The 111,169-nt window shown below is 70.2% G+C and carries 110 protein-coding genes and 2 pseudogenes (1 of these 112 cut by a window edge); 63 read left to right on the forward strand and 49 right to left on the reverse strand.

Annotated elements, in window-relative coordinates; all coding sequences use genetic code 11:
- Positions 1–116 precede the first annotated feature (116 nt).
- From ACFY9I_RS12585 to ACFY9I_RS12620, 8 genes are all read left to right on the forward strand, one after another.
- Positions 117–761, forward strand: a complete 645-nt coding sequence (locus tag ACFY9I_RS12585; protein WP_391000414.1) for an HAD-IA family hydrolase — start codon at positions 117–119, stop codon at positions 759–761.
- 54 nt (positions 762–815) lie between these two features.
- Complete coding sequence (locus ACFY9I_RS12590; protein WP_391000417.1) at positions 816–2,039, forward strand: MFS transporter; 1,224 nt, start codon at positions 816–818, stop codon at positions 2,037–2,039.
- Complete coding sequence (locus tag ACFY9I_RS12595) at positions 1,990–3,165, forward strand: acetoin utilization protein AcuC (RefSeq protein WP_391000420.1); 1,176 nt, start codon at positions 1,990–1,992, stop codon at positions 3,163–3,165. Before ACFY9I_RS12590 ends, ACFY9I_RS12595 begins: the two co-directional genes overlap by 50 nt.
- Before the next feature lie 176 nt (positions 3,166–3,341).
- Positions 3,342–4,175: a phosphatase gene (locus ACFY9I_RS12600; RefSeq protein ID WP_391000423.1), complete on the forward strand. Its 834-nt coding sequence runs from the start codon at positions 3,342–3,344 to the stop codon at positions 4,173–4,175.
- Positions 4,176–4,304: 129 nt separating this feature from the next.
- A complete protein-coding gene (locus ACFY9I_RS12605) occupies positions 4,305–4,517 on the forward strand; it encodes a helix-turn-helix domain-containing protein (protein WP_257542125.1) in 213 nt (70 codons plus the stop codon).
- Positions 4,518–4,685: 168 nt separating this feature from the next.
- Positions 4,686–4,784 carry a 30S ribosomal protein bS22 gene (locus tag ACFY9I_RS12610; protein ID WP_003948845.1) on the forward strand — a complete coding sequence of 33 codons (99 nt, stop codon included), beginning with the start codon at positions 4,686–4,688 and terminating at the stop codon, positions 4,782–4,784.
- 292 nt (positions 4,785–5,076) lie between these two features.
- The gene (locus ACFY9I_RS12615) at positions 5,077–6,144 is read left to right on the forward strand and encodes an NAD-dependent epimerase/dehydratase family protein (RefSeq protein ID WP_391000426.1); all 1,068 of its coding nucleotides are present in this window, start codon (positions 5,077–5,079) and stop codon (positions 6,142–6,144) included.
- Between the two features lie 14 nt (positions 6,145–6,158).
- Entirely contained in the window at positions 6,159–7,238 is a 1,080-nt protein-coding gene (locus ACFY9I_RS12620) for a 1-acyl-sn-glycerol-3-phosphate acyltransferase (protein WP_391000429.1), read from the forward strand.
- 325 nt (positions 7,239–7,563) lie between these two features.
- On the opposite strand, the gene ACFY9I_RS12625 is transcribed toward ACFY9I_RS12620, so the two are convergent.
- From ACFY9I_RS12625 to ACFY9I_RS12635, 3 genes are all read right to left on the reverse strand, one after another.
- Complete coding sequence (locus ACFY9I_RS12625; protein ID WP_391000432.1) at positions 7,564–8,790, reverse strand: DUF5667 domain-containing protein; 1,227 nt, start codon at positions 8,788–8,790, stop codon at positions 7,564–7,566.
- A gap of 287 nt (positions 8,791–9,077) precedes the next feature.
- On the reverse strand, positions 9,078–9,905 hold the full coding sequence (locus ACFY9I_RS12630) for an ECF subfamily RNA polymerase sigma factor, BldN family (RefSeq protein WP_391000435.1): 828 nt from the start codon (positions 9,903–9,905) through the stop codon (positions 9,078–9,080).
- Between the two features lie 381 nt (positions 9,906–10,286).
- Positions 10,287–11,222: an HAD-IB family hydrolase gene (locus ACFY9I_RS12635; RefSeq protein ID WP_391000438.1), complete on the reverse strand. Its 936-nt coding sequence runs from the start codon at positions 11,220–11,222 to the stop codon at positions 10,287–10,289.
- A gap of 197 nt (positions 11,223–11,419) precedes the next feature.
- Here ACFY9I_RS12635 and ACFY9I_RS12640 point away from each other — a divergent pair, with 197 nt between their 5' ends.
- The 7 genes and pseudogenes from ACFY9I_RS12640 (at position 11,420) to hemB (ending at position 18,781) form a co-directional block, all read left to right on the forward strand.
- On the forward strand, positions 11,420–11,701 hold the full coding sequence (locus ACFY9I_RS12640) for a glutaredoxin family protein (protein ID WP_391000440.1): 282 nt from the start codon (positions 11,420–11,422) through the stop codon (positions 11,699–11,701).
- 312 nt (positions 11,702–12,013) lie between these two features.
- Positions 12,014–12,769, forward strand: coding sequence for a redox-sensing transcriptional repressor Rex (locus tag ACFY9I_RS12645; RefSeq protein ID WP_391000443.1), 756 nt, complete (start codon positions 12,014–12,016; stop codon positions 12,767–12,769).
- Positions 12,766–14,529, forward strand: a complete 1,764-nt coding sequence (locus tag ACFY9I_RS12650) for a glutamyl-tRNA reductase (RefSeq protein WP_391000445.1) — start codon at positions 12,766–12,768, stop codon at positions 14,527–14,529. Before ACFY9I_RS12645 ends, ACFY9I_RS12650 begins: the two co-directional genes overlap by 4 nt.
- Positions 14,526–15,494 (forward strand): hydroxymethylbilane synthase, encoded by a 969-nt coding sequence (gene hemC / locus ACFY9I_RS12655; RefSeq protein WP_391000448.1) that lies wholly within the window; start codon positions 14,526–14,528, stop codon positions 15,492–15,494. The genes ACFY9I_RS12650 and hemC overlap by 4 nt, the downstream gene beginning before the upstream one ends.
- Positions 15,491–17,242, forward strand: a complete 1,752-nt coding sequence (locus ACFY9I_RS12660) for a uroporphyrinogen-III synthase (RefSeq protein ID WP_391000450.1) — start codon at positions 15,491–15,493, stop codon at positions 17,240–17,242. Before hemC ends, ACFY9I_RS12660 begins: the two co-directional genes overlap by 4 nt.
- Positions 17,243–17,460: 218 nt before the next feature.
- Positions 17,461–17,556, forward strand: a pseudogene (locus tag ACFY9I_RS12665) (N-6 DNA methylase); the annotation flags it as partial.
- 232 nt (positions 17,557–17,788) lie between these two features.
- Entirely contained in the window at positions 17,789–18,781 is a 993-nt protein-coding gene (gene hemB / locus ACFY9I_RS12670) for a porphobilinogen synthase (RefSeq protein ID WP_391000453.1), read from the forward strand.
- Positions 18,782–18,893: 112 nt separating this feature from the next.
- Here the strand turns inward: hemB and ACFY9I_RS12675 are convergent, their stop codons facing one another.
- On the reverse strand, positions 18,894–19,649 hold the full coding sequence (locus ACFY9I_RS12675; RefSeq protein ID WP_391000455.1) for a DUF4232 domain-containing protein: 756 nt from the start codon (positions 19,647–19,649) through the stop codon (positions 18,894–18,896).
- A 229-nt stretch (positions 19,650–19,878) separates the two neighbouring features.
- Between ACFY9I_RS12675 and ACFY9I_RS12680 the strand changes: the two genes are divergently transcribed.
- From ACFY9I_RS12680 to ACFY9I_RS12690, 3 genes are all read left to right on the forward strand, one after another.
- A complete protein-coding gene (locus ACFY9I_RS12680; RefSeq protein WP_391000458.1) occupies positions 19,879–21,381 on the forward strand; it encodes a helix-turn-helix domain-containing protein in 1,503 nt (500 codons plus the stop codon).
- A 116-nt stretch (positions 21,382–21,497) separates the two neighbouring features.
- Entirely contained in the window at positions 21,498–21,854 is a 357-nt protein-coding gene (locus ACFY9I_RS12685; RefSeq protein ID WP_391000460.1) for a DUF805 domain-containing protein, read from the forward strand.
- A gap of 66 nt (positions 21,855–21,920) precedes the next feature.
- Entirely contained in the window at positions 21,921–22,823 is a 903-nt protein-coding gene (locus tag ACFY9I_RS12690; RefSeq protein WP_391000462.1) for an SAM-dependent methyltransferase, read from the forward strand.
- A 103-nt stretch (positions 22,824–22,926) separates the two neighbouring features.
- On the opposite strand, the gene ACFY9I_RS12695 is transcribed toward ACFY9I_RS12690, so the two are convergent.
- Complete coding sequence (locus ACFY9I_RS12695) at positions 22,927–23,859, reverse strand: phosphotransferase (protein ID WP_391000464.1); 933 nt, start codon at positions 23,857–23,859, stop codon at positions 22,927–22,929.
- A gap of 129 nt (positions 23,860–23,988) precedes the next feature.
- On the opposite strand from ACFY9I_RS12695, the gene ACFY9I_RS12700 reads away from it, so the two are divergent.
- Entirely contained in the window at positions 23,989–25,272 is a 1,284-nt protein-coding gene (locus tag ACFY9I_RS12700) for an aminotransferase class I/II-fold pyridoxal phosphate-dependent enzyme (protein WP_391000467.1), read from the forward strand.
- A 12-nt stretch (positions 25,273–25,284) separates the two neighbouring features.
- On the opposite strand, the gene ACFY9I_RS12705 is transcribed toward ACFY9I_RS12700, so the two are convergent.
- Positions 25,285–26,142, reverse strand: a complete 858-nt coding sequence (locus ACFY9I_RS12705; RefSeq protein ID WP_391000469.1) for a DUF4253 domain-containing protein — start codon at positions 26,140–26,142, stop codon at positions 25,285–25,287.
- 178 nt (positions 26,143–26,320) lie between these two features.
- Here ACFY9I_RS12705 and ACFY9I_RS12710 point away from each other — a divergent pair, with 178 nt between their 5' ends.
- Positions 26,321–27,028, forward strand: a complete 708-nt coding sequence (locus ACFY9I_RS12710) for a hypothetical protein (RefSeq protein ID WP_391000471.1) — start codon at positions 26,321–26,323, stop codon at positions 27,026–27,028.
- Positions 27,029–27,141: 113 nt separating this feature from the next.
- On the opposite strand, the gene argS is transcribed toward ACFY9I_RS12710, so the two are convergent.
- The gene (gene argS / locus ACFY9I_RS12715) at positions 27,142–28,911 is read right to left on the reverse strand and encodes an arginine--tRNA ligase (protein ID WP_391000474.1); all 1,770 of its coding nucleotides are present in this window, start codon (positions 28,909–28,911) and stop codon (positions 27,142–27,144) included.
- Between the two features lie 463 nt (positions 28,912–29,374).
- Between argS and lysS the strand changes: the two genes are divergently transcribed.
- Positions 29,375–31,126: a lysine--tRNA ligase gene (gene lysS / locus ACFY9I_RS12720; RefSeq protein ID WP_391000478.1), complete on the forward strand. Its 1,752-nt coding sequence runs from the start codon at positions 29,375–29,377 to the stop codon at positions 31,124–31,126.
- An 82-nt stretch (positions 31,127–31,208) separates the two neighbouring features.
- On the opposite strand, the gene ACFY9I_RS12725 is transcribed toward lysS, so the two are convergent.
- The 3 genes from ACFY9I_RS12725 to ACFY9I_RS12735 all read right to left on the reverse strand — a co-directional run bounded on the left by ACFY9I_RS12725 (position 31,209) and on the right by ACFY9I_RS12735 (position 34,781).
- Positions 31,209–32,618 carry a DUF2637 domain-containing protein gene (locus tag ACFY9I_RS12725; RefSeq protein WP_391000481.1) on the reverse strand — a complete coding sequence of 470 codons (1,410 nt, stop codon included), beginning with the start codon at positions 32,616–32,618 and terminating at the stop codon, positions 31,209–31,211.
- A gap of 155 nt (positions 32,619–32,773) precedes the next feature.
- Positions 32,774–33,709 (reverse strand): hypothetical protein, encoded by a 936-nt coding sequence (locus tag ACFY9I_RS12730; protein WP_391000484.1) that lies wholly within the window; start codon positions 33,707–33,709, stop codon positions 32,774–32,776.
- A 172-nt stretch (positions 33,710–33,881) separates the two neighbouring features.
- Entirely contained in the window at positions 33,882–34,781 is a 900-nt protein-coding gene (locus ACFY9I_RS12735; RefSeq protein WP_391000486.1) for a DUF3558 domain-containing protein, read from the reverse strand.
- Positions 34,782–34,985: 204 nt separating this feature from the next.
- Here ACFY9I_RS12735 and ACFY9I_RS12740 point away from each other — a divergent pair, with 204 nt between their 5' ends.
- Positions 34,986–36,179 carry an RtcB family protein gene (locus tag ACFY9I_RS12740; protein WP_391000489.1) on the forward strand — a complete coding sequence of 398 codons (1,194 nt, stop codon included), beginning with the start codon at positions 34,986–34,988 and terminating at the stop codon, positions 36,177–36,179.
- A 53-nt stretch (positions 36,180–36,232) separates the two neighbouring features.
- On the forward strand, positions 36,233–36,568 hold the full coding sequence (locus ACFY9I_RS12745; protein WP_391000492.1) for a YnfA family protein: 336 nt from the start codon (positions 36,233–36,235) through the stop codon (positions 36,566–36,568).
- A gap of 45 nt (positions 36,569–36,613) precedes the next feature.
- Here the strand turns inward: ACFY9I_RS12745 and ACFY9I_RS12750 are convergent, their stop codons facing one another.
- Positions 36,614–37,057: a nuclear transport factor 2 family protein gene (locus tag ACFY9I_RS12750; RefSeq protein WP_391000495.1), complete on the reverse strand. Its 444-nt coding sequence runs from the start codon at positions 37,055–37,057 to the stop codon at positions 36,614–36,616.
- A 102-nt stretch (positions 37,058–37,159) separates the two neighbouring features.
- Here ACFY9I_RS12750 and ACFY9I_RS12755 point away from each other — a divergent pair, with 102 nt between their 5' ends.
- From ACFY9I_RS12755 to ACFY9I_RS12770, 4 genes are all read left to right on the forward strand, one after another.
- Positions 37,160–37,936, forward strand: coding sequence for an SDR family NAD(P)-dependent oxidoreductase (locus ACFY9I_RS12755; protein WP_391000498.1), 777 nt, complete (start codon positions 37,160–37,162; stop codon positions 37,934–37,936).
- On the forward strand, positions 37,936–38,214 hold the full coding sequence (locus ACFY9I_RS12760; protein WP_391001489.1) for a hypothetical protein: 279 nt from the start codon (positions 37,936–37,938) through the stop codon (positions 38,212–38,214). The genes ACFY9I_RS12755 and ACFY9I_RS12760 overlap by 1 nt, the downstream gene beginning before the upstream one ends.
- Positions 38,215–38,292: 78 nt before the next feature.
- Positions 38,293–39,381 carry a CE1758 family FMN-dependent luciferase-like monooxygenase gene (locus tag ACFY9I_RS12765; protein WP_391001421.1) on the forward strand — a complete coding sequence of 363 codons (1,089 nt, stop codon included), beginning with the start codon at positions 38,293–38,295 and terminating at the stop codon, positions 39,379–39,381.
- On the forward strand, positions 39,378–39,959 hold the full coding sequence (locus ACFY9I_RS12770; protein ID WP_391000501.1) for a CE1759 family FMN reductase: 582 nt from the start codon (positions 39,378–39,380) through the stop codon (positions 39,957–39,959). Before ACFY9I_RS12765 ends, ACFY9I_RS12770 begins: the two co-directional genes overlap by 4 nt.
- 27 nt (positions 39,960–39,986) lie before the next feature.
- On the opposite strand, the gene ACFY9I_RS12775 is transcribed toward ACFY9I_RS12770, so the two are convergent.
- The gene (locus ACFY9I_RS12775) at positions 39,987–41,303 is read right to left on the reverse strand and encodes a glycosyltransferase (RefSeq protein ID WP_391000504.1); all 1,317 of its coding nucleotides are present in this window, start codon (positions 41,301–41,303) and stop codon (positions 39,987–39,989) included.
- A gap of 366 nt (positions 41,304–41,669) precedes the next feature.
- Between ACFY9I_RS12775 and ACFY9I_RS12780 the strand changes: the two genes are divergently transcribed.
- Positions 41,670–42,416 (forward strand): response regulator, encoded by a 747-nt coding sequence (locus tag ACFY9I_RS12780; RefSeq protein ID WP_391000507.1) that lies wholly within the window; start codon positions 41,670–41,672, stop codon positions 42,414–42,416.
- A gap of 10 nt (positions 42,417–42,426) precedes the next feature.
- Complete coding sequence (locus ACFY9I_RS12785; protein WP_391000510.1) at positions 42,427–43,968, forward strand: ATP-binding protein; 1,542 nt, start codon at positions 42,427–42,429, stop codon at positions 43,966–43,968.
- 47 nt (positions 43,969–44,015) lie between these two features.
- Here ACFY9I_RS12785 and ACFY9I_RS12790 read toward each other — a convergent pair whose 3' ends face one another.
- The 3 genes from ACFY9I_RS12790 to ACFY9I_RS12800 form a co-directional block, all read right to left on the reverse strand.
- On the reverse strand, positions 44,016–44,525 hold the full coding sequence (locus ACFY9I_RS12790) for a hypothetical protein (RefSeq protein ID WP_391000513.1): 510 nt from the start codon (positions 44,523–44,525) through the stop codon (positions 44,016–44,018).
- 135 nt (positions 44,526–44,660) lie between these two features.
- A complete protein-coding gene (locus ACFY9I_RS12795; protein ID WP_391000516.1) occupies positions 44,661–46,670 on the reverse strand; it encodes an amino acid transporter in 2,010 nt (669 codons plus the stop codon).
- A gap of 343 nt (positions 46,671–47,013) precedes the next feature.
- Positions 47,014–47,811, reverse strand: coding sequence for a transglutaminase domain-containing protein (locus ACFY9I_RS12800; RefSeq protein ID WP_391000519.1), 798 nt, complete (start codon positions 47,809–47,811; stop codon positions 47,014–47,016).
- A gap of 524 nt (positions 47,812–48,335) precedes the next feature.
- On the opposite strand from ACFY9I_RS12800, the gene ACFY9I_RS12805 reads away from it, so the two are divergent.
- Together ACFY9I_RS12805 and ACFY9I_RS12810 are read left to right on the forward strand one after the other, a co-directional pair.
- The gene (locus tag ACFY9I_RS12805; RefSeq protein WP_391000522.1) at positions 48,336–48,815 is read left to right on the forward strand and encodes an ATP-binding protein; all 480 of its coding nucleotides are present in this window, start codon (positions 48,336–48,338) and stop codon (positions 48,813–48,815) included.
- 116 nt (positions 48,816–48,931) lie between these two features.
- Positions 48,932–49,924 carry a phosphotransferase gene (locus ACFY9I_RS12810; RefSeq protein ID WP_391000525.1) on the forward strand — a complete coding sequence of 331 codons (993 nt, stop codon included), beginning with the start codon at positions 48,932–48,934 and terminating at the stop codon, positions 49,922–49,924.
- Between the two features lie 15 nt (positions 49,925–49,939).
- On the opposite strand, the gene ACFY9I_RS12815 is transcribed toward ACFY9I_RS12810, so the two are convergent.
- The 10 genes from ACFY9I_RS12815 to ACFY9I_RS12860 form a co-directional block, all read right to left on the reverse strand.
- Complete coding sequence (locus tag ACFY9I_RS12815; protein ID WP_391001424.1) at positions 49,940–51,196, reverse strand: ATP-binding cassette domain-containing protein; 1,257 nt, start codon at positions 51,194–51,196, stop codon at positions 49,940–49,942.
- Positions 51,197–51,213: 17 nt separating this feature from the next.
- Positions 51,214–52,092: a molybdate ABC transporter permease subunit gene (gene modB / locus ACFY9I_RS12820; protein ID WP_391000528.1), complete on the reverse strand. Its 879-nt coding sequence runs from the start codon at positions 52,090–52,092 to the stop codon at positions 51,214–51,216.
- The gene (gene modA / locus ACFY9I_RS12825) at positions 52,089–52,898 is read right to left on the reverse strand and encodes a molybdate ABC transporter substrate-binding protein (protein ID WP_391001427.1); all 810 of its coding nucleotides are present in this window, start codon (positions 52,896–52,898) and stop codon (positions 52,089–52,091) included. The genes modB and modA overlap by 4 nt, the downstream gene beginning before the upstream one ends.
- A gap of 143 nt (positions 52,899–53,041) precedes the next feature.
- Entirely contained in the window at positions 53,042–53,437 is a 396-nt protein-coding gene (locus tag ACFY9I_RS12830; protein ID WP_391000531.1) for a TOBE domain-containing protein, read from the reverse strand.
- A gap of 280 nt (positions 53,438–53,717) precedes the next feature.
- Positions 53,718–54,680: an ABC transporter permease gene (locus tag ACFY9I_RS12835; RefSeq protein WP_391000534.1), complete on the reverse strand. Its 963-nt coding sequence runs from the start codon at positions 54,678–54,680 to the stop codon at positions 53,718–53,720.
- Between the two features lie 62 nt (positions 54,681–54,742).
- Entirely contained in the window at positions 54,743–55,672 is a 930-nt protein-coding gene (locus ACFY9I_RS12840) for an ATP-binding cassette domain-containing protein (protein WP_391000537.1), read from the reverse strand.
- Positions 55,673–55,686: 14 nt separating this feature from the next.
- Positions 55,687–55,908, reverse strand: coding sequence for a lasso peptide biosynthesis B2 protein (locus ACFY9I_RS12845; protein ID WP_391000540.1), 222 nt, complete (start codon positions 55,906–55,908; stop codon positions 55,687–55,689).
- A gap of 780 nt (positions 55,909–56,688) precedes the next feature.
- The gene (locus tag ACFY9I_RS12850) at positions 56,689–57,945 is read right to left on the reverse strand and encodes a pyridoxal phosphate-dependent aminotransferase (RefSeq protein WP_391000543.1); all 1,257 of its coding nucleotides are present in this window, start codon (positions 57,943–57,945) and stop codon (positions 56,689–56,691) included.
- Positions 57,946–58,321: 376 nt separating this feature from the next.
- A complete protein-coding gene (locus tag ACFY9I_RS12855; protein WP_391000546.1) occupies positions 58,322–59,008 on the reverse strand; it encodes a hypothetical protein in 687 nt (228 codons plus the stop codon).
- Between the two features lie 241 nt (positions 59,009–59,249).
- Positions 59,250–59,687, reverse strand: coding sequence for a hypothetical protein (locus tag ACFY9I_RS12860; protein ID WP_003974483.1), 438 nt, complete (start codon positions 59,685–59,687; stop codon positions 59,250–59,252).
- Positions 59,688–59,903: 216 nt separating this feature from the next.
- Here ACFY9I_RS12860 and ACFY9I_RS12865 point away from each other — a divergent pair, with 216 nt between their 5' ends.
- The 8 genes from ACFY9I_RS12865 (at position 59,904) to ccsB (ending at position 68,884) form a co-directional block, all read left to right on the forward strand.
- Entirely contained in the window at positions 59,904–60,212 is a 309-nt protein-coding gene (locus ACFY9I_RS12865; RefSeq protein ID WP_391000549.1) for a hypothetical protein, read from the forward strand.
- Positions 60,213–60,834: 622 nt separating this feature from the next.
- Positions 60,835–62,154 carry a glutamate-1-semialdehyde 2,1-aminomutase gene (gene hemL / locus ACFY9I_RS12870; RefSeq protein WP_391000552.1) on the forward strand — a complete coding sequence of 440 codons (1,320 nt, stop codon included), beginning with the start codon at positions 60,835–60,837 and terminating at the stop codon, positions 62,152–62,154.
- Positions 62,151–62,837, forward strand: a complete 687-nt coding sequence (locus ACFY9I_RS12875) for a histidine phosphatase family protein (RefSeq protein ID WP_391000555.1) — start codon at positions 62,151–62,153, stop codon at positions 62,835–62,837. Before hemL ends, ACFY9I_RS12875 begins: the two co-directional genes overlap by 4 nt.
- A 230-nt stretch (positions 62,838–63,067) precedes the next feature.
- Positions 63,068–64,336 carry a hypothetical protein gene (locus ACFY9I_RS12880; RefSeq protein ID WP_391000558.1) on the forward strand — a complete coding sequence of 423 codons (1,269 nt, stop codon included), beginning with the start codon at positions 63,068–63,070 and terminating at the stop codon, positions 64,334–64,336.
- An 89-nt stretch (positions 64,337–64,425) separates the two neighbouring features.
- The gene (locus ACFY9I_RS12885) at positions 64,426–65,028 is read left to right on the forward strand and encodes a redoxin family protein (protein ID WP_391000561.1); all 603 of its coding nucleotides are present in this window, start codon (positions 64,426–64,428) and stop codon (positions 65,026–65,028) included.
- A gap of 58 nt (positions 65,029–65,086) precedes the next feature.
- A complete protein-coding gene (locus ACFY9I_RS12890; protein WP_391001430.1) occupies positions 65,087–65,824 on the forward strand; it encodes a cytochrome c biogenesis protein CcdA in 738 nt (245 codons plus the stop codon).
- A 4-nt stretch (positions 65,825–65,828) separates the two neighbouring features.
- Positions 65,829–67,784 carry a cytochrome c biogenesis protein ResB gene (locus ACFY9I_RS12895; RefSeq protein WP_391000564.1) on the forward strand — a complete coding sequence of 652 codons (1,956 nt, stop codon included), beginning with the start codon at positions 65,829–65,831 and terminating at the stop codon, positions 67,782–67,784.
- The gene (gene ccsB, locus ACFY9I_RS12900; RefSeq protein WP_391000567.1) at positions 67,781–68,884 is read left to right on the forward strand and encodes a c-type cytochrome biogenesis protein CcsB; all 1,104 of its coding nucleotides are present in this window, start codon (positions 67,781–67,783) and stop codon (positions 68,882–68,884) included. Before ACFY9I_RS12895 ends, ccsB begins: the two co-directional genes overlap by 4 nt.
- Before the next feature lie 78 nt (positions 68,885–68,962).
- Here the strand turns inward: ccsB and ACFY9I_RS12905 are convergent, their stop codons facing one another.
- The 15 genes from ACFY9I_RS12905 to ACFY9I_RS12975 form a co-directional block, all read right to left on the reverse strand.
- Positions 68,963–69,997, reverse strand: coding sequence for a hypothetical protein (locus tag ACFY9I_RS12905; protein WP_391000570.1), 1,035 nt, complete (start codon positions 69,995–69,997; stop codon positions 68,963–68,965).
- A 169-nt stretch (positions 69,998–70,166) separates the two neighbouring features.
- Positions 70,167–70,586 carry a GntR family transcriptional regulator gene (locus tag ACFY9I_RS12910; protein WP_391000573.1) on the reverse strand — a complete coding sequence of 140 codons (420 nt, stop codon included), beginning with the start codon at positions 70,584–70,586 and terminating at the stop codon, positions 70,167–70,169.
- Positions 70,579–71,391, reverse strand: coding sequence for a hypothetical protein (locus ACFY9I_RS12915; protein ID WP_391000576.1), 813 nt, complete (start codon positions 71,389–71,391; stop codon positions 70,579–70,581). Before ACFY9I_RS12915 ends, ACFY9I_RS12910 begins: the two co-directional genes overlap by 8 nt.
- 108 nt (positions 71,392–71,499) lie before the next feature.
- On the reverse strand, positions 71,500–72,459 hold the full coding sequence (locus ACFY9I_RS12920) for a 2-oxoglutarate and iron-dependent oxygenase domain-containing protein (protein ID WP_391000579.1): 960 nt from the start codon (positions 72,457–72,459) through the stop codon (positions 71,500–71,502).
- A gap of 123 nt (positions 72,460–72,582) precedes the next feature.
- Positions 72,583–72,996 carry a gas vesicle protein GvpK gene (locus ACFY9I_RS12925; RefSeq protein ID WP_391000582.1) on the reverse strand — a complete coding sequence of 138 codons (414 nt, stop codon included), beginning with the start codon at positions 72,994–72,996 and terminating at the stop codon, positions 72,583–72,585.
- Entirely contained in the window at positions 72,974–73,279 is a 306-nt protein-coding gene (locus ACFY9I_RS12930; protein ID WP_391000585.1) for a gas vesicle protein GvpJ, read from the reverse strand. The genes ACFY9I_RS12925 and ACFY9I_RS12930 overlap by 23 nt, the downstream gene beginning before the upstream one ends.
- Positions 73,266–73,754, reverse strand: coding sequence for a gas vesicle protein GvpJ (locus ACFY9I_RS12935; protein WP_391000588.1), 489 nt, complete (start codon positions 73,752–73,754; stop codon positions 73,266–73,268). Before ACFY9I_RS12935 ends, ACFY9I_RS12930 begins: the two co-directional genes overlap by 14 nt.
- On the reverse strand, positions 73,751–74,983 hold the full coding sequence (locus ACFY9I_RS12940) for an SRPBCC family protein (RefSeq protein WP_391000591.1): 1,233 nt from the start codon (positions 74,981–74,983) through the stop codon (positions 73,751–73,753). The genes ACFY9I_RS12935 and ACFY9I_RS12940 overlap by 4 nt, the downstream gene beginning before the upstream one ends.
- Complete coding sequence (locus ACFY9I_RS12945) at positions 74,976–75,590, reverse strand: ABC transporter substrate-binding protein (RefSeq protein WP_391000593.1); 615 nt, start codon at positions 75,588–75,590, stop codon at positions 74,976–74,978. Before ACFY9I_RS12945 ends, ACFY9I_RS12940 begins: the two co-directional genes overlap by 8 nt.
- A gap of 46 nt (positions 75,591–75,636) precedes the next feature.
- A complete protein-coding gene (locus tag ACFY9I_RS12950; protein WP_391000596.1) occupies positions 75,637–75,900 on the reverse strand; it encodes a gas vesicle protein GvpG in 264 nt (87 codons plus the stop codon).
- 28 nt (positions 75,901–75,928) lie between these two features.
- Positions 75,929–76,642: a GvpL/GvpF family gas vesicle protein gene (locus ACFY9I_RS12955; protein ID WP_391000599.1), complete on the reverse strand. Its 714-nt coding sequence runs from the start codon at positions 76,640–76,642 to the stop codon at positions 75,929–75,931.
- Between the two features lie 8 nt (positions 76,643–76,650).
- Entirely contained in the window at positions 76,651–77,097 is a 447-nt protein-coding gene (locus ACFY9I_RS12960; protein ID WP_391001433.1) for a gas vesicle protein GvpJ, read from the reverse strand.
- Positions 77,098–77,203: 106 nt separating this feature from the next.
- A complete protein-coding gene (locus ACFY9I_RS12965) occupies positions 77,204–77,527 on the reverse strand; it encodes a gas vesicle protein GvpO (protein ID WP_391001435.1) in 324 nt (107 codons plus the stop codon).
- Positions 77,528–77,564: 37 nt separating this feature from the next.
- Entirely contained in the window at positions 77,565–77,903 is a 339-nt protein-coding gene (locus ACFY9I_RS12970; RefSeq protein ID WP_391000602.1) for a nucleotidyltransferase domain-containing protein, read from the reverse strand.
- Positions 77,900–78,904, reverse strand: a complete 1,005-nt coding sequence (locus tag ACFY9I_RS12975) for a zinc-binding dehydrogenase (RefSeq protein ID WP_391000605.1) — start codon at positions 78,902–78,904, stop codon at positions 77,900–77,902. Before ACFY9I_RS12975 ends, ACFY9I_RS12970 begins: the two co-directional genes overlap by 4 nt.
- Before the next feature lie 123 nt (positions 78,905–79,027).
- Between ACFY9I_RS12975 and ACFY9I_RS12980 the strand changes: the two genes are divergently transcribed.
- A complete protein-coding gene (locus ACFY9I_RS12980) occupies positions 79,028–79,357 on the forward strand; it encodes an ArsR/SmtB family transcription factor (RefSeq protein ID WP_391000608.1) in 330 nt (109 codons plus the stop codon).
- Between the two features lie 45 nt (positions 79,358–79,402).
- Here ACFY9I_RS12980 and ACFY9I_RS12985 read toward each other — a convergent pair whose 3' ends face one another.
- Positions 79,403–79,876 (reverse strand): PLDc N-terminal domain-containing protein, encoded by a 474-nt coding sequence (locus ACFY9I_RS12985; RefSeq protein ID WP_391000611.1) that lies wholly within the window; start codon positions 79,874–79,876, stop codon positions 79,403–79,405.
- Positions 79,877–79,995: 119 nt separating this feature from the next.
- Here ACFY9I_RS12985 and ACFY9I_RS12990 point away from each other — a divergent pair, with 119 nt between their 5' ends.
- From ACFY9I_RS12990 to ACFY9I_RS13000, 3 genes are read left to right on the forward strand one after another with little or no spacing between them, the layout of a single operon-like run.
- Positions 79,996–81,453 (forward strand): menaquinone biosynthesis decarboxylase, encoded by a 1,458-nt coding sequence (locus tag ACFY9I_RS12990; protein WP_391000614.1) that lies wholly within the window; start codon positions 79,996–79,998, stop codon positions 81,451–81,453.
- Positions 81,450–82,355: a menaquinone biosynthesis prenyltransferase MqnP gene (gene mqnP, locus ACFY9I_RS12995; protein ID WP_391000617.1), complete on the forward strand. Its 906-nt coding sequence runs from the start codon at positions 81,450–81,452 to the stop codon at positions 82,353–82,355. The genes ACFY9I_RS12990 and mqnP overlap by 4 nt, the downstream gene beginning before the upstream one ends.
- A gap of 45 nt (positions 82,356–82,400) precedes the next feature.
- Positions 82,401–82,973, forward strand: a complete 573-nt coding sequence (locus ACFY9I_RS13000; RefSeq protein WP_391000620.1) for a Uma2 family endonuclease — start codon at positions 82,401–82,403, stop codon at positions 82,971–82,973.
- Here ACFY9I_RS13000 and ACFY9I_RS13005 read toward each other — a convergent pair.
- Positions 82,963–83,586 (reverse strand): rhomboid family intramembrane serine protease, encoded by a 624-nt coding sequence (locus ACFY9I_RS13005; protein ID WP_391000623.1) that lies wholly within the window; start codon positions 83,584–83,586, stop codon positions 82,963–82,965. The genes ACFY9I_RS13000 and ACFY9I_RS13005 overlap by 11 nt on opposite strands.
- A gap of 95 nt (positions 83,587–83,681) precedes the next feature.
- Here ACFY9I_RS13005 and ACFY9I_RS13010 point away from each other — a divergent pair, with 95 nt between their 5' ends.
- The 6 genes from ACFY9I_RS13010 (at position 83,682) to ACFY9I_RS13035 (ending at position 88,106) form a co-directional block, all read left to right on the forward strand.
- Entirely contained in the window at positions 83,682–84,389 is a 708-nt protein-coding gene (locus ACFY9I_RS13010; RefSeq protein WP_391000626.1) for a UbiX family flavin prenyltransferase, read from the forward strand.
- A gap of 131 nt (positions 84,390–84,520) precedes the next feature.
- A complete protein-coding gene (locus tag ACFY9I_RS13015) occupies positions 84,521–84,976 on the forward strand; it encodes an Lrp/AsnC ligand binding domain-containing protein (protein ID WP_391000628.1) in 456 nt (151 codons plus the stop codon).
- 61 nt (positions 84,977–85,037) lie between these two features.
- The gene (gene mqnE, locus ACFY9I_RS13020) at positions 85,038–86,201 is read left to right on the forward strand and encodes an aminofutalosine synthase MqnE (RefSeq protein ID WP_391000631.1); all 1,164 of its coding nucleotides are present in this window, start codon (positions 85,038–85,040) and stop codon (positions 86,199–86,201) included.
- A 142-nt stretch (positions 86,202–86,343) separates the two neighbouring features.
- Positions 86,344–86,868 carry a GNAT family N-acetyltransferase gene (locus tag ACFY9I_RS13025; RefSeq protein ID WP_391000634.1) on the forward strand — a complete coding sequence of 175 codons (525 nt, stop codon included), beginning with the start codon at positions 86,344–86,346 and terminating at the stop codon, positions 86,866–86,868.
- A 112-nt stretch (positions 86,869–86,980) separates the two neighbouring features.
- Positions 86,981–87,346 carry a DUF4229 domain-containing protein gene (locus ACFY9I_RS13030; RefSeq protein WP_391000637.1) on the forward strand — a complete coding sequence of 122 codons (366 nt, stop codon included), beginning with the start codon at positions 86,981–86,983 and terminating at the stop codon, positions 87,344–87,346.
- 70 nt (positions 87,347–87,416) lie between these two features.
- A complete protein-coding gene (locus tag ACFY9I_RS13035) occupies positions 87,417–88,106 on the forward strand; it encodes a TetR family transcriptional regulator (protein WP_391000640.1) in 690 nt (229 codons plus the stop codon).
- 205 nt (positions 88,107–88,311) lie between these two features.
- On the opposite strand, the pseudogene ACFY9I_RS13040 reads toward ACFY9I_RS13035, so the two are convergent.
- Positions 88,312–89,246 (reverse strand): annotated as a pseudogene (locus ACFY9I_RS13040) (MaoC/PaaZ C-terminal domain-containing protein).
- Between the two features lie 269 nt (positions 89,247–89,515).
- Between ACFY9I_RS13040 and ACFY9I_RS13045 the strand changes: the two are divergent.
- Positions 89,516–91,489 (forward strand): AMP-binding protein, encoded by a 1,974-nt coding sequence (locus ACFY9I_RS13045; protein ID WP_391000642.1) that lies wholly within the window; start codon positions 89,516–89,518, stop codon positions 91,487–91,489.
- Positions 91,490–91,594: 105 nt separating this feature from the next.
- Here ACFY9I_RS13045 and ACFY9I_RS13050 read toward each other — a convergent pair whose 3' ends face one another.
- The 3 genes from ACFY9I_RS13050 to ACFY9I_RS13060 form a co-directional block, all read right to left on the reverse strand.
- Entirely contained in the window at positions 91,595–92,077 is a 483-nt protein-coding gene (locus tag ACFY9I_RS13050) for a hypothetical protein (RefSeq protein ID WP_391000645.1), read from the reverse strand.
- 300 nt (positions 92,078–92,377) lie between these two features.
- Complete coding sequence (locus ACFY9I_RS13055; RefSeq protein ID WP_391000647.1) at positions 92,378–92,878, reverse strand: GNAT family N-acetyltransferase; 501 nt, start codon at positions 92,876–92,878, stop codon at positions 92,378–92,380.
- Positions 92,879–93,053: 175 nt separating this feature from the next.
- On the reverse strand, positions 93,054–93,257 hold the full coding sequence (locus ACFY9I_RS13060; RefSeq protein WP_003992177.1) for a cold-shock protein: 204 nt from the start codon (positions 93,255–93,257) through the stop codon (positions 93,054–93,056).
- Positions 93,258–93,635: 378 nt separating this feature from the next.
- On the opposite strand from ACFY9I_RS13060, the gene ACFY9I_RS13065 reads away from it, so the two are divergent.
- From ACFY9I_RS13065 to ACFY9I_RS13085, 5 genes are all read left to right on the forward strand, one after another.
- Entirely contained in the window at positions 93,636–94,481 is an 846-nt protein-coding gene (locus ACFY9I_RS13065) for an MqnA/MqnD/SBP family protein (protein WP_391000651.1), read from the forward strand.
- Between the two features lie 259 nt (positions 94,482–94,740).
- Positions 94,741–96,534 (forward strand): protein kinase, encoded by a 1,794-nt coding sequence (locus tag ACFY9I_RS13070; RefSeq protein WP_391000654.1) that lies wholly within the window; start codon positions 94,741–94,743, stop codon positions 96,532–96,534.
- Positions 96,535–96,593: 59 nt separating this feature from the next.
- Complete coding sequence (locus ACFY9I_RS13075; protein ID WP_391000657.1) at positions 96,594–97,391, forward strand: prepilin peptidase; 798 nt, start codon at positions 96,594–96,596, stop codon at positions 97,389–97,391.
- A gap of 137 nt (positions 97,392–97,528) precedes the next feature.
- Complete coding sequence (gene mqnC, locus ACFY9I_RS13080; RefSeq protein WP_391000660.1) at positions 97,529–98,728, forward strand: cyclic dehypoxanthinyl futalosine synthase; 1,200 nt, start codon at positions 97,529–97,531, stop codon at positions 98,726–98,728.
- Between the two features lie 7 nt (positions 98,729–98,735).
- Positions 98,736–99,185 (forward strand): hypothetical protein, encoded by a 450-nt coding sequence (locus ACFY9I_RS13085; RefSeq protein WP_391000662.1) that lies wholly within the window; start codon positions 98,736–98,738, stop codon positions 99,183–99,185.
- A 51-nt stretch (positions 99,186–99,236) separates the two neighbouring features.
- Here the strand turns inward: ACFY9I_RS13085 and ACFY9I_RS13090 are convergent, their stop codons facing one another.
- Positions 99,237–100,226, reverse strand: a complete 990-nt coding sequence (locus ACFY9I_RS13090; RefSeq protein WP_391000665.1) for a hydrolase — start codon at positions 100,224–100,226, stop codon at positions 99,237–99,239.
- A gap of 288 nt (positions 100,227–100,514) precedes the next feature.
- Between ACFY9I_RS13090 and ACFY9I_RS13095 the strand changes: the two genes are divergently transcribed.
- Together ACFY9I_RS13095 and ACFY9I_RS13100 are read left to right on the forward strand one after the other, a co-directional pair.
- Positions 100,515–101,213: a demethylmenaquinone methyltransferase gene (locus tag ACFY9I_RS13095; protein ID WP_391000667.1), complete on the forward strand. Its 699-nt coding sequence runs from the start codon at positions 100,515–100,517 to the stop codon at positions 101,211–101,213.
- Between the two features lie 196 nt (positions 101,214–101,409).
- Positions 101,410–103,488: a zinc-ribbon domain-containing protein gene (locus ACFY9I_RS13100; protein ID WP_391000670.1), complete on the forward strand. Its 2,079-nt coding sequence runs from the start codon at positions 101,410–101,412 to the stop codon at positions 103,486–103,488.
- A gap of 275 nt (positions 103,489–103,763) precedes the next feature.
- Here the strand turns inward: ACFY9I_RS13100 and ACFY9I_RS13105 are convergent, their stop codons facing one another.
- Positions 103,764–104,270 carry a GNAT family N-acetyltransferase gene (locus ACFY9I_RS13105; RefSeq protein WP_391000672.1) on the reverse strand — a complete coding sequence of 169 codons (507 nt, stop codon included), beginning with the start codon at positions 104,268–104,270 and terminating at the stop codon, positions 103,764–103,766.
- Positions 104,271–104,431: 161 nt separating this feature from the next.
- On the opposite strand from ACFY9I_RS13105, the gene ACFY9I_RS13110 reads away from it, so the two are divergent.
- Complete coding sequence (locus tag ACFY9I_RS13110) at positions 104,432–105,724, forward strand: geranylgeranyl reductase family protein (protein WP_391000675.1); 1,293 nt, start codon at positions 104,432–104,434, stop codon at positions 105,722–105,724.
- Between the two features lie 215 nt (positions 105,725–105,939).
- Here the strand turns inward: ACFY9I_RS13110 and ACFY9I_RS13115 are convergent, their stop codons facing one another.
- Positions 105,940–106,770 (reverse strand): NlpC/P60 family protein, encoded by an 831-nt coding sequence (locus tag ACFY9I_RS13115; protein WP_391000678.1) that lies wholly within the window; start codon positions 106,768–106,770, stop codon positions 105,940–105,942.
- A gap of 715 nt (positions 106,771–107,485) precedes the next feature.
- Between ACFY9I_RS13115 and ACFY9I_RS13120 the strand changes: the two genes are divergently transcribed.
- The 5 genes in view from ACFY9I_RS13120 to nuoE are tightly spaced (at most 29 nt apart) and all read left to right on the forward strand, a layout consistent with a single transcriptional unit that may run on beyond the window.
- Positions 107,486–107,845 carry an NADH-quinone oxidoreductase subunit A gene (locus tag ACFY9I_RS13120; protein ID WP_009310323.1) on the forward strand — a complete coding sequence of 120 codons (360 nt, stop codon included), beginning with the start codon at positions 107,486–107,488 and terminating at the stop codon, positions 107,843–107,845.
- Between the two features lie 15 nt (positions 107,846–107,860).
- On the forward strand, positions 107,861–108,415 hold the full coding sequence (locus ACFY9I_RS13125) for an NADH-quinone oxidoreductase subunit B family protein (protein ID WP_007383964.1): 555 nt from the start codon (positions 107,861–107,863) through the stop codon (positions 108,413–108,415).
- Positions 108,412–109,155: an NADH-quinone oxidoreductase subunit C gene (locus tag ACFY9I_RS13130; RefSeq protein WP_391000680.1), complete on the forward strand. Its 744-nt coding sequence runs from the start codon at positions 108,412–108,414 to the stop codon at positions 109,153–109,155. Before ACFY9I_RS13125 ends, ACFY9I_RS13130 begins: the two co-directional genes overlap by 4 nt.
- Positions 109,152–110,486 (forward strand): NADH-quinone oxidoreductase subunit D, encoded by a 1,335-nt coding sequence (locus tag ACFY9I_RS13135; RefSeq protein WP_391000682.1) that lies wholly within the window; start codon positions 109,152–109,154, stop codon positions 110,484–110,486. Before ACFY9I_RS13130 ends, ACFY9I_RS13135 begins: the two co-directional genes overlap by 4 nt.
- 29 nt (positions 110,487–110,515) lie before the next feature.
- Positions 110,516–111,169, forward strand: partial view of an NADH-quinone oxidoreductase subunit NuoE gene (gene nuoE / locus ACFY9I_RS13140; RefSeq protein WP_391001438.1) — the 5' portion only. Its footprint extends 177 nt past the window's final position; the window shows 654 of its 831 coding nt (coding positions 1–654); the start codon lies at positions 110,516–110,518; its stop codon lies beyond the right edge, outside the window.

Here is a 111,169-nt window from a genome sequence, read left to right on the forward strand (position 1 = left end):
GGTACTGCAGGGGGGACCCTGTGGGAGAGTAGGACGCCGCCGAACAAATTGTGTGAGAGCCCCTGCCGGGTTACCGGCGGGGGCTTTCTGCGTTTGCGGTCGATTAAGGTCGAGTCATGCGCTATGACCTCGTGATCTTCGACAATGACGGTGTTCTCGTCGACAGTGAGCCGATTTCCAATCGCTATCTCGCCGAGTACCTCACGGAACTCGGGCACCCGACATCGTACGAGGACTCCGTCCGGGATTACATGGGGTCGGCCATGCACCGGATTCACGAACTGGTCCTGGAGAGGACCGGAAGGACGCTGCCGGGGGACTTCGACGACGTCTTCCACCGGCGGGTGTTCGCCGCGTTCGAGCGGGAGTTGGAGCCCGTGCCAGGTGCGGCGGCTGTGCTGGAAAAGTTGGTCGCGGACGACGTGCCGTACTGCGTGGCCTCGTCCGGAAGTCATGAGCGGATCCGGGTCGGGCATCGGAAGACCGGGCTCGACCGGTGGTTCGGGGACGGGCGCGTGTTCAGTTCGCAGGACGTGGGGCGGGGGAAGCCGGCACCGGATCTCTTCCTGCACGCGGCCGAGCGGATGGGCGTCGCACCGGAGAGGTGCGCCGTGGTCGAGGACAGCCCGCTCGGAGTGCGGGCCGGTCTCGCGGCCGGTATGGATGTGTACGGGTTCACGGCGATGACGCCCGCCGAGAAGCTCGCCGGAGCCAAGGGGTACTTCTCGGACATGGAGGCGCTCCTCGACCTGCTTAGTTGAGCAGTATTCAACTTCCTCTACCCTTGGGCAGGTCATGACCCCTAATGTGCCGCCATGACAGATGTGCTGCGGCGCGGTCGGGCCGCGTTGGCGTTCAGCTTCTTCGCTCAGGGTGTCGCCTTCGCGCTGCTCGTGACACGAATTCCGGCCATTCAGGACCGGTACGGGGTCTCCGACGCGCTGTTGCCCGCCTTCCTCGCCGCCGTGCCGGTCCTCGCCGGGCTCGGCAGCGTCTGCACCGAGCAGTTGGTGAAGCGAGTGCCGCCGAGCCGGGTGCTGCGGTGGTCCCAGCCCGTCGTGCTCCTGGCGCTGCTCGGGGTGGGTGCCGGAGAGCACATGGTCGTGCTCGGGGTTTCGCTGGCGGCGTTCGGGCTGGCGGTGGGTGCGCTCGACGCGTCCATGAACATGCTCGGGGTCAGCCTGCAGCGGGCGTACGGGCGGAGCATCATGCTCGGCTTCCACGCCGTGTACAGCCTGGGCGGGATAGCCGGGGCCTCGCTGGCGTGGGTGGGGGCGCACTGGGAGCTGCCACTGCTCGTGTCGTATCTGCCGGTGGTGGTCGTGCTGCTGCCGGCCGCGCTGGTGGGGAGCCGGTGGTACGTCGACGCGGGGCCGGTGGAAGAGAAGAGAGAGAACGCCGTCGAGGCGGGGGCGGGTGGGTCGGTCGCCTTCGCGATGCTGCTGCCGCTCTGTCTGGTCATGTGCTTCGCGTACATCGGGGACTCGACCGTCTCCAACTGGAGTGCCAAATATCTCCAGGATGTGCTCGGGAGCAGTGAGCAGTTGGCGACCGTGCCCTACAACGTCTATATGGTCACCACGCTGATCGGCCGGTCCCTCGGGGACTTCGGGGTGCGGAGGTTCGGGGCGGCGGCCGTCGTACGGGCCGGAGCGCTGGTGGCGGCCGTCGGGTTCGCCGTGGTGGCGGGGGCGCCGGGGGCCTGGGTCGGGATGCTCGGGTTCACCCTGCTGGGGCTCGGGTTGTGTGTTCTGGTGCCGCAGACGTTCGCGGCGGCGGGACGGCTGTTCCCCGGGGCTTCGGATGCGGCTGTCGCTCGGCTGAATATCTTCAACTATGTCGGGTTTCTGATCGGTTCTCCGTTGGTGGGCGCGTTGGGGGACCTGTGGAGCTATCGGGGGGCGATGCTCGTACCGATGGTGTTGGTGCTGGTGACGTTGGTGTACGCCCGGTCGTTCGAGACCGAATCGGACCGATACGGTGGCAAGCATGAGCGGCCGCGCACAGCTGATGTGGGACGAGGCAGTAACGGGCTATGACTTCGGGCCGGACCATCCGATGGATCCGGTCCGGCTGGCGTTGACCCGGAGTCTGGTGAGTGCCTTCGGGCTCGACCGGGAGATGGACGTCGTCGCGGCGAAGCCCGCCGGGGAGTCGACCCTGCGGCTCGTGCATCGCGAGGACTATGTGGCGGCGGTGAAGGCCGCGTCCGCGAATCCGGCGGGGGCCGACGGTGCGTACGGGCTGGGGACCGTGGATGATCCGGCCTTCGCCGGGATGCACGAGGTGTCGGCTCTGATCGCCGGACAGTCGGTGGGGGCGGCCGAGGCCGTGTGGCGCGGCGACGCGTTGCACGCGGTGAACTTCGCGGGCGGGCTGCACCATGCGATGCCCGGGGGCGCCTCGGGGTTCTGTATCTACAACGACGCGTCGATCGCCATCGCCCGGTTGCTGGAGCTGGGTGCCGAGCGGGTCGCGTACGTGGATGTGGACGTGCATCACGGGGACGGGGTGCAGGCCGCGTTCTGGGAAGATCCCCGGGTGCTGACGATCTCGCTGCACGAGCATCCACGGACGCTGTTTCCGCAGACCGGGTGGCCCGAGGAGACGGGAAATTCGTCCAGCGCGGAGGGGTCCGCCGTGAACGTGGCGTTGCCGGCGGGGACCGGGGACGCGGGGTGGCTGCGGGCGTTCCACGCGGTGGTGCCGGAGGTGCTGGCCGACTTCCGGCCGCAGGTGCTGGTGACACAGCACGGGGCGGACACGCACTTCGAGGATCCGCTGGCGCACCTGGCGGTGTCGTTGGACGCGCAGCGGGCGGTGCAGATAGCTCTGCACGAGCTGGCGCACGAGCACGCGGACGGGCGGTGGGTCGCGCTCGGTGGGGGTGGGTACGCGGTGGTGGATGTGGTGCCGCGGTCCTGGACGCATCTGGTGGGGATCGCGGCGGGGCGGGAGATCGCGCCCGAGGCGGTGATTCCCGAGGAGTGGCGGCAGCGGGTGTTCGCGCTTACGCGGCAGTTGGCGCCGGTGCGGATGACTGATGGGCGGTGGCCTGTGGGGTGGGCGGGCTGGGAGGCGGGGTACGACCCTGCGGATCGGTTGGACCAGGCCGTGCTCGCGGCTCGGAAGGCTGTGTTTCCGTTGCGGGGGTTGTTGCCGTAGAGGGTTTCGCCCCCGCCGCTCCTACCCGTCCCATCCCACGGGCTGTGCGCCCCTCGACCCTCGTCAAGACGCAGGGCTCTGCCCCGGACCCCGTTCGCGCGGTTCCCCGCGCCCCTAGGGTTCGTTACGCCAACTGTGTGGTTCGGCATGGGGTTTCCGGGCGCGGGGGCTGATCCATGCGTCAGCATCGAGGCGTGGTGAGTGTCGGGGCGGTGCGAGAGCATCTGGTTGCCTCTGGGCTGGCTGGGAGGATCGCCACCGCTCGGGAGGTGAGTCTGCGGAGTTATCGGTTGTTCGCGGCTCGGGATCCTCGGTTTCTGATCGGGCTCGATCCAGAAATGACCTGGGAGCAGCGGGATGTGCTCGGGTTGATGGCGGAGAAGTGTGGGGTTTCGGCCGATCCGGGGTGTACCTCGGGGCAGGATGTGATTGATCCGGAACGGACGTTGCGGGCGCTGGACCGGTTCGCGGACCGGCTCGGGGCGGTCGCCCGCAGTGGTGGGCCGGTGCTTTTCGGGACCGGGCACCCGCATCGGCTGATCGGCTTCTACGGCGCGTTGACGGACGCTTTGTCGTCGGTGGGATGTGAGGTTCTCACCCCTGCGACGGGTAGACGTGTCGACATAACGACCCGGTTTGGCCTACGCACGTACAACCTTGACTACGTACGAGGTGTCGCCCTCGTCCGGGAGGCGACCGCCTTGCGCCCCGGTTGTGCGACCGGCGTGCACACTCATTCACCGCTGCCGGTTCGGACGGTTCTGGCGGCCGTGGCGGAGGCCGGCGAGCCGCTCCCGGAACTTGTGGTGGGAGACCACGGATGGGTCTGCGGGGCAGGTCAGCTGGGGTTCGAGGCGATCGGTCTGGCCGATACGGACGATCCGGCGCTTTTCGTGGGGGAGGCGGAGGGGCGGGTGTCCGTCGCCGTTCCACTTGATGACGGTGTGCGGTCTGCTTACTACCGACCGCTGACCCGCTACGTACTCAAACGGGCGTGTCTGTCACAGTAGGCCGCCGATGGCATCCCCTCTTCCCCACTCGCATCACCCGCCCCTACATTGGGGAGTGAGCACGCAACGACGAAGAGTCACCGGAAGGGGAAGCCGGTGGCCGTCGAGTGCGGAAGGTTCAGGTGTGTCATGGCTGCAGCTGGCGAGAGGCCTCTGAACGAGGTCGCGTTCCTGACCGTGGCGGAAGTCGCCTCGGTGATGCGAGTGTCGAAGATGACCGTGTACCGCTTGGTGCACAGCGGTCATCTGCCGGCGATCCGGGTGGGCAGGTCCTTCCGGGTGCCGGAGCAAGCGGTTCACGAGTACCTCCGCGAGAGCTACGTGGGGGTGGAGACAGCCTGACGGTCACCGGGGCCGGGGGCGTTCGAGAGGGCCTGAGGGACCTCTGGGATACCCCCGGTTCCCCCTCGATTACGACCTCAGCGCTCGGACGGGTAGGCTGGCCCCTCGTAGGTCGTATGGGCCCATGGCGCCCAAACACCGAGTGATGAGAAGTGAGCGAGGGTAGTCGTGGGCTCTGTTATCAAGAAGCGGCGCAAGCGGATGGCCAAGAAGAAGCACCGCAAGCTGCTCAAGCGCACCCGCGTTCAGCGTCGCAACAAGAAGTAAGGCGGTCCGGCCCCTGAGAAGGGGTCCTGGCCGGCCCCCGTCGCGTAAGGGGGCCGTACGCCTTGCTTGCTTGCGCGAGCGCTGCTGAGAGCGCGTTGTCGTGACCCCCCACCGAATGCGGTGGGGGGTCACGGTTTTTTGGGTCGGTCGTTGTTTTTTGCCGGTCGTTGACGGGGTCGCGGTCGTCACAGCGCGACATCGACCCGCTAACGTGGCCGCACATGGGGAACGCGGCAGACCACCGGCAGAGTTACGCCAACGAGAGCCGACGGCTGGAAGGAAGGCGCTGATCTTGGGCAAGGTCGTGCTCGTGACCGGGGTGGCCCGTCAGTTGGGTGGCCGGTTCGTCCGACGGATCCAGCGTGACCCGCAGGTCGACCGGGTCATCGCGGTGGACGCGGTGCCGCCGGGACATCATCTGGGCGGCGCGGACTTCGTGCAGGCCGACATCCGCCAGCCCGCCATAGCCCGTGTCCTGGCCGAGTACAACGTGGACACCGTGGTGCACATGGATGTCACGGGCACCCCGTTGGGCAGTGGTGGCCGGACCACGCTGAAGGAGACCAACGTCATCGGCACCATGCAGTTGCTCGGTGCCTGCCAGAAGTCCCCGTCGATCAAGCGTCTGGTCGTGAAGTCCAGTACGAACGTGTACGGCTCCGCGCCCCGTGACCCGGCCGTGTTCACCGAGACCACGCCGCCCAAGTCCCTGCCCAGCGGCGGCTTCGCGAAGGACACCGTCGAGGTCGAGGGGTACGTCCGCGGCTTCGCGCGGCGGCGACCCGATGTGGCCGTGTGCGTGCTGCGGTTCGCCAACATCCTCGGTCCGAGCGCCGATTCGCCGCTCGCCTCCTACTTCTCGCTGCCCGTGCTGCCGACCGTGCTGGGCTACGACCCCCGGCTGCAGTTCGTGCACGAGGACGATGTGATCGAGGTGCTGCGGATCGCCTCGCACGAGCCGACGCGGGGCACCCTCAACAGCGGCACGTTCAACATCGCCGGTGACGGTGTCCTGCTGCTCTCGCAGTGCGCGCGGCGGCTGGGCCGGCCGACCGTGCCGTTGCTGATGCCGGCGGTCAGCTGGCTCGGCTCCATGGTCCGTACGCTCGGCGTGACGGACTTCTCGCCGGAGCAGCTCCGGCTGCTGACCCACGGGCGGGTCGTGTCGACGCACCAGATGCGGGAGACGCTGGGCTACCGGGCCAAGTACACGACCATGGAGACCTTCGCGGACTTCGCCCGCAGCAGGGGGCCCGGGTTGCTGCCCCCGGAGGCCCTGGCCGGGGCCATCGACCGGATCGCCGCCCTGCCCGTGCCCGTTCCGGGCGGCGGTCACCCCCCGACGCAGAGCGCCAACTGAGGAGCGCATCAACGATGGCGGATGCCAAGGTCATTCCGTTCGACGACGACCGGGCGCGCGGGGGTGCCGTGCAGCGCCCGCCGCGCCGCCGGAGTACGGGGAGTCGGCGCAACGGCGAGAGCGCGGTCGTGCGGGACGTTCGTGAATCCGGTGAGGTCCAGGCCCTCCCGGGACGGCCGACCAGCACCGATGATGTTCCTGTGACACGGGAGAAGCCGGAGGCGTCCCAGGGGGGCGCCGAGGCAGCGGACAGTGGCGGCCTGGAGCGACGGATCGCGGGCGGTCTCGCCTTCCTGCGCAAGCGGCTCACGGGTGACTACGAGGTCGACGACTTCGGCTACGACGCCGAGCTCACCGACCAGGTGCTGATGTCGCTGCTGCGGCCCCTGTACGAGAAGTACTTCCGGGTCGAGGTGAAGGGCATCGAGAACATCCCGACGGACGGTGGCGCCCTGATCGTCGCCAACCACTCCGGGACGCTGCCGATGGACGGTCTGATGATGCAGGTCGCCGTCCATGACAACCATCCCACCGGCCGCCATCTGCGGCTGCTCGCGGCTGACCTGGTCTTCATGCTGCCGGTGGTCAATGAGCTGGCCCGCAAGCTCGGTCACACTCTCGCGTGCGCGGAGGACGCCTCGCGGTTGCTCCAGCAGGGTGAGCTGGTCGGGGTCATGCCGGAGGGCTTCAAGGGGCTCGGCAAGCCCTTCGGGGACCGCTACAAGCTCCAGCGGTTCGGGCGTGGTGGCTTTGTCTCCACGGCGCTGCGGACCGGTACGCCGATCATTCCGTGCTCGATCGTGGGCGCGGAGGAGATCTATCCGATGATCGGGAACTCGAAGACGATCGCGCGGCTGCTCGGATTCCCGTACTTCCCGATCACGCCCACTTTTCCGTGGCTCGGGCCGCTGGGGGCGGTGCCGTTGCCGACGAAGTGGACGATCCAGTTCGGTGAGCCGATTCCGACGGATGGGTATCCGCCGGAGGCGGCCGAGGATCCGATGCTGATGTTCAATCTGACGGATCAGGTGCGTGAGCAGATCCAGCACACGTTGTACAAGTTGCTGGTGCAGCGGCGGTCGGTGTTCTTCTGAGGGGCGGTCGGTCGGCTGGGCATCCGGCGGTCGGGCTGGGCGGGGGTGGGGTCCGCTGCTCGGCGGTTGCGAGGTGCCGCTTGCGCCCACCCGTCCCGTGCCGCCCCAGCGGCACGACTGCCCGCAGCCAGGCATGGCCGGCCGATGGCCCGAGGGTCCGCGGTCACGCGTGACCTGCGGCCCGCAGCTGCGTGACCGGCGATCCGGGCGCCCGCGGTGCGTGGGACCGGCGGTCGGATGGTCCTGCGTGGCGTCGCCGGTTGCCCGTGTGTACGACGGTGGGGGCGTCCTTCTGGAAGAAGGGCGCCCCCACCGTCGTATGGGACTAGTTGCCGGTCTCGCCGTCGATGCCCAGGCCGGGTAGGAGGCCCGGGAGGAGGGGCGGGACGGTGACATCGGGCTGGGTCGGGGTGGACTTGCCGGTGGACGGGGAGGTGCTGGTCGTGTCGTCCTGGGGCGGGTCCAGGAGGCCACCGGTGGTGCCGCCGACGAGGCCTTCGCCGCTGCTGTCCGAGGTGGACGGCTTCGGCTTGCTGTCGCTCTTCTCGGGGCCGCCGACCGAACCGCCGCTGGCGCTGGGGGCCGGGCGGCCGGGGTCGGTGGAGCCGGGGGTGTCGGAGCCCGGGGAGCGCTGTTTGTCGTCGCCGCCCTGAGCCGGGGGCGGCGGCAGCAGCGACGAGTGCGGGGCGACCTCTTCGTCTATGGCGTCGAAGACCGACGACACCTGCTGACTCACGTCCCCGAGCTGCACGGGCAGCCGGTCGCGGAGCGCGCCCCAGGCCTGGCGGTGGGACCGGGAGAAGGCCGAGAGGGCTTGGATGGGGCCCAGCGAGTCAGGGTCCCGTGCGAACGCCTCGTGGAGTAGTCGGTGGCCCTCGGAGGCGTCGTGCCGCATGCCGCTGAGGGCGCGGCGGATCTCGCCGAGGGACTCGTGGTCGAGCTGTCCGCCGCGCCCGCGTTCCATGAGGCGGTGGGCCTCGCCGAGCCGGGTGGACGCCTGGTCCAGGTAGAGCCGGCCGCGGTCGTCGCTGTCGTCGGCCAGGGTGAGTTTCACGTCCTCGATGCCGCGCTTGAGGCCGTAGAGCGAGTCACCGGGCAGGGCGTCCGAGCTGGCGGCGGCCACACCGCCGAACGCGCTCGCGGCCACACCGACGCTGAGCCCGCCAGCGGCGAGGCCCTTCGTCAGGCGCGACCGTGGTCGCAGCTTCCCCAGCGGCCTCGCCCGGTGCGCGCCTCGTGCCTTGCCTTGCCGCTGCTCGGGCACCGAAGGGTCCGCCTCGCGCCCCGGCAGTGTGCCGTCCCGCAGCATGGCTTCCATCGCGGCCACCAGTTGGGCGCGATGGACGACCTTGACCTCGGGGTCGAGCACTGGCTTGGGCAGCTCGTCCAGACCGGTCGTGAGGGCCAACAGGCGGCCCTGCTCGGTCTGTTCCGCTGCCCGGGCCGGTGCCGATCCCTCGGGCTGCTCGGCCGCCGTGCCCCGGTCGGACTGCTCCTCCAGGGCCTGGGCGAAGGCGTTCGCCCGCCGGTGCGCCGATACGTTCGCGATCACTGGCGGCACCTCCTCTCGTCATGACGGTCGACTCCCCAGGGGGTCCTGAGGGTTGCACGTCTCCGACCGGTGCACACGATCGAGTGATCGGTGTCGGCCGGGGCGCGACCACAGGGAGCCTGTATCCCGCACAACGAGCGGCTTGGCACTTGGGTTACGGACGGCGGATGATCGGACGAGGAAGGCAACGGACTTCGACGGAGCGTGAGTTGAGCGTCGCTGAACGTGGATGATCGGCGCGTCCGGTCGCGGTGTCGCTCAGTGGTGGTCGTCCCGGTCGGCGGGGTTCAGCGGGCGTCGTCCGGGAGGAGGCGGGCGAGGGTGCGCACCGCGCGGTACTGGAGGGTCTTGATCGCGCCCTCGTTCTTGCCCATGACGCGGGCGGTCTCGGCGACGGAGAGGCCCTGGAGGAAGCGGAGGGTGACGCACTCCTGCTGCTGGGGGTTGAGGCGGCGTACGGCCTCGAGCAGTGCAGCGTTGGAGAGGGACTCCAGGACGGAGTCCTCGGGGGAGCGCTCGACCTCGTTGGCGTCGAGCATCTCGCCGGTGGTGACTTCCAGGCGGAAGCGGCTGGACTTGAAGTGGTCGGCCACCAGGTTGCGGGCGATGGTGACCAGCCAGGCGCCGAAGTCGCGGCCCTGCCAGGTGAACGTGCCGATGCGGCGCAGTGCGCGCAGGAACGTCTCACTGGTGAGGTCCTCGGCGGTCGCCTTGCCGCCGACGCGGTAGTAGATGTAGCGGTAGACGGTGTCGCTGTACTGGTCGTACAGGCGGCCGAAGGCGTCGGTCTCGCCGGACTGGGCGCGTTCGACGAGGTCCATCATGCGGGCGCTGTCGCTGTCCGCGGCAGGCCGGCGGGTGGTGGTGGCGGTGGATCCCGAACGGCCTCGTCTGCCCGCCCGCCCGTCACCCGACCACCGCCCCTCGACGACAGCGCTTCGCGCCGGCCCCTGCTCGACGCCGTCGGCCAGTGCGTAGCACGGACCGACGGGCGCGGCGGAGGTGGCGAGGGCGGGGACGGCGTACGCGGTGGGGACGAAGCCGCGCAACAGTTGGTTGACCGTCGCGCGCAGCGTAGCCAGGCCCGAGGCGTCAACCCCGACGTGTGGGTACACGGGACTCCCAGAGGCAGAGCTTCCATCACGTGCAGTACGGAACCTTTCACCCGTCGTAGCGACGGAGGGGTACCCGTTTGCGTTTGAGGAGAATAACGCTTCGTGCAGGCACTGCTACACCCAGTTGCTCAAATCATCGATTACGTCGCTTCTGTTACTGATTGACGGCTGCTCAAGTGCCGTTCCGTGATCGGTTGTTGATCGATTGAGTTCGTGTTCCGTCTGGGTGCGGGGCCTGTTGTGGTCGGGTACGGACGGCGTGACTGAGGGGGTGGTGGTGGGGGTAGGACGGCTGGAATGCCGGGTCACAGGGTCGGACGCGCGAACGCCGGAGGGGCCGGGAAACCCGGCCCCTCCGGCGTTCGAGAAACGATCAGCCGTTCAGCGGCGGCGGCGGTGCAGCGCGATCGCGGCCGCCGTTCCGCCGGCCACCGCGCCCACGCCCGCCGCGGCGGGGAGGCCGACCTTGGCGGCCTTGCGGGCGGTGCGGTAGTCACGCAGCCGCCAGTCCATCTCGCGGGCGTGCTTGCGGAGTTTGGAGTCCGGGTTGATGGCGTACGGATGGCCCACGAGCGAGAGCATCGGGATGTCGTTGTGGGAGTCGCTGTACGCGGCGCAGCGCGAGAGGTCCAGGTCCTCCGCGGCGGCCAGGGCCCGTACGGCCTCGGCCTTCGCGGGGCCGTGCAGCGGCTCACCGACGAGCTTGCCGGTGTAGACGCCGTCGACGGACTCCGCGACCGTGCCCAGTGCGCCGGTCAGGCCCAGACGGCGGGCGATCACCTGGGCGATCTCCACGGGCGCGGCGGTGACCAGCCACACCTTCTGTCCGGCGTCGAGGTGGGCCTGGGCCAGGGCACGGGTGCCCGGCCAGATGCGCTCGGCCATGTACTCGTCGTAGATCTCCTCGCCGATGATGGTCAGTTCGGCGACGCGGTGGCCCTGGACGATGGAGAGCGCGGAGTTCTGGGCGTCCTGCATGTGCTCGGGGTCCTCGGACCCCGCCAGCCGGAACCATGCCTGCTGCCAGGCGAACCGGGCGAGGTCGCGGGTCTCGAAGAACTTCCGTTTGTACAGGCCCCGGCCGAAGTGGAAGAGCGAGGCGCCCTGCATGACGGTGTTGTCGAGATCGAAGAAGGCGGCGGCCTTGTCGTCGCCGAGGACCGGGAATTCCGGCTCCTTGACGGCGTCGGGCGCGGGGGAGATGTCCTCCAGTTGCTGCGAGGACTTGCGCGCTGCCTCCGCAGAGGCCTCGCCTGCCAAAACGCTCCGCGCCGTGGCGGAGCGCCTACGGGGAGTGAGCCATCCGAGAGCGGCCATGTCGTGAGCATAGCCAGTCTGTTCGGTACTTCCGGAGTGGAGAGGTTTGCAGGTGGTGAACTCTTTACGGCCGTGTCGTCGAAGAAGTGGTCCGGTCGGAGTGTCACCGTGCGCGGCGGGGAGGAACCGGTGGGGAAAAGGGCAGGTCGTGCGCTTCGTGGTGAGGAAGGGGTGTGGACATCGGGTGCGGAGTGACAATGGCCGACATGAGTGCGATGTTCCGGCGGACGCCGAAGAATTCCCGTGAGCGTCTCGTCACACTGATCGGGAAGCCCGGCTGCCACCTGTGCGACGACGCCCAGACGGTGATCGAGAAGGTCTGCGGTGAGCTGGGCGTTCCGTGGGAGAAGAAGGACATCACCGAGGACGCGGAACTGCACCGGCGGTACTGGGAGCAGATCCCGGTGGTGCTGGTGGACGGCGCTCAGCACACCTTCTGGCGTGTGAATGAGGAGCGGCTGCGGAAAGCGCTGTCCTGAATGTGACCTGACCGACCAGTCCAAGTGGTCCCAATAGTCGCTTAGGATCGACGGGCTGGTTGGTCTCGGGGGCGGGATTCGTGAGGAGAGTGTGCGGTTTTGCCCCCGTGGAGCAAGGCGTCCGGTGAGGAACGAAGGTACGTGTGTGCCGGTTCCCTGCGCGTGCGTCGGGCGTGCGTGACCCCGGTCACGTTGGCCGGGCAAATCGGACACCATCTTTGTGCACGCGTTCACAAAGACATAGCCTGCTGTCGACGGGGCGGTCTGGGGACGCTTGACCGCCCGCAGCCCCGCTCTACCCGCAGGAGCACCGTGGCAACTGGCCGAACTCACCGACCGGCGACCCGTAGCCGAGGGATTCCCGAGGCCACCGTCGCCAGGCTTCCGCTGTACCTCCGTGCCCTGACCGCACTGTCGGAGCGCTCGGTACCCACCGTTTCATCCGAGGAACTGGCGGCCGCCGCCGGGGTCAATTCCGCGAAGCTGCGCAAGGACTTCTCGTACCTGGGCTCCTACGGGACGCGGGGTGTGGGGTACGACGTCGAGTATCTCGTCTACCAGATCTCGCGTGAGCTGGGGCTGACCCAGGACTGGCCGGTCGTGATCGTCGGTATCGGTAACCTCGGCGCCGCGCTCGCCAACTACGGCGGGTTCGCCTCCCGTGGATTCCGGGTCGCCGCGCTGATAGACGCCGATCCGGCGATGGCGGGGAAGCCGGTCGCGGGCATTCCGGTCCAGCACTCGGACGAGCTGGAAAAGATCATCGAGGACAACGGGGTGTCCATCGGGGTGATCGCCACCCCCGCCGGGGCCGCCCAGCAGGTGTGCGACCGGCTGGTCGCCGCCGGGGTCACCTCGATCCTGAACTTCGCGCCGACCGTCCTGTCCGTGCCGGACGGGGTCGACGTACGCAAGGTGGATCTCTCCATCGAGCTGCAGATCCTCGCCTTCCACGAGCAGCGCAAGGCGGGGGAGGAAGCCGCGGGCGAGGCCGAGGCCGTGGCGCTGACTCCGAAGGAGTCCGGGAAGGGACCCGACGGGGATGTCCCCGTCGTGATGCCGGCATGAGTCTCCTGGTCGTCGGGCTGAGCCATCGCAGCGCTCCGGTGAGTGTGCTGGAGCGGGCGGCGCTGTCCCTGGACGCACAGATCAAGTTGCTTCAGGACACGGTCGCCGCCGAGCCGGCCACCGAGGCCGCCGTACTGGCCACCTGCAACCGCATCGAGCTGTACGCCGACGTGGACAAGTTCCACGCGGGCGTCGCCGAACTGTCGACGCTGCTCGCCCAGCACAGCGGGGTGGGGCTCGACGAGCTGACGCCGTACCTGTACGTGCACTACGAGGACCGGGCCGTCCACCACCTCTTCTCGGTGGCCTGCGGACTGGACTCCATGGTCGTCGGCGAGGGGCAGATCCTCGGGCAGATCAAGGACGCGCTGGCGCGGGCGCAGGAGCTGCACACCGCCGGGCGCCTGCTGAACGACCTGTTCCAGCAGGGCCTGAGGGTCGGCAAGCGGGCGCACTCCGAGACCGGGATCGACCGGGCCGGGCAGTCGCTGGTGACCTTCGGTCTGGAGCAGTTCACCGCCGGCGCGGACGTCGAGAGCTGGGCCCGGGGCAAGCGGGCCGTCGTGATCGGCGCCGGGTCGATGTCCTCGCTGGCCGCCGCGACGCTGGCGCGCGCGGGCGTCGCCGAGATCGTGATCGCCAACCGGACCTTCGACCGGGCGGAGCGTCTCGCACGCCTGCTCGAAGAGCAGTACGGACACCGTCCCACCGAGACGGACGGAACGGGCGGAGCGGGTGTGCTGGCCCGCGCGGTACCGATGGGATCGGTGCCGGCCGAGCTGACACGTGCTGACGTCACCATCTCCTGTACGGGCGCCACGGGTCTGGTCCTGACCGCCGAGATGGTCGCCGCGGCCGTCGAGGGCCGAGTGCCCGAGGGCGCACTCCCCGCGGAGGCCGAGCCGCGTACCGACATACGGCAGGTCCTGCCACCGACTTCCCTCGGCGACGACGAATGCCCCCTCGATCTGCCCGCCGTGCAGGGCGGCGGCTTCTCCGTGCTCGGGGAGGCCGCGGTGGCCGGGATGGACGCGGCCACCCTGGAGCAGCACGCGGCCTGGGTCGACAACGCGACCGTGGACCGGCGCGCGAGCCGTCGTACGCCGGAGCGCGAGACCGCGCGTACGCCGGCGGCCGACGCCGAGGTGATCGCCGCGCTCGTCGCGACCGTGGCCGTGACCGGGCGGATCACCGAGCTGCGCCGGCCCGAGCCCGTCGTCGAGGTGCCCCGGCCCGCGCCCGTGCTGGCGCTGCTGGACCTGGCGATGCCCCGGGACATCGACGCCGCCGCGCACCGGCTGGCCGGGGTGCGGCTGGTCGACATCGAGTCGCTCGCCGAGGTCTCCGCCGACGCTCCGATGGCCTCCGACGTCGACATGGTGCGGAGGATCGTTTCGGACGAGGTGGCGGCCTTCGGCGCCGCTCAGCGGGCCGCGCACATCACCCCCACCGTCGTGGCGCTGCGCGCCATGGCCGCCGATGTCGTCGCGACCGAGATAGCTCGCCTGGAGGGCCGGCTTCCGGGCCTCGACGACAAGCACCGCGGCGAGATCACCCAGACCGTGCGGCGCGTCGTCGACAAGCTGCTGCACGCGCCGACCGTACGGGTCAAGCAGCTCGCGGCCGAGCCCGGCGGCGCCGGGTACGCGGACGCGCTGCGGACCCTGTTCGACCTGGACCAGGAGACGGTAGCCGCCGTGTCACGGGCCGAGGACAGCAGGACCATGGAGAACGACGCCGAGAACCGAGGGCGATCATGAGTGAGCCGCAGAACAGGGCCCTGAGGCTGGGGACCAGGCGAAGCAAACTCGCCATGGCCCAGTCCGGGCAGGTGGCGGACGAGGTCCGCCGACTGACCGGACGGCCCGTCGAACTCGTGGAGATCACGACGTACGGCGATGCCTCCCGCGAGCATCTGGCGCAGATCGGCGGCACGGGCGTCTTCGTCACCGCGCTGCGCGAGGCGCTGCTGCGCGGCGAGGTCGACTTCGCCGTGCACTCCCTCAAGGACCTGCCGACCACGCACCCGGACGACCTGGCGCTGGCCGCCGTACCGGTGCGCGAGGACGCGCGGGACGTGCTGGTCGCCCGGGACGGACTGACCTTCGAGCAGCTCCCCGAGGGCGCGCGGGTCGGCACCGGGTCGCCCCGGCGGATGTCCCAGCTGAACGCGTACGCGCGCAGCCATGGGCTCACGATCGAGACGGTTCCGATCCGCGGGAACGTAGACACCCGGATCGGGTATGTGCGGAAAGGTGAGCTGGACGCCGTCGTTCTGGCCGCCGCCGGACTGAACCGGATCGGGCGGAGCGACGAAGTGACCGACTTCCTCGCGGTCGACACCGTTTTGCCCGCCCCCGGCCAGGGGGCACTCGCGATCGAATGTGCCGCGGACAACGCGGAACTGATCGCCGCGCTCGCCGGACTCGACGACCCGTACACACGGGGCGCCGTGACCGCCGAGCGGTCCCTGCTCGCCGCCCTGGAGGCCGGTTGCAGCGCACCTGTGGGTGCGTTCGCCGACCTGCTGGCCGACGGGCAGATTGTCAAGGAGATGCGCCTGCGCGGCGTCGTCGGCACGACCGACGGCTCGACGCTGGTGCAGCTGTCCACCACCGGTCCCGTGCCCGAGACGTACGACCAAGCAATGGCGCTCGGCCGTGAACTCGCCGCCGAGATGCTCGCTAAGGGCGCGGCCGGTCTGATGGGGGAGCGAGCACATTGAGCCCCACCACCCTTCCCGCCGGTCCGGACCACGGTCACGTCACCTTCCTCGGTGCCGGACCCGGGGATCCGGGACTGCTGACACTGCGCGCCGTCGAGGCGCTGGCGAACGCGGACGTTCTCATCGCCGAGCACCACGTGCTCGACGTGGTGCGTACCCACGCCCGCGAGGGCGTCGCCCTATTGGACACGGATTCCAGCCCGCCGTCCGCACCGACCGGGGCGCCCTCTGCCTCTTCCGCGGCTACTTCAGCGGATACGTTTCCGGGCACAGGCACGCCTCAGCTGACGGTTGTTGACGGCGCGTCAACAACCGTTGGTGCACCCGCTGTGCGCGATGCCGCACATCTTGTCATGGAGGCCGCGCGGGGCGGCAAGCGGGTCGTGCGTGCGGTGTCCGGGGACCCTGGCCTGGACACTTACGCCACCGAGGAGATGCTGGCGTGCGCCGCCGCCGGCGTGCCGTTCGAGGTGGTGCCCGGTGTGGCGGCCGCCGTGGGTGTGCCCGCGTACGCCGGTGTGCCGTTGCGGGACGCGCAGGGCGCGGACGTGCGGTTCGTCGACGCGCGCACGGCGTCCGAGCGGTGCTGGGCGGAGGTCGGCACGTCCGACGGGACGGTCGTGGTCTCGGCGACGCTGGAGACCGTGGCCGCGGCCGCGGGCGAGCTGGTCGCCGCAGGCCGTAAGCCCGATACGCCGATGACCGTGACCGTCGCCGGTACGACGACCCGGCAGCGGACCTGGACCGCGACGCTCGGCACGATCGCGCAGACCTTCAAGCAGGCCAAGGTGCTGCCCTCGCCCGAGGCCGGCCAACCGGTGATAGCCGTGGTCGGTGAGCGTTCCGCCGCGGCCCAGCGCGACCAACTGTCGTGGTTCGAGAGCAAGCCCCTCTTCGGGTGGCGGGTCCTCGTACCGCGTACGAAGGAGCAGGCCGCCTCGCTCTCCGACCAACTGCGCTCGTACGGGGCCGTACCGCACGAGGTGCCCACGATCGCGGTCGAGCCGCCGCGCACGCCGCAGCAGATGGAGCGCGCCGTCAAGGGGCTCGTGACCGGCCGGTACGAATGGATCGCCTTCACGAGCGTCAACGCGGTCAAGGCCGTGCGGGAGAAGTTCGAGGAGTACGGGCTCGACGCCCGTGCGTTCGCAGGGATCAAGGTCGCGGCGGTCGGGGAGCAGACCGCGAAGGCGTTGATCGCGTTCGGTGTGAAGCCGGATCTGGTGCCGAGCGGGGAGCAGTCCGCGGCCGGGTTGCTGGAGGACTGGCCGCCGTACGACCCCGTCTTCGATCCGATCGACCGGGTCTTCCTGCCGCGCGCCGACATCGCGACCGAGACGCTGGTCGCCGGGCTGATCGAGCTCGGGTGGGAGGTCGACGACGTCACGGCCTATCGGACCGTGCGTGCGTCGCCGCCGCCGGCCGAGACCCGGGAGGCGATCAAGGGGGGCGGGTTCGACGCCGTTCTCTTCACGTCGTCCTCCACCGTGCGGAACCTGGTCGGTATCGCCGGGAAGCCGCACAACGTGACGGTGATCGCCTGTATCGGGCCGGCCACCGCGAAGACGGCTGAGGAGCATGGGCTTCGGGTGGACGTGATGGCTCCGGAGCCGTCCGTGCACAAGCTCGCGGAGGCGCTGGCGGACTTCGGATTGCGGCGGCGTGCCGCTGCGGTCGAGGCGGGGGGTCCCGTCACTCGGCCGAGTGAGCGGCGGCCGGGGGCGCGGCGGCGGAGATCTACGACCTGAGGGGCGCGGGGGAGCGGCGCGCCCTGGGCTTGCCGCTCCCGGCGCGAGTGTTCGCCCTGTCTCTGTCCCTGGACATGGACAGAGACAGGGCGATGTCCAAGTCCATTCCATGCAGTCCTGGATTGGTTCTCGCAATTCCCTCCACTTCCCCCGGAGGCTGAGCAGCGGCGCCCAACACAGCGGCGCCAACTCCTCGAAGGCCTGGGCAACCAGACGAGTACGACGTGCACACCCTGCTGCGCCTGCCCACCGGCATCTTCTACGCGGGCGGCGTCAAAGCCAACGTGCTGTTCTTCGAGCGCAAGCCGGCCCGCAGACCCGCTCACCCGGGCTCAGCGGAGGGTGTGGAACCCCATGACGGGGCCGCCATGTGGGGCGTCCGGTTCGCCGCCGCCGTCCTCTACCCGCTGCTGCCCTGCCAGCCGGGGCCACCCGTCGACTACGACCCGCAGAAGTTGGAGCGGGGTTCAGGGGGCGTAGGGCGTGTGCGCGGCTGCCGACGGGGCGTCGGCAAAGGGGGTGGTGGGGCGGGCGTAGCTTAGGTGTATGTCGAAGTACGGATCGTTTCCCGGTACGCGGCCCCGCCGGCTTCGTACGACGCCTGTGATGCGCCGGATGGTGGCCGAGACGCGGCTGCATCCCGCCGACTTCATCCTGCCCGCGTTCGTGCGGGAGGGGGTGAGCGAGCCGGTGCCGATCGCGGCGATGCCGGGGGTCGTGCAGCACACGCGGGACAGTCTGAAGAAGGCCGCCGTGGAGGCCGTGGAGGCCGGGGTCTCCGGGATCATGCTGTTCGGGGTGCCGGAGGAGGCTAAGAAGGACGCGCTCGGGACGCCTGGGACCGATCCGGACGGGATTCTGCAGGTCGCGATCCGTGATGTGCGGGCCGAGGTCGGCGACGAGCTGCTGGTGATGTCGGACGTGTGTCTCGACGAGACCATCGACCACGGGCACTGCGGGGTGCTGGACGATCAGGGGCGCGTCGACAACGACGCGACGCTCGAGCGGTACGCCGAGATGGCCCAGGTGCAGGCGGATGCCGGTGCGCATGTCGTCGGCCCCAGCGGGATGATGGACGGCCAGATCGGGGTGATCCGTGACGCCCTCGACCAGATCGGGCGCGAGGACGTCGCCATCCTCGCCTACACCGCCAAGTACGCGTCCGCGTTCTACGGGCCCTTCCGGGAGGCCGTCGGCTCCTCGCTGAAGGGGGACCGGAAGACGTACCAGCAGGACCCGGCGAACGCCCGCGAGTCGCTGCGGGAGCTGGCCCTGGACCTGGAGGAAGGGGCCGACATGGTGATGGTCAAGCCGGCCGGGCCCTACCTGGACATCCTCGCGCGGGTCGCGGACGCCGTGGACGTGCCCGTCGCCGCGTACCAGATTTCCGGGGAGTACTCGATGGTCGAGGCCGCCGCCGAGAAGGGGTGGATCGACCGTGACCGGGCGATCATGGAGACGCTGACCGGCATCAAGCGGGCGGGTGCACAGAACATCCTCACGTACTGGGCGGTCGAAGCCGCCCGAATGCTGCGTTGAGGTGTTCCGGGCCACCGGGGCGTTGAGGGCGTCGGGGGTTCCGGACTGCATGTGCTGCCCCTGGTGTGGTTTCGGGGCTGGCGCGTCCTAGGCGGCGAGCACCGGTGGCTGCTCAGTACATGAGGGCGTCCTCCCTCGTCGACTGCCAGTAGGTGACGGTCAGGGAGCTGTCGTAGTAGACGCCTCCGGTGGGCAGGGCCGGGGTGGCGGAGGGGCCGCCGTTGCTGCCCGATCCCCTGCCCTGGAAGCCGATGGTGACCTTCCTGGCCGTGGTGCCGTTCTCGCCGCTGCCGTCGGCGGAGGAGAGGAGGACGCCCGCGTAGCCGGACTCGCCGGGGGCGAGGGTCACCACCGCCTGGGGCTTGGACTCCTCGAAGACGCCGGGGGCCCACTGGGCCTGGTCGAAGCGGACCGTCGGGTTGTAGTAGAGGTCGCAGTACTTCGAGCCGGTGTTCTTGACGGTGATCAGCATGTGGTTCAGCGGGCGGGCGACCGGCTTCATGGTGACGGTGGTGTTGGAGCCGTTGCAGGTGACGCGGTTGGCGGGGTCCCACGGGTCGGAGGCGGCGGCGGACTTGCCGGTCTTGCCGGTCTTGCCGGTGCCGGTGTCGGTGCTCGTCTCCGAGGAGGCATGGTCGGCCGTCGTGGTGCCGCCGGTGGTCGTCGCGCCGTCGCCTGTGGTGGAGCCGGCGTCGCCTGTGGTGGAGCCGGTGGTCTGCGAGGTCGAGGTGGAGTCGTCCGCCCGACCCTCGTCCCGGGGGCCCATCCCGTTGTCGCATGCGGTGAGGGCGAGGGCGGCGAGGGCGACTCCGGTCGCGGCGAGCAGACGGGCGGGCCGGGCTACGCGGGCGGTGCGGAACGTGCGCATGACGGATTCCTTTCGGACAAAGCCGGTTGTAGAGGCTGGAACAAGTGCTCGAAGGCGTGCCGCTCGACCGGTCTGCCGGGAGCGGCGTGTTTGGATGACAAGAGCTTGTGGGGTGGACCGTCCCAGCCGCCACCCTCGGCGGGCGATCAGGGACGCTGGAATGCCCAGAACGGCTTTGACCTGGGAAAACATCACTTCCCTGGAACGCCGGACGGGACGTGGGGGACGCATGGGGACGGAGGACGCTGTGTCGGGGAGCGGTGCCGGGAACGGCATGGGGGCTGATTTCGCCGAGTCGCTACGGGAGTTGAAGGAGCGCTCGGGGCTCAGTTACGGGGTGCTCGCCAAGCGGCTCCATATGAGTACGTCCACGCTTCACCGGTACTGCAACGGGGATGCCGTACCGGCCGACTACGCGCCCGTCGAGCGGTTGGCCCGTCTCTGCAAGGCGACTCCGGAGGAACTGGTCGCGCTGCACCGGAAGTGGGTGCTGGCGGATGCGACGCGGGGGAGCAGGAAGAGCGAGGCCGCCGTCGGTGACGGTGCCGGCAGTGGGGTGGCTGAGGCGGAGTCGCAGTCGGGGGCGGGGGTGGGGGTGGGGCCTTCCATGTCCGTCTCCGCTTCGGCTTCGGCTTCGGTTTCTGCTTCGACTGCGGCTGCGGATTCGGCGGGCAGGCCGGTTCGCGAGGCGACGGTCGGTGATGAGGTTTGCGGTGGGCCGCAGGGTGCGCCGGGTGCTCGTCGGCGTTCCCGGGTTGCTCTCGTCGCCGGGCTCGCCGCGGCCGCCGTGCTCGGGGCGGTGACGCTGGCCGTGAGTCTGCCGTCCGACGGGGCGCGGGACGGGGCGGGGCGTACGACGGGGAGCGCGCCCCTGGGAGAGGCCGGGGCGGACGACAGGGCCGCTTCGCCGTCCGAGGCCTTGCCCTCCGCTTCCGCGAGCAAGCAGGGGAAGAAGGACGGGAAGGGCGGGAAGGAACGAAAGGACGGGAAGGGTGAGGAGGGCGAGGCCGGTGAGGTCGGCGGGACGGGCGGCCGTACGGGGGTGGGGGGATCGGCCTCCAGTACCCCGGCTGAGTCCGGTCGTGCGGGTGCGGGCGGCAACTCGTCCGGTGCCGCGCCGTTGACCGTCAAGGTGGAGCCGTACACCTGGGAGAGCCCGTGCGACCAGCGGTATCTGGTGCCGCGACCGCCGACGGAGGTGGAACAGCCGCCGCCGGAGCAGGACGCGCCGAGGTGGGTGAGAGCGGCGGGGGCTGTTTCGTCCGGTAACCAGTTCCTGACGCTCAGCGTGCAGGGCAGCGGCAAGGAGACCGTGGTCGTACGGAGCCTCAAGGTCCGGATCGTCGACAGGAAGGAGCCCCTCCCCTGGAACGACTACGTCATGGGCTTCCCCGGCGTCGGCTGCGGCGCCGGCGTTCCGACCCGGTCCTTCACGATCGCGCTCGACGGCGCGCGTCCCGAGGTGAAGCCCAAGGCGGGCAGCCGGGACTTCCCGTACTCCGTCAGCGAGTCCGACCCGGAGGTCTACTACATCACCGCCGACGCCTCGGCGTACTACGTGCGTTGGAATCTGGAACTGGAGTGGACCAGCGGCTCCCGCAGCGGCACGCTGACCGTGAACGACAACGGCGTACCGTTGCGTACCAGCGGCAACAACGGGCGACCGGCGTACGAGTACCCGCTCCACGGGCCGAAGTGGGTCGAGGAGGGCACGACCCTGAACCAGGACTGAACCAGACCCGCGGCAGGGCCGGTTAAGGAATTGACGAGGTCTCGTCAATCGGCATAGCTTCTGCGCCTGACCTGACCCGTTCGGGGGAGGGCTGTGCCGATTTTCGGGGGTAAGCGATGCACTGGTTCATCGAGGTGCTCAAGAAGTACGCGGTCTTCAGCGGGCGGGCGCGCCGCACGGAATACTGGATGTTCACGCTGGTCAGCTCGCTCATCTGGCTCGGGTTGTGGGTCCTCGGCCTCAGCATCGACTCGGAGGTGCCCGAATTCGTTTTCCTCGCGGCCGTTTTCCTGCCCTCCCTGGCCGTCAGCGTCCGGCGACTGCATGACACCGGTCGCAGCGGGTGGTGGGTTCTCATCGGGATCATCCCCTGTGTCGGCACCATCGTGACGATCATCTTCATGGCCACCGAGGGGCAGCGGGACGCCAACCAGTACGGCCCCGACCCGAAGGCGTATCCGGAACGCGCCTGACGGCAACTCTCCCTGGGAGATAGGTTGTTGCTCATTCAATGATGCGACTCTCCAGGGAGAGGCTTTATGGCCGGCGACGCGCTCAGCCAGGACCCCGCCGAGCTGCGGAAGAGGATCGACACCACCAAGGCGCACCCGGCGCGCGTCTACGACGTCTTCCTCGGCGGCAAGGACAACTACCCCGTGGACCGGGACGCCGCCGGCGCCGCACTGGCGGCCAATCCGCGCGGGTACCTCGACGTCCGCCACAACCGTGACTTCATGCGCCGGGCCGTGACCACGCTCGCCAAGGACGAGGGCATCCGGCAGTTCCTCGACATCGGCACGGGACTGCCGACCGCCGAGAACGTCCACCAGATCGCCCAGGGCATCGCCCCCGACACCCGGGTCCTGTACGTCGACAACGACCCGGTGGTGCTCGCCCACGCGCGGGCTTTGCTCACGAGCGGGCCCGAGGGGGCCACGGACTACATCGACGCCGACCTCAGGGAACCGGCGCGGATCCTCGAAGCGGCGGCCAAGACCCTCGACTTCGACCAGCCGGTCGCGCTGTGCCTGGTGGCGATCCTGCACTTCATCGAGGACGACGAGGCCTACCCGATCGTGCGTGAGCTGGTCGAGGCGTTGCCCGCCGGAAGCCGGCTGGTGCTCAGCCATCTCACGGAGGACCTCAATCCGGCGAACATCCGTGCGGTGCAGGAGACGTACACCAAGCGGGGGTTCACGTTCGTGCTGCGGTCCAGGGACGAGGTCGCGCGGTTCTTCGCGCAGAGCGGGCTGGTGGTGGAGGAGCCGGGGGTGGTGCCGGCGCACCACTGGCGGTTCTCGGACGGTGCGCCGGTGCCTCCGGCGGTTGAGCCGGGGGCGTGGGCCGGGATGGATGACATCGAGAAGGTGCGGTATCGGGACATCAACGATGTGACCGACGCGGACATCAATGTGTATGTGGCTGTGGGGCGCAAGGGGTAGGGGGATCGGTCGGTGACGCGGCTGCGGGTGGTTGGGGGCTTGTCGCGCAGTTCCCCGCGCCCCTGACAGGGCCGGGGCTTGCGCCCCCGGCCCTGTCAGAGCGTCAGCCGACCGTGCCGAACCAGGTTTCCGCCAAGGAGTCGAAGTCCTGGCGGGGTGGGGCCGGGAGACTGCGCAGGTACCAGTTCAGGTCGCTGTAGACGTGGAGGAGGGTGTAAGCCATCAGTTCGCGGGGCGCGAACGGGGGGTGGCCGTACGCCTCGTAGAAGAGCTTGAGGAGGGTGGGGTCGGCTCGGGTCAGGAAGAGGCCCACGCTGACGAAGTCGTAGGCCGGGTCGCCGACCATGGCCGGCTCGAAGTCGAAGAGGCCGGTGAGGCGCCAGCCGTCGTGGGGGTCGACGGTGAGGTGCTCGCGCATGAACTCGGTGTGCAGCAGCACCGGGCGGCGCGGGGCGGGGAGCGGGACGGAGCGCAGGAAGTCCGGGATCTGTTCCAGCCAGGGAGCCGTGAGGCCGCCGCTGCGCTGCTGCTCGACCGCGCCCGCGCGCTGCGCCGTGACGAACCTCGCCCAGTCCGGCGGCCCCGTGAGGGGGATGACCGGCTCGGCGTCCAGGGCGTGCAGCGCGGCGAGACCTTCGGCGGCCTCGACGACGATGCGTTCCTGGTCGGGCCGGGGGATCCGGGGCCACGCCTCGTTGAGGTCCTCGCCGGGCAGACGGGACATCAGCACATAGCGCCAGCCGTTCTTGTACTGGTCGGACGAGTGCAACCTGGGTGTGGGGATGGGCAGTTTGCCCCACAGGACGGAGAGTAGCCGGGCCTCTCTGACGGCCTCCGCCGCTTCGAAACCCGGATAGAGCTTGAGGACGAGGGAGTCGCCGACGGCGTACACCGGCAGCGAGCCCTCGGGAAAACGTACGATCCGCGCGCCTGCCAGACCGAGCTGCCCGCAGAGATCCTGGGCAGCAGGTCGCAGCAGCGCCTCGTCACCGACGACTTCTTGCAACTCGTCGTTCGTGTCCACGCTGGGCAGCATGGGCGCAGCCTAGGGGGTGTGAGGGAGCACCCGCATGGCGAAAGTGGTGAGTGTAAGGGGCACATATCGGTCTAGGGTGCGGGCAGGGGGCGGGGTCGCGCCGTCCGGGAGTGTCGAAGGAGCCGTGGAATGGGAGCCGTGGATGCTGTGCGGGCCGCTGGTGACGTGGGGTTTGCCGCCGCGGAGGGGGATACCGGCGGTTTCGGGGACGAGGGCGTGGTGGGCGGCGGGGCGGCCCTGCCCGCTCTCGCCGAGCGGGTCACGGCCGTCGGCGGTTCCCCCGTACGGGACATCCTCGCCGTCACCTCACGTCCCGAAGTCGTCAACTTCGCGGGTGGACTGCCCGCGCCGGAGCTGTTCGACACCGAGGGGATAGCGGCGGCCTACCGCGATGTGCTCGCCGAGTCGGCGGGGCGGGCGCTCCAGTACGCGACGACCGAGGGTGAACCGGCGCTCAGGGAGGCGCTCGCGGCGCGTTACGGGGCGCGGGGACTGGTGACGGGCGCGGACGGGGTGCTTGTCACCACCGGGTCGCAACAGGCGCTGTCGTTGCTCGCCACCGCGTTGCTGGAGCCCGGGGATGTCGTCCTGGTCGAGGACTCCTGCTATCTGGCGGCGCTCCAGGCGTTCCGGTTCGCGGGGGCACGGGTGGTCGCCGTGCCGGGCGACGCGCACGGGGTGGACCCGGCGGCGCTGGAGGACCTGGTAGCACGGACCCGGCCCAAGCTCTTCTACACCGTGCCCACCTTCCAGAACCCGACCGGGCGGACCCTGCCGGCCGGGCGGAGGGCGGCCGTCGCCTCCGTCGCCGCCCGGCACGGGCTGTGGATCGTCGAGGACGACCCGTACGGCGAACTCCGCTTCGAGGGCGAGCGCGTGCCCTGGATCGCCTCGTACCCGGGGGCCGAGGACCGTACGGCGCTGCTGGGCTCCTTCTCCAAGGTGATGGCGCCCGGCATGCGGCTGGGCTGGCTGCGCGCGCCCGCCGGGCTCCGCCGGGCCTGCGCGGTCGCCAAGCAGGCGGCCGATCTGCACACCCCGACCGTCAACCAGCTCGCCGCCGCCCGCTATCTGGCCGACCGTGACCTGGACGCCCATGTCTCCCGGGTCGCCGCCGTCTACCGCGAACGCCGGGACACCATGCTCGACGGTCTCGCCGCGGCCCTCCCGGAGGGCTCCACGTGGAACCGCCCCGAGGGCGGCATGTTCCTCTGGGCCCGCCTTCCTTCGTCGTACGACACGACCGCCCTCCTCCCGCGTGTCGTCGAACGGGACGTGGCGTATGTGCCCGGGGCGCCCTTCCACGCCGGTGAGCCGGACCGGTCGACGCTGCGGCTGTGCTTCGTGACGCAGACGCCGGAGGAGATCCGGGAGGGATTGCGGAGGCTGGGGGAGGGGCTGCGAGCGGAGTGACGGACGGCGCCCTCAGTCCCACCAGAAGGACCAGACGTGCTCGCCGAGCAGGGTGCGCGCGTACGCCTGTCGGGTGCCGTCGGGCGTGCCCTGCCAGATGTTGTCCGGGCAGAAGGCGAAGTGCTCGGCGGCCAGGGCTTCGGCCTGGGCCCCGGTGGTGGGCGGGGTGGCGACCGAGAGGACGAGCTGGTCGTAGGTGAGGGCGACGACGCGTATGCCGAAGCGGTCCTCCCAGGAGCGCAGCACCGCGCAGAGCCTCGCCACGTCGCTCTCGTGGTTCACCGGGCCACCCCAGCCGAGGGCCGCCGGGATGTCCGCGCTGCGGCGGGCGGGCACCAGGGCGATGCGGGGGTCCTTCAGCCGGGCGGGGTCCTTGACGAGGGCGTCGGCGGTCTCGGCGGCGAGGGCGTCCGGGTCCTGGGTGGTGTCGAGAGTGGCGTCCGGGTCCCGGGTGGTGTCGAGCGGAGCCGCGGGGGCCGTGGCGAGGTTGGGCCGGCCGGCGCCGCCGTCGCTCTCGTCGGCCTCCTCCGTCGCGTACTCGTCCCAGAACTCGGCCAGGACCTCGTCGGCGTCGTGGTCCCCGGGGTAGGACGTCTCGCCGGGCAGCAAGTCCCATTCCTCCGGGCCGCCCTGACCGCCGCCGACGTCCAGCAGCACCGGGAGGAGGCCGGCCGTGCGGCGGGCGGGCTGGACGGCGGCCCAGACGCCGGGCGCGGCCGGCTCGTCCGCGCACCACAGCAGCGGTTCGTGCCACGGGCCGTCGCCGGTCGCGTCGATCAGCCTCCCCCGGGGAAGCGGGAGCTCAAGCCCGAGCGCACGCCCGCTCGGGTCGGCCGCCAGCCTGGGCAGCGGATTGGGAAGAGTCGCCATGCGGGTGACTGTAGGGGCAGCCACTGACACCCGTCGCGGGCCGTACCGCGCTCCCCTGGCCGCGACCGCCCCGGCACTGACCCGAAGGGCAGTGACCCAAGAGACGATTTCGGTCAACTAGCCTGGAAATTAGGTTGGTTGAGCCCGCCATCGGAACCGTCTCGAAAGACACCCTCACATGCGTACTTTCGCCACCGCCACCCGTGCCGGTGTCCTCGCCCTCACGTCCGGCGCCCTGCTGTTCACCGGTGTCGCGGCCCAGGGAACGGCCCTGGCCGCCCCGCAGGCCAAGCCGGCCAAGCTCACCGTCGCCAAGTACCGCGACTGGCTGAAGAACAACGACGAGGCCGCCGCCTCCATCAAGCTGCTCAAGGCGTTCGACAAACTGCCCAAGGCCAAGCAGCAGAAGTTCGTCGGCTATCTCCAGAACCGCAAGGTGCAGGAGGCCTACAACGTCCGGACCGGCGGCTACATCAACCGGGGAGGCCGCGGCGAGAAGGCCTACAACAAGGACGTCCGCTTCGTCGCCGACGTCAAGGGCGTGCGCAAGACCACCTCGTCCGGGGCGCACATCACGCTGACCTTCACCGCCACCGAGCGGATCTTCAACATCCCGGTCATCACCCAGAAGACCGTCCTGTCCTACGACTTCGGCTCCGCGGTCAAGTCGCCGAAGTACAAGCGCTCGGTCACCAACCTCAACGGGGCCGTCGTCATCACGCCGGCCAAGAAGGACACCATCAAGGTCAGCGGCCGCAACATCTCGGCCACCACCACCTGGAAGGCCAAGCCGCTCTACAAGTCGGTCGGCACCACCCCGATCACCAAGCGGCAGACCATCTCCACGGTCAACGTGAAGTTCAACGCCTGGATCGGCAACCGCTGACCGACCCGGGATCCGGAACAGCCCGGATCGACCGCCCGATGCGCGGGGACACCACGGGGGGTGTCCCCGCGCATCGGCGTGACGGCGGCGGCGCGAGGGCCGGACGACGGGTTTCAGAGCTTCTCGGGAGTCCTGATGCCCAGCAGGGCCATGCCCCGGTGGAGGGTGCGGGCCGTCAGGTCGACCAGGAAGAGACGGTTCTCGACGTGGGCCGGGGTCTCGGCCTTCAGGACCGGGCACTGGTCGTAGAAGGCCGTGAGCAGGGTCGCCAGCTTGAAGAGGTACGCGGCCAGCTTGTGCGGCTCGTACGACTGGGCGACCTCGGCCACGGTCTCGCCGAACTGGTCCAGGTGCAGGCCCAACGCGCGCTCGGCCGGGGCCAGCTCCAGCTCCGGGTGCGCGGCCGGAGCGGTCCCGCCCGCCTTGCGGAGGATCGACTGGATACGGGCGTACGCGTACTGCAGGTACACCGAGGTGTCGCCGTTGAGCGAGACCATCTGGTCCAGGTCGAACTTGTAGTCCCGCACGGCGGAGGTCGACAGGTCGGCGTACTTCACCGCGCCGATGCCCACGTACCGGCCGTTCTCGATGATCTCCTGCTCGCTCAGGCCCACCTTCTCGGCCTTCTCCCGGACCACGGCGGTGGCACGCTCGATCGCCTCGTCCAGCAGGTCCACCAGCCGGATCGTCTCGCCCTCACGGGTCTTGAACGGCTTGCCGTCCTTGCCGAGGACCGTGCCGAAGGCGAGCTGGAACGCCTTGACGTCCTCGTCGTCCAGCCAGCCCGCCCTGCGCGCCGTCTCGAAGACCATCTTGAAGTGAAGGGACTGGCGGGCGTCCACGACGTAGAGGAGCGAGTTCGCCTTCAGGTGGAAGACGCGGTCCCTGATCGCGGAGAGGTCCGTCGCCGCGTAGCCGTAGCCGCCGTCCGACTTCTTGACGATCAGGGGGACCGGGTTGCCGTCCGGGCCCTTGATGTCCTCGAAGAAGACGCAGAGGGCGCCCTCCGAGCGGACCGCGACGCCCGACTCCTCCAGGAGGCGGCACGTCTCGTCCAGCATGTCGTTGTAGCCCGACTCGCCGACGATGTCCGCGTCCCGGATCTCCATGTCCAGCTTGTCGAAGACGGAGAAAAAGTAGATCTTCGACTCGTCGACGAACTTCTGCCATGTGGCGAGGGTGTGCGGGTCACCGGCCTGGAGGTCGACCACCCGCCGGCGGGCCCGCGTCTTGAACTCCTCGTCGGAGTCGAACAGCCTTCGGGCGGCCTTGTAGAGGCGGTCGAGGTTCGACATCGCCTCCTCGCCGCTCACCTGGGCGTCCTTGTGGTCCAGCTCGTGCGGGTGCTCGTCCAGATACTGGATCAGCATGCCGAACTGAGTGCCCCAGTCGCCGATGTGGTGCCTGCGGACCACGTTCTCGCCGGTGAACTCCAGGATCTGGACCACCGCGTCGCCGATCACGGCGGAGCGGAGGTGGCCGACGTGCATCTCCTTCGCCACGTTCGGCTGGGCGTAGTCGATGACCGTGGTGCCGGGGTGCTCCGTTGTGGGGACGCCGAGACGGCCGGTGTCGTCCGAGTACCGCGCGGCGAGGTTCTCCGTGATCGCGCCGTCGGTGAGGGTGATGTTCAGGAAGCCGGGGCCGGAGACCTCGATGTCCTTGATCAGCTCACCGGACTCCACCTGGGCGACGACCTGGGTGGCCAGCTCCCGCGGGTTCGCCTTCGCCTTCTTGGCGAGGGCGAGGATCCCGTTCGCCTGGTAGTCCGCCCGGTCGCTGCGTCGCAGCAGCGGGTCCGCGTCCGCGGTCGGCAGGGTTGCCGAGAGGGCGGTTGCGAGGTGCTGGTGGACGGAGGCGGTGAGGGACGTGACCGAAGCCATCAGGGGGTGCCGTTCTCCTCGGGGTACGGGTGGATGTCGTCAGTATCCCACGGGGGGTAAAGGGGTTTCCCTGGTGCGGTCCGTCGGGGGAGCGCCTTAGGGGGTGGGGGTTCGGGTGCGTTTGCGGGTGCGGGTGGGTGGGGGCTGGTCGCGCAGTTCCCCGCGCCCCTGAAAAGCAGGGGCTGCGCCCCGTGCTCTTCGGCCCGTGGCCCCGTGGTCTGCCAGGCCCGCAGAGCTGTGGTCTTCCAGGCCCGTGGCCCCGTGGTCTGCCAGGCCCGCAGGGACTGGGCCTTTAGGGGCGCGGGGAACTGCGCGAGAAGCCCCATCGACCCGTACCCGCCGACGCACCCGCACCCCCGGGTAAATAGGCGCCCGGTTCGACCCACGGAGTGAAAGGCTGGGAGAATGGCGCGGTCGCCGGGACCGTAACCGGCGGCCATGGAAACTCCAGGAAAAAGAGGACGTGCCGATCGTGGCTCAGAGCACCGAGACCACCGACTGGGTCTCCCGTTTCGCGGTTGAGGTCATCGAGGAGTCGGAGCGTCGGGCCCCGGGCAAACCGGTAGTCGTCGCCTCCGGGCTGTCGCCGTCCGGCCCGATCCACCTCGGCAACCTCCGCGAGGTCATGACCCCGCACCTCGTCGCCGACGAGATCCGCCGGCGCGGACACCAGGTCAGGCACCTCATCTCCTGGGACGACTACGACCGCTACCGCAAGGTCCCCAACGGCATCGACGGCATCGACGCCTCCTGGGCCGAGCACATCGGCAAGCCCCTCACCTCCGTGCCCGCCCCCCAGGGCTCCGCCCACCCCAACTGGGCCGAGCACTTCAAGGCCGCGATGATCGACGCGCTCGCCGAGATGGGCGTCGAGTTCGACGGGATCAGCCAGACCGCGCAGTACACCTCCGGGGTCTACCGGGACCAGATCCTGCACGCCATGAAGCACCGCGGGGACATCGACGCGATTCTCGACCAGTACCGCACCAAGAAGGCCCCGGCCGGCTCGGCGAAGAAGCAGTCGCAGAAGCCGGTGGACGAGGCGGAACTGGAGGCCGCGGAAGGCTCCGGCGCCGCCGGCGAGGACGACGGCAGCTCCGGCGCCGCCGGGTACTTCCCGTACAAGCCCTACTGCGGGCGGTGCGAGAAGGACCTCACCACCGTCACCGCCTACGACGACGACAGCACCGAGCTGGCCTACACCTGCACCGCCTGTGGTTTCTCCGAGACCGTCGCACTGAACGAGTTCAACCGCGGCAAGCTGGTCTGGAAGGTCGACTGGCCGATGCGGTGGGCGTACGAGGGCGTCGTCTTCGAGCCCAGCGGGGTCGACCACTCCTCGCCCGGGTCCAGCTTCCAGGTCGGCGGGCAGATCGTCGGGATCTTCGGCGGCAAGCAGCCCATCGGGCCGATGTACGCCTTCGTCGGCATCAGCGGCATGGCCAAGATGTCGTCGTCCAAGGGCGGCGTACCCACGCCCGCCGACGCGCTGAAGATCATGGAGCCGCAGATCCTGCGCTGGCTCTACGCCCGCCGCCGGCCCAACCAGTCCTTCAAGATCGCCTTCGACCAGGAGATCCAGCGGCTCTACGACGAGTGGGACAAGCTCGACGCCAAGGTCGCGGACGGGTCCGCCCTTCCGGCTGACATCGCCGCCCACTCGCGTGCCGTGCGGACCGCCGCCGGTGAGCTGCCGCGCACGCCCCGCCCGATGCCGTACCGGACCCTCGCGTCCGTCGCCGACATCACCGCGGGCGCCGAGGACCAGACCCTGCGCATCCTCAGCGAGCTCGACCCCACCGACCCGCTGTCCGGCCTCGACGAGGTACGGCCCCGGCTCGACAAGGCCGAGGCCTGGATCAACACGCAGGTCCCCGCCGACCAGCGGACCATCGTGCGCGAGGAGGCCGACGCGGAGCTGCTGAAGTCCCTCGACGAGCAGTCCCAGCAGTCACTGCGGCTGCTGCTCGACGGGCTCTCCGAGCGCTGGTCGCTCGACGGGCTGACGCACCTCGTCTACGGGGTGCCCAAGGTGCAGGCCGGGTTCGCGGCGGACGCCACGCCCAAGGAGCTGCCGGCCGAGATCAAGACGGCCCAGCGGTCGTTCTTCGCGCTGCTGTACCACCTGCTCGTCGGGCGCGACACCGGGCCGCGACTGCCCACGCTGCTGCTCGCGGTGGGGCAGGAGCGGGTGCGGCGCCTGCTCGGGGAGTAGGCCGCGTAGGACGTCGTAGGACGTCGTACGAGGAGGGGGCGCCCGGTGACCACCGGGCGCCCCCTCCTCGTGTGGGCGTCACTCAGGCGATGTGGTCCTCTTCCAGCTCCGCCGTGTGGCGGTTGGTGAAGCGGTTGACCATGCGCTTCGACTCCTCGGCGGAGAGGGTGACGCGGAACTCGGCCTCCACGTTGTCGATGAGCTCGCGCGGCGTCGGGTAGCTGCCGTTTATCGACTTCTTGAAGACCTGGTAGTACGACTCCTCGTCCGGGGCGGCGGGTTCGGGGGTGCCGCCGCCCTCGCCCAGCTCGCGGGTGCGGTTCGGGCCGGCCGGGATGGGAAAGCTGCCGGTCTCCTCCGGGGAGGGGTCCGGCTCCTGAACTTCGGGGGCCTCGAACTGTCGCTGCTGGTAGCGGGGGTCGCGGGGGTCGCGGGCATCCGGCTCGAACTGCTGGTACTGCTGATACTGCTCCGAGTCCTGTTCCTCGTACCACTCGCCGTACTGTTCCTCCGGCTCGTACGAGGGGTCGTAGCCGCCCTGGTAGGGGACTTCCTGGGGGTGGCGGGCGTGGAGCCAGGGGCTTTCCTCGGCCGGGGGCTCGTAGTCCAGTGGCTCGGGGATCCGGTCGCCGTCGGGGAAGGGTCGCTGCTCGACGGGAGGTTCCTCTCCCACGCTCGAATGCGCTCGCGCGGGGGGACCCCCATCGCCCACCCGTGCCTCCCCAGTGGCACGACTGCCCGCGGCTGTGTCGGGGTTGGGCAGGGCGGCCGCCCCGGCGTCGGGCACCCGCGTCAGTTCCGGCAGCGGCGCCGGGGGCAGGAGGGCCGGTTCGATTCCCGCTGCCGCCAGGCCCGCGGGAGCCGTGTCCGCCAGTGGGACGCCGTAGCGGGCCAGGCGCAGCGGCATCAGGGACTCCACCGGGGCCTTGCGGCGCCAGGCCCGGCCGAAGCGGGAGCGGAGGCGGGCCTGGTAGACGAGACGTTCCTGCTCCAGCTTGATGACCTGGTCGTAGGAGCGGAGCTCCCACAGCTTCATACGGCGCCAGAGGAGGAACGTGGGCACGGGGGAGAGCAGCCAGCGGGTGAGGCGGACGCCCTCCATGTGCTTGTCGGCGGTGATGTCGGCGATGCGGCCGATGGCGTGCCGGGCCGCTTCGACGGAGACGACGAACAGGACCGGGATCACCGCGTGCATACCGACGCCCAGCGGGTCGGGCCAGGCCGCCGCGCCGTTGAACGCGATCGTGGCGATCGTCAGCAGCCACGCCGTCTGACGCAGCAGCGGGAAGGGGATCCTGATCCACGTCAGGAGCAGATCCAGGGCCAGCAGGACACAGATGCCCGCGTCGATCCCGATCGGGAAGACGTACGAGAAGTTCCCGAAGCCCTTCTTGACGGCCAGCTCCCGTACCGCCGCGTACGAACCCGCGAAGCCGATCCCGGCGATGATGACGGCGCCGAACACGACCACGCCGATGAGAACGCGGTGCATCCGAGTGAGCTGTATTGGCGCGGCCACCCGTACTCCCCTCCCCTTGCGTGTTGTTGCGCGCAACAGGGTGGCACATGTGTACGGGGAACGGCTCGCCGGACGGCACGGAGCCCGGTCCCCATGAGGGCCGGGCTCCGAGAAAACACCAGGTGAGGCTAGGACTTGCTCTTCCTGCTGCCGGACGTGGAGGAGTCCGAGTCCGAGTCGGAACTCACATCCGCACCCGAGCCACCCGACGACGACGCCTTCGTCGGCTCCTGCGACGGCGCATCGGAGGCGCCCTTCGACGGGGACGCCGAAGCGTCCGTACCGTCGTTCGCCTCCTCGATCGCCTCGACGGCCTCCTTGGCGGCGCTCTTCGCCGACTTCAGCAGCGCGGCCGCGTCCGGGGTCTTCTCACCGGCCAGGCCCGCGCCGTTGTAGTCGACCGTGATGACCACGTTCTCCGTGCGCACCACGATCGTCTGCTGCTTGAAGGTGTCCCCGTCCTTCTTCAGGTCGTACAGGACCGCCGTGGCCTGGTCGCCCACGCCCGTCACCGGCTCCGTCCTGACCTTCTTCGCCCCGTCGACGGCCTTCGCCGCGGTCAGCTTCGACTCCAACGCCTTGGCCGCCCGGTCCTCACCGGGGCCGTTCGCCGCGTCCGAGGCGAGCAGGTGCAGCGACACGCTCAGCCAGCGGTACTGGGAGCCGTCCACACCGTTGTTGTCGAGGCTGATCCAGCGGCAGTCGCCGGTCACGTTCGCCTCGGCCTTGTTGATCGCTTTTCCGGACTTCACGCCCTCCGGCACCACCGACTTGAGCGTCTTGTCGGAGAACACCTCGCAGGCGTCCGGCAGCGACGCGTACTTCGCCTCGACCACCTCGGGGGTGGCGCTCTTCGTCGGCTCCTGATCCGCCCCCGCCGGCGTCTGGTCACCGGAGGCACTGTCGGCGTCGGAGCCCGACGAGCAGCCGACCGCCAGCAGCATCACCGGGACGACCGCGGCACCCACGAGAACACGGCTCGGGCGCCTGGTCCGGCGGATCCGCTCGACTCGCGGCTGACGCTGATCTGACTCTGCGGCTCGTTGCATGGTTCCTTCACTCATGACGTTCATCACGCTCGCGGTTCCTGCGGTCTGCTTGCGGGGTTCCTGCGTGGTTCCTGTGGCGTTCCTGCGATCGGATCGGGTTCCGAGGGGCCACGGTACGCGGTGATGAAGAAGTGCGGTCCTGGATCGCGGGGTTCACACGGACGCCCGAACGGCCCCCGGCCGCCGGTCAGTCGTCGAACGCCTCGGCCAGCCGATCCGCCAGATTCCGGGCCCTGTCCTGCATTTCCTCGCTGTCCGGCACCACCGTCGTGGTCGCCGGCTGCTCCTCGTACTCCACCGTCACGATCACGTTCGACGTGCGGAACACCACAGTCACCGTCCGCTGCTTGCTCGTCCCGAGCGCGTCGTCGAGGAACGCCTCGTCCCCGAGACCGTCGAGCGTGCGGGGCTGGAGGGAGGCGGGGGTGCCGGAAGCGGTGGCCGAGGGTGAAGAGGCGGAGGAATCAGGCGAATTGGACGAATCGGAAGGCGTGGAGGAGTCGGGGGAGTCGGACTGGTCGGACGGGTCCGAGGAGGTGGCCGCGTCGGATGCGTCGGCCGAGGGCTCGGCCGTGGCCTCTCCCGTGCCCTCGGTCTCGTCCGTCCCCTCGCTCTCCTCCTCGGAGACGGACGGCGCGGGCTCCGGGAGGTCCGCCGCCTGGACCTTGCCGCCGTACACCTCCTGCGCCTTGCTGTCGTCGCTGACCGTGTTGGTGAACGACACGATGCGCTCGAAGTCGACGAACAGGTAGTGGGTGGCGTCCGTGGACTCCACCTTCCAGCGGCAGCCGGCCTTGCGGTCCGTGTCGTACGTCTGTGTCGCCTTGCCCTCGTACGCCTGCTCGCGCTGGGTCACGTCGGTGAGCTGCTTGATGCCGGGGAGGAGGGAGTCGAGGGTGTTGTGGTCGATCGAGCCGCAGGGCTCCGGGAGCGTGTCGTAGCGGCCGGGCTGGGCGACGGTGGTCGTCGACGCGGCCTCGCCCGGGCGGGGGTCGTCGGGCGAACTGGGGTCGTCGGAGCTCGTGCACGCGGTCAGCAGTGCCGCGAGGAGCACGGCGACGCCGGGTACGTACGCCTTCCGCTGCACGGTGGGGCTCCTCTCGACGGGGTCCCTCGGGACGCCTGCGCTGTCCTGCCTGTGGTTATTCACTTGCCGCCCGGGGGTGACCCCCGGGCACCATGTGTATCGCACGCGCTGCCGTGAACGCCGGTCCGGCATCCCTTTCGTTGACCTTGGCGCCGGTTTTGCGTTCTGAGACTTTGATCTGTTTTTCGGGGGAGTGAGAGCGATATGTCGTACGTCGAGATACCGGGCGCGAAGGTACCCATCCGGATGTGGACCGACCCGGCGTCGGTCGAGGAGGGGGCCCTGCAGCAGCTGCGCAACGTCGCAACCCTCCCCTGGATCAAGGGGCTCGCCGTCATGCCGGACGTCCACTACGGCAAGGGCGCGACGGTCGGGTCCGTCATCGCGATGCAGGGGGCTGTGTGTCCGGCGGCGGTGGGTGTGGACATCGGCTGCGGGATGTCGGCGGTCAGGACGTCCCTGACGGCCAACGACCTTCCCGGAGACCTCTCCCGGCTGCGCTCGAAGATCGAGCAGGCGATTCCGGTGGGGCGGGGGATGCATGCCGACCCCGTCGATCCGGCGCGGCTGCACGGGTTCGCCGGCGGCGGGTGGGACGGGTTCTGGGGGCGGTTCGAGGGAGTTGCGGAAGCGGTCAGGTTCCGTCACGACCGGGCGGAAAAGCAGATGGGAACGCTCGGCGGAGGAAACCACTTCGTCGAAGTCTGCACGGATTCGTCTGGTTCTGTCTGGTTGATGCTGCACTCCGGTTCCCGGAACATCGGCAAGGAGTTGGCGGAGCACCACATCGGCATCGCCCAGAAGCTTCCGCACAACCAGGGCCTGGTCGACCGCGACCTCGCCGTCTTCGTCGCGGACACCCCGCAGATGGAGGCGTACCGCAACGACCTGTTCTGGGCGCAGGAGTACGCGAAGTACAACCGCACGATCATGATGGCGCTCCTGAAGGACGTCGTCCGCAAGGAGTTCAAGAAGGCGAGGCCGGCCTTCGAGCCCGAGATCAGCGCCCACCACAACTACGTGGCCGAGGAGCGCTACGAGGGTGTGGATCTCCTGGTGACCCGTAAGGGCGCGATTCGCGCGGGCTCCGGCGAGTACGGAATCATCCCGGGCTCGATGGGCACGGGCTCGTACATCGTGAAGGGCCTCGGCAACGAGAAGGCCTTCAACTCGGCGTCGCACGGGGCCGGTCGGCGTATGAGCCGGACGGCGGCGAAGCGGCGCTTCTCGACCACGGACCTGGAGGAGCAGACCCGGGGCGTGGAGTGCCGCAAGGACTCCGGCGTCGTGGACGAGATCCCGGGTGCCTACAAGCCGATCGAGCAGGTCATCGACCAGCAGAGGGACCTCGTGCAGGTGGTGGCGAAGCTGAAGCAGGTGGTGTGCGTGAAGGGCTGACGAGGCGGGTACGGGGCGGTTCGGTCCCGCTCAGGCCGTGCGAAGCTGCGGGCATGGTGATCGTTCGCTCCGCCGCCCTGTTCGTGCTCGCCGCGCTGTTCGAGATTGGCGGGGCCTGGCTGGTGTGGCAGGGGGTGCGGGAGCATCGGGGGTGGGTGTGGATCGGGGCGGGGTTCGTGGCGCTGGGGGCGTACGGGTTCGTGGCGACGTTCCAGCCGGACGCGCACTTCGGGCGGATCCTCGCCGCGTACGGGGGGATCTTCGTGGCCGGGTCGATCGCTTGGGGGATGGTCGCGGACGGCTACCGGCCCGACCGCTGGGACGTGACGGGCGCGTTGGTCTGCCTCGCGGGCATGGCGGTGATCATGTACGCGCCCCGGGGCGGGTGACGCCGAGGTCCCGCCCGGGGACGCCGCCCCTGCGGCCGTCCGTCGCTACGACCGCTGGGCCGGGTCCTCCGACAGCAGGCCGAGCTGGTTCAGGAACTGCAGCTGGTCGAAGTAGAGGCGGTAGCTGGTGATCTGGCCGTCCTGGACGGTGGCGAGGTCCACGCCCCGGATACGGATGTCCTTCCGGGTCGCGGGGAGGGACGTCCCGTCGGCGAAGGCCAGCGGGCCGCTGTTGGTGCCGCTGAAGATCCCCTCGTCGATGGCCGTGTCACCGACCTCGAACGAGGCGAGCGACTCGTACCCGGCCTCGGGCATGGCGTCCGTCATCTGGCGCCAGTACTCGGCGATGCTGTCCCGGCCGTGGATCTCTCCGCCGTCGGGGGTGTAGGCGACCGCGTCCTCCGCGAAGAGGTTCGCGACGGTCTTGGGGTCCTGGTGTGTGGTGAGCGCCTCGGTGAGCTGGTCCATTACCTCGCGCGCCTGTCCCATGATCCACCTCCTGTGCCGGGGACCACCCGTCCTATTGTCTCACCACCCGCCTATCCTGACCGGGCCGGGACCGTTCGATTCCCTACCGCTCAGGAGCAGCTCATGGCCACCGCCGTACCGTCCGCAGCCTCCCGCATCGCCGTCGTGACCGGTGCGAGCAGCGGGATCGGCGCCGCCACGGCCCGGCGGCTCGGCGCGGCGGGGTACCGCGTGGTGCTGACCGCGCGCCGCAAGGACCGGATCGAGGCGCTCGCCGAGGAGATCAACGAGGGCGGCGGGCAGGCCACGGCGTACGCCCTGGACGTTACGGACCGTGCGGCGGTCGACGAGTTCGCGACCGCGTTCCGGACGATCGGGGTGCTGGTCAACAACGCGGGCGGCGCGCTCGGCGCCGACCCGGTGGCCACCGGGGACCCCGCCGACTGGCGCACGATGTACGAGACGAACGTCATCGGCACGCTCAACGTCACCCAGGCCCTGCTGCCCGCGCTGACCGCCAGCGGCGACGGCACGGTGGTCGTGGTGTCGTCGACGGCCGGGCACGGGACGTACGAGGGCGGCGCGGGGTACGTCGCCGCCAAGCACGGCGCGCACGTCCTCGCCGAGACGCTGCGGCTGGAGATCGTCGGCACACCGGTCCGGGTCATCGAGATCGCGCCCGGCATGGTGAAGACGGACGAGTTCGCGCTGACCCGCTTCGGCGGCGACGCGGAGAAGGCGGCGAGCGTGTACGAGGGCGTCGCCGAGCCCCTGACGGCTGAGGACGTCGCCGACACGATCGGCTGGGCGGTCACCCGGCCCAGCCATGTCAACGTCGACCTCCTCGTCCTGCGCCCCCGCGCCCAGGCCTCCAACACCAAGGTCCACCGGGAGCTGTGATGCCGTCCGTGGAGGGCCCGACGCCCGAAGGCGGCCCGGTGGCGGATGGCGGCCCTGTGTCGGATGCCGACCCGGTGGCGGATGGCGGCCCTGTGTCGGATGCCGACCCGGTGCCGGATGGCGGCCCGGTGCCGGATGGCGGGCTGACTGCCGAGAAGCGCCGGCTCGCCGAGGAGAAGAAGAACGAGCGGTACGTGTGGTGGTACCTCGCGTACTTCCTCTTCGGCATCCACCTCGTGGCTTTTGTGATGATCTACGCGGTTACGCACGCGAAGTAGTCGGAGGAATAGTGGAGAGAGGGCCCATGTTCACAGGTATAGTTGAATTGTAAACAACCTGGGAGGGTGGCAGCGATGATGCAGTTCGGGATCTTCAGCGTCGGTGATGTGACGCCGGACCCCACCACGGGCCGCACGCCGACCGAGCGCGAGCGCATCAAGGCGATGGTCGCGATCGCGCTGAAGGCGGAGGAGGTCGGGCTCGACGTCTTCGCCACCGGTGAGCACCACAACCCCCCGTTCGTGCCGTCCTCGCCGACCACGATGCTCGGCTACGTGGCCGCGCGGACCGAGAGGCTGATCCTCTCCACCGCCACCACCCTCATCACCACCAACGACCCGGTGAAGATCGCGGAGGACTTCGCGATGCTCCAGCACCTGGCCGACGGGCGGGTGGATCTGATGCTGGGGCGCGGCAACACCGGACCGGTGTACCCGTGGTTCGGCCAGGACATCCGGCAGGGCATCAACCTCGCGGTCGAGAACTACGCCCTGCTGCACCGCCTGTGGCGCGAGGACGTCGTCGACTGGGAGGGCAAGTTCCGCACGCCCCTCCAGGGCTTCACCTCCACGCCCCGCCCGATGGACGACGTACCGCCGTTCGTCTGGCACGGCTCCATCCGCTCGCCCGAGATCGCCGAACAGGCCGCGTACTACGGTGACGGCTTCTTCCACAACAACATCTTCTGGCCGGCCGACCACACCCGGCGCATGGTCGAGCTGTACCGGCAGCGGTACGCGCACTACGGGCACGGCACGCCCGAGCAGGCGATCGTGGGGCTCGGCGGGCATGTGTTCATGCGCAGGAACTCGCAGGACGCGGTGCGGGAGTTCCGGCCGTACTTCGACGTCGCGCCGGTCTACGGCAACGGGCCGTCCCTGGAGGACTTCGCCGACCAGACGCCGTTGACGGTCGGGTCGCCGCAGCAGGTGATCGAGAAGACGCTGGCGTTCCGGGAGTACGCCGGTGACTACCAGCGGCAGTTGTTCCTCGTCGACCACGCGGGGCTGCCCCTGAAGACCGTGCTGGAGCAGATCGACATGCTCGGCGAGGAGGTCGTGCCGGTGCTGCGGGAGGAGTTCGCGAAGGGGCGTGCGGCGGACGTGCCGGACGCGCCGACGCACGGGGCGCGGGTGGCCGCGGCGAAGAAGGAGAGTGTGGCATGAGGCTGGTCGTCGTCTCGGCGGGGCTGGGTGTGCCGTCGTCCACGCGGCTGCTGGGGGACCGGCTGGCCGCGGCGGTCGTCGGACGGGACGCCTCGGTCGAGGTGGAGGTCGTCGAACTGCGGGACCTCGCCGTGGAGATCGCGCACCACTTCACGAACGGGTTCCCGGGGCGCAAGCTCGCCGCCGCGCTGGACGCGGTGGCGGGGGCCGACGGGCTCGTGGTGGTGACACCGGTGTTCTCCGCCTCCTACAGCGGGCTGTTCAAGTCCTTCTTCGATGTGCTCGAACGTGACGCGCTGGCGGGGAAGCCGGTGTTGATCGCGGCCACCGGAGGCTCGGCCCGGCATTCGCTGGTGCTGGAGCACGCGATGCGGCCGCTGTTCGCGTATCTGCGAGCCGTGGTCATGCCCACGGGTGTCTATGCCGCGTCCGAGGACTGGGGTGCGGAGGGCTTGGCCGGGCGGATCGAGCGGGCGGCGTCGGAGTTGGCCGGGTCGATGGCGGTGGCTGTGCCGGTCGAGCCGGAGGGGTCGGTTGTCGTTCCCTTCGCCGAGCGGTTGGCGGCGTTGCAGGGCTGAGCGTCGCCGTTGGGGTTCCTGGGCGAGTCAGGCCGCGGGTTGCTTGTGGTTGCTCGCGCCCGCGCCGGGGAGCCGCGTATCTGACGGCCCCGCACCCCTGAGGGGCGCTGAGGTCGCCCTCTTCCAGGCGCGTACCCGGCGGCGCAGCCAGGCCCTCGCCCTCGTCGACTCTCGTTCCCAGGTGCGGCGGAGTCTTGTCGCGCGCAGGTCGGTGAACAGGCGCTCGTACTCGGTGACGATGGGGGCCGGGTCGTAGCGGTGGGCGCTCGCCAGGGCGGCTCGGCCCATGGCGCGGCGCAGGTCGGGGTCGGCGGTGAGGTCGAGGATGGCGTCGGCGAGGGCGTGGGGGTCGTCGACGGGGACGAGGCGGCCGTCGGTGCCGTCGGTGATGATCTCAGCGGGGCCGAGCGGGCAGTCGGTGCTGACGACGGGGACACCGCAGCGCATGGCCTCGACGAGGGTCATGCCGAAGGACTCGGCGTCGGAGGCGCTGACGACGATCGAGGCCCGCGCGAACTCCTCCTCGATGGGGGTGTGCGGGCCCATCAGATGAGCCCGGTCGGTGAGGTGGAGGTCCTCGATGAGCGCTTCCAGCCGCTCCTTCTGCTTGCCGCCGCCGTAGACGCGCAGCTCCCAGTCCGGTTCCTTCGGGGCGACCTTCGCGAACGCCTCCAGCAGCAGGTCGAACCGCTTGCCCCGGGCGAGGCGGCCGGCGGCCGCGATGACGGGGGCCGTGCAGTCCGACGGGGCGACCCCGGCCGGCGGGACGATGTTGGGCACCGACATCACCCGTACGCCCGGAAGTTTCATCCGTGCGCGGTACACCGCCGCGTCCGCCGCCGTGGTGGTGACGACCGCGTCCAGGGTGCGGTAGTGGCGGGCGAGGACCTTGCGGAGCTGCTTGGTGTGGGCGTCGTGGCGCAGGTGTTCCTGGCCGATGCGCAGGGCGCGGCGGGGTGCGAAGCGGGATACGTAGACGTTGATGCCGGGGCGGGTGCCGATGACGACGTCCGCGCCGCAGCGGGACAGGTAGGCGCGGACGCGGACGTCGGTGAGCCTGCTGTACTGGCGGTACCGCTTGTCCTCGGCGGGGAAGTCCGCGGCGGGCCGCGCCTGGGCCGGATCGCTCAAGTCGGTGCTGTACGGGCGGATGTCCACCAGGGGGACGAGCGTGACCCTCGGGTCGACGGCGAAGCGCGGTTCGTCGAGGTGGCGGGCCATGGAGGCGATCTCCACGTCATGGTGGTCGGCCAGCGCCGCCGCCAGGTTCAGTGTCGTCCGCACGGTGCCGCCGATGGCGTACGCGTTGTGCAGCAGGAACACGATCTTCTTGCGGCGGCTCAATGCACTACCTTCCCGACGGCCTGGGCGACGCGGTTGTGGGGTCTGGCGGTTGTGAGGTCTGGCGGTTGTGGGGTGCGCGGTTGTGGTGGGGCGACCGTTGTCAACGGTGTGGTGCTCCGTGTGCGGTGATACGTGTGAGGCGAAACATGTGTGGTGGTCCGGGTTGGGCCTGGTTCGGAGGTGGTTCTGACCCTTTGTACTCCATTTGCTCGCTCTGCTCGGGTTCCCGTGCGGAGGGGTGTCACACGGGCACGCTGCTCCGGAGTGGTAAGTCGAACTCCCGGTCGGGGTGAGAGGCCGGTAAGAAGGGCCCTCGGGTGCTTCCGACGAGGTGGTGTGCGCCGGTGACCTTGGCAGACTGGTGAGGTGCCCCAGAACGTGCTGCTCGCCGAGGACGACCGTGCCATCCGTCATGCCCTGGAACGCGCGCTGACCCTGGAGGGGTACGCGGTCACGGCGGTCGCCGACGGCGTCGAGGCGCTCGCCCAGGCCCACCGCACCCAGCCCGATGTGCTGGTGCTCGATGTGATGATGCCCGGCATAGACGGCCTCCAGGTCTGCCGGGTGCTGCGCGCGGAGGGCGACCGGACACCGATCCTGATGCTCACCGCGCTCGTGGAGACCGCCGACCGGATCGCCGGCCTCGACGCCGGCGCGGACGACTACGTCGTCAAACCGTTCGACGTGGAGGAGGTGTTCGCGCGGCTGCGCGCGCTGCTGCGGCGGACGGGCGGCGCGGACGCGTTCGCGAGGCCGCCCCAGCCGGCCGCGGCCGCTCCCGGCTCCGCCGCCGGCCCGTCGTCGGAGGGTGGCGGGCTGATCACGGCCGCCGGCCTGCGGATGGACGTCCAGGCGCGGCGGGCGTGGCGCGGGACACGGGAACTGGAGCTGACGCGGACCGAGTTCGACCTGCTCGAACTGCTCGTCCGCAACGCCGGCATCGTCCTCGACCACGCGACGATCTACGACCGTATCTGGGGCTACGACTTCGGGCCCGGCTCCAAGAACCTCGCCGTCTACGTCGGTTACCTGCGCCGCAAGCTGGACGAGCCCGGGGCGCCTGCGCTGATCCACACCGTGCGGGGTGTGGGGTACGCGCTGCGGGAAGACTGAGGCGGCTCCCGTGTCCGCCCGTGCCGTCCGGGTGCTGTCCCGGCTGCTCTCCCGGCTGCGGCCGGTGCCCTCGCTGCGGGCGACGTTCACCGTGTCGTTCGTGGCGGTGGCGTGCGTCGTCACCGTCCTCGTGGGGATCCTGAGTTACAGCGCGGCGGCGCGGCTGGTGCGGGTCGACGAGCAGACCGTGTTTGCGGAGGTCGTACGCGATCTTCGGGAACTGGTCGAGCAGGACCCGTTGCGGCCGGAGGACTTCGCGCCGAGCGACAGCGGTGGTCCGCGCGACGACCTGATCCGCTCCGGCCGTACGGACGTCCAGGTGCTCGGCCCGCACGGGGAGATCCTCGACGAGGGCGCCCCCGGCCTGCCCGTGCGTGACGCGGACCGCCGTACGGCCGACGCGGCCCTGGCCGGGGTGCTGGTCGAGCACGGTGAGGTCGAGGTCGGTGACGACCGCTACCGGGTGGTGACCGTGGCGCTCGGCGGTGGGCGGGGCGCCGTGCAGGTCGCGCAGGAGTTCAGCGACACGGAGGACCTGCTGCGGGAACTGCAGCAGCGGACCCTGTTGTTCGTGTCGGGCGTCGTGGTCTCGGCCGGGCTGTTCGGCTGGTGGCTGGCCCGACGGCAGACCCGGCGGCTGGTGCAGTTGGCGGGGGCGGCGGAGGACGTGGCCCGGACCGGGCATCTGGGCATCCAGGTGCCGGTGGCGGGCCGGGACGAGGTGGGCCGGCTCGGCCGCTCCTTCGACCGCATGCTGGTCCGCCTGGCGCAGTCGGAGGAGGACCAGCGACGGCTGGTCCAGGACGCGGGGCACGAACTGCGCACCCCGCTCACCTCCCTCCGTACGAACATCTCGCTGCTCCGGCGCATCGACGAGTTGCCGCCCCGGATGCGGGAGGAACTCGTCGACGACCTCTCCCAGGAGGCCCTCGAACTGACCGACCTGGTGAATGAGCTGGTGGATCTCGCGGCCGGGCAGTCGAGCACCGAGCCCGTGCAGCGGGTGCGGCTCGCCGACCTCGCGGACGATGTGGCGGCGACCGCCCGGCGGCGCACCGGGCGGGAGGTCGTCGTCCGTGTGGCCGGCGACACGACCGTGGAGGGACGGGCCGGGGCGCTCCAGCGGGCGATCTCCAACCTGGTGGAGAACGCGGCCAAGTTCGACCGGGGCGGGTCGGGGGCCATCGAGGTCGTCGTCGCGCGGGGGGCGGCGGGGGCCCTCGGGGAACTGCGCGAACTCGGCGCGCTGGGGGACCTGGGGGAGCCGGGTGACTTCGGTGAACCCGGGGGGCGTCCGGGCGAACCGGGCGACGACGCCGAGGTCGTCCGCGTCGAGGTCCTGGACCGGGGCCCCGGCGTCCGCGACTGCGACCTCGAACGGATCTTTGACCGCTTCTATCGGGCGCCGGACGCGCGGAGTCTGCCCGGGTCCGGGCTCGGGTTGTCGATCGTGCGGGCCGTGGCGGCTGCGCACGGCGGGGCCCCGTTCGCGTTCCGGCGCGAGGGCGGGGGGTTGGCGACCGGGTTCACGGTGCGGGGTGTCGCGGAGTGAGGGGTGCCGCGGAGTGAGGGGTGCGCCGGTGCGCCGGCCTCGTCCTGTCAGACGTAGGTCCAGCGCCAGGCGTTCGAGCGGTAGGCGCACTTGATCTCCGTGCCGTCCTCGGTGGTGGTGACGGCACCGTGGTCGCTGTTGCGGCAGAACTGTCCCGCCGAGTAGCAGTTCCCCGAGTTGGAGACGATCGAGCAGGTGCTGGCGTCCTCCTGGCTGCCGCTGCCGCTGCCGCTGCCGCTGCCGGTGCCGGTGTCGGCGGCCTGGGCGGGGGCGGTCTTGGTGACGGTGACGGTCGGTCCCGGCTTCGCCTTGGCCTTGACGGTCTCGGTGACGGTCGGACCGGGCTCCGGTGTGGCCGTCACGGTCGCCGTGACGGAAGTCGTGGGCCTGGCAGCCGCCTTGACGGTCTCCTGCCCGTCATCCCCGGCGGAGCCGACGAGCGCGCCCGCGACGAAGAGGCCGGCGCCGCCTATCCACACCAGTATGCGCTTGCGCAGCGGGCGGGTGCCGGGCGGGCGGGGAGCGGAGGGCATGGGTCCGGTGTGCGGGTTGGTCATTTCGTCCCCCTGGGCTGTTTCGAGGGGAGTGACCGTAGTGCCCGGACGGGACAAGATGTGAGGGGTGTGTGGAAGAAATGGCCATTCCGTGACCGGTCGGGCGTCGCGACGCGGCGGCGGCCCACCAGAAAGGCCCTACCCCACATGCACCCTGGGGCGCCGCTCCCGGTCCGGTTCCGCCTCCCGTAGGACCTCCCGCGTCACCGGGGCGACTTCGCCCTGGCCGAAGAGGAGGAAGCGGAGGAAGTTGGTGAAGGGGTTGCCCTCGGTCCATTCGAAGTAGATGTGGGGGGTGTGGTGGGTGGTGTCGCGGACGTGGAGGAGGAGGGCGGCGAGCGCGTTGGGGACGGAGGAGGATTCGAGGGTGAGGACGCGATAGCGGTCGTGCATCACCTCGCCCCGAACGGTCAGACCCGCTTCGAACTCCGAGGGATCGGTGACCGTGACCTCCACGAAGACGATGTCCTCCGCTGCGGGGACGTCGTTGTCGTGGCGGATCTGTTCGAGCTTCTCGCGGTATTCGGTGACGTCCCGCCGGTCGGGCTCATTGGCGACGAAACGGATACGGCGGCTCTTCGTGTCCCGGACGAAGCGGTCCGCCATGGGGTCGAGATCGACGCTCGTCACCCGGAGTTCGAAGGCTCGGGCGAGACGGGAGAGGAGGGAGACGAGGATGATCGCGGCGATGAAGCAGGCGCCGATCTGCACGCCGTCGGGGCGTTCGACGACGTTCAGGACGGTCGTGTAGAGGAAGACCGCCGAGATCACGGCGAAGGCGACGGTCCAGCCCCGTTGGCCGGCCTTGCGGGCGGCTGTCGTCACCGCGATCGCCGCCGAGCTGATCAGGACCAGGACGCCCGTCGCGTACGCGCCGCCCTGCGCGTCCACGTCCGCGTCGAAGAGCCAGGTGACGAGGAAGCCGACGAGGGTGAAGACGATGACCATGGGCCGGACCGCGCGGGCCCAGTGGGGGGCCATGCCGTAGCGGGGGAGATAGCGAGGCATGAGGTTGAGCAGGCCGGCCATGGCGGAAGCGCCGGCGAACCAGAGGATGGCGATGGTCGAGGCGTCGTAGACCGTGCCGAAGGCGCTGCCCAGGTAGTCGTGGGCGAGGTAGGCGAGGGCGCGGCCGTTGGCGTCGCCGCCGGGCTGGAACTCCTTCTCCGGGATGAGGAGAGTGGTGATGAAGCTCGTGCTGATCAGGAAGACACTCATGATCACGGCCGCGGCGGTGAGGAGTTTCTTCGTGCCCCGGATACGGCCCTGGGGATCCTGCTCGGTGTCGCCGGGGTCGCCCTTCACATGCGACATGACGGCCACGCCCGTTTCGAAGCCGGAGAGGCCGAGGGCGAGTTTCGGAAAGACGATGAGGGCCACGCCGATCATGGCCAGAACGTTTCCGTGCTCGGCGGTCAGGGCGGTCGACCAGTCGGTGACGACATGACCCTCGGTGATCACGTGCCAGAGGCCCACGGCCACGACGACGACGTTCAGCGACAGGTAGGCGCCGACCAGAACCACCGCCACGCCGATCGCTTCCAGGAAGCCCTTGAGGAAGACGGCGCCGAGCAGGGCGATGAGGATCAGTGTGATCAGAAGCTGTTTGCCGTGCAGGGCGCCGGTCAGGTGGGGGTTCTCCACGAGGTGGGTGGAGGCGTCGGCGGCGGAGAGGGTGATCGTGATCAGGAAGTCGGTCGCCGCGAAACCCAGCAGCGTCAGGACGAAGAGCTTGCCCTTCCAGAACGTCAGCAGCCGTTCCAGCATGGAGATGGAGCCCTGGCCGTGGGGGCTTTCCTCGGCCACGCGGCGATAGACGGGAAGCGCTCCCGCGAGGGTGACGATCACCAGGACGATGGTCGCGACGGGGGAGAGCAGACCGGCGGCGAGGGCGGCGATGCCGGGCTGGTAGCCGAGGGTGGAGAAGTAGTCGACGCCCGTCAGGCACATCACCCGCCACCAGGGCCGGCCCTGCTGGGCGGAGGCCGCGGCCGGGGCGGCGGTCGGGGCGGCGGCCGAGGTGGGGGCCGGCTCCGGTGGGCGCTGCGCGGTCCGTCCTGGCCCGCTCATGTCGGACAGGCCCTCCAGCATCCAGGCCCGTAGTCGGCCGGCCGCCCGGGCGGTCCGTATGTCCTCCGTGGTGGCCATGCGCGCGCTCCTGACATGCGGTGATACGAACGGTTCCAGCCAACGGGGGACCGCTGCATCAGCGTAAGCAGGGAGTGATGTCCGGGCCACGAAAAGAAGGCCCGGTCGGCGTCAAGACCTCGTTAAAGTCCGCGCCGCCCGCTCGGCGTCGCGGGAATCAGCGAATTCGGGTCTTTCGACTTCCTTTGTCGAGCGGGTGGTTGAAGGAAATCCTCAGAGGAAGTGCACTTTCGGGAGGGCGGCACCAGGGACTGTCCGTCTGCAGGAATTGTCCGCCGTCGGGAATTGTCCGTCGTCACCAGGAATTGTCCGTCGTCCAGAGTTCTCCGGCACGCGGTCGTCCTCATGCGGCGGTACTGGGCCGCTGGAGCGCGCCCGCGCTCCAGCGGCCCAGTACCGGCTCGGTGAGGGTGCGGGCGGTCCAACAGAGGGTCTGGCCGTGGCGGTCGAACAGTTCGTCGCGGTCGTCGAAGTGGCCGAGGTCGGCGACCACCTGGGCGGAGAGGTCACAGGCAGTGCCCTGCCGGGCGCCGCAGGTGTCCCAGCGGACACCGGTCCGGGCGACCGCGTCGAAGAGGGTCTCGCCGCCCTTGTTGGCGAAGCCGTGGCCGCTGACGGGGGCGGCTCCGTCGGGGGCGGGGGCGCTGTCGGGCGTGGAGGTGTCGAAGAGTTCGCCGATCGGTACCCACTCGCCGCTGATCCTGAACTCCGGCCAGGCCAGCAGGACCTGCTCCGGCACGAACGGCTTCAGGCGGGGGAACCGGGGGTACCAGAAGGTCCCGTCCACGATCAGCCCCCGCACCCGTGTCCGTACACGTACGGCGCGGGCGACCGCCTCCAACGCCGCCATCCGCTGACTGCACGAGCCGCGCCCGAGCCGCAGGGTCCGCGACACACGCCGGCCGTCCTCGACCGAGTACACGGGCCGTACGTGCCGCGCGATGATCCGGTGCGCGGTCCGCAGCGCGTCCCGTGGGGTCGCCTCGCTCAGAGCCCGGCGCGCGACCGCCCCGACCTGCGGATCGTCATGGTCGAGGATCGCCGTGGCCCGGGTGGAACCGACCACGTCCGCCGGCTCCCGGGCCGGCACCCCGGCCCGCCTCGTCCGCACGTTGTACGACATGAGCAACCGACTGGTCATGGCAGGCCCGTCCCCGTATCCCTCTGTGTTCCTGTCCCCGTGCAAGCCGCCCGTCCCCACGGGCGGGCCCTCGCCCATCATCACAGTGCCGGACGATCGGGGGCCACTCAGGGTGAGGGTCGGGCCGGAGCCTTCGGGGACCGGCGACGCGCTTTCGTAGTACTTCCAGCGACCCCATTGCGGCGGTGCGAACCCGCCGACTACGGTCATTCCTGCGCTCACGGAGAGTGCTCAAACGATTACTCATATGCATATAGCCTGCATCTCGCGTCGCGCTCAGCCTCGCCGCTCATGTGCGGTTCCGTCGCAGTCAGTCGCAGTCCGTCGTAGCCCGTCGCAGTCCGTCCGCAAATCAGTCCGCAAATCAGTCCGCAGCCATCCGCACTCTGCCCGCAGTCGTCCGTGATCCGCCCCTGTGTACCGCCAGTTGAAGCGCACCCCGGGCCGTCGACACCCGAGGAGGAGCCACCGACGCGGTAGGGACCCGAGCAATCCCTTCTCGTCGCAATGGAGTTGATCATTCCATGACCGAAACTGCCCGTAATCTGCCCCTCCCAACCCCCGGCGCCAGCCCCTGGCTCTCGCCCTCGGCGACGACGTACACCCTCTTCTGCCCGCCCCTCGACACCTCCCCGTGCATCGCACGGGACTTCGTCGCCACGGTCCTGCGCGCCCTCGGTCTCGACGCCCTCGTCGACGCGGCCGCCCTGTGTACGTCCGAACTGGTCACGAACGCATGTGTGCACGCCAAAGGAGGAGGATCGGTTCTCTGGCTGGCGGTGGAGGCCTGGAGGGTCCGGGTGATCGTCTACGACGGTGACGAGAACCCGCCGGTCATAAGAGAGTTGACCTCGGACGGGTGGGAGGAGGGCGGCCGTGGGCTCTACCTCGTGGACGCTCTCACCGAGGGCCACTGGGGCACCGCCGCCGCCCTCCCGAACGGCGGCGGCCTCGTCCACCCCGACGGCAAGGCGGTGTGGTTCGACCTGGCGGCACCGAACTAAGGCCTGTTGCGAGGAGTGCACGGGGAAACCATTTGTGTCGGCTGACTGTCGCGTATTAGCTGACTGCCGCGTATTGCCTGTGGGGCGGATCCAGCGGGGCGAGCGGAAGGTGACCGATGCGGAGCAGGGCCGGGTTCATCGCGGACACGTACTCCCTCCTGGGCAGGGACTGGGGCATGACGCCCGTCGCCCGAGGGGCGTTGGGGCAGATCTGGCGGCTGTCGGCAGGGGAGGGAGGCGGGAACGCGTGGGCGGTGAAGGAGCTTCTGTTCGGGTGTGACGAGCAACAGGTGGTCCGGGAGGCCGCGTTGCGGGACGCGGCCGAGGGGCTGGGGATCTCCTCGCCCCGGCTGCACGCAAACCGCCACGGGGCGCATGTGACACGGCTGCCGGAGTCGATGGGCGGGTCCTGCGTCAAGCTGTATGACTGGGTGGACGGGGCCGAGGCGGATCCGGCCGATCCGGATGTCCTGGGCTGGTGCGGGCGGACGCTGGCTCTGCTGCACCGGGCGGGGGAGGGGGCGGACGGAACGCCGCACGACTTCTACGAGCGGTGCCCGGGGGAGGACGAGTGGGCGGAGCTGGCCGAGAGGGTCCGGCGGGCGGGGGTGCCCTGGGCGGACGCGCTGGGCCGGTTCGCCGCCGGCCCGGCGGTGGAACTGTCGCGGCACGTCACCCCGTCCGGGCCCGGTGGTGACGTGGTGACCTCCCACCTCGACGTGCGGCCCCAGAACGTGCTGGTCGGGCCGTCCGGGCCCGCCCTCCTCGACTGGGACAACGCCGGGCCCATATCGGCGGAGCGCGAACTCGCCCGCGCCGTCCACGTATGGGCCGGCGGCAACGGCTTCCACGCCGATTCAGCGCGGCGGCTGGTGCGCGGCTATGTGGACGCCGGGGGGCGCGCGGTCGTCAAGGGTGTCGACTCGTTCTCCCTGCTGTTCGCGACCGATCTGAACTACGTCCGGGTTCAGGCCGAGTGCGCGATCGATCCCGGAGTGACGGCGCGGCAGCGGGAGTTCGCGAGCGGGCAGGTCGTCGCCACCCTGGGGAGGCTGCCGGATCCGGTCGCCGTCGGGCGGCTGGCGGAGGCTCTCGTCCCCGAGTGGTGAGCGGGCCCGGGGCCTTCACGCCGGGTACGCGTGGGTCTGCGCCGCCTTGACCGTCGCCCATACCGGGGTTCCCGTGTGGAGGCCCAGCTCGGCGGCGGCCACGGTCGTGAGGTCGGCGGTGAGCGGGAGGTCACCCGTGAGGTCGGCGCGGATCTGGTCCCCGTGTACCTCCAGACCGGCCACCTCGCACCGCCAGAGGTTCCGCGCGCTGGAGCCGGTGGGCCGGTCGCGGTGGAGGGTCACGGCGCTCGGGGGGAAGGCGACGAAGACGGGGCCGGTGAGGTCCTCGGTGGTGGTGATCGTCGGGCCGGTGAGGTTGTCGGTGGTGATGGTCGTCGGGCCGGTGAGGTTTTCGGCGGTCGTGGTCGCCGGGGCGGTGGCACATGTGGTGGGGGCGGTCGTCGGGGCGGTGGTACCTGTGGTGGGGGTGGCCGTAGCTGTGGTGGGGGCGGTGGCCCTTCCCGCGGTGGCCATGGCCACCGCGTCCAGTCGTACGACATGGCCCTCGGCCACCCCGCGATACAGGTTCAAGCCGACCAGGTGGGCGATGTAGTCCGTGCGGGGGTGGCGGGCGATCTCGCCCGGGGTGCCTTCCTGGACCACGCGGCCGTCCTCGACGACAACGAGCCGGTCGGCCAGGACCATGGCGTCGAGGGGATCGTGGGTCACGAGTACCGCGACGGCCTCGAAGTCGGCCAGATGGCGCCTGAGCTGGGCCCGCACATCGAGCCGCGTGCGGGCGTCCAGGGCGGCCAGGGGCTCGTCCAGCAGCAGCAGACGGGGGCGGGTGGCGAGAGCGCGGGCGAGGGCGACGCGCTGGGCCTGGCCGCCCGAGAGACGGCGCGGCTTGGTGCCGGCGTACTCGGCCAGCCCCATCCGCTCCAGCCACTCGGCGGCCTGTGCCCGGGCCGCCGCCCTGCCCACCCCCTGGCAGCGGGGGCCGAAGGCGATGTTGTCCAGGGCCGTGAGGTGGGGGAAGAGGAGGTAGTCCTGGAAGACCACGCCGACCGGCCGGGACTCGGGGGCCGTACGCTCCAGGGCCGCCCCGTCCAGTCGTAGATGGCCCTCGGTGAGCGGGGTCAGACCGGCCAGCGCGCGCAACGCCGTGGTCTTGCCGGCGCCGTTGGGGCCGAGCAGGGCGACCACGTCACCGGGGGCGGCGGTCAGCGAGACGTCCAGCCGGAACTCCCCGCGCCGTACGACGAGCCGGGCGTCCAGCCCCTCGGCGGCACCGGGACCGTCGGAGGGGGGACGGTCGGCGGTGCGATCCATGGCGGTCGGCCCATCACTCATGACGCGGTCATCCAGCGGTCCCGGAGCCCCGCGAGCACCGCCACCGAGACCGCCAGCAGGACCAGGCTGAGGGAGATCGCGGCGGCCGGGTCGCTCTGCAGGGCGAGATAGACGGCGAGGGGCATGGTCTGGGTACGGCCGGGGAAGTTCCCGGCGAAGGTGATGGTGGCGCCGAACTCGCCCAGCGCCCGTGCCCAGGCGAGCACCGCGCCGGCCGCGATGCCGGGGGCGATCAACGGCAGGGTCACCCGGCGGAACGCCGTGAAGCGGGAGGCGCCCAGCGTGGTCGCGGCCTCCTCGTAGCGCGGGTCGGCGGCCCGGAGCGTGCCCTCGACGCTGATGACGAGGAACGGCATCGCCACGAACGCCTCGGCGATCACGACCCCGGGGGTGGTGAAGGGCAGGGTGACCCCGAACCAGTCGTCCAGCAGTCGCCCGACGACCCCGTTGCGGCCGAGCGCCATCAGCAGGGCAACACCGCCGACGACCGGGGGCAGGACGAGGGGGAGGGTGACGAGGGCCCGTACGAGACCGCGGCCCCGGAACTCCACCCGGGCCAGCAGCCAGGCGAGCGGCACCCCGAGCACCAGGCTCACCACCGTGGCCAGCGTCGCGCACATCAGCGACAGTCGCAGCGCCTCCCACACCGCCGCGCTGGTGAGCTGCTCAGGCAGGCTCGACCACGGCGCCCGTACGAGCAGCGCGACCAGCGGCAGCACCAGGAAGGCGAGGCCCAACAGGGCGGGCAGGAGCAGCGGGACGGGGACCGAGCCGCGCGGACGCCGCGCCTGGGGTGGCCGCCGCGCCTGCGGCCGCGGTGCCTGGGGTGGCCGCCGCGCCCGACCTGCTGCGGTGCCGCTGGAAGGGCTGGTCACGGCTTCAGGAATCCGGCCTCGGTCAGGACCCGCTGCCCCTCCGCGGATCGCACCAGTTCGACGAACGCCTTGGCGGTGGCCGGGTGGGGCGCGTCCTTGAGCAGGGCGATCGGGTAGTCGTTGACGGCGTCGGCCGATTCGGGGAAGTCCACGCCCTCCACCTTGTCACCCGCGGCCTTCACATCGGTCTTGTAGACGACCGCCGCGTCTGCCTCGTTCAGTTCCACTTTCGTCAGGGCCGCCTTGACGTCCTGCTCGTACGAGACGGGCGTGAGGCTCAGCCCACTCGCGTCCAGTGCCTTCCGCGTGGCGGCGCCGCACGGCACCTCCTTGTCGCACAGCACCACCTTGAGGCCCGGCTCGGTGAGGTCCTTGAGGGAGGCGATCTTGTCGGGGTTGCCCGGCAGGGTCGCGATCTCCAACTGGTTGCGGACGAAGGTGGCGGGGGTGCCGGAGGCGTCGCCCGCGTCCGTCACGATCGCCATCGTCCTGGGACTGGCGGAGGCGAAGACGTCGGCCGGGGCGCCACCGGTGATGCTCGCGGCGAGGGAGTCGCTGCCGCCGAAGTTGAAAGTCACCTTCGTGCCGGGGTGTGCCTCCTCGAACCGCTTCCCCAGCGTCGTGAAGCTCTCCTTGAGGGAGGCGGCGGCGAACACGGTGACCGTGCCGGAGAGCTCGTCCGAGGCCGCCGACGCGGAGGAGCCCGCCCTCGTCGACGAGGCGTCCGAGCCGGACGACGAACAGGCACTCAGGGCCAGCAGCGCGGCGGCGCTCGCGCCGATGGTCCGTAGCGCGGATCGGTTCATCACGGTTTGCCACTCCCTGGTGCGACGCAGACGCGGATGCCAGCAATTCTTGCGCATCTGCCAGCCATCATCCCCCTGTAGCATCGCATGAGCCATGCCCCTGGGCGTCCAGAGTAGGTATATGCGATCCTGGGGGAGGGTGGTCACGTCCGGTCGATGTGCACGTTCGTGGACTTCACCCGGGCCGTGGCCTCCATACCGACCTCCAGGCCCAGCTCCTCCACGGCCTCCCGGGTGAGCAGGGAGACCAGGCGGTGCGGGCCCGCCTGGATCTCCACCTGGGCGGCCACGTCTCCGAGCTTCACGGCGGTGACGATGCCGGCGAAGGCGTTGCGGGCCGAGGTGTACGGAATGTCGGCGTCCTCGGCGGTGTCCGAGGCCAGCTCCACGGAGAAGGCCGCGAGGTCCTTCCCGTCGATGAGCCGACGTCCGCTCTCGTCGCGCCGCGTCGCCACCCGGCCCGCGTCCGCCCACCGCCGCGCGGTATCGGGACTCACCCCGAGCAGCCGCGCGGCCTGACCGATCGTGTAGGACTGCATGGCGCCAAGATATGCGCCCCCGCGGCCCCTCTCGGCTTCCGTGCGCGCCGCCGGGCGGCCCTCTCGGCTTCCGCACGCGCCGCCGGGGCGCCCGCTCGCCTACGCATGAACGATGGAGCGGCCGGGGCCATCGGGTTCGGCAAGTCAGCCAAGCCCGCCGGCCGGCCGGTGCCGTGCTGGTCGGGAGCGTCCGGATCTGCGTCGGGGCGGGCTGGTCGTCGGGGAGGAGTGGTCGGGCGACCAGCCCGGAGGCGAGTGCCGTGGCCCGTGAGGGGACCGGTCAGTCGACACGGGCGAAGCGGCGCCCAGCGAGGAGCAGCAGAAGCAGCGGCGGGGTCACGACGAGGGCGAGCTCCAGGAGGACCGGTGGGGTCCAGCCCCACCACTCGGGGCCCGCGTGGAACCAGGCCGGGGCGGCGTCGGCGGAGGTCGGGGCGGGCATGGTGCGGCGCAGGGCGTCGACGCCGTAGCTGAGCGGGTTGGCGAGGACGGCGGCGCCGAGCCAGGGCGGCAGGCCACCGACCGGGAAGAGCGCGCCGGACAGGAGCATCGCGGGGGCCATCGCCAGCCCGGACACGATCTGGAACGTCTGCGGCCGCCGGATGCACACGGCCGCCGAGACCCCCAGGGCGGTCAGCGCGAACGCCAGCAGGGCGGCACCGCCCAGGACCAGCAGCAGCCGGGGGCGGTACGGCACCCCCAGCGGCCCGGCGAGGGCGAGGACGGGCAGCGCGTACAGGGCACCGGTCGTGGCACCGCCCAGGCAGATCCCCGCCAGGACCGCGCCCCGCCGCACCGGCGCCACCAGCATCTGGCGCAGGAACCCGGACTGCCGGTCCGACATGATCACCGTGCCGACGGCCACGGCCGGGCCTTGCACGACCATCAGCAGCGTGCCGGGGAACAGGAACGCCTGATAGTGCCCGAGATCGCCACCGGCCGAGCCGATCCCGTTTCCCAGCACGAACAGGAACAGCAGCGGCGCCGCCAGCCCCATCACCAGCCGGGCCCGGTTGCGCAGGAAGCGCGCCATCTCCCGCCGCCACAGGATCCGCACGGTCCGCAGATCGCCGGCGAACGGCACCGCGCGGCGGCCGGCTGCCCGGTCGGCTGCCCGGTCGGCGGCACCGGTCGCCTCGGTGCCGAGGGCGGGAGCCGGGGAGAGGCGAGGGTCGGGGGAGAGGCAGGGATCGACATCGGGGTCGGGTTCCGGGAGGGAGCCGGGCGTGGCTGCCGACGGCATGGGCGGGCCTCCTCGGGAGGTCGGCGGCGAATGTGAGGACCGGGGGACGGGGAAGGCGGACCCTAGGACCGGATCGTGCGGCCCGTGTGGTGCAGGAACACGTCGTCGAGAGTGGGGGAGGTGACCGTCACCGAGCGGACCGGGACGGTGAGCGCGGCACAGAGCCGGGGGACGAGCGCGGCGCCGTCGGGCGTGCGCAGGCGTACGCCGTCGGGGCCGGTCTTCGTGGGCAGGCCGAACGACCGGTGCACGGCCTCGGCGACGAACTCGTCGTCATCGGTGCGCAGGGTGACGACGTCAGCGCCCACGACCGCCTTCAACTCCTGCGGCGAGCCCTCCGTGACCAGTGCGCCGTCGTCGAGGATGGCGACACGGTCGCAGTGCTCCGCCTCCTCCAGATGATGCGTGGTCAGGAAGACGGTGACGCCATGTTCCCGGCACAACAGCCGCAGGTGGTCCCGGACGGCGGCCCTGGTCTGCGGATCGAGACCGGTGGTGGGCTCGTCGATGAAGAGCACCCGCGGTCCGTGCACCAGCGCCCTGGCGATCTCCAGGCGGCGACGGGTGCCGCCGGAGAGCGTACGGACGACCTGGCCGGCCCGGTCGGCGAGACCCATCGGAGCGAGCAGGGCCGTACTCGCCGCGCGGGCCGCCGCGCCCGGCAGCCCGTACAAGTCGGCCTGCAGCAGCATGCTCTCCATGACCGTCAGATCCCGGTCCAGGGTCTGCTCCTGGAAGACGACACCGATCCGGCGCCGTACCCGCGTGGCCTCCCGGACCACGTGCGCCCCCGCCACCCACGCGTCGCCCAGGGTGGGGCGCAGCAGGGTGCAGAGCATGCCGACGGTCGTGGTCTTGCCCGCCCCGTTGGGGCCGAGGAAGCCGAAGGTGCGGCCCGCCGGGACGGTGAGGTCGAGTCCGACCACGGCCTCGCGCGTCCCGTAGAGCTTGCTCAGTCCCTCGGTGCGTACGGCGATGTCGTCGCCCGGCACGACAGCCCCTCCTCCTACGAGCGCGCCCGGGGCGCGACGGTCATGATCAGCGGGATGCCCGGCCTGAGGGGCAGATCGTCCACCGGACGGCCCTCCGCCTCCACCCACACGTGGGCGACCATCGGGACCGTACGCATCCCCGTGCGCCAGGTGGGCCACACGCCCCGGGCGCGGCAGAGCAGTGCGGTGGCGATCGAGCGCGGCAGACAGCCCTGGCCGGCGCAGCGCACACTCACCGCGACCACTTCGGCGCGGGCGCGGGCGGCCCAATTCCGGCATCACGCTCATCGACCCCCTGGTGTGTGCCCGATCGGAAAACATTTCCCGGACGACGTCCGAGATCGGGACGTCCGAGATGGGGACGTCCGAGATGGGGACGTCCGGGAATGGGTGACGTCCGGGAATGGAGAGAGACGAGATTCCGGTCGCGGCAAGGACTTCGGGAATCCGGCCCGAAAAGGGTGGGGTGTCGACGTCCCGGCCGTGACCCGTCGTCGGGTTCGACGGGTGGTGGATCTCGTCAGCGGATGTTGTGCTGGGCGGGAATCTCGAAGAAGTTGAGCCGCAAGCGGTGGTCAACTCCGAGCATTCGGCGACTGGGCCACCGCCGGCGGCTCGTACACGGCCTTCTCGTCCCTCTCGGGCTGCTCCATCGCATGTCTCCTTCCGTGAACGGACGGAAATTTCGGATACATGCTGCGATGCGGGAGGAGTGGTCCACAAGGGGAGATTTCCGCCGCCAAGGATGGGCGAATGCCGAGCGGATATTCGAGTTTGTGGATGCTTCTGTGCTCGTGCGGGGGGAAGCGGGTAGGGGTTCCGCTCGCGCGGGCGATGGTGAACCCTCGGACCGCGTGATGTCCAGCGCCCCGAGGACTCACCGTTCCCAAACCCGCCACCCCGGTGATTCGTCCTCTCTCCGGGCGGCCTTGCGTACCGGTGAGATAATTCATCGAGCCATGGCCGCCTTTCTTCCTCCTGTAATCCGACAATGGCCGAAAGGGTTGGAGAAGGGCTCACCGCAACGTGGTCATGAACTTCCCCAGCCGGGCGATCCCCTCCCGCAGTTCCTCCGCCGAGGCCGCGTACGACAGACGGACGTGCGTGTCGGCGGTGTGCGTGCCGAAGTCCTTGCCAGGGGTGAGTGCCACGTGCGCCTCGCGCAGCGCCCGCTCGCAGAACTCCCACGAGCCGAGCCCGGTCCCGGTGACGTCGAAGTAGACGTAGAACGCCCCGTCGGGCGGCACCGGCACCGGCAGCCCCATCCGCGCGAGCCCGTCCAGGACGAGCGCCCGCCGCTCACCGAACTCCACCCGACGGGCTTCGCAGACCGCCAGGGACTCGGGGGTGAAGCAGGCCAGGGCGGCGTGCTGGGCGGGTGCGGAAGCGCAGAGGAAGTAGTTCTGGGCGAGGCGTTCCAGTGCCGGTACAAGGGGCTCGGGGACGACGCACCAGCCGAGCCGCCAGCCGGTCATGCCGAAGTACTTCGAGAAGCTGTTGATGACGACGGCACCGGGGTCGTACGACAGCGCGCTGCGCGGCGGCCGGCCCCGCTCGTCGTGGTCGCCGAGGTCGAGGTAGATCTCGTCGACGAGGCGCCACGCCTCGCGCTCGCGGGCCAGTTCACAGATCGCGGCCAGCTCGTCGGCCGGCACGGAGGTGCCCGTGGGGTTGGAGGGCGTGGCGGCCATGACGCCTCGCGTGCGGTCCGTCCAGTGGCCGCGGACCGAGGCCGCGTCGAGCTGGAAGCGGGACCCGGCGCCGGTGGGGACGAGGGTGACCTCGGCGCCGAAACTCTCCATGATCTGCCGGTTGCACGGGTATGAGGGGTCGCCGATGAGGACCTCGTCACCGGGGTCGACGAGCGCTGCGGCGGCCAGCACCAGTGCGGCCGAGGCGCCGGCCGTGACGACGACCCGGCCCGGATCGACCTCGACGCCGTGCCGGTCACCGTAGAACCGTGCGACGGCCTCCCGCAGGGCCGGCAGTCCGAGCGCGGCCGTGTATGCCATCGGCCGCCCGTCCATGACCTCCCGCATCGCGTCCAGAACGGCCGGGGGCGCGCCGAAGTCCGGTTCACCGAGGCTGAGTTTGACGACGTCATGGCCCCGGGAGGCCAACTCGGCGGCCTGCTTGGCGAACTCCATGGCGTAGAAGGGCGCGACGGCCCGGGCCCGCCGTGAGATCCGCGTGCCGCGCATGTCCTGCGTGTCGCCCGGACCACCTGGCGAACCGGCGGTGCCCGCATGATGGGCGTCGTTCACATTGCTCATGCCGCCATGCTGCGGCCCCCAGGGGGTTCGGGGCCAGTGGCGTCCACGGCGGACCGGGCGGAACAGGGGCGAGGCCCAGGACGGGGGGTGTCCCGGGCCTCGCGGGCGCACCCGGGGCACGGGTACGCGAGGGAGGGGCAGCCGGCGCCGTGACCAGCGGGCCGGCGGGTGCCACGCATCAGCGGGTCGGCCTCCGCCGTGACCGGAGCGGCGGCCGCTGTCGCGCGGCCGACGGCCGACCTGCGTGGTGACCGGAAAGGTCAGCCCCGTTGTGATCGGTGGGACGGCCTGTGTCGCGACCGGAAGGTCAGCCCCGTTGTGACCCGTGGGCCGGCCGGTGCCGCGACCGGAGGTCGGCCTCCGCCGTGACGGTGGCTCAGCCGAGGTTCTTGAGAGCGGCCTTGTAGCTGGTCTTCGTGCCCGAGACGGTCTGCGCCTTGTAGACGGGCTTGCCGAAGGACTTGACCTGCGGGACGGCGGCCCACGAGGTGCTGGCGCCGAAGCCCTTCACGGTGACGCGGCCGGGCTTGACGGCGATGGCCGCGTTGACGTTGGTGACCTTGGCGCTGGCCTTGGCCTGCTTAGGGCCCTTGCCTGCGGTCGGGTAACTGACGGTCAGGGTCTCGCTGGTGACCGGGATCCGGAAGATCTCCTGGGTCACCGTGAAGCGGACCGTGGCCGTACGGTTCTTGTCCTTGGCGACGCTGGAGGACGCCTTGGTGACGAAGCGGACTTCCTTGTTGTACTCGTCGGTGATGCTGACCGGCTTCCCGACCGGTGCCGCCACCTTGCCGAGCAGCGCCTTGTAGATCCTGCGGTCCTGGAGGTCCTTCACGAAGACGGTCTGCTGACCCCTGCTGAGGCTCAGGAACCTCTTCAGCGTCTGCTGCGCCGCCGGAGTCTTCTGCGTCTTGAGGTACTTGGTGTACGCGGCGACCGTCAGTTTGGCCGCCGATTTGGCCGGGGCCTGCTCCACGGCCTGGGCGGCGGGCGCGAGAACAGCGAGACCGGCGACCGTGGCGATGGCCGCGGTCGTCAGTCGACCGGTGGTGGACGTAAGCATGTGGGCTCCCCGTTGACGCGTGCGTTCATCTGCGTCAACGACCCTATGGGCCGGGCCCCCAGCCCGAAATTGTCCCTCCAGCCAGTACCCGAAAGGACACTGCCCGATCGGACAGGGGGGAGCAGGAACCGCCCCGGGCTCGGGCGCCCACCGTGTCAGGCGTCCGGTTGAGCTGGGACGGACCGAGCAGTCGACCGGGGCGGGACCCCGAGGTCCCGCCCGTGGTCCGTGTGGCCCGGGGTCAGGGCCACACCAGGCAGTACGGCTGGTGCCCCGCCTCGTGCAACCGGTGGCTGAAGTCCTGCCACTCGTGGAGGAGTTGGTAGACGTTGAACGCGTCGCGGGGGCCGCCGCGGTCCGGGACCGTCGACCAGATGAAGGCGGCCGCGCCCACCGCTTCCTCGCCGATGCCGCGCAGGGGGTCGACGACGGTCATCGGCAGCTTGACGACCGCGTAGTCGGGGTGGAGGACGACCAGTTCGAGCGGCGGCACCTTGTGGAGGGGGACGCCTTCGATGCCGGTCAGCACCATCGCGGCCATCGTCTCCGGCTTGATCTTGGTGAACATGCCGTTCATGCCGAGCTCGTCGCCGCCGAGTTCCTCGGGGCGCATCGAGATCGGGACGCGGGCCGCGGTCGCGCCGTCGGGCGCGCCGAAGTATTTGTACGTCACCCCCACCCGACCACCATTCCCGCTCCCCGCCCGGAGCCGGTTGACCACGTGGTCCAGGCCCTCCACACGGTCCGCGCGGTCCGCACTCCCGATGCGGTCCGTACGGTCCTTGCGGTCCGCACGGCCGTTCCTGCGTTCCGCGCGAGTCCTGCGATCCACCAGGTCAGGCCGGTCCATCCGGTCCGTCTGATCCATTCCGTCCACACGATTGACACGATCCACATGATCGGCACGATCCATACGGTCCATACCGTCCATACGGCTGCGCCGCCCGATCCGCTCAGAGCCGCCGCCCTGGATCCGGTCGGAACCGCCGGACCGGCCCCGGTCGGAGCCGTCCTCGGCCCGGTCGGAGCCGCTCTGGATCCGGTCGCCTTCGGTAGCGGTCCGGTCGGCATCGCCCTGCGCACCGCGTCGACGACGCGGACGCGGCGAAGTCTCCTCCGGCTGCTGGTCCGAGTGGTGTGTGCCGTGCGCACCCTGCGGACCGTACACGCCCGGCTGACCCTGTGCAGCGTACGGGGGCTGTGACCCAGGCAACCCCGGTGATCCCGGTGACGCCGGGGGGACCGGCGGAGCCGGTGGCACGGGGGGTACGGGAGGTCCCGACGGTGGCACGGGCATTGAACCCCGCGACGAGGGCGACGACCCCGGCGGCACGGGCGACGGTCCCTGCGGTGCCGGGCCGACAGACCCGGCAGACCCGACGGCCCCGGCAGACTCGACGGACCCACCAGACCCGGTCGATCCAACCGCTCCAGCCGACCCGCTCACCTCGCCCGGCAGTCCTCCCGGCCCGCCCGGCAACCCGGACCCACCCGGCAGTCCCGCCAGTCCCGGCCCGCCGCGGTCCGGGGACGCGCCCCGGTCGGTCGAACCGCTCCGGTCGGTCGAGCCGCCCCGTTCCTGTCGTCTCTCCGCGGTGTCCTCCGCCTCGCGCCGGTGCCTGCCCCGCCGGGCACGACGAGGACCGAGGTCACCGGTCCCCTCGCCCAGTCCGCCACCGCGATGCATATCTCCACCCGAACGCATTTCTGGGCCGCGTGACCCCCGCCGCGCAACCCGATCATCGTGTCAGTGACCTCCCCCGCGACCGCCCGCCGAAACGTGCGCGCAAACACCAGTCGGCAGGATCTCCGGAGCCTCTGACACCATGGCCTGTGTGAGCTATCCGTACGAAGCCCCAGTTTCGCAGACTCTTTTCGAGCGCGCGGCGGCCGTCACGCCCGGCGGCGTGAACTCTCCCGTGCGCGCCTTCCGCGCCGTGGGCGGTACGCCCCGGTTCATGGTGTCCGGTACCGGTCCGTATCTCACCGATGCCGATGGACGCGAGTACGTAGATCTTGTGTGCTCCTGGGGTCCCATGATCCTCGGGCACTCCCGTCCCGAGGTCATCGCCGCGGTCCAGGAGGCCGTCTCGCGCGGCACCTCGTTCGGAACGCCCGGCGAGGGCGAGGTCGCGCTCGCCGAGGAGATGGTGGACAGGGTCGGGCCGCTGGAGCAGGTGCGGCTCGTGTCCAGCGGGACCGAGGCCACCATGTCGGCGATCCGGCTCGCCCGCGGCTTCACCGGCCGCACCAAGGTGGTGAAGTTCGCCGGGTGTTACCACGGTCACGTCGACTCGCTCCTCGCGGCGGCCGGCAGCGGGGTCGCCACCTTCGCCCTGCCCGACACCCCCGGGGTCACCGGCGCCCAGGCCGGCGACACGATCGTCCTGCCCTACAACGACCTCGACGCCGTACGCGCCGCCTTCGCCGCCCACCCCGGCGAGATCGCCTGCGTCATCACCGAGGCCTCCCCGGGCAACATGGGCGTCGTACCGCCACTGCCGGGCTTCAACCAGGGCCTCAAGGACATCACGGCCGAGCACGGCGCCCTGTTCGTCTCCGACGAGGTCATGACCGGCTTCCGGACCAGCCGGGCCGGTTGGTTCGGGATCGACGGGGTCGTGCCGGACCTCATGACCTTCGGCAAGGTCATGGGCGGTGGCTTCCCCGCCGCGGCGTTCGGGGGCCGCGCCGACGTGATGGCGTGCCTCGCGCCCGCCGGGCCCGTCTACCAGGCCGGCACACTGTCCGGGAACCCGGTCGCGACGGCCGCCGGGCTCGCGCAGCTTCGGCTGCTGGACGAGGCGGCGTACGAGACGGTGGACGCCGTGTCGGCCCGGATCCAGGGCCTCGTCACCGAGGCGCTCACCAAGGAAGGCGTCGCGCACACGCTGCAGAACGCCTCCAACATGTTCTCCGTGTTCTTCACGGAGACGCCCGTGCGGAACTACGAGGAGGCCAAGGCGCAGGAGTCGTACCGCTTCAACGCCTTCTTCCACTCGATGCTGTCGCAGGGTGTCTACTTGCCGCCGTCGTCGTTCGAGTCGTGGTTCGTGTCGACCGCGCACGACGAGCGGGCGGTTCAGCGGATCGCCGACGCCCTTCCGGCGGCGGCGCGGGCAGCAGCGGAGGCCACAGCGGCATGAGTGACATCACCGTCGTCCATCTGATGCGGCATGGCGAGGTCGCCAACCCGGACGGGATCCTGTACGGGCGGCTCGCCGGCTATCACCTCTCCGACCTCGGCCGCCGGATGGCCGACCGGGTCGCCGAGCATCTCGCGCCCCGGGACGTGACGCACGTCGTCGCCTCCCCGCTGGAGCGGGCTCAGGAGACGGCCACGCCGATCGCCAAGGCGCACGGGCTCGACCTCGCCGCCGACGCGCGGCTCATCGAGGCCGACAACGTCTTCCAGGGCAAGACCTTCGGTGTCGGCGACGGCGCGCTGAAGCGGCCGGAGAACTGGAAGCACCTGGTCAACCCCTTCAAGCCGTCCTGGGGTGAGCCGTACGTCGAACAGGTCGTCCGGATGATGGGGGCGCTCGACGCGGCGAAGGACGCGGCGCGGGGGCACGAGGCCGTGCTGGTCAGCCATCAGTTGCCGATCTGGACCGTCCGGTCGTACGTGGAGAAGCGCCGCCTCTGGCACGACCCGCGCCGGCGTCAGTGCACCCTCGCCTCCCTGACCACGTTCACATACCAGGGCGACAAGATCGTGTCGGTGGGTTACAGCGAGCCGGCCCGTGACCTGGTGCCCGCCCACCTCCTGGCCGGTGCCAGGCCGGTCAAGGGACAGGGCAAGGGGCAGGGCAAGGCGTTCGGGGCGTGAGCGCTCCGCGCCCCTGAGCAGTCCGGGGCGTCACCGGAGATCACAAGGAACCGCCGGGGCCGTATGTCGCTCTCTAGACGTACGGCCCCGTCCCATGTGTGACGTACCTGAGCGTATTCAGTCAAATACTCTTAAATAAGTGCCAGGTATGCGGAACTCTTGCGTCCCCCCAGGCCTCTAAAACGGTGTGCTTCACGCGAACGAGGACGTGAACTGATCAAGGGGGCGCAATGCGTGAAATGACGCGAAGGGGGATGCTCGGGCTCGGTGTGGGTGCTGCCGCCGGCCTGGGGCTGACCGGGTGCGGTACGGGGCTCGGGGACGAGCCGACTCAGGCCGGTGGGTCCGGTGGCGGCAAGGGGAAGGGCAAGGGCAGGGCGAAGAACCCGGTGAAGCTGCTGGGTGACGGGTCGACCGCCTACACGGGAAAGCAGCCGAACCAGCCGGAGAAGCCGCGGCCGTTGGCGCCGGGTGAGACGCCGCCGCAGTTCGTGGTGTTCTCCTGGGACGGCGCCGGCGATGTCGGCAACGGCCTGTTCGAGCGGTTCCTGAAGGCCGGGCGGGACCACGGCGCCCATATGACGTTCTTCCTCTCCGGGATCTATCTCCTCCCCGAGTCGAAGAAGCGCCTCTACCTGCCGCCGAACAACGTGCCCGGCGCCTCCGACATCGGCTATCTCACGGACGAGCACATCAGGTCGACGCTGGGGCACCTGCGGACGGCCTGGCTCGACGGCCACGAGATAGGCACCCACTTCAACGGCCACTTCTGCGGCGACGGCTCCGGCTCGGTCGGCAAGTGGACCCCGAAGCAGTGGCGCAGCGAGATCGACCAGGCGAAGGCGTTCGTCAAGGAGTGGAAGACCAACAGCGGCTGGACCGACGTCGAACCCCTGCCCTTCGACTACGACAAGGAACTGGTCGGCGGCCGGACCCCGTGTCTGCTGGGCCAGGAGAACCTGCTGCCCACCGCGCGCGAGCTCGGCTGGCGCTACGACTCCTCCTCGCCCGGCGGCCTCCAGGTCTGGCCTGAGAAGAAGCAGGGCATCTGGGACCTGCCGTTGCAGTCCATACCCTTCCCCGGCCGTGGCTTCGAGGTCCTCTCGATGGACTACAACATCATGTTCAACCAGTCCCAGAACTCCACCAAGGCCCCACCCGCCAACTACCCGGCCTACCGCACCCAGGCGACCGGCGCGTACGTCGCCGGGTTCCAGCGCGCCTACGAGACCAACCGGGCGCCGCTGTTCATAGGCAACCACTTCGAGCAGTGGAACGGCGGGGTCTACATGGACGCCGTCGAGGAGGCCCTCAAGCACATTGCCCGCGCCAAGGAGAAGGCCAAGGACGGGGACATACGGATCGTCTCCTTCCGGCAGTACGTGGACTGGATGGACGCGCAGAAGCCGGAGGTGCTGGCCAAGCTCCGGACCCTCGGGGTGGGACAAGCGCCCACGGGTGGGTGGAAGGGGTTCCTGGGGGCCGGGTCAGCCGCCTGACCTGGGCGTGCGGCCAGGGCCGGAACCTGACACGGGACGGCCGTCGACCCCGGCGCAAGCCCTTGAAACGGGCATGCGAAACTTTTCACATGAGTGTCCGTACGAGCCGCAGTCGTGCCGCTTTGCCCTCCGCCGGGGCCGCCGTCCTGGCGCTGACGCTCTCCGCCTGCGCGGGCGGAAGCATCGAGGGCGGTGGCGGTCAGACCGGGTTCATCACCGGCAGCGACGGGATCGCGACGGTGAAGAAGGGGGACCGGGACGACGCACCCGATCTCTCCGGCGAGACCATCGACGGCGGCCGGCTGGATGTCTCCTCCGCCTACAAGGGCAAGATCATCGTCGTGAACGTGTGGGGCTCCTGGTGCGCGCCGTGCCGCGCCGAGGCACCCAACCTGGTGAAGGTCTCCGAGGACCTCGCCGACCAGGGCGTGCGGTTCGTCGGCATCAACACCCGCGACAGCAGCACCCGGCCCGCGGTCGCCTTCGAGGGGCAGTACAAGGTCGAGTACCCGAGCCTGTACGACCCCACGGGCAAGCTGTTGCTGCGCTTCGAGAAGGGCTCGCTCAACCCCCAGTTCATCCCCTCCACGCTGGTCATCGACCGGGAGGGGAAGCTCGCGGCGCGCACCCAGCAGGCGCTGAGCGAGGAGAAGCTGCGCGGCATGCTCGAGCCGATCCTCGCGGAGAAGTGACGTGCCGGGGACTTCCGTGTCGACCACGGCCACCGCGCTGACCACGACCGCCGCCGAGATGAACGAGACCGTCTTCAGCGGGGCGCTGCTCCTCGCCCTGCCGGTCGCCGTCCTCGGCGGGCTCGTCTCCTTCTTCTCGCCCTGCGTGCTCCCGCTCGTGCCCGGCTATCTCTCGTACGTCACCGGCGTCGGCGGCACCGATCTCGCCGAGGCCCGCAAGGGACGGATGGCGGCGGGGGCCGGGCTGTTCGTGCTCGGGTTCACCGTGGTGTTCGTCTCCAGCGGCGCGCTCTTCGGATACTTCGGGCGGACCCTGCTGGAACACCAGGCGGTGCTGACCAAGGTGCTCGGCGGGCTCATGATCGCCATGGGGCTGTTCTTCATGGGCCTGATGCCCTGGTTCACCCAGCGGGAGTTCCGCTTCCACACCAGGCCGACGACCGGCCTGGTGGGTGCCCCGATACTCGGCGCGCTCTTCGGGATCGGTTGGGTGCCCTGCATCGGACCGACCCTCGCCTCGGTCAACGCCCTCGCCCTCTCGGAGGCCAGCGCCGGTCGCGGCGCGCTGCTGATGGTGGCGTACTGTCTGGGGCTGGGCGTGCCCTTCGTGGTCGCCGCGGTGGCCTTCCGCAAGGCGCTCGGCGCCTTCGCCTGGGTCAAGCGGCACTACGCGTGGGTGCTGCGCATCGGCGGCGGCATGATGATCACGATCGGTCTGCTGATGCTGACCGGCGCCTGGGACCGCATCGTGCAGGAGATGCAGGTCTGGTCCTCCGGCTTCACCCCTGGGATCTGAGCCAATGACGACGACCGACTCGGGCCGCGAGGCCTCCGGCGACCGAGAGACCGCCGCCGAGACCGCCGCCGAGCGCACCGGGAGCGGCGGGCGCCGCCCGGCCGACGCCGCCCGGACCGCGGGCGAGGGCCGCGCGAGCGGGACGTCCGCCGCCGACCGCGCTTCCGGTGCCGAGCGGACCTCGGCTTCGGGCGACTGCGCCACCGACCGCGCCAGGGGCTCGGCCTCCGGCGACCGCGCTACCGCCTCCGCCGACGACGACGGCGGCCTCGGCGCCGCCGGATCGCAGTTGTCCACCGCGCCGCAGGAGGACGCGCCCAACCTGCCCTCGCTCGGGGTGATCGGCTGGGCCCGTTGGTTCTGGCGGCAGCTCACGTCCATGCGGGTCGCGCTGCTGCTGCTGTTCATGCTGTCGCTCGCGGCGATCCCCGGCTCGCTGATCCCGCAGAGCGGGCAGGACGAGACGCGGGTCGCCGACTTCATGGAGCGGCACGACACGCTGGGGCCGGTCTACGAGAAGCTGGGGCTCTTCCACGTCTACAGCTCGGTGTGGTTCTCGGCGATCTACATCCTCCTGTTCATCTCGCTCATCGGCTGCATCGTGCCCCGCACCTGGCAGTTCGTGGGCCAGTTGCGCGGCCGGCCGCCGGGCGCGCCCAAGCGGCTGACCCGGCTGCCCGCGTACACGACCTGGCGGACCGAGGCCACGCCGGAGCAGGTCCGCGAGGTGGCGCTGAAGGCGCTCAAACGGCGCGGGTTCCGCGCCCATGTCACCGGGGACGCGGTCGCCGCCGAGAAGGGCTATCTGCGGGAGGCGGGCAACCTCGCCTTCCACATTGCCCTGATCGTGATGCTCGTCGCCTTCGCCTGGGGCCAGCTCTACAAGTCCGAGGGCAACAAGCTGATCGTCGAGGGCGACGGCTTCGCCAACACCCTCACGCAGTACGACGACTTCAAGTCCGGCAACCTCTTCACCGCCGAGGACCTCAACCCGTTCAGCTTCGACCTCAAGAACTTCCGGGGCACGTACGAGCCGAGCGGCCCCAACAAGGGCACCCCGCGCATCTACGAGGCCTACATCGACTACGCGGTCGGCGCCGACGGCAAGGAGCAGGCGACCAAGATCGAGGTCAACAAGCCGCTGGAGATCGGCGACTCGAAGGTCTATCTGGTCAGCCACGGGTACGCCCCCGTCATCACCGTCCGGGACGGGAACGGCAAGGTCGTCTTCAACGAGGCGGTGCCGCTGCTGCCGCTGGATTCCAATGTCACCTCCTCCGGTGCGATCAAGGTCATGGACGGCTACCGCAACGCCAAGGGGCAGCGGGAGCAGCTCGGTTTCCAGGCGTTCTTCCTCCCGACGTACGGCGGCAAGAACACGGCCGTGGTCTCGCAGTTCCCCGCGGTGCTGAACCCCCGCCTTAATCTGCAGCCGTACCACGGTGACCTCGGCGTCGACTCCGGCGTGCCGCAGAGCGTGTACCAGCTGGAGAAGCGGAAGCTGACCGCGTTCAAGAACTCCGAGGGTGAGCCGGTGCGGGTGAACCTGCAGCCCGGCGACTCGATGACGCTGCCCGGCGGCAACGGCACGGTCACCTTCGACGGCGTCAAGGAGTGGGCCGGCTTCCAGGTCACCCAGCAGCCCGGCAGCGGCTGGGCCCTCGCCGGGGCCATCACCGCGATCCTCGGCCTCGCCGCCTCCCTGTTCGTCCAGCGCCGCCGCATGTGGGTCCGGGCGGTGGCCGGCTCCGACGGCGTCACCGTCGTGGAGATGGCGGGCCTCGGCCGCAGCGAGTCGGCGAAGGTGCCGGAGGAGCTGGGAGACTTGGCCGCCGCCGTGCACACCGAGGCCCCGACCGCCGCAGAGCCCGGGTCCGACAGCGAGCCCGACGCGGACGCTGACCCCGAGAACACCGTCCCCCGAACCCCCGCCGTGCCTTCCGAAGGGGCTGACAAGTGATTTTCGCCGCCGCGACGAACGAGAACCTCGCGAACATCAGCAACACGCTGATCTACTCCGCGATGGCCGTGTACACCCTGGCCTTCTTCGCGTACATCGCCGAATGGCTTTTCGGGAGCCGGAGCAAGGTCGGCCGTACGGCGGCCGCGCTGACCGCCGGTTCCGGCGCCGGAGCCGGAGCGGCCAAGAAGGCGGACGAGCCCGCGGTGACGGTGAGGAACGCCGGTGGGACGAGTGTGCTGGAGCGGCCCAAGGTGGTCGTCCGGGCCGCCGCCGGGGCGCGGGACGTGCCGGACGGGCCCGGGGCGCACGGCGGGGACGAGCAGGGAGACCTCTACGGCCGTATCGCCGTGTCGCTGACCGTGGTCGCCTTCCTCGTCGAGTTCGGCGGGGTGCTCGCGCGGGCGTTGTCCGTGCAGCGGGCGCCCTGGGGCAACATGTACGAGTTCAACATCACCTTCTCCACCGTGGCCGTCGGGGTGTACCTCTCGCTGCTCGCGCTGAAGAAGAACGTGCGCTGGCTGGGGCTTCCGCTCATCACGTCGGTCCTCCTCGATCTCGGTCTCGCCGTCACTGTCTTGTACACCGCCAGCGACCAGTTGGTTCCCGCCCTCCACTCGTACTGGCTGTACATCCACGTCTCCACCGCGATCTTCTGCGGCGCGGTCTTCTACGTGGGCGCGGTCGGCACGATCATGTACCTGTTCAAGGACGGCTATGAGAGCAAGCTGGCGAGCGGCGGCCGGCCCGGCCGTTTCGCCGGCTCGGTACTGGAGCGGCTGCCCTCCTCGGCGTCGCTCGACAAGTTCTCGTACCGCGTCAACGCGGCCGTCTTCCCGCTCTGGACGTTCACGATCATCGCGGGCGCCATCTGGGCGGGTGACGCCTGGGGCCGCTACTGGGGATGGGATCCCAAGGAGACCTGGTCGTTCATCACCTGGGTCGCCTACGCCTGCTATCTGCACGCCCGCGCCACGGCCGGCTGGAAGGGGCGCAAGGCCGCGTACATCGCGCTCATCGCCTTCGCCTGCTGGCTGTTCAACTACTACGGCGTCAACATCTTCGTCAGCGGCAAGCACTCCTACGCCGACGTCGGCTGACGTCGGCCGACGTCAGCCGACGTCAGCGTGGCACCGGGCGGCCTCCGCCGCCGGGGGCTTCGCCCAGGACCGTGCCCTTCAGTCGGTCCGGGGCGCGGTGTCGTCGGGGGAGTGGGGCGGGAGCGAGACCAGCAGGGCTCGGGAGGACGGGGTCCGGCCCGGCGTCCAGTCGCCGGTGCGGGCCAGCTCCGGCAGGGTGCGGCGGGCCGCGTTCCGTAGCGCCGGGTGCCCCTGCCCCCGCAGGGCGGCGAAGAACGCCACCGGGTCGGCCAGACCGTCGGCGCGGTCGCGCAGCACGGTCTCCAGCAGCCTCCGTCCGGCCGCCTCCTGCACGTTGTCGATCAGGATCACCGGCCGCCCGGCCCTCGGGTACGCCCTCGGGTAGGCGTCGTCGAGGTCCGTCAGCAGGGCCCGTACGAGATGGCGTTCGGCGTGGGTCCGCGGGGCGCCGGACGCTCTGAAGTGGTGGGAGAGGAGGGCGAGGCCGAGTTTGGGGTTCCCGCCCGCGTTCGGGTAGTCGCGGTACCAGACCGCGCCCCGGCGCAGCCGCCTGTGCGAGGACGACATCCCCTCGGTGAACGCCTCCAGCGCGGCCTCGATGATCGCCTCGACCACCGGGCCCTGGTGCGACACCGACGCCACCAGCCGGTCGACCACCTTGCCGGCCCACCGCCCGCCCGGCCCCGCGAGCCGGCCACCGGTGTCGCTGAGCAGCAGGATCCGCTCGGCCTCCGCCCGGATCCGGGGCAGGTCCCGCCCTCGCCACCCTTCCGCCGCGACCGCGAGCAGCCCCGACGCCAGCCGGGGGAACGCGATCCGCCCGGCCCTCGCCACCGGCTCCGCCAGCTGCTCCGCGATCACCGACAGCGCCTCGTACACGGGCGACCACGACGCCGCCGGGCGGTCCGGAGGGGGCCGGTCGAACCGCGTCTCCTCCCCGTCGATCAACGCGACGGGGGAACGACCCCGGTACGCGGTCCACAGCTCCCGCAGCACCGCGCTCTTCCCGAGCCCTCGGGCTCCCGCGAGCACCACGAACGGGAGGTCCTGCGGGGGTTGGTGCGCCGTGGGTATGTCGAAGAGGGCGCGGCTTCGTGTTGTTGCCGTTGTCATAGCTGCTGTGGGTATCAACAGCCGTGGCGGTAGGGGCTGTTGCTTCGGAGTAGGGCCGAAGCCGCCCGTTCGCTTATGACTCCGACCGAACGGCCCCATGAAGGATGCCCAGGTGGATCGGTTGATGACCAGTAGGGCGAGGAGCATGTCAACGGCGCAGCTTCGGCGACTACTCCGCTCTGGAACCGCTGGAGGACGTGCCCCTGTGACGGTCCGGGCCGAGGGCGTGGCGTACGGCGGTCAGAATGGCGTCGGTGTCGGCGCCCAGGGCGCGGGCGGAGGAGGTGAAGTCCCGGGCGAGGGTGGCGAGTTGGGTGGCGTAGGGGCGGGCCGGACCGGCCGGGGGCGCCGCGACCCGGGTGCCCGCGCCACGGCGGGTGCGGATCAGCTCGGCGGCCTCCAGCTCCCGGTAGGCGCGGGCGACCGTGCCCGGTGCCAGACCGAGGTCCGTGGCCAACTGGCGTACGGTCGGCAGCCGTTCGCCCTCGGTCAGCCGGCCGGTGACGATCAGCGCGGCGAGCTGCGCGCGGATCTGCTCGTACGGCGGTACCTGGCTGGTGGTGTCGACGCGGACGGCGGGGTCACTCATCGTCGGGGGCTCCGTCCGAGTCGGCCGCGGCCCTCTCGTCCTCGACAGCGCGGGGGGCCACGACGGTGACCAGGGACCAGACGACGGTGATCAGGTTCAGCAGGGCCAGGGGGTAGAACACCCAGAAGGTGAGCGCGCCCAGCACGCCGGTGCAGCCCGTGTCCGACAGTGCGACGGAGACCATCAGTACGGCGTAGAGCTGCTGGCTCGACACCAGCAGGCCCCAGGCCCCGGTGACCGCCCACGCGCGGTCGCGGCGCTGCTGTTCCCCGCCCGGTCCGTGGGTGATGCGGCGCAGGGCCCAGACGCAGGTGGGAGTGGCTATGGCGAGCGCGCCGAAGGTCGGGAGGCTGTAGTACAGGCCCGGCCAGGGGCTGAGTGTCTCGCGCATCCCGTTGCAGGTGGTGGCGACGACCTTCCCCGTGCTCAACACGCGGTCGGGGTCGACGGAGGCCGTGGCGGCCGTGATCACCAGCAGGGCGACGAGAGAGACCCCCTGGAGGGCGATCAGGGGGCCCATGCGCGGTGGCACATGGTCTCTGACCAGGCGCGGGGCGAGGCTCGCGGTCCGTACCGCCTCCTGGGGGCGCAGGGTCAGGGCGTCGGCCAGCAGGACACCGGCGACGGCGCACAGGCCGAAGGCCGTGATGGCGAACACGACGAGCTGCTCGAACTCGACGTCCCCGAGCGTGGACAGCGCCTCTGCGACCACGAGGCCGATGGCCAGGCCGGACCAGCGGGCGTAGTGGTCGGCGTGGTCGAGGAGCCGGCTCTGGAGCGGGGCGCGGTCGAGCGAGTCGAGCATTGGGAGATCCCCCCCGGATCATCTTGTGTCAAGCAGTGGGTACAAGATGCCGGGGGCGGGATGTTGTGTCAAACCCTCGATACAAGAGGGGCTGTCGGCCGGGTCGGTTCAGGTCACGGTGATCGAGTCCAGTTGGGCTCGCAGGTACGTGTGCGAGTCCACCGGTGGGTACGCCACCCGGCCGACCGGCGCCCGTACGGACTCGACGATCGTGCCGGGGGTGCATTCGCCGAAGTAGACCAGTGACATCAGTTCCTCGGCGGGCTCGTCGGCCGGGGGCGGCAGCACCCGGTGGCGGCCGGAACGCCAGCGGTCACCGGTCCAACGGGCCATCAGGTCGCCGATGTTGATGGTGAAGGCGGCCGGGTCGAACGGCGCGTCCTCCCAGCCGCCCTCGTCCGTGTACACCTGGAGCCCGCCCTTCCCGGCCTGCCGGTCGAGGATCGTGACCGTGCCGAAGTCGGTGTGCGGGCCGATCCGGAACTGGCCCGGCACCGGGTCGCCGACGACCTCCCTGCCCGGGTACCAGTTGATGTTGAAGCCGTAGGTCGGGTGGCTCATGTGCCGGGAGAAGAAGTCCGGTTCCAGGCCGAGGGCCTCACCGAGGAGGGAGAGCAGCTCGTTCTCCAGCTCGCCCATCCGTGCCAGGTACTCCTCGCAGAGGGGCTGGAGCTCCGGTACTTCGGTCGGCCAGACGTTCGGTCGGTACCACTCGGCGTTCACCGCCGGGTCGTCGAACGGCTCGTGGGTCGCGAACGTCAGCGACTCCTTGAGGTCCGGGGGTGTCTCCGTGCCCTCCGAGTAGCCGTTCGCCTCGGCGCCGGGGCCGAGCCAGCCGCGTCCGCCGACCTTCACCTCGTACGGCCGTTTGGCCTCGGTGGGGAGTGTGAAGAAGGTGCGGGCGGCCTCGCGGATGCGGGTCCGGAGGGTGGGGGACACGCCGTGGCCGGTGACCAGGAGGAAGCCGGCGGTCTGCAGTGCGCTGTCGACGGTGCGGGCGATGGTGGTGCGGGTCTCGGGGGTGCCGGCTCGCCAGGGGTGCAGGTCGATGGTGGGGATGCGGTCCATGGTTCAGGTTTTCCTCGCCCCCGCCGCCCCTACCCGTCCCATCCTCAAGGGGCTGCGCCCCTTCGACCCCCTTGGGCGCCTGTGCGGGTTCGGTGAGGGGTGATCGCGCAGTTTCCCGCGCCCCTACGGGGGCGGGAGGAGGGGGCCCAGGGGGCCCAGGTCCAGGTTGAGGTCTTCCAGGGTGAGGCCGTAGTGGTCGCAGAGTTCGGTCATGCGGTCGTGGAGGACCATCAGGGTCATGCCCAGGCGTTCCTCCTGTTCCTCGGTCAGACCGCCGTGGTCCACGCGGTGCAGGGCCTGCCGTTCCATGAGCTGGCGGAGCAGTTCCACAATGGTGAGGACGAGGCGGACGAGGTCCCGTTCGACGTTGTCCGGGTCGGTGCGGAGGCGGCGGGCCACGGATCCGCCCTGGTCGGTGGGCGGCGCCGGGACGTCTTCCGGGCGCGCGGGCAGCAGCGAGAACGCGCGGGTCGCGGCCTCGGCCACCTCACGGAGACGGTCGGCGTGCGGACCCTCAGGCATGGGCGTCGTCGCCATGGCCGCCCTCTCCTTCCACCGGGTGCGTCCGCTCGGGGGCCGGGTGCGTTCCCTCGGGGAGGGCGAGCGCCCACTGCTCCTCCATCTCCTCGCGGACGGCGACGATCACCGCCCGCAGCGACACCCGCACCAGATCGATGTCCGCGATGCTGAGGACGAGGTCTCCGGTGAGGACGACACCGCCGCTCAGCAGCCGGTCGAGCAGGTCGATCAGTGCGACCTGCGTCCCGCTGATCGGGCGGTCGTAGTCGTCGAACCCCGCGTCACTCTCAGCCCCGGTCATCGTCCTCCTCGGCGTTCACCGCCTTGCGCCGCTTGCGTCGGGGCTCCGCCTGCGCGCTACGGGCCTCTGTCGTACGAGGCTCCACCGTCGTACGGGGCTCGGTGCGGCTCGACAGTTCCGGCGGGGACTCCTTGACGCGCTTGCGCAACTGCTTCACCTCGGCGCGCAGACGCTCGTTCTCGTCGGCGAGGGAGCGTCGGTTGTCGGGGCGGGACGCACGGGAGGAGAGGGCCGGGTCGTGCTCCCACCAGTCGATGCCCATCTCCTTGGCCTTGTCCACCGAGGCCACCAGGAGGCGCAGCTTGATGGTCAGGAGTTCGATGTCGAGAAGGTTGATCTTGATGTCACCGACGATGACGATGCCCTTGTCGAGGACCCGTTCGAGGATGTCGGCCAGGTTCGCGCTGGAGCCCCGGTCGTACGGATAGGGGCTCCGCGACGGCGAGGGAACGGGGGAGGAGCCGGGCTGGGTCACGGTTCACTCGACCCCGCCTTCTCCCGCCCTTCGTCCTCGCCGTCTCCGTCTTCCTCCTCCTCGTCCTCGTCCTGTCTCTCCTCTCCCTCGTCTTCCTCTTCGTCGGCATCGGCTACGTCGTCCGAGGCATCCCGCCCTTCGCCGGCCTCGGAGCCGTAGTTGTCCTCGTCCTCGTCGTCCGCGGTGTCGTCGTCGGCCTCGGTTTCGTCGTCGGCCTCGGTTTTGTCCGTGGGCTCGTTCTCGTCCTCGTCCTCCTCGTCTTCCTCGTCCTCCTCGAGGTCCTCTTCGTCATCGTCGTACTCGTCCGCCGCGTCCTTGTCGTCCTCACGCCGGTCTTCGGTCTCCTCGGGGCCCTCCGGCTCGCCGTCCTCGCCCTCGTCCCGATCCTCGTCGGCTGCCTCCGGTTCCTGGACCTCGCCGTCGCGGATCTCCCCGCGCCAGCCCCCGGTGGCCTCGCCCCGTGTCATCACGAACGTGCGGTAGAGCTTGAGGTCGAGGCGCGCGCGGCGGCCCTGGGCTCGGAACAGACCGCCCACCCTCTCGACGACTCCCTTGGGGAAGTACTCCAGGACGAGGAGCACCTTGGTGAGGTTCTCGCCCAGCGGGTGGAAGGTGACGACGCCCCTCGTGGTGGCCTTCTCGCCCTCGGAGGTCCAGACGAGCCGCTCGTCGGGCACCTGTTCCGTGATGGTGCCGCGCCAACGCCGGTTCACCTTGGCGACCTTGACGTGCCAGTTGGTCATGACGTCGTCCACCTGCTCGACGCCGACCACGCCCTTGGCGAACCGCTGGAACTCCCGGAACTGCGTCCACTGGTCGTACGCCTCGCGTACCGGCACACCCACGTCGATGTCCTCGATGATGGTGTGCCCCTTGCCGCCGCCCGCCGGGGGCTTGCCGCGCTTCTTCTTGCCGGTGAGGTCCTTGGCCTTGTCGGTGACAGCGTCCTTCGCCATGCCGGTGGCGTCCTTCGCCTTGTCCACCAGGGCGTCCTTGGCGTGGGACGCGGTAGAGGTCAGCGTCCCCGCGCTCATGTCGCCCAGCCGGCGCGCCCCCTCACCCAGCCCGTGGCCCACGTTCTGGAGCATCAAGGACAGCCGTGCCTCGATGTAGTCCTCCAGCTCTTCCTTCAGCCGGTTCGTGCCCCCGTTCTGGCTGGCTTCCTCGCGTGTCCTGCTGAGGGTGCCGGTACCCGCCGAGCCGCCTTGCTCCGTTCTGCCCTCAGCCATCGTCCTGCCTCCTCGACGGTGAGCCACTGCCGCTCTTGGCGCGGGTAGCGGTGGCGGTCTTCTTCTTCGGCCGCGCCGCGCTCTTCGCCCCCGCTTCACCCTTCCGACCAGACCCAGACCCAGACCCAGACCCAGACCCTGACCCTGACCCTGACCCAGCCCCAGACCCAGAACGAGCCTCGCCGTTCGTGTCCTGCTCGCCGTTCGCGTCCTGCTCGTCCTGCTCGTCCTGCTCGTCCTGCTGGTCCTGCTGGTCCTGCTGGTCCTGCTGGTCCTGCTCGTCCTCGTCCTCGACCTCGCCCTGCGCGCCGGTGCCCTCGGCCCGTTCCCGCAGTCCCACGGTGCGTTCGTGCAGGGTTCCGGCGAGGTGGTCGGCCTTCGCGGTCAGTACGGAGGTGGCCGCCGCCTTGCCCGCGTCCGTCAGCTCCGTACGCACCTGGCGGGTGATGTTGCCGAGGAACGGGGAATCGAGTGCCTTGCCGACCTGCCCGGGCCTGACCCGGGATCCGGCCAGCGCCGCGCCGAGGCTGAGGGCGAGCTTGCCCTTCTTTGTCCGCCCCAGCAGATAACCGCCGAGGACGGCCGCGCCAATCGTGCCGTTCTTCATGATCCTGTCTCTTTCCGTGTCCACGCTTCCTTCCGTGCCCACGCGGTCACGGACCAGGCTGCGCGCCCTGCTGGAGCCGGTAGGCGCTGATCTCCTGCAGGCGGTGCAGCAGCTCCTCCTCGCGCCGCGCGAACTCCTCCTCGTCGACGCGTCCCTCGATCCGCGCCTGTTCCAGGTTCACCAGCTCCTCCTGGATGGGACCCGGGTCGTAGTACTCGTCCTCCGCGGCCTGTCTCACCTTGTCGACCACCCAGCCGACGCCCCGCACAGGAGCGAACGGCAACGACAGAATGGTCCCGACCAGTCCCACCACATCGCCTCCTCGGGTGTGTGAGAGGTCAGACGAAGCTGTACGGCGGCAGCGGGCCGCGCAGCCGCAGATTCACCCCCTCTCCCAGGGCCTCGGCCAGCTCCCCGCCCGCCTCGGCGAACTCCTCGGACCGCTCGCCTTCCACCAGGAAGGAGGCGTTCACGAAGTACTGCTGGGACGCGGGGGAGAGCCGCTCGTCCAGGCTGTACGGCCGGAGCGTGGCGAGGACCTCCTGCCCCAGCGCCTCCTCCCTGGCCTGCACCTCCTGTGCCACCAGCTCGCCGAGGGCGAGGCGATCCTCGTACGTCCCGCCGCCCTCGCGGATCGCGTCGTTCAGCTCACGGGCCCGTGAGGACTCCGTCAGGATGGAGCGCAGGAGGGCGTCCTCGTCGTGTACGCCCTTGACGTTGAACTCCGCGCGCCCGGTGAGCTCGTCGAGGCGCTGTGAGAACGCCTCGGCCCGCTCCCGCAGCAGGGCTTCGACGGCGGCCTCGTCCGGGGCGACGAAGCCGAAGCTCATCGGCAGGATGGCGCCGTCGGCCCACAGCCGTTCCTGGACGTCGTGGTGCGCCTCGACGTCACGGCGGCTGACCGACAGGTCCGCGGGGGCCTCGCTGACGACGGCGCTCAGATCGTCGCCGTTGACCGCGTGCAGTTCCGCGGGATCCTCACCGACGCCCTTGACGTCGTCCAGGCCCAGCGGATGTTCCGCCTTGGTGATCGCGTACACGTACACCGACATCGGGTCGCTCACTCCTCACGCTCTCTGGAGGAACGGCGGCTCGCGCCCCGCTCGGAGCGCACGCGCTGCCTCTCGTGTCCGGACTCCTCGTCGTCCCCGCGCCCCTTCTGCAGCGACTCGGTGACGGCCTGGACCGCGCCCGTGAGGGTCCCCTTGCTCTTGCCCCGGGCGCCCGACTCGACGGTGTTCCCGACGATGTCCGTGAGCTGGGAGGGAGCTTTGCGGCCCGATTCCAGGTCCAGCCGGTTGCACGCCTCGGCGAAGCGCAGGTATGTGTCGACGCTGGCCACCACGACCCGAGCGTCGATCTTCAGGATCTCGATGCCGACCAGGGAGACCCGTACGAACGCGTCGATGACCAGGCCCCGGTCGAGGACGAGTTCCAGCACGTCGTAGAGGTTGCCCGAGCCGCCGCCACGGGCGGCTACGGCGCCACCCTCGCCCTGCGGCACCACAGTCACGATGTCTTCCCTTCGATGAGGGAAGCCGTACGACAGGGGTTGCGAGCGTGGCTACGGCGGCAGCCGTTCAGGATTCAGCGGCGGCCGCGGTCGCGGCGGCTCAGCGGGATCCCCGGTCGACCTGCGCGCGGGTGTACCGGCGTCCGCGTTCGTACGCCAGCAGATTGCCCACGGGGTCCAGAACCACCCGGTAGCCGGCCATCACACTGGTCGTCTGCGGGATGCGCTCCAGCTCCAGGACCTCGACCTGGGCCTCCCAGCCCTCGTCGGTCGGCTTCAGCGCGGAAACAGACTCGGGAGCGCGGCCCAGTAGCTGAGTGAGCTGCTCGATCGCACTCCGCATGGCCTCGGGCGCGGAGATCCGCTCCTCGGCGGCTTCCCGCCGTGAGGAACGACGCTTCTCCGACTCCTGGCCGTTAGTCATCATCACCTTCCTAGCCTTCTTCCATCATCGGCCTCATTCACGGCATATGCCACTCTTCAGCCGATCGGTCCCGCCTTCCTCTGAGATGTGCGTGCGGTCGGCGCGCGACGGGGAGGAAGTCCGGGCCGAGGCGCCAGGGGAAGGCCAGGTCGGCGGACCCGAGGCCAGGTAGGTACCCCTGGTGGAAGTGGGCCTGCTGCTCGGCGGAGAGGCAGGACACCGTCGTTCCGTCGACGGTGCCCGTCACGAAGCAGGAGGAGGGGTAGGTGAACGGGCGCTCACCCCCTTCACCGACCCAGACCTCGATCCCGGCCCGCCGCAGCACGCTCAGCACGCGCAGCACCTCTTCAGCCGTCATCACTCGACGCAGGCTCACATGGTTCCTTCCCCCTCGCCACCCACCCGCAGCAACAGCTTCCCCACGCTCTTGCGTGTTCCCATCAGCCGGTGGGCCTCCGCCGCGTCCGCCAGGTCGAACTCGGCGGTCACGGGCAGGCGCACGGCCCCGTCGACGACCGTGGCGAAGGCCCGCTCGGCGAGGGCCCGGAACTCCGACGGGGCCGACCCGGCGAGGGCGATGATCGAGAAGCCGGAGACGGTCAGGCCCCGGGGGTACAGCTCGGGCTGGCCCACGGTCCACGGATCCTCACCGCTCGCGTTGCCGAAGGAGACCAGGCGACCGAAGGGGGCGAGGGAGGCGAGCCCGGCGCGGAGGGTGTCACCGCCGACGGGGTCGAGGACCAGGTCGACGCCCCGACCGCCGGTCGCGGCGCGCACCTCGTCCGCGAAGAACCCGGCGTCCGTGCCGGCGAAGACCTCGTCGTAGCCATGGCCCAGCGCGTGCTTGGCCTTGCCCCCGTCCGACACGACCCCGTACACCGCACCGGCGCCCGCCGCCCTGGCCAACTGCCCCGCCGCCGTGCCGATGCCACCCGCCGCGCCCTGGACGAGCACGGTCTCACCGGCCCCCAGCCTCCCCACCGTGTGCACGAGCGCGTACGCCGTCGGCAGCACGGTGGGCAACGTGGCGCCCGTACGGAGGTCGACGCCCTGCGGCAGCGGGAAGACCGTGACCGCGTCGGCCACCACGACCTCCGCGTACGCTCCGGCGTCGGTCAGCGCGGCCACCCGCTGTCCCACGCTCAGCCCCTCCACGCCCTCACCGAGCGCCCGTATCCGCCCGGAGACCTCGAGGCCGGGGCGGTAAGGCAGCGCCTCGACCCGGTAGCCCTCGGCGCGCGCCTTCAGATCGGCGAAGTTCACCCCCGCGTACGCCACCTGGATGCTGACCTGTCCGGGTCCGGGTTCGAGGGCCTCCGCCTCCACCACCTGCAGGACCTCGGGGGCGCCGTACTCCTGGAACTCGATCGCGCGCATGCCGGACTCCCCTTCGATTGTTCGATGAAAAGCGAACACTCGCGAGTGTATGATTTTCATCGAACAGTCGGCAAGGAGGCGTCGGCAGCACAGGCAGCCGCAGGCAGTACGGAGGAGTCGGCCATGGCCCAGCACGGCACCGGTCACCGGACCGCCCCGGAACACACCCATCCCGACGACGTCCCGGTCCTCACCGCCCTCGCGGCGCTGGCCGATCCCGTACGCATCGCGCTCGTACGGGAGTTGGCGGGCTCCCCGGTGTGGACGCGCGCCTGCGGCAGCTTCGACGTGCCCGTCGGCAAGGCCGCCCTCAGCCACCACTTCTCCGTACTGCGGGGCGCCGGGCTCGTCGAACAGCGCGACGAGGGCGCCAAGCGCGTCAACCGCCTGCGCCGCGAGGAGTTCGACGCCCGCTTCCCCGGTCTGCTCGCCCTCGTCCTGCGCGAGGACTGACGCGCCGCTCCTTCTCCCCGCTGTCTGTCCTTCTCCCCGCCGTCCCTACTTCTCCCCGCCGTCCTTCGGGCTCCTGCCCTCACCCGTGTCACCCGTGTCACCCGTGTCACCCGTGTCCCCGCTGCCTCCCGGGTTCCCCTTGCCCGGCTTCTGCTCCTCCTGCCGCTTCAACTCCTCCTCGCGGCGTCGCAGATCGGCCTCCCAGCTCTTGAGCAGGGACTCGTCCTTCTTGTTGTCCTCGGCGAGGGACTTCAGGAACTCGGGGTTGTCGTCGGGGGCGACGTACTGCGTGTGGTGGCTGCGGTGCCACTCGGAGGGGGTGCGGCCGCCCGCCGGAGCGTGGCGGAGCTTGCCGGCGACGAGCCAGGCGATCGGGCCCACGATCCAGAAGAGCAGGATGATGAAGACCCAGGCGATCTTCGGCAGGTGCTTCGCCTCGTCCTCGGGGGTGTTGAGGCAGTCGATGAACGCGTAGATCGTCAGCGCCAACGGCACGAGGTACATCAACACCCTGAGCATGGAACAGCCCCCTGGAAGCGGTAGCGGGCCGCGTCTACCGGCCCCCTGGAAGTGACGGCGGGGCCGTGCGCCGGGCCCCGTGACGGGGTCAGGGTAGCCCCTCGGGGATACTTGTCCCCATGGCTTACGACGATCTTCGCTCCCTGCTCCGCGCACTGGAGCGCGAGGGCGATCTCAAGCGCATCAAGGCCGAAGTCAACCCCTACCTGGAGGTCGGGGAGATCGTCGACCGGGTCAACAAGGCCGGCGGCCCCGCCCTGCTCTTCGAAAACGTGAAGGGCTCCGCGATGCCCCTCGCGATGAACGTCTTCGGCACCGACCGCCGCCTGCTGAAGGCCCTCGGTCTGAAGTCGTACGGCGAGATCAGCGAGAAGATCGGCGGCCTGCTCAAGCCCGAACTGCCCCAGGGCTTCGTGGGCGTGCGCGAGGCGTTCGGCAAGCTCGGTGCGATGGCCCACGTCCCGCCGAAGAGGGTGAAGGCGGACAGCGCGCCCGTGCAGGAGGTGGTCCTCCAGGGCGACGAGGTGGACCTGGACCGGCTGCCCGCGCTGTTCACCTGGCCCAAGGACGGCGGTTCCTTCTTCAACCTGGGGCTCACCCACACCAAGCACCCCGAGACCGGCGTACGCAACCTCGGCCTCTACCGCCTCCAGCGTCACGACAAGCGCACCATCGGTATGCACTGGCAGATCCACAAGGACAGCCGCAACCACTACCAGGTGGCCGCCAAGCGCGGCGAGCGACTGCCGGTCGCCATCGCCTTCGGCTGCCCGCCCGCCGTGACGTACGCCTCCACCGCCCCGCTCCCCGGTGACATCGACGAGTACCTGTTCGCCGGGTTCGTCGCGGGCAAGCGGATCGAGATGGTCGACTGCAAGACGGTGCCACTGCAGGTGCCGGCGAACGCCGAGGTCGTGATCGAGGGCTGGCTGGAGCCCGGCGAGATGCTCCCCGAGGGCCCGTTCGGCGACCACACCGGCTTCTACACCCCGCAGGAACCGTTCCCCGCGCTGAAGATCGACTGCGTGACGATGCGGAAGCGGCCGCTGCTCCAGTCGATCGTGGTCGGTCGGCCGCCGACCGAGGACGGACCGCTGGGACGGGCGACGGAACGCTTCTTCCTCCCCCTCCTCAAGATCATCGTCCCGGACATCGTGGACTACCACCTCCCCGAGGCGGGCGGCTTCCACAACTGCGCGATCATCTCGATCGACAAGAAGTACCCCAAGCACGCCCAGAAGGTCATGCACGCGATCTGGGGCGCCCACATGATGTCCCTGACCAAGCTGATCGTGGTGGTGGACTCCGACTGCGACGTCCACGACCTGCACGAGGTCGCCTGGCGCGCGCTCGGCAACACGGACTACGCCCGCGACCTCTCGATCGTCGAGGGCCCGGTGGACCATCTGGACCACGCCTCCTACCAGCAGTTCTGGGGCGGCAAGGCGGGCATCGACGCCACGAAGAAGTGGATCGAGGAGGGCTACACGCGAGACGGGGGCTGGCCGGACATGGTCGAGTCGGACCCGGCCACGGCCGCGCTCGTCGACCGCCGCTGGAAGGAGTACGGCCTGTGACCAGCGCATCGGCGGCGATCCCGCAGCAACCGGGCCGTACCAAGGCGTTCCTCCGCCTCGTGATGATCGAACACTCGATCTTCGCGCTGCCCTTCGCGTACATCGCCTCGCTCACGGCCATGTTCCAGCTGGACGGCAATATCCACTGGGTCCGGCTGCTCCTGGTCACCATCTGCATGGTGGGCCTGCGCACGTTCGCGATGGCGGTCAACCGGATCATCGACCGCGAGATCGACGCGCGGAACCCGCGCACGGCGCACCGCGAGCTGGTGACCGGCGCGATGTCGGTCAGGCACGCCTGGACGGGCGCGCTGATCGCCCTCGTCGTCTTCCTCGGCTCGGCGGCGCTGCTGAACCCGCTCTGCCTCGCCCTGGCCCCCATCGCGGTGATCCCGATGGTGGTCTACCCCTACGGCAAACGCTTCACGAACTACCCGCAGGCGATCCTGGCCCTCGCCCAGGCCATGGGCCCGGTCGGCGGCTGGCTCGCGATCACGGGTTCCTGGTCCTGGGAAGCGGTCGTCCTCGGACTCGCCGTCGGCATCTGGATCGGCGGCTTCGACCTCATCTACGCCTGCCAGGACGTCGACTCCGACCGCGAGTCCGGCGTGCTGTCGGTCCCGGCCCGCTTCGGCATCCCGGCGGCGATCTGGGCGGCACGGGCCTGCCACGTGCTCACGACGGCCCTGTTCGTCTGGTACGCGCTCCTCACCGACGCGGGCGCGTTCCTGTGGCTGGGGCTGGCGATCGTCGCGGGCGCGTTCGTGTACGAGCACACGATCGTGCGCCCGCACGACCTGTCCCGCCTGAACCGCGCGTTCTTCTCGGTCAACGGGTTCATCGGCATTGCCCTGTTCGTGTGTGCGCTGCTGGATCTTCTGGTTCGGGGTCTGACCCTCTGATTACCGTCGGCCTACCATCGAGGGCAGGATCCCAGGGAGGCCAGCATGACCGTCTCGGGCATTGACCGCCTGCACTCGCAGCTCAGCAGGCTGGAGGACATGTTCCCCGGCTATCTGACGGAGATTGTCGAGGGCAGCATCGTGATGAACCCGGTCAGGCCGTTCCACGGGAAGACGATCCTGAGGGTGTCGACGGACCTGGAGGATCAGCTTCCGCCGGACTGGGCGCTGGTGAGTGATGTGGCGTTCCCCTTTGACGATGCCAACGAGTTCTGCCCGGACATCGCGGTCATCCCGGCGGAGGCGGAGGCGGAGAACCGCAGCGCGTATCCCGCCGACCTGATCGAGTTCGTGGCCGAAGTGGTGTCGCCGGAAAGCATCCGCCGTGACTACGAGATCAAGCCCCGCCGGTATGCCTCCCTGGGCATCACCCACTACGTGATCCTGGACCCGCTCCAGGGCCACGCCGTCATGATGTGGAACCCCGGCCCTGGCGGCTACCAGGGCCGCGACACCATCCCCTACGGCCCTGACCTGACCCTCGACACTCCGCTCGGCAAGCTCACGATCGCCACCGCACGCCTCCCCGTGGACCCGAAGGCGCGCTCTAGGCGGTGAGCGCCGTGCGGGGTGCGCGGCGGCGGAACACGAACGCTGCAACCACCCCCGCCACCAGCCCGATCAGATGCCCCTGCCAGCTGATGCCGGTCTCGTTCGGCGCGATGCCCGCGAGGATCGAGCCGCCCCAGACCGCCGCGACCAGGACACCCACCGCCACCCCCAGCAGCCGGCGCTCGACGAACCCGCTGACGACGAGGAACCCGAAGAGTCCGAAGACGACGCCGGAGGCACCGGCGGTGTTCGTGTTGTCGGGGGATATGAGCCACACCCCCAGCCCGTCCGCGACGATGATCAGCGCGCAGACGGCGGCGAAGCGCCGCAGCCCGCCGAGCGCCGCGAGGAACCCCAGCACCAGCAACGGCACGCTGTTCGCCGCGACATGGCCGAAGCCGAAATGGATGAACGAGGCGGGCACGACATCGACCAGCTCGGGCACCGAACGCGGCACGACCCCGAAGTCGTCCAGGGCATTGCCGGTCGCCACGTCGACGACCTCAAGGATCCACAGCAGCGCCACCCAGCCCACCATCAGCTTGGCCGCCGCCTTCGCGCGGTCCCCGCGCGACCACTGCCGCTCGGGACCCAGCGTCCCGCGCACTCCACCTGCCATGTCGAACCCCCGTCCCGACCTCACACGTCCTTCGTGGAAACGGCCGGGCCCCCTTGGCCGGTTCCCGCCGCGCGGCGCCGGATAGGCTCGGTGTCGTGAACCCAGTCAAGCCAGGGAAGACGCCGCGTACGCCTTGGATCGTAGGGGTGTCCGGCGCATCCGGCACCCCATACGCCGCGGCCGTGCTGCGCGCACTCTTCGCCGCCGGTGAGAGTGTCGACCTCGTGGTGTCCCGGGCCTCGCGGCTGACCCTGCTCGACGAGACGGGAATCTCCTTCCGGGACGCACACTGGCGCGAGGACCTGCGCGAATGGCTGTCCCGTGGGGCGGACGGCAAGCCCGGCACGTTCGTCGTGGACCTCGACGGCGACCGCGGCGACCGGGTTCGGCACTGGAGCGCCGGTGATCTGGCCGCCGGACCGTCCTCGGGCTCGTACCCCGTCAAGGGGATGCTGATCGTCCCCGCGTCGACGGCGTGCGTCGCGGGCGTGGCCCTCGGGCTCTCCAAGGACCTGCTGCAACGGGCGGCGAGCGTCACCCTCAAGGAGGGGCGGCGGCTCGTGGTCGCCGTACGCGAGACCCCGTTGAACGGGCAGACCCTGCGGCACCTGGTGACCCTGGACGAGGCGGGTGCGACCGTACTGCCGGCGTCCCCGGCGTTCTACGCGGGCGCCACGCACATCCAGGACCTGGTGGACTTCGTCGCCGGACGGGCGCTGGACGCGGCGGGCGTCCCGCACACCCTGTACCGGCGCTGGGAGGGCGAGGTGGGCGGGGCACGCGCCTCCGGTGCGACCGACTGAGCCGTACACGCTCACCCCGGCCCGCACCACACTCCTCCCCGACCCGCTCTCCCCGTCCCGTTTCTCGTACCACTGACCAACGACCAAGCAGCACCCACAACTCAACTCTTCAGCGGAAGGCAACCGATCGCATGGACGCGGTGGACAGGCAGCTCATCCAGGCCCTGAGGGAGAACGGCCGGGCCTCCTACGCGGAGCTGGGGCGCCTCGTCGGTCTGTCGGGACCCAGTGTCACCGACCGCATCAACCGGCTTGAGGCGGCCGGTGTCATCACCGGCTATCGCGCCACCGTCAACGCGGCTTCCCTCGGCCTCGGCGTGACCGCGCTCATCGGCATCTCGCTCTCCGACGCCGCCGACCACGAGGACGTGGCGGACCGGCTGCGGGACCTGGCCGAGATCGAGGACTGCTGGTTCATCGCGGGCGACGACTCGTTCATGCTCAAGGTGCGTGCCCCCGACGTCGACGGCCTGGAGAAGACCATCCGCCGGCTCTCCGGCACCAAGGGGGTCTCCCGGACCCGTACGACCATCGTGCTCTCCACCAAGTGGGAGAACCGGGTGGGTGAGCTGCCGGAGGAGGAGTAGGGGCGTAGGCGTACGGTTGGTGAGGTCTTTTGAGGCGGTTGGATCGGTGAGAGGTGTGGGCATGGACGTCGGGCTCAAGCGCGAGCTGGAGGAGAAGGTCCGCTCCGGTGAGCGGCTGACCCGCGAGGACGGCATCGCGCTGTACGAGTCGGACGACCTGGCGTGGCTCGGCGGACTCGCTCACGAGGTGCGGACGCGGAAGAACGGCGACGTCGTCCACTTCAACGTCAACCGCCACCTCAACATGACCAATGTGTGCACGGCTTCGTGCGCCTACTGCTCCTTCCAGCGCAAGCCGGGGGAGAAAGACGCGTACACGATGCGCATCGAGGAGGCCGTCAAGCTCGCCAAGGCGATGGAGGGCGAGAACCTCACCGAGCTGCACATCGTCAACGGGCTCCACCCCAACCTGCCGTGGCGCTACTATCCGCGCTCCCTGAAGGAGTTGAAGGCGGCCCTCCCGAACGTCTCCCTGAAGGCGTTCACAGCGACGGAGATCCACCACTTCGAGACGATCAGCGGGCTGTCGGCGTCGGAGATCCTCGACGAACTGATCGACGCGGGCCTGGAGTCCCTGACCGGTGGTGGAGCTGAGATCTTCGACTGGGAGGTCCGGCAGCACATCGTCGACCACCGCACCCACTGGGAGGACTGGTCGCGCATCCACCGGCTGGCGCACGAGAAGGGTCTGAAGACCCCCTGCACCATGCTCTACGGCCACATCGAGGAGCCGCGCCACCGGGTCGACCACGTCCTGCGTCTGCGGGAACTCCAGGACGAGACGAACGGCTTCCAGGTCTTCATCCCCCTGCGCTACCAGCACGACTTCGTGGACATGAAGGACGGCAAGGTACGCAACCGTCTCCAGGCCCGCACCCAGATGGCGACCGGCGCGGAGGCCCTGAAGACCTTCGCGGTCTCCCGGCTGCTCTTCGACAACGTCCCCCACGTCAAGGTCTTCTGGGTCATGCACGGCGTCCAGACCGCTCAACTGGCGCTCCAGCACGGCGCCGACGACATGGACGGCTCGGTGGTCGAATACAAGATCACCCACGATGCGGACAACTACGGCACACCGAACAAGCTCACCCGCGAGGACCTGCTGGACCTCATCCGCGACGCGGGCTTCCGCCCCGTCGAACGCAACACGAGGTACGAGATCATCCGCGAGTACGAGGGCCCGGACCCGGCGCGCAGGGAGTCCCCGCAGCCGATGCGGGTCTGAGAGACCGGTTGTTCGTCCGCGGCCGGCCCCACCGGCCGCGGACGGGGTCGAAGGGGCGCAGCCCCTGCGGATGGGACGGGTAGGGGCGGCGGGGGGCGAATCCCTCTTGAGACGAGTCACGCGTAATGATTACGGTCAGCCCATGACCCTTACCTTCCACCTCGATCCACCCCTCACCCCCACCCTCCACGACGGCATCCTCACCCTCTGGGCAGACGTCACCAACGCAGGCGGAGCCGTAGGCTTCGTCCCCCCGGCCACCCCCGAAGTGATCCGCCCCCAACTCCTGAAGCACCTCACCGCCATGGCAGAAGGCCAACACCGCCTCCTCCTCGGCCTCGACGACACCGGCACCCCCGCCGCCACCGCCTTCTTCAGCTTCAACACCCACCGCCTGATGGCCCACTGGGTCTGGCTCTTCACGGTGATGGTCCACCCCGCCCACCAGGGCAAGGGCTACGGCCGCGCCCTGATGAGCGCGGCCGAGACCGCGGCCCGCGACTTCGACGGCATAGACGCCATCCGCCTCACCTGCCGGGGCGGCCTCGGCCTGGAACACTTCTACGCCTCCTGCGGCTACAAGGAGGTCGGCCGAGTCCCCGGAGCCATCCGGGTCGCCCCCGACGACCACCGCGACGACATCACGATGCTGCTCCCCCTGACATGAGACCCGACGGGTGCGCGGGGCGAGACCCCCCTGCAAGATCCCCCCTGGACCGTGCTTCACTGGACGATGACCTCGGGCCATGTCCAGAACGGAAACGAAAGAGTGGATTGAGATGCTCCGCTACACACTGATGCGCCTGGGAATCTTCGTGGGCTGCTTCGTGGTCGTCTGGGCCCTCGTCTACTCCGGTGTCGCCCCGCGCGGTCTCGGCGCCTCCAACGGCATGTGGATGGTCCTCCTCTCCCTCCTGGTCTCCGCGCCGATCAGCTTCGTCGCCCTCCGCAAGCAGCGCGACCAGGCCTCCGCCCAGATCGCCCCCCGCCTGGACCGCTCCATCGACCGGGTCAAGTCCAACCTCGCCGCCAACCGCAGCCAGGAGGACGAGGCCGACGACGCGGTGAGGACCACGGCGGTCCCGGAGCCGGCCGAGACGGCCGAGAACGAGAGCGCCCGGCCCACGTCGAGCCAGGCTTCGTAACCGCCGGACACAAGGCCACCCGCCCGACGCCCAGGTCCGTACCGGGCGCCGGAACCGTACGCTTGCCCGCATGGGTGCTGTGAAGAGCAAACGGATGCCCCGTGCGGTGCGGGAACGGCAAATGCTGGACGCGGCGGTGCGGACCTTCGGGCAGCGCGGCTACCGGGCCGCGTCGATGGACGAGATCGCCGAACTGGCGGGCGTGTCCAAGCCGTTGGTCTATCTGTACCTGAACTCCAAGGAAGACCTCTTCACGGCCTGCATCCGGCGCGAGGCCAAGGCGCTCACCACCGCCGTACGTGCGGGTGTGAACCCCGAACTGCCCGCCGACCGTCAACTCTGGGAAGGGCTGGCGGCGTTCTTCACACACACCGCGCGCAATCCGGACGCCTGGGCGGTACTGCATCTCCAGGCCCGTACGCACGGTGAACCGTTCGCCGCCGAGGTGGCGGCGATGCGTGAGGAGATGGTCGCGTTCGTGACCGGGCTCATCCTGGTTGCCGCGCGGGAGGCCCGCCGGGACCCGTCCCTGCCCGAGCGTGAGGTCGCGGGCCTCGCCGAGGGTCTGGTCGGCGCCGCCGAGGCCCTCGCCGCCTGGGCCAACGCCACCCCCGGCATCACCGCCCGCCAGGCCGCGGCCACCCTCATGAACTTCGCCTGGGCCGGCCTCGGCAACCTCATGGAGGGCCACCCCTGGACCCCGCCGACCCGCACGGACGACGAGGAGGCCACGCCGCACGCCGAGGCACAGGCGCGGTAGACCGAGGGCGCCGCCGACAACGAACAACGAAGCACGGGGCGAAGCCCTGCTTCTCAGGGGCGCGGGAAACCACGCGACCAGCCACGCACGACCCGCACGCACGCACGCACTCACCCACCCGCCCACCCGCGGACCCACCACGCACCCGCGGACCCACCACACACCCACGGACCCACCACGCACCCGCGAGTGAAGTCACGCGTGCTCAGGTGACCAGCGGATACACCTGGCCCCGCACATGGAGCCGCCCCGCGCCCCCCGGAAGGTCCCCGCTCCGCAGCTCGAAGCCGCCCCACGCCTGCCCGTCCGCCGCGTAGGTCACCGCGCCCGGCAGCGGTACCGGCGCCCGGAACTCCGCGCGGACGAGGGTCGCCGGGGGCGTGCCGTGTTCGGCGAGGCAGCGGGCCACGGTCCACATGCCGTGCGCGATCGCCCGGGGAAAGCCGAACAGGCGCGCACCGAGCGTATGCAGATGGATCGGATTGCGGTCCCCGGACACGGCCCGTACCGCCGCCCCACATCCCCGGCCAGCCGCCACTCGGCAACCGCGGGCAACGGCCCGTGCTCCTCCACTCGCCGCGCCCTGTCGTCCGCCCCGCCCCCCTCGGCCCGGCCGGCATCGTCGATCCGCCGATGCCGCGCGAGATACGTGCTCCGCGATTCCCACGCGACCTCGCCCCCGTCCCGTACCTCGGTCACCACCGTCGCCTCGGTGCCCCGCCGATGGGGCCGCAGCTCGTCGACGTACACCGTGAGTTCGTACTCGCCGGTGGCTGGCAGCCGTCGCCGCCGGGTGATCTCGATCGAGGTGTGGACGAGACCGAGGAGGGGCAGCGGGAATTCGCGCCCGGACATGATCCGCATGGCGAGCGGAAAGCCTAGGACGTGCGGGTACGTCAACGGGATGGCGTCCTCCCCTGTGGGGAACCCGCACACGCGCTCGTACGCGGCGAGCCGGGCGAGGTCGATCCGGACCCCGGGGAGGACGAGCCGGCCGAAGGGGGCGGAGGGGCCGGGGAAGGCGGCCGCACCGGCGTCGGCGGAGCCCGCGAGCTTGAGGCTCCTCCACGGTGACAGGAGTGCGCCTCGGGCGAGGAGGGGACCGAGGGAGGGTGGTCGGGTGAGGGTGAGGGTGGGCATCGGACGGTTTCCCCCTTCGCCTGCGCGGCCTTGTTACCCACCAGTCAGGTTACCCGAGGTAATGCCCGACGAGTCTCCGTGAGCCCAAGGAAATGAACGACCCTCAGGTAACTTGGCACGCCGTTGACCTGCGCCGGAGCGGCGAGCGGGCAACCGGCGACACTGCACATCCCCGGCCCCGTTCCATCTCCGGACCATCGCCACACTCACACCAACCTCACACACCAACCCCGTACGATCCGGGCACACCGAACGCCCAGGAGCCGCCCGTGTCCAGCCTCGAACGCATCGAACCCGACCTGCTGGAACCCGAGTTGAAGCGGCTGGACGGCACCGTGCGAGAGGCGTACATCCCCGCGCTCGCCGCGCCCGTGACCTACGGCTCGCTCGCGGACATCCCGTTCGACAACGCGGCACACGCGCCCGACTCCGTGGTCCTCAGCCGCAAGGTCGGCGGCGCGGCGGGCGGCGGCGCGGCGGGCGCTGCCGCGGTCGGAGGTGGCGCGCCGGGTGAAGGGACGGACGCGGGTGGCGACGGCCGGTGGCGGGACGTGACGGCGGCCGACTTCGCCGCCGAGGTGCTCGCACTGGCGAAGGGCCTGATCGCCGACGGCCTGATGCCGGGCGACCGCATCGCCATCATGGCGCGGACGACGTACGAGTGGACGCTCCTCGACTTCGCGGCCTGGGCGGCGGGCCTGGTGACGGTCCCGATCTATCCGACCTCCTCCGTCTTCCAGACCCGCTGGATCCTCCAGGACTCGGGATCGGTGGCCCTCGCCGTGGAGACCGCGGGCCAGGCCGCCGCCCTCGGCCCCGAGCTCGACCGCATCCCCGACCTGCGCCACATGTGGGTCTTCGAGAAGGGCCACCTGGACCGGCTCGCCGAGCTGGGCCGGGGGGTCCCGGACCAGGAAGTGGCCGTACGGCGCGGGGTGCTGGGCCCCGACACGCTCGCGACCCTCATCTACACCTCGGGCACGACCGGCCGCCCCAAGGGCTGTGCCCTCACCCACGGCAACTTCTGCGCCGAGGTCGACAACGCGATCGACCTCCTCTACCCGATCTTCCGCGCGAAGACGGACGAGGAGGCCTCCACCCTTCTCTTCCTCCCCCTCGCGCATGTGTTCGGCCGCATGGTGGCGATCGGCTGTATGCGGGCGAGGGTCCGTCTGGGCCACTCGCCGAGCTTCCGCACGGAGGACCTCCTCGCCGACCTCAAGTCCTTCCGGCCGACCTTCCTCCTCGTCATCCCCTACGTCCTGGAGAAAGTCTTCAACACGGCCCGCGCCTCCGCCGAACGCATGGGCCGCGCCTCGTCGTACGACAGGGCCTCCGCCGTGGCCCGCCGCTACGGCGAGGCCCTGGAGGCGGAGCAGCACGGCACCGGCCCCGGCCCCTCCACCTTCCTGAAGACGGCCCGCACCTTCTACGACCCCCTGGTCTACCGCCGCATCCGCAAAGCGCTGGGCGGGAGAGTCCGTCAGGTGATCTGCGGCGGCAGCCCCCTCGGCCGCCGCCTGGCCGCCTTCTACGCCGGAGCGGGCATCGACGTCTTCGAGGGCTACGGCATGACGGAGACGACCGCCGCGGTGACCGTCACCCCGCCCAACCGCCCCCGCCTGGGCACGGTCGGCCGGCCCCTGCCCGGCACCCGGGTCCGTATCGCCGCCGACGGCGAGATCCTCCTCCACGGCGGCCAGATCTTCCGTGGCTACTGGGATCCCCAGGCCGGCGGCGTCGTCCCGGCGGGCCCCGACGGCTGGTTCGCCACCGGCGACATAGGCCGGCTGGACGACGAGGGCTACCTCACGATCACCGGCCGCAAGAAGGAGATCCTCGTCACCGACAGCGGCAAGAACGTGGCCCCGGCCCCCCTGGAGAACTGGCTGCGCTCCCACCCCCTCATCGCCCACGCCATGGTCATCGGCGACCGGCGCCCCTACGTCACCGCCCTCCTCACCCTCGACCCCGAAGGCATCACCCACTGGTGCCAGATGAACGGCAAGCAGGACGTCCCCGGCGAGCAGCTCGCCACCGACCCCGACCTGCGAGCCGTCCTCCAACGAGCGGTGGACGAGGCGAACCGCCTGGTCTCCCGCCCGGAATCCATCCGCCGCTTCGCCGTCGTCCCCGGCGGTTTCACGGAGGAGGCCGGCCACCTCACCCCGTCGATGAAACTGCGGCGAGAGGTCGTGGAGAGGTCCTTCTCGGCGGAGATCGAGGAGCTGTACACCAAGTAGAGCCAATCCACCGCGGAGAGCCCATCCACCGCGGAGAGCCCATCCACCGCGGAGAGCCCATCCACCGCGGAGGGGGTGTCCTCCGTGTGGAGGGAGTCCTCCGCCCTACTGCCCCGCCGCCGGATCACCGTCGCCCAACCCGATCCACCAGTACCCGTCGTCCTTGACGAGCAGCAACTCCTGCTCCTGGCCGGTCCGCTCGTAAGTGATCCGCACCGGGTTGAAGTAGTCGACGGGCGCCTCCAGCACGGTCACCTCGACAGGGCCACGAGCCCCCTCGCCGAACTCACGCACATGCTCGTACGCGGCACCCCGGGTCTCCCGGTACGCGGGCCCCGCAAGCTCCATGAGCCCCTCCACATCACCGGCCTCGAGCCGCTGCACATACACCCGCACGACGGTGTCGACCTCCTCGGCGGTCTCCTCGACATCGGGATACACCGACTTCTCGGCCCGCACGGTCACATCGATCCGAGGTGAGTCGGCGACCGCGTACGGCGCCCGGAACCAGGTCCACCACACGACTCCCACGGCCGACAGCACGAGAACCAACGCACCACAGCCCAGCAGAACGCTCCGCCGCCTCACCCGGCCCCCCACCTCATCGACTGCCTCTTCCCTGAGAGTCGTCTCGGCCGCATTCGGTTGTGCCCGCCCCGAACTCCCTGCTCAACGGGCCCTCTACGCACCGGGAAGGCTGATACCGCCCGGCCGCATGGGTGGCCGAAGACGCGTGACAGAACTGGTCCGTGGCTGTGGGCTCCACCTACGCTCCCTCCCCACCTCACCCAACGGCAGGATCGCGGTGACCCACTTCAAGGAACGCACCGACTCACCGCCGACTCACCACAGGTCTGAAGGCCTGCCCGGCCGAGATGTCCCAGGCCTTCACGCCTCTCGTCCCACCGCCTTCGCGGACAACTCGGCGACCACCTCACCGTCCACGTCCTCCCCTGCGGCGGACACCGGACGGAACCCCAGGGAGGTGTACAGGCGCTCTGCGGCGGAGTTGTCCGGGTCGTACGACAGGCGAAGGACCTCACAGTCCGTACGGTCGGCCAGCCAGCGCAGCAGGGTGCGCGCCACCGCCCGGCCGATCCCCTTGCCCTGCTCGGCCCCGTCGATCAGCATGCCGCCGATCCAGTACGAGCCGTCCTCGTCCCGCCCCCACATGACATGCCCCACCACCGTGTCGTCGGCACACACCGCGAGCGAGTTCCATACGCCCTCACGGAGGGACAGGAGGAGGTAGCGAGCGGCGAGCGCCGGAACGTAACGGCGTTGGTTGTCCAATGGAGCGACGTCCGCGACGGCCCGCCAGTTCTCGTCGTCCACGGCGCGCAGCGTGACGCGTCGACCGCTGCCGTCCAGCAGCCCCAGGCTGATCATGCGCCCAGGCTACCGAGCGTCCCCGTCCGCGAGAAACGCCTTCGTTGTCGCCGCGGTGAGCGACGACGACGCGTCCGCACGTCCGCACGATGAAAAAGGCAGGAGCCCCTCCGCCGAATGGCAAGGGGCTCCTTGGGTACTGCTCTCAGACGTCGTCAGAGGGGCATCCCTCGGATCAGACGGGGGTGACGTTCTCCGCCTGCGGACCCTTCGGGCCCTGCGTCACGTCGAAGGAGACCTGCTGGTTCTCCTCCAGCGAACGGAAGCCGCTCGCGTTGATGGCGGAGTAGTGGACGAAGACGTCGGGGCCGCCGCCTTCTTGGGCGATGAAGCCAAAGCCCTTTTCGGCGTTGAACCACTTCACGGTTCCGGTAGCCATAAGCCCTCCTTGGGCCCAAAGGGTTGCCCTGCTCCAGAACCCTGCAAGTGTGAAAACAAGATGCCGCACAACTGCATACGTCTGAAAACGACGAGAGCCCGCGGTCACATGCTCCGCAGGCTCTGTACTGCAAGGGAAACCAAACTGCAACTTGCGGCGAGCCTAGCACGCGGGCAGGGGAATGCAATAGAGGGCAAGATCACGTCACCCGGATGTTTGAACTGCTCGGGTCGCGGCTGACTGATCGCCTCTACTTCCCCGCCTGCCCCACTGACGACACGCCGTCGAAAGTGTTGACTCAGGGTGTACATCCGGTTTCGGAAGCCCCTTCCGGCCCCCGGAGCCCGCACCGTACCCCATGAGGGCTAGCCTCGCGATGTGGATAATTCCCGCAACCGGCCGCGCGTCGGCCACATCCAGTTCCTGAACTGCCTGCCTCTGTACTGGGGGCTCGCGAGAACGGGCACACTGCTCGACTTCGAGCTGACCAAGGACACCCCGGAGAAGCTCAGCGAACAGTTGGTGCGCGGCGACCTCGACATCGGGCCCATCACGCTCGTGGAGTTCCTGCGCAACGCGGACGACCTGGTCGCCTTGCCCGACATCGCGGTCGGCTGCGACGGGCCGGTGATGTCCTGCGTCATCGTCTCCCAGGTGCCACTCGAACGCCTGGACGGTGCACGCGTCGCACTGGGCTCCACCTCGCGCACCTCCGTACGCCTCGCGCAACTGCTGCTCGCCGAGAGCGTCGGCGTCGAACCGTCCTACTACACCTGCCCTCCCGACCTCCCGCTGATGATGCAGGAGGCCGAGGCGGCGGTGCTCATCGGTGACGCGGCGCTGCGGGCCAACCTCCTCGACGGCCCGAACCTCGGGCTGGAGGTGCACGACCTGGGCGCCATGTGGAAGGCCTGGACGGGGCTGCCGTTCGTCTTCGCGGTGTGGGCGGCGCGACGGAACTACCTGGAGCGCGAGCCGGAGGTCACCCGCAAGGTGCACGAGGCCTTCCTGGCCTCCCGCGACCTCTCCCTGGCCGAGGTGGACAAGGTCGCCGAGCAGGCGGCCCGCTGGGAGGCCTTCGACGAGCGGGTCCTTGAGCGGTACTTCACCACCCTCGACTTCCGCTTCGGCGGGGCACAGCTCGCCGCGGTCGCCGAGTTCGCCCGCCGGGTCGGCCCGACCACCGGATTTCCGGCGGACGTGAAGGTGGACCTGCTTTCCTGACCTTTTTCCCGGCGGCCCCGCGAACCGCCCGTGAGCGTCACGTGAAGTTGTGGAATTCCCATGGGCGAATTCCGTGTTCCGGGGGATCGGTCGCCGACGTTCCCATTCTCCTTCGGACGGGCCGCACTAGGCTGCTGGGAGCCGCGCGTAGGGAGGGCCCGTACGAGCGGGGAACGTACTCGTGCGGGGAACGTGCTCGTACGAGCTGGCGTGCTCGTACGGGGGGACGTACGGCAGACGTACGGGGGAGGTGTCGCCCATGCAGCCGCAGCCGCAGCCGCAACCGCTCGACGTCGGTGAACCCACGGTGGTGGGGCCCTACCGGCTGCTCGGCCGGCTCGGGTCCGGTGGGATGGGCCGCGTCTATCTGGGGCGCAGCGCGGGCGGCCGTACCGTCGCCGTCAAGGTGGTGCACCCGCACTTCGCGCTCGACGAGGAGTTCCGCGCCCGCTTCCGCCGTGAGGTCGAGGCGGCCCGCCGTGTGGGCGGCGCCTGGACCGCCCCCGTCCTGGACGCGGACCCCGAGGCCCCGGTCCCCTGGGTGGCGACCGGCTACGCGGCCGGCCCGTCCCTCGCGGCGGCGGTGGCGGACGGCGGCGCCCTGCCTCCGCACACGGTGCGGGTCCTGGGCGCGGGCCTGGCGGAGGCCCTCGCGGCGGTGCACGCGCTCGGCCTGGTCCACCGGGACGTGAAGCCGTCCAACGTGCTGCTGACGGTGGACGGCCCCCTCCTCATCGACTTCGGCATCGCGCGGGCGACGGACGGTACGGCGTCCCTCACCTCCACCGGCGTCTCGCTCGGTTCCCCCGGCTACATGTCCCCCGAGCAGATCCTCGGCAAGGGCGTCACGGGTGCGGCGGACGTCTTCTCCCTCGGCGCGGTCCTCGCGTACGCAGCGACCGGCCGGACCCCCTTCCCTGGTGACTCCTCCGCCGCCCTCCTCTACAAGGTCGTCCACGAGGAGCCCGTACTGGAGGGTCTGGACGGTGAACTGAGAGACCTGGTCGAGCACTGCCTGTCCAAGACCCCCACGGCCCGCCCGACCCCCGACGACGTGGCCGGCACCCTCGCCCCCCAGGGCGCGGCCTGCCTCGTCGCCGCGGGCTGGCTGCCGGGCCCGCTGGTGGAACAGGTCGGCCGGAGCGCGGTGCGACTGCTGAACCTGGAGGCGGCGGAGGAAGTCCCGTCCGGGCCGCTGGGGTTCAGCAGCCCTTCTGTGGGCGCGGGGGATTCGAGTGCCGGTGCGGCGGAGTCGGCCGTGGCGCAGGACTCGCCGTACACGTCGGCCCCCTCCGGTGACGCGAACGTCGAAGTGCCCGCCGCGAGCGGGGTTTTCGGGCCGCCTCCGGTGATGTCGCCGCAAGCGCCGCCCATGACACACGTGCCGGGGCAGCGGTCCGACGCCGTGGTGGCGGACACGGCCCCGCCTTCCTCGGGAGCGACGCCGGGCAAGCTGTCCCTGAGCGTGGCGGCGACCTCCACGACCGCGGCGAACGGGCGCGGCCGGAAAGTCAGTTGCTCCGTCGCGCTGGCCGTCGCGGGAGCGTTGGCGGTGGTCAGCCTGGGGACTGTTTTCGGCCTCGGGATGCTGAACGGCAAGGACGACACCCACGGCGACGCGGCCGGCCCCGCGCCATCGTCGAGCGCGGCCCCCACGAACGACCCACAGGCCTCGCAACCACCGGGGGACGCGGAGGGCGAGGTGCCCGCGAACTACCTCGGCACCTGGGAGGGCGACGCCTACGCCCTCGACGGCAACCTTCCGGCCGGAACCTTCACGATCACCCTGAGACAGGCGTCGGTGGGCGACCCGTTGGGCACCTTCCGCTCCGTCGACCTCCTCGGCGGTGCCTGCGACGACAAGCTGGTCCTCAAGGAGGTCGCCGAGGACCACATCCTCGTGACCAGCATCGCCGATACCGACAACAACCCCCGCACGTGCACCAGGAACACCCACGTGGTCACCCTCACCCCCGTCGGCGACGAGCTGCGGTACACCTCGGACAACGCGGACGCGGGCGACCCGACGGCCCGTATGGCGAAGGTGAAGTAGGGGAGTGGGCGCGGTACTTCTCCGTACGGCACGACCGTCCGTGCTCATAGGCTGACCGGGTGGATCTCGACCCCTGGCTGATCGCGCTGACCGTGGCCGCCGCGCTGTGGGGCGCGGGCGTGGGCACCCTGCTGCCCCGCCCCGCCTACCGCTTCACGGTCGACGAGGAGGACTCCTGGCAGGACGAGTGTCCCGCCGGTCACCGGATCACCGGGGTCGCGGGCGGCTGGCTCGGCCCGGCTCGCTGCACGGCAGACCTGCCTGGGGCCACCACGGCCGTCACGCCCCTCACCGCCACGGCCCCCACCTGCGCGTACGGACCCAGCACCCCCACTGTCGCCACAGCGACCGCCCTTGTCTGCGCCACACTCGCCCTGGCCACCGGCCCCCGCCCCGAACTCGGTGTGTGGCTGCTCCTCGCCCCGCTCGGCGTGTTGCTCACCCTGGTGGACCTCGGGGCACAACGCCTCCCGGACGCCCTGACGTTGCCGCTCGCGGGCCTGGCCCTGGTTCTGCTGGGCGCGGTGGCGTTCGTGCCCGAACATGCGGGCCAGTGGCGTAGCGCGGCTTACGGCACACTCGCCCTCGGTGGCTTCTACTTCCTCTTCTTCCTCATCAGGCCCGTGGCCCTCGGATTCGGCGACGTGAAACTGGCCCTGGGCCTGGGTGCCGTGCTCGGCTGGTACGGCTGGGGCGCGCTGTACCTCGGCACCTTCGCCGGCGCGCTCATCGGCAGCGCGTACACCCTGGCCGTGGCCGCCCGGGGGCGCCCCGTCCGCGGACAGCAGGTCGCCCTGGGCCCCTTCATGATCGCCGGAGCGTACGTGGGGCTGCTGCTGGAGGCGTACGCGGCCTGAGCCCGGCCGCGTTCCCGTTCGCCGGGCCTCCGGAGTTATCCACAGGTGGACGGGCTGACGTCGGCCGGTCCGGGCCCCTGGCGTAGGCTGGCCCGGTCCGTTCAACCCTTACGAACCCTACGAAAGGGACGCCGCCGGTGACCGAGAAGGCCGACCTCCAGTCTGTTCTCGACCGTGCCGCCGAGGGTGGGCGGATCACGCCGGAAGAGGCGCTCGACCTCTACCGCGATGCGCCGCTGCACGCCCTGGGTGCCGCCGCCGACGCGGTGCGCAGGCGGCGGTACGCGGGTACGGAGCACATCGCGACGTACATCATCGAGCGGAACATCAACTACACGAACGTGTGCGTGACGGCGTGCAAGTTCTGCGCCTTCTACGCCCCGCCGAAGGCCAAGGACAAGGGCTGGACACGCGATCTCGACGACATCCTGCGCCGCTGCGCGGAGACCGTCGAGCTGGGCGGTACGCAGATCATGTTCCAGGGCGGGCACCACCCGGACTACGGGGTGGAGTACTACGAGACGCATTTCGCCGCCATCAAGAAGGCGTTCCCGCAACTGGTCATCCACTCCCTCGGCGCGTCCGAGGTCGAGCACATGGCCCGTATCTCCAAGGTGAGTGTCGAGGAGGCCATCCAGCGGATCCACGCCGCCGGTCTCGACTCCTTCGCGGGTGCCGGCGCGGAGTTGCTCCCCGAGCGTCCCCGCAAGGCCATCGCGCCCCTGAAGGAGAGTGGCGAGCGCTGGCTGGAGATCATGGAGGCCGCGCACAACCTGGGCGTCGAGTCCACGTCCACGATGCTCATGGGCACCGGCGAGACCAACGCCGAGCGCATCGAGCACCTGCGGATGATCCGTGACGTACAGGACCGGACGGGCGGCTTCCGCGCCTTCATCCCGTACACGTACCAGCCGGAGAACAACCACCTCAAGGGCCGTACGCAGGCCACGCTCTTCGAGTACCTGCGCATGATCGCCATCGCCCGCCTCTTCATGGACAACATCGCCCACATCCAGGGCTCCTGGCTCACCACGGGCAAGGAGATCGGCCAGCTCTCCCTGCACTACGGCGCGGACGACCTCGGCTCGATCATGCTGGAGGAGAACGTCGTCTCCTCCGCCGGTGCCAAGCACCGCTCCAACCGCCTGGAGATCATCGACCTCATCCGCAAGGCCGGCCGCGTTCCCGCCCAGCGGACCACGACGTACGAGCACATCGTCGTCCACGACGACCCGGCGAACGACCCGGTCGACGAGCGGGTCATGTCCCATATCTCCTCCACGGCCATCGACGGCGGCACGGCCCACCCCGAACTGAAGCTGCTGAGCGCCAACTAGGGCCCGGATGCTGACCATTCACGCTGCCGACGAGGTGCGGCACACCTGGGACGATGCGGAACCGATCAAAGGCGGCGCCGTCGCGGTGGAGGGTCTCCTGGTCCGGGCGGTGGGGCCGCTGGCAGAGATCCAGGAGCGGTTCCCGGGTGCCCGCGTGCGGCGGTGGCCCGGTGTCCTCGGGCCCGCCCGTGTCCACGAGGGGCCGCTCCCGGGCGCCCCGACACCCCGTGAACGCATCCACGCCGTACTGAAGTCGGGCGCCGCCGCGGTCCTGGAGGAGCACGCCGGTGCCCCCGAGCTCCGTGCGGCCGCCGACCGGAACGACGTGGTGGTGCTGCCACGGGCGCGGCGAGCGTCGATCACCGAAGCGGGCCGCGCCGACCTCGCAGTCTTCGACGACTCCGGCACCTGCGTGGCCACGGTGTGCGCGGGACGCCTGGTCCACCGCCGCCGGTGATCCGGGGGCGTGGGCGGCGCCGTGGGCACCGCGCGACGGCTCACCCCCGGCTCACCCCGAGAACGCCTCCCCGAACGCTCCGTCCTCCTGCTCCACCCCGCTGCAGTCGCTCAGTTCGTCCCTCGCACCGCCCCCGCACTCCTGATCCCGGAACGTCGCCCACATCGACACCCAGGCCACCCCCTTCTCCTCCGCGAACTCCCGCACCTGCGCCGCGTCCTCCAGCGTGAACGTCTCGTTGTCCACGTCGTTGACGCCGAGCATCGAGGTCAGAGCGAGGGCACCCCACGCAGTGGTGTCACTCGTGCCGAAGATGTCCCTCAACTGCCGGTGCGTCGCCTCGGCGGCCTGTTCCGCGTAGTCGCCCATGTCACCGTCGTACGAACTGGCGTAGTTCATGGTCATGATGTTGACCGTGCTGATCCGGACGCCGTGGTCGTCGGCCGAGTCGAGGAGCGCCACGCCGTCGTCGTCCAGGCCGGAGGGCATCACGGGCAGGGTGAAGGAGACGGAGAGGTCGGGGCGGTCCTTCTGGAGGAGCGCGATCGCCTCGGAGCGCAGGCCGACGGAGCCGGAGTCCTCGAGGGCGTCTCCCTCGACGTCGAAGTCGGCCTCGGCCGAGCCGGCCGCGTCGAGCGCCCAGCCGTAGGCGTCGGTGAGTTCGGACGCGCTATCGCACGCCTGGGCCAGCTCCGTGCCCGAGGCGCCGCCGAACGAGACCCGCACCGACGCGCCGGACCCCGTGAGCGCCGCGGCACGGGACCGCACCGCCGCGTCGTCGATCGCCTCCGTCCCGTTCCACGCGGGCGTGCACGCGTCGCCGTCGGCGATCACGAACGCGAGGTGGTACGCGGCCGCCGAGCCGGCGTTGTCGAGGGGGGAGGACTCGGTGGCGTTCACATAGGGCGCGTAGACCGTGGGCGCCTTCGTGGGTGATTTCGTCGTCGCCTTCCCCTCCTCGTTCGTCTTCGCGGTGCAGCCCGCGCAGGCCAGGGCCATCAGGCATATCAGTCCGACGGTTCGTTTCAGGGAATTCCTCACGACAATCACGAGCAAAATGAAGCACACCCGGCCGTGCTCCATGTGCGCTTCGGAATCCTCGAACTCGCACGGGCCTTCCGCGAAAGAATCTGAGAATCGTTCGGCGGGTCGGCGGGTCGGCGGGTCGGCGGGTCGGCCGGCGGGTCGGTCGCCGGGTCGGACAGCCGTTCCACCGCCCGTCCGGACAAAGGCCGCCCGATGTGGCGGGATATGCGATCGTCGACAATTCCGGGCGCCGTGCGGGTGGGTGGCGCGTGTGCGTCCGGACCGTGCTGCCACAATGGGCCCGTGACCCGCGCATCCCTGGACAAGCAGCCGCACGAAGTCGCCTCGATGTTCGACCGAGTGGCGAAACGGTACGACCTGACCAACGACGTGCTGTCCCTCGGGCAGGACCGCCGCTGGCGCAAGGAGGTCGCGCGGGCGGTCGACGCCCGCCCCGCTCAGAAGATCCTGGACCTCGCGGCCGGTACGGGCACCTCCTCCCTGCCCTTCGCGCAGACCGGCGCCTATGTCGTCCCGTGCGACTTCTCCCTCGGCATGCTCCGGGTCGGCAAGGAGCGCACATCCTGGCTGCCGTTCACCGCCGGCGACGCCACGAGACTGCCGTTCAAGGACGACACCTTCGACGCGGTGACCATCTCCTTCGGACTGCGGAACGTGCAGGACACCGACAGCGCGCTGAGCGAGCTGTACCGGGTGACCAAGCCCGGCGGCCGGGTCGTGATCTGCGAGTTCTCCCACCCGACGTGGACGCCGTTCCGCACCGTCTACACCGAGTACCTGATGCGCGCGCTGCCCCCGGTGGCCCGCACGGTCTCGTCCAACCCGGACGCGTACGTCTATCTCGCCGAGTCCATCCGCGCCTGGCCCGACCAGGCGGGCCTCGCCGAGCGCCTGCGGAAGGCCGGCTGGGACCGGGTGGCCTGGCGGAACCTCACGGGCGGCGTGGTCGCTCTGCACCGGGGGTTCAAGGCCGACGCGTAGGGCCTCTTCAGCTCTGGGTTCACCCGTACGAGGGGTGACCTCGAGGGAATTAAATTGACGGGAACCGGTCAACAGAAACTACCGTCCGTTGATACGTCGGTACGCGCCGATGACGAGCACCGCATCTCGGCGCGCCACCTGACCACGTTCGACAGGTCTCATCACGGCACGAGTTTTCTGGATGACGGAGCGTTCCATGACGTCCTACTGCCCGCACTGCGGGACACCCGGCCCCGACGAGGCACGCTTCTGCATGAAGTGCGGGCGGGAACGCATGCCGGTTCCGGCGGCCGGGGCCGGCACGGGCGCGGGGGCGCCGTCGGCGGCAGGCTCCGGCACAGGGACCGGAACGCTCCCCGCACCACCGGCGGTTCCCCCGTCGGCTCCGCCGACGGCGCCGCCCCTCGGTCCGCCTCCGCCTCCGCCCCCTCCCGCGTACGCCCCCGCCCCCACCCGGCCCTCACCCGTCGGCGCCTTCTTCGGCCGGGCCTTCCGGGGCGACTGGGGCGGCTCCGTGCTGGCCGCGCTCTGGCCGGTCGGGCTGCTCCTCGGTGCCGCCGTCGCGCTGGCCCTCCCCTCGTACGGTCAGGACGACGAGGTCGCCGTCGGCTTCGGGGACCGTCTGGGCATCGCCCTCGCCGCCCTCCTCCAGGGCCTCGGCGGCGGCTTCGAGGCCTCGGCGATCGACATGGGCTACAGCGGCGATGCCGGGTCGGCGGAGGGCGCCTTCACCATGACCCTCGTTCCGCTCACGGTGACCGTCCTGTTCATCGGGGCGCTCTTCCTCGGCGTACGGCAACTGCGGACCCGCATGGCGACCCGCGGCGCGTACGGACCCTACGGCGGGCACGCCCCGCACGGCGGGCACGTCCCGTACGGCGGCGGGCACCTCGGATACAGCGGTGGGCACCCCGGACACGGCGGCGGACCCGGCGGCGGGTACGAGACGTACGGCGGTGCCGGCGCCGTCGCCGGGGGAGTCGGGGGAGCCGGCGGAGTCGGGGGCGCCCCGGGTGGGCGGACCGGCGGGCTCGAAGCGGCCGTGCGGGTCACGCTGTCGGTGACCGTCGCCGTACTGCTGCTCGGGCTGTTCGCGCAGCCGGAGATCGCCGGTGTCGCCGAGGTCTCCACCTCGGCCTGGCTCGCGGCGCTGGGCGCGCTGCTGCTCACGGCCGCGGTCTCGGCCCCGCTGCTGCAGCGCGACGAACTGGCCGCCTGGCTGGCCACCCGCCCCGGCCCCCAGGCCTTGTTCCGGGCGACCGGCACGGCCCTACGCGCCCTGGCGACCGTCCTCGCCCTGTGCTCGCTGGTCGCGTTCATCCTCGTCGCGTCAAGCGACGACCTGCGCTCCGAGTGGGACAACGACATCAACCCGCTGCTCATGGCACTGGTCGTCCTTCCGAACATCGCCGTCAACCTGCTCGGCATCTCCTGGGGAGCCTCCGTCGAGATGGCGGCCGGGCGCACGCCGTACGGGGACGACACGTCGTACGGGAACGACTCCTCGGGCGAGTACGGCCTGGTCGAGTCCGTCCCCTACGCCAGTGGCTACGAGCACGAGACGTTCGGGCTCTCCGAGGTCGGTGACGTGGTCAACTCCTGGGCCGTGGTGGGGGCTCTGGCGCTCGGCGCGGTCTGCGCGCTGACCCTCGGCGTTTTGGCCGCGCGTCGCTCGGCGAGCCGCGGCGAGCAACTCCTGGCCGCGGGACTCTTCTTCGGCCTCTTCCTGCTCCTGGCCGGCTTCGGCGGTTTCGGTGCGGAGACCACCGGCTCGGCGGCGTCCGACTTCGGCGAACTGTCGGCCGCGGGCCGGGCCGAAGTCGGCCTCGACATCCCCGAGGTCCTGCTCTTCGGCCTCCTCTGGATCTTCGGCGCGGCCTTTCTCGCGCCCTACCTGCTCCAGATGGCCGGAGCGCGCACAACCGTCATCGCCCCGCCCGTCCCGGCGATGCCGGGGGCCGCCCCGACGCCCTACGGAGCGCAGATCCCGCCCCAGACCACACCGGCACCGGCACCGGCACCGACCACACCGGCACCGCCCCAGCTCACACCGGCACCGCCCCAGTCCACACCCCTCCCGCCCCGAGCCGCTTCGGTCCCGGCCGCGGCCCCGGTGCCGTACGAGACCCCGCTCGTGGAACTCGGTCACCACCCCCTACCACCCAACGGACCCGCCAAGTCCGGCGGACGCGCCCTGCTGTGGACCCTCACGATCCTGGCGGCCTTCGTGATCGGGGGCGGCGCGGCGGCGGCCATCCTGCTCTGGCAGCAGTAAGCGGAAGTAGGCAGAAGAAAGCAGAAGGAAGCAGAAGAAGCAGAAGCGAGGAGGGGAAGAGCGCCTGACGGACGAGGACGGAGAACCGCGCCGCGAACGCGGCACGCACGCCCCCACCGCCCTACCGAAGAACCGGAAACGGATCCCCGGGCTCGTCCAAGGCCTGCCAACCCGTGCGCGCGTCCACGGCCATGAGCCCGACGAACCGGACACACGCACTTCCGATGACGTGACGCGCCGGTGCCGTGGACGAACGGACGCTCAGCCGCCCGGTGTCACAGGGTCAACCGATAGCAGTGGCCCACCTGCTGCGAGACAGGCCTCGTGTACTTCTCCGCCAGTTCCATGCCCAGCCGTCGGGTGACGGCGATGGAGCGTTCGTTGCGGGCGTCGACCATGGCGACGACGCTGTCGACGCCGGCCGCCCGCACCCGCTCCAGGGTCTGCAGCGCGGCGGCCGTCACATATCCCTTGCCCCAGTAGTCGCGGGCGAGCCGCCAGCCGATCTCGATCTCGCCGGTCGGGCCCCACTCCCGTGGCCACGGCTGCGCACCGGTGAAGCCGATGGCCCGGCCCTCCTCGTCGAGCATGGTCCACAGGCAGAACCCGCGCTCGGCGTCGTGGCGGCGCTGGCGCGCGGTGAGCTCCTCGTACACGGACAGCTCGGCGGACCGGCCGCCGTGGAACTCCATGACGTCGGGATCGTCGAAGATCCGGTGCCAGGCGAAGGCGTCCTCGTCGGTGGGGACGCGCAGCCGTACGTCGGGCAGAGCTCTGTTCACAGGGGCAGCCCTTCAGCCGATGATCGATACCGCTGAATAGACTGCCCATGTCCGACGCCCGTCGGCACCTGTTTTCTGGTCTTCCGGCCACTGCTCCCTCAGCCGCCGGTCGTCCAGCGGACTTCGCTTCGAAAACCTCTACTTCTTGGGGAGAACCCGTCGTGACCGAGCCCCAGCCCCTTACCGAACACACCGCCGATGTGATCGTCGTCGGGGCCGGGCCAGCCGGTTCCACCACCGCGTACTACCTGGCGAAGGCCGGTCTTGACGTGCTGCTCCTGGAGAAGACCAGCTTCCCGAGGGAGAAGGTCTGCGGCGACGGCCTCACACCGCGCGCCACCAAGCAGCTCGTGTCGATGGGCATCGACATCTCGGAGGAGGCGGGCTGGCTGCGCAACAAGGGTCTGCGGATCATCGGCGGCGGCGTCCGCCTCCAGCTCGACTGGCCGGAACTCGCCTCCTACCCGGACTACGGACTCGTCCGCAAGCGCGACGACTTCGACGAGCAGCTCGCCCGCCAGGCCCAGAAGGCCGGTGCCCGGCTGCACGAGCGCTGCAACGTGGGCGCGCCGATCGTCGACGACCGCACGGGCCGTATCACCGGCGTCCACGCCAAGCTCGGCGACGACAAGCGGGAAGTCACCTTCCACGCCCCGCTGGTGGTGGCGGCCGACGGCAACTCCACCCGGCTCTCCCTCGCGATGGGCCTGCACCGCCGCGAGGACCGCCCGATGGGCGTCGCGGTCCGTACGTACTTCACCTCCCCGCGCCACGACGACGACTACCTGGAGTCCTGGCTGGAGCTGTGGGACAAGCGGGGCCCGGGCGAGGACCGTCTCCTCCCCGGCTACGGCTGGATCTTCGGCATGGGCGACGGCACGTCCAACGTCGGGCTGGGCGTCCTCAACACTTCCGCCGCCTTCAAGGAGCTGGACTGGCGAGACGTCCTGAAGGCGTGGTGCGCCTCCATGCCCGAGGAGTGGGGCTACACCCCCGAGAACATGACCGGCCCCATCCGCGGCGCCGCCCTCCCGATGGCCTTCAACCGCCAACCCCACTACACCAAGGGCCTGCTGCTGGTCGGCGACGCCGGCGGCCTGGTGAACCCCTTCAACGGCGAGGGCATCGCGTACGCCATGGAGTCCGGCCAGATCGCCGCCGACGTCATCGTCCAGGCGCACGCCCGCGCCACCCCCGGCCAGCGTGAACTCGCCCTCCAGCGCTATCCGCAGGTTCTCAAGGACACCTACGGCGGCTACTACACGATGGGCCGCGCCTTCGTGAAGCTCATCGGCAACCCGAAGATCATGAAGCTCGCCACGCAACGGGGCCTGACCCACCCGCTCCTGATGAAGTTCACCCTGAAGCTGCTGGCCAACCTCACCGACCCCACCGGCGGCGACGCGATGGACCGCGTCATCAACGGCCTGAGCAAGGTGGCGCCGAAGGCGTGACCCGCGCGGGTCCATGGGCATGAGGGATTCCGGCTCACGGAGCGGAATCCCTCAGGCGCGTTCAGGAGGCCCGCTACGGGGTGGGATGCTCTGGGGCCTTCGTTGTGGGGCGGCAGCGCCCTGTGGGGCCCCTGGAGCCCCTTCCGGGGGCAGCACCGAGGGCCGCTGTCCCCATCGGGAGAGCGGCCCTGCGAAAAGCGGTGCGACCTCGCGGCTCAGAGCACGCGCACCGCGCCCGTCGCCGGGTAGCCGGAGAGGTCCTGGATGACGACCCCCTTGGAGGGGTTCGCGGCGTCGAGGTACTGGCCGCCCCCGATGTAGACACCCACGTGGTACGCCGAGCCCTTGGCGCCCCAGTACAGGATGTCGCCGACCTGCAGGTTCGACAGGGAGACCTCGGTGCCCTGCATCGACTGGTCCTGCGAGACCCGGGGGAGGTCCACGCCGACCTGCTTGAACGCGGCCTGCACGAGCGAGGAGCAGTCCCACGCGTTGGGGCCCGTGGCGCCCATGACGTAGGCGTCGCCGAGCTGCGCCTTCAGGAAGGCGATGACCGTGCCGACGCTGCCGGTGGCGGGCGTCGTCGTGGTCGCCGTCGACGAGTTGGTCGTGAGGGTGGTCCGCTCGGTGTCACGCGAGGCGCGCTCGGCGGCGGCCTTGCGCTCGGCCTCCTCGGCGGCCTTCTTCCGGGCCTCTTCCTTCTTCGCCTTGGCGAGGTCCTTCTCGGCCTTCTTGGCCGCCTCTTCGGCGGCCGTCTCACGCTCGGCCTGCAGCTGGTAGTCGGCCGCCATCGCCTGCGTGGCGTCCGCGGACTGCGCGGCCTGCGTGGCCAGGTCAGCCGTGAGGGTGGGCAGTTCGAGCGTCTGCGTCACCGGCTCCGCGGCGAACGCGGACGTGGACGCGCCGGCCACTGCCACGGTGCTGAGAACGCCACCGGCGACTCCGGCGCGCATCGCGATCGAGGACGCGTTGCGGCGGGGTTTCCGGTGGCTGCGTATGTGAGCGGTGTGGGACATGGGTACAAGCGGTACCAGCGACTCCTCCATACCTTCAAGAAACGTGTGCTGCGCCACAGTTGTTCAACGGAGGCCGCACATTTCTTGGGCGTCACTCTTTATTGACGCCGTAACGGACATTGTGGACACGACTGATCAGGTCTGTGGTCATGTACTTTCGTGATTACGTCCGAATTGCCCTGCGCTTACCATTGATTGCGGCGAGTGGCCAAGGGCGGTTCATTTGATCTCGGTCCGATGTGGCGCAGGTCACGGAACGGTCTCCGATGTGGCCGCGTCCCGCGCGGGATCGCCCGTCGCTCGGCGCTCGTGAATGCGTGCACGCGTCCACATCCGCCATCGAACCTCCCTCAGGGGTGTGAACGCGGCGCTCTACCAACCGACCCGGCCCAGCACCAATTTGCATGCGTCGGAACTCTCTTGATATAGAGACGCCCCCTGTGACCAGCGATGATGACTGAAAATGTCACTTCTGGTGATCACTCTGCCGCTTCGTGTACGAAGATCGTCGCTCATCCGACTTCATGATCCTTCGTCAGGTGGTGGAGATCACAAACTCGGTGCCGTACCCCGTGTCGCAGATCACAGACCCTCAGGCATAGGATGCGGGGCAGTTGGGCTTGTGACCTGCTTCACATGTTCGCGATCTTCGTCGAGACGGGCGGGGTTCGTGGGACGGGTGGGGCGGAGACCAAGGCCACGCAATCCGCCAGCAGTCAGTGCCGACTGAGAGGAGCGAGGAGCGGTGAACGCGTATGCGCCCATCCTCGTACTGGGAGCCCTCGGGGCAGGCTTTGCGATCTTCTCCGTGATCATGGCCACGCTGATCGGCCCGAAGCGTTACAACCGGGCCAAGCTAGAGGCCTATGAGTGCGGGATCGAGCCCACCCCCACGCCGGCCGGCGGCGGGCGTTTCCCCATCAAGTACTACCTGACGGCGATGCTCTTCATCGTCTTCGACATCGAGATCGTCTTCCTCTACCCCTGGGCCGTCACCTTCGACGCCCTGGGTGTTTTCGGGCTCGTGGAGATGTTGCTCTTCGTGCTCACCGTCTTCGTCGCATACGCGTACGTGTGGCGGCGCGGCGGCCTGGAATGGGACTGAGGGGCCTTATCAATCATGGGACTCGAAGAAAAGCTGCCGAGCGGCTTCCTGCTGACCACCGTCGAGCAGGCCGCAGGGTGGGTACGTAAGGCGTCCGTCTTCCCCGCCACCTTCGGCCTCGCCTGTTGTGCCATCGAGATGATGACCACGGGCGCGGGGCGCTACGACCTGGCGCGCTTCGGCATGGAGGTGTTCCGCGGCTCGCCGCGCCAGGCGGACCTGATGATCGTGGCGGGCCGGGTGAGCCAGAAGATGGCGCCGGTGCTGCGGCAGGTCTACGACCAGATGCCGAATCCCAAGTGGGTGATCTCCATGGGGGTCTGCGCGTCGTCGGGCGGCATGTTCAACAACTACGCGATCGTCCAGGGCGTCGACCACATCGTCCCGGTCGACATCTACCTCCCCGGCTGCCCGCCACGGCCGGAGATGCTGATGGACGCGATCCTCAAGCTCCACCAGAAGATCCAGTCCTCCAAGCTCGGCGTGAACGCCGAGGAAGCGGCCCGCGAGGCGGAGGAGGCGGCGCTCAAGGCGCTCCCCACCATCGAGATGAAGGGGCTGCTGCGATGAGCGACGCCAACGGCACCAGCGGACCCAACCCCGAGAAGGACCTCTCCGCCTCCAACCTCCCCGGCCAGCGCGGCGACGGCGGTGAGGAGATCCGCGTCCAGCGCGGCATGTTCGGCGCCGGCAACGGCGGCGACACCTCCGGCTACGGCGGCCTGGTCCGCTCCATCCGGCTCCCCGGCGCGGCGGCCCGGCCCTACGGCGGCTGGTTCGACGAGGTCGCCGACGAACTGGAGGGCGCCCTGGAGGAACAGGGCCTCGTCGTCGAGAACGTGATCGACAGGACGGTCGTCGACCGCGGCGAGCTCACCTTCCACATCGAGCGCGAGTACCTGCCGACCGTCGCGCGCACCCTTCGCGACGACCCGGCCCTCCGCTTCGAACTGTGCACCGGCGTCTCCGGCGTCCACTACCCCGGTGACAAGGGCCGCGAGCTGCACGCCGTCTACCACCTGCGCTCGATCACCCACAACCGGCTGATCCGCCTGGAGGTCTCCGCCCCCGACGCCGACCCGCACATCCCGACGCTCGTCCCCGTCTACCCGACCAACGACTGGCACGAGCGCGAGACGTACGACTTCTTCGGCATCGTCTTCGACGGTCACCCCGCGCTGACGCGGATCATGATGCCGGACGACTGGCAGGGCTTCCCGCAGCGCAAGGACTATCCCCTCGGCGGCATCCCCGTCGAGTACAAGGGCGCCCAGATCCCGGCTCCGGACCAGCGGAGGTCGTACTCATGAGCACGCAGCACGCATCGGCCGCCGCCTCGGCGCGCGAGACCACCGAGGGGACCGTCTACACGGTCACCGGCGGAGACTGGGACGAGGTCGCCGAGACCGCGGCGAAGTCCGACGACGAGCGCATCATCGTCAACATGGGCCCCCAGCACCCCTCCACGCACGGGGTGCTCCGGCTCATCCTGGAGATCGACGGCGAGACCGTCACCGAGGCCCGCTGCGGCATCGGCTACCTCCACACCGGTATCGAGAAGAACCTCGAGTACCGCACGTGGACCCAGGGCACCACGTTCGTGACGCGCATGGACTACCTGACGCCCTTCTTCAACGAGACGGCGTACTGCCTTGCCGTGGAGAAGCTCCTCGGCATCGAGGACCAGGTCCCGGACCGCGCCACGATCATCCGTGTGCTCCTGATGGAGCTGAACCGGCTCTCCTCCCACCTGGTGTGCATCGCCACCGGCGGCATGGAACTGGGCGCCACCACGATCATGATCTACGGCTTCCGTGATCGTGAACTCATTCTCGACATCTACGAGCTGATCACCGGCCTGCGCATGAACCACGCGTACATCCGGCCCGGCGGACTCGCTCAGGATTTGCCGCCCGGCGCGGTGGACCAGATCCGCGAGTTCGTGAAGAAGATGCAGAAGAACCTGCCGGAGTACGACAAGCTCGCCACCGGCAACCCCATCTTCAAGGCCCGTATGCAGGACGTCGGCTACCTCGATCTCTCCGGCTGCATGGCCCTCGGCGCCACCGGCCCGATCCTGCGCTCGGCCGGCCTTCCGCACGACCTGCGCAAGGCGCAGCCGTACTGCGGGTACGAGACGTACGACTTCGACGTCCCGACCGCCGACACCTGCGACTCCTACGGCCGCTTCCTGATCCGTCTGGAAGAGATGCGCCAGTCCCTCAGGATCGTCGAACAGTGCCTGGACCGGTTGCAGCCCGGCCCGGTCATGGTCGCCGACAAGAAGATCGCCTGGCCCGCCCAGCTCGCCCTGGGACCGGACGGACTCGGCAACTCGCTGGACCACATCAAGAAGATCATGGGCACCTCCATGGAGGCCCTGATCCACCACTTCAAGCTGGTGACCGAGGGCTTCCGCGTCCCGCCGGGACAGGCGTACGCGGCGGTCGAGTCGCCCAAGGGCGAACTCGGGGTGCACGTCGTCTCCGACGGAGGCACCCGCCCCTTCCGGGTCCACTACCGCGACCCGTCCTTCACCAATCTGCAGGCCATGGCGGCGATGTGCGAGGGCGGCCAGGTCGCCGACGTCATCGTCGCCGTCGCGTCCATCGACCCCGTGATGGGAGGCGTCGACCGGTGACCACCACCCCCGAGGGCGTCAGCCTGGGCATGCCCCAACTGCCCGCGCCCGACTACCCGGACGACGTTCGAGCCCGGCTGGAGCGGGACGCGGCCCAGGTCGTCGCCCGCTACCCGGACTCCCGGTCCGCCCTCCTGCCGTTGCTGCATCTCGTGCAGTCGGAGGAGGGCCATGTCACCCGCACCGGCATGCGGTTCTGCGCCGAGGTGCTCGGCCTGACCACGGCCGAGGTCACCGCGGTCGCCACCTTCTACTCCATGTACCGGCGGAAGCCCTCCGGCGACTACCAGGTGGGCGTCTGCACCAACACCCTGTGCGCGGTGATGGGCGGCGACGCGATCTTCGAGGCGCTCCAGGACCACCTAGGTGTCGGTAATGGAGAGACCACCGACGACGGCAAGGTCACCCTGGAGCACATCGAGTGCAACGCGGCCTGCGACTTCGCGCCGGTCGTGATGGTCAACTGGGAGTTCTTCGACAACCAGACCGTGGACAGCGCCAAGCGCCTCGTCGACGACCTGCGCGGGGGAGCCGAGGTCCGGCCCACGCGCGGGGCGCCGCTGTGCACCTTCAAGGACACCGCGCGGATCCTCGCCGGCTTCCCCGACGAGCGGCCGGGTGCCGTCGAGGCGAGCGGCGGTGCGGGACCCGCCTCGCTGGTAGGCCTCCGCCTGGCCAAGGGG

It is taken from the genome of Streptomyces sp. NPDC012510 (assembly GCF_042955065.1).
Taxonomy (GTDB): Bacteria; Actinomycetota; Actinomycetes; order Streptomycetales; family Streptomycetaceae; genus Streptomyces.

Excerpts from the sequence above, each read along its gene's own strand:
- ACFY9I_RS12585 (WP_391000414.1), top strand. The coding sequence starts at position 117 with ATGCGCTATGACCTCGTGATCTTCGACAATGACGGTGTTCTCGTCGAC.
- ACFY9I_RS12590 (WP_391000417.1), top strand. The coding sequence starts at position 816 with ATGACAGATGTGCTGCGGCGCGGTCGGGCCGCGTTGGCGTTCAGCTTC.
- ACFY9I_RS12595 (WP_391000420.1), top strand. The coding sequence starts at position 1,990 with ATGAGCGGCCGCGCACAGCTGATGTGGGACGAGGCAGTAACGGGCTAT.
- ACFY9I_RS12600 (WP_391000423.1), top strand. The coding sequence starts at position 3,342 with ATGCGTCAGCATCGAGGCGTGGTGAGTGTCGGGGCGGTGCGAGAGCAT.
- ACFY9I_RS12605 (WP_257542125.1), top strand. The coding sequence starts at position 4,305 with ATGGCTGCAGCTGGCGAGAGGCCTCTGAACGAGGTCGCGTTCCTGACC.
- ACFY9I_RS12620 (WP_391000429.1), top strand. The coding sequence starts at position 6,159 with ATGGCGGATGCCAAGGTCATTCCGTTCGACGACGACCGGGCGCGCGGG.
- ACFY9I_RS12635 (WP_391000438.1), bottom strand. The coding sequence starts at position 11,222 with ATGGCCGCTCTCGGATGGCTCACTCCCCGTAGGCGCTCCGCCACGGCG.
- ACFY9I_RS12640 (WP_391000440.1), top strand. The coding sequence starts at position 11,420 with ATGGCCGACATGAGTGCGATGTTCCGGCGGACGCCGAAGAATTCCCGT.
- ACFY9I_RS12650 (WP_391000445.1), top strand. The coding sequence starts at position 12,766 with ATGAGTCTCCTGGTCGTCGGGCTGAGCCATCGCAGCGCTCCGGTGAGT.
- hemC (WP_391000448.1), top strand. The coding sequence starts at position 14,526 with ATGAGTGAGCCGCAGAACAGGGCCCTGAGGCTGGGGACCAGGCGAAGC.
- hemB (WP_391000453.1), top strand. The coding sequence starts at position 17,789 with ATGTCGAAGTACGGATCGTTTCCCGGTACGCGGCCCCGCCGGCTTCGT.
- ACFY9I_RS12675 (WP_391000455.1), bottom strand. The coding sequence starts at position 19,649 with ATGCGCACGTTCCGCACCGCCCGCGTAGCCCGGCCCGCCCGTCTGCTC.
- ACFY9I_RS12680 (WP_391000458.1), top strand. The coding sequence starts at position 19,879 with ATGGGGACGGAGGACGCTGTGTCGGGGAGCGGTGCCGGGAACGGCATG.
- ACFY9I_RS12685 (WP_391000460.1), top strand. The coding sequence starts at position 21,498 with ATGCACTGGTTCATCGAGGTGCTCAAGAAGTACGCGGTCTTCAGCGGG.
- ACFY9I_RS12690 (WP_391000462.1), top strand. The coding sequence starts at position 21,921 with ATGGCCGGCGACGCGCTCAGCCAGGACCCCGCCGAGCTGCGGAAGAGG.
- ACFY9I_RS12695 (WP_391000464.1), bottom strand. The coding sequence starts at position 23,859 with ATGCTGCCCAGCGTGGACACGAACGACGAGTTGCAAGAAGTCGTCGGT.
- ACFY9I_RS12700 (WP_391000467.1), top strand. The coding sequence starts at position 23,989 with ATGGGAGCCGTGGATGCTGTGCGGGCCGCTGGTGACGTGGGGTTTGCC.
- ACFY9I_RS12705 (WP_391000469.1), bottom strand. The coding sequence starts at position 26,142 with ATGGCGACTCTTCCCAATCCGCTGCCCAGGCTGGCGGCCGACCCGAGC.
- ACFY9I_RS12710 (WP_391000471.1), top strand. The coding sequence starts at position 26,321 with ATGCGTACTTTCGCCACCGCCACCCGTGCCGGTGTCCTCGCCCTCACG.
- argS (WP_391000474.1), bottom strand. The coding sequence starts at position 28,911 with ATGGCTTCGGTCACGTCCCTCACCGCCTCCGTCCACCAGCACCTCGCA.
- ACFY9I_RS12725 (WP_391000481.1), bottom strand. The coding sequence starts at position 32,618 with ATGCACCGCGTTCTCATCGGCGTGGTCGTGTTCGGCGCCGTCATCATC.
- ACFY9I_RS12730 (WP_391000484.1), bottom strand. The coding sequence starts at position 33,709 with ATGAGTGAAGGAACCATGCAACGAGCCGCAGAGTCAGATCAGCGTCAG.
- ACFY9I_RS12740 (WP_391000489.1), top strand. The coding sequence starts at position 34,986 with ATGTCGTACGTCGAGATACCGGGCGCGAAGGTACCCATCCGGATGTGG.
- ACFY9I_RS12745 (WP_391000492.1), top strand. The coding sequence starts at position 36,233 with ATGGTGATCGTTCGCTCCGCCGCCCTGTTCGTGCTCGCCGCGCTGTTC.
- ACFY9I_RS12750 (WP_391000495.1), bottom strand. The coding sequence starts at position 37,057 with ATGGGACAGGCGCGCGAGGTAATGGACCAGCTCACCGAGGCGCTCACC.
- ACFY9I_RS12755 (WP_391000498.1), top strand. The coding sequence starts at position 37,160 with ATGGCCACCGCCGTACCGTCCGCAGCCTCCCGCATCGCCGTCGTGACC.
- ACFY9I_RS12760 (WP_391001489.1), top strand. The coding sequence starts at position 37,936 with ATGCCGTCCGTGGAGGGCCCGACGCCCGAAGGCGGCCCGGTGGCGGAT.
- ACFY9I_RS12765 (WP_391001421.1), top strand. The coding sequence starts at position 38,293 with ATGCAGTTCGGGATCTTCAGCGTCGGTGATGTGACGCCGGACCCCACC.
- ACFY9I_RS12770 (WP_391000501.1), top strand. The coding sequence starts at position 39,378 with ATGAGGCTGGTCGTCGTCTCGGCGGGGCTGGGTGTGCCGTCGTCCACG.
- ACFY9I_RS12790 (WP_391000513.1), bottom strand. The coding sequence starts at position 44,525 with ATGACCAACCCGCACACCGGACCCATGCCCTCCGCTCCCCGCCCGCCC.
- ACFY9I_RS12795 (WP_391000516.1), bottom strand. The coding sequence starts at position 46,670 with ATGGCCACCACGGAGGACATACGGACCGCCCGGGCGGCCGGCCGACTA.
- ACFY9I_RS12800 (WP_391000519.1), bottom strand. The coding sequence starts at position 47,811 with ATGACCAGTCGGTTGCTCATGTCGTACAACGTGCGGACGAGGCGGGCC.
- ACFY9I_RS12805 (WP_391000522.1), top strand. The coding sequence starts at position 48,336 with ATGACCGAAACTGCCCGTAATCTGCCCCTCCCAACCCCCGGCGCCAGC.
- ACFY9I_RS12810 (WP_391000525.1), top strand. The coding sequence starts at position 48,932 with ATGCGGAGCAGGGCCGGGTTCATCGCGGACACGTACTCCCTCCTGGGC.
- ACFY9I_RS12815 (WP_391001424.1), bottom strand. The coding sequence starts at position 51,196 with ATGGATCGCACCGCCGACCGTCCCCCCTCCGACGGTCCCGGTGCCGCC.
- modA (WP_391001427.1), bottom strand. The coding sequence starts at position 52,898 with ATGAACCGATCCGCGCTACGGACCATCGGCGCGAGCGCCGCCGCGCTG.
- ACFY9I_RS12830 (WP_391000531.1), bottom strand. The coding sequence starts at position 53,437 with ATGCAGTCCTACACGATCGGTCAGGCCGCGCGGCTGCTCGGGGTGAGT.
- ACFY9I_RS12835 (WP_391000534.1), bottom strand. The coding sequence starts at position 54,680 with ATGCCGTCGGCAGCCACGCCCGGCTCCCTCCCGGAACCCGACCCCGAT.
- ACFY9I_RS12850 (WP_391000543.1), bottom strand. The coding sequence starts at position 57,945 with ATGAGCAATGTGAACGACGCCCATCATGCGGGCACCGCCGGTTCGCCA.
- ACFY9I_RS12855 (WP_391000546.1), bottom strand. The coding sequence starts at position 59,008 with ATGCTTACGTCCACCACCGGTCGACTGACGACCGCGGCCATCGCCACG.
- ACFY9I_RS12865 (WP_391000549.1), top strand. The coding sequence starts at position 59,904 with ATGATCGGCACGATCCATACGGTCCATACCGTCCATACGGCTGCGCCG.
- hemL (WP_391000552.1), top strand. The coding sequence starts at position 60,835 with ATGGCCTGTGTGAGCTATCCGTACGAAGCCCCAGTTTCGCAGACTCTT.
- ACFY9I_RS12875 (WP_391000555.1), top strand. The coding sequence starts at position 62,151 with ATGAGTGACATCACCGTCGTCCATCTGATGCGGCATGGCGAGGTCGCC.
- ACFY9I_RS12880 (WP_391000558.1), top strand. The coding sequence starts at position 63,068 with ATGCGTGAAATGACGCGAAGGGGGATGCTCGGGCTCGGTGTGGGTGCT.
- ACFY9I_RS12885 (WP_391000561.1), top strand. The coding sequence starts at position 64,426 with ATGAGTGTCCGTACGAGCCGCAGTCGTGCCGCTTTGCCCTCCGCCGGG.
- ACFY9I_RS12890 (WP_391001430.1), top strand. The coding sequence starts at position 65,087 with ATGAACGAGACCGTCTTCAGCGGGGCGCTGCTCCTCGCCCTGCCGGTC.
- ACFY9I_RS12895 (WP_391000564.1), top strand. The coding sequence starts at position 65,829 with ATGACGACGACCGACTCGGGCCGCGAGGCCTCCGGCGACCGAGAGACC.
- ACFY9I_RS12905 (WP_391000570.1), bottom strand. The coding sequence starts at position 69,997 with ATGACAACGGCAACAACACGAAGCCGCGCCCTCTTCGACATACCCACG.
- ACFY9I_RS12910 (WP_391000573.1), bottom strand. The coding sequence starts at position 70,586 with ATGAGTGACCCCGCCGTCCGCGTCGACACCACCAGCCAGGTACCGCCG.
- ACFY9I_RS12915 (WP_391000576.1), bottom strand. The coding sequence starts at position 71,391 with ATGCTCGACTCGCTCGACCGCGCCCCGCTCCAGAGCCGGCTCCTCGAC.
- ACFY9I_RS12920 (WP_391000579.1), bottom strand. The coding sequence starts at position 72,459 with ATGGACCGCATCCCCACCATCGACCTGCACCCCTGGCGAGCCGGCACC.
- ACFY9I_RS12925 (WP_391000582.1), bottom strand. The coding sequence starts at position 72,996 with ATGGCGACGACGCCCATGCCTGAGGGTCCGCACGCCGACCGTCTCCGT.
- ACFY9I_RS12930 (WP_391000585.1), bottom strand. The coding sequence starts at position 73,279 with ATGACCGGGGCTGAGAGTGACGCGGGGTTCGACGACTACGACCGCCCG.
- ACFY9I_RS12940 (WP_391000591.1), bottom strand. The coding sequence starts at position 74,983 with ATGGCTGAGGGCAGAACGGAGCAAGGCGGCTCGGCGGGTACCGGCACC.
- ACFY9I_RS12945 (WP_391000593.1), bottom strand. The coding sequence starts at position 75,590 with ATGAAGAACGGCACGATTGGCGCGGCCGTCCTCGGCGGTTATCTGCTG.
- ACFY9I_RS12955 (WP_391000599.1), bottom strand. The coding sequence starts at position 76,642 with ATGTCGGTGTACGTGTACGCGATCACCAAGGCGGAACATCCGCTGGGC.
- ACFY9I_RS12965 (WP_391001435.1), bottom strand. The coding sequence starts at position 77,527 with ATGACTAACGGCCAGGAGTCGGAGAAGCGTCGTTCCTCACGGCGGGAA.
- ACFY9I_RS12975 (WP_391000605.1), bottom strand. The coding sequence starts at position 78,904 with ATGCGCGCGATCGAGTTCCAGGAGTACGGCGCCCCCGAGGTCCTGCAG.
- ACFY9I_RS12980 (WP_391000608.1), top strand. The coding sequence starts at position 79,028 with ATGGCCCAGCACGGCACCGGTCACCGGACCGCCCCGGAACACACCCAT.
- ACFY9I_RS12985 (WP_391000611.1), bottom strand. The coding sequence starts at position 79,876 with ATGCTCAGGGTGTTGATGTACCTCGTGCCGTTGGCGCTGACGATCTAC.
- ACFY9I_RS12990 (WP_391000614.1), top strand. The coding sequence starts at position 79,996 with ATGGCTTACGACGATCTTCGCTCCCTGCTCCGCGCACTGGAGCGCGAG.
- ACFY9I_RS13000 (WP_391000620.1), top strand. The coding sequence starts at position 82,401 with ATGACCGTCTCGGGCATTGACCGCCTGCACTCGCAGCTCAGCAGGCTG.
- ACFY9I_RS13005 (WP_391000623.1), bottom strand. The coding sequence starts at position 83,586 with ATGGCAGGTGGAGTGCGCGGGACGCTGGGTCCCGAGCGGCAGTGGTCG.
- ACFY9I_RS13015 (WP_391000628.1), top strand. The coding sequence starts at position 84,521 with ATGGACGCGGTGGACAGGCAGCTCATCCAGGCCCTGAGGGAGAACGGC.
- mqnE (WP_391000631.1), top strand. The coding sequence starts at position 85,038 with ATGGACGTCGGGCTCAAGCGCGAGCTGGAGGAGAAGGTCCGCTCCGGT.
- ACFY9I_RS13025 (WP_391000634.1), top strand. The coding sequence starts at position 86,344 with ATGACCCTTACCTTCCACCTCGATCCACCCCTCACCCCCACCCTCCAC.
- ACFY9I_RS13030 (WP_391000637.1), top strand. The coding sequence starts at position 86,981 with ATGCTCCGCTACACACTGATGCGCCTGGGAATCTTCGTGGGCTGCTTC.
- ACFY9I_RS13035 (WP_391000640.1), top strand. The coding sequence starts at position 87,417 with ATGGGTGCTGTGAAGAGCAAACGGATGCCCCGTGCGGTGCGGGAACGG.
- ACFY9I_RS13055 (WP_391000647.1), bottom strand. The coding sequence starts at position 92,878 with ATGATCAGCCTGGGGCTGCTGGACGGCAGCGGTCGACGCGTCACGCTG.
- ACFY9I_RS13060 (WP_003992177.1), bottom strand. The coding sequence starts at position 93,257 with ATGGCTACCGGAACCGTGAAGTGGTTCAACGCCGAAAAGGGCTTTGGC.
- ACFY9I_RS13070 (WP_391000654.1), top strand. The coding sequence starts at position 94,741 with ATGCAGCCGCAGCCGCAGCCGCAACCGCTCGACGTCGGTGAACCCACG.
- ACFY9I_RS13085 (WP_391000662.1), top strand. The coding sequence starts at position 98,736 with ATGCTGACCATTCACGCTGCCGACGAGGTGCGGCACACCTGGGACGAT.
- ACFY9I_RS13100 (WP_391000670.1), top strand. The coding sequence starts at position 101,410 with ATGACGTCCTACTGCCCGCACTGCGGGACACCCGGCCCCGACGAGGCA.
- ACFY9I_RS13115 (WP_391000678.1), bottom strand. The coding sequence starts at position 106,770 with ATGGAGGAGTCGCTGGTACCGCTTGTACCCATGTCCCACACCGCTCAC.
- ACFY9I_RS13125 (WP_007383964.1), top strand. The coding sequence starts at position 107,861 with ATGGGACTCGAAGAAAAGCTGCCGAGCGGCTTCCTGCTGACCACCGTC.
- ACFY9I_RS13130 (WP_391000680.1), top strand. The coding sequence starts at position 108,412 with ATGAGCGACGCCAACGGCACCAGCGGACCCAACCCCGAGAAGGACCTC.
- ACFY9I_RS13135 (WP_391000682.1), top strand. The coding sequence starts at position 109,152 with ATGAGCACGCAGCACGCATCGGCCGCCGCCTCGGCGCGCGAGACCACC.